At 67.9% G+C, this 98,195-nt stretch carries 86 protein-coding genes and 2 pseudogenes; 59 read left to right on the forward strand and 29 right to left on the reverse strand.

Translation table 11 applies throughout. From position 1 onward, the window contains the following. Both ACM9NP_RS10150 and thrS read left to right on the forward strand, forming a co-directional pair. Positions 1–490 (forward strand): annotated as a pseudogene (locus ACM9NP_RS10150) (hypothetical protein); the annotation flags it as partial. 236 nt (positions 491–726) lie between these two features. Continuing rightward, positions 727–2,736, forward strand: coding sequence for a threonine--tRNA ligase (gene thrS / locus ACM9NP_RS10155; RefSeq protein WP_415646389.1), 2,010 nt, complete (start codon positions 727–729; stop codon positions 2,734–2,736). A gap of 33 nt (positions 2,737–2,769) precedes the next feature. Here the strand turns inward: thrS and ACM9NP_RS10160 are convergent, their stop codons facing one another. Further along, positions 2,770–4,263, reverse strand: a complete 1,494-nt coding sequence (locus ACM9NP_RS10160; protein WP_415646390.1) for a potassium/proton antiporter — start codon at positions 4,261–4,263, stop codon at positions 2,770–2,772. A 743-nt stretch (positions 4,264–5,006) separates the two neighbouring features. On the opposite strand from ACM9NP_RS10160, the gene ACM9NP_RS10165 reads away from it, so the two are divergent. The 5 genes from ACM9NP_RS10165 to ACM9NP_RS10185 all read left to right on the forward strand — a co-directional run bounded on the left by ACM9NP_RS10165 (position 5,007) and on the right by ACM9NP_RS10185 (position 9,774). Continuing rightward, a complete protein-coding gene (locus ACM9NP_RS10165) occupies positions 5,007–6,131 on the forward strand; it encodes a quaternary amine ABC transporter ATP-binding protein (protein WP_415646391.1) in 1,125 nt (374 codons plus the stop codon). A 71-nt stretch (positions 6,132–6,202) separates the two neighbouring features. After that, positions 6,203–7,051 carry an ABC transporter permease gene (locus tag ACM9NP_RS10170; RefSeq protein WP_415646474.1) on the forward strand — a complete coding sequence of 283 codons (849 nt, stop codon included), beginning with the start codon at positions 6,203–6,205 and terminating at the stop codon, positions 7,049–7,051. A gap of 73 nt (positions 7,052–7,124) precedes the next feature. Next, the gene (locus ACM9NP_RS10175) at positions 7,125–8,006 is read left to right on the forward strand and encodes a glycine betaine ABC transporter substrate-binding protein (protein ID WP_415646392.1); all 882 of its coding nucleotides are present in this window, start codon (positions 7,125–7,127) and stop codon (positions 8,004–8,006) included. Positions 8,007–8,160: 154 nt separating this feature from the next. Beyond that, positions 8,161–9,090 (forward strand): glycine betaine ABC transporter substrate-binding protein, encoded by a 930-nt coding sequence (locus ACM9NP_RS10180; RefSeq protein ID WP_415646393.1) that lies wholly within the window; start codon positions 8,161–8,163, stop codon positions 9,088–9,090. A 123-nt stretch (positions 9,091–9,213) separates the two neighbouring features. Further along, positions 9,214–9,774 carry an HIT family protein gene (locus ACM9NP_RS10185; RefSeq protein WP_415646394.1) on the forward strand — a complete coding sequence of 187 codons (561 nt, stop codon included), beginning with the start codon at positions 9,214–9,216 and terminating at the stop codon, positions 9,772–9,774. 725 nt (positions 9,775–10,499) lie between these two features. Here ACM9NP_RS10185 and ACM9NP_RS10190 read toward each other — a convergent pair. Next, the gene (locus ACM9NP_RS10190; RefSeq protein ID WP_415646395.1) at positions 10,500–12,512 is read right to left on the reverse strand and encodes a GTP-binding protein; all 2,013 of its coding nucleotides are present in this window, start codon (positions 12,510–12,512) and stop codon (positions 10,500–10,502) included. A 234-nt stretch (positions 12,513–12,746) separates the two neighbouring features. Between ACM9NP_RS10190 and pgsA the strand changes: the two genes are divergently transcribed. Genes pgsA through ACM9NP_RS10210 form a run of 4 tightly spaced genes read left to right on the forward strand, consistent with a single transcriptional unit; the run spans position 12,747 to position 15,972 of the window. After that, positions 12,747–13,376, forward strand: coding sequence for a phosphatidylinositol phosphate synthase (pgsA, locus tag ACM9NP_RS10195; protein WP_415646396.1), 630 nt, complete (start codon positions 12,747–12,749; stop codon positions 13,374–13,376). After that, positions 13,369–14,280, forward strand: a complete 912-nt coding sequence (locus ACM9NP_RS10200) for a phosphatidylinositol mannoside acyltransferase (RefSeq protein WP_415646397.1) — start codon at positions 13,369–13,371, stop codon at positions 14,278–14,280. Before pgsA ends, ACM9NP_RS10200 begins: the two co-directional genes overlap by 8 nt. Before the next feature lie 10 nt (positions 14,281–14,290). After that, the gene (locus ACM9NP_RS10205; protein ID WP_415646398.1) at positions 14,291–15,451 is read left to right on the forward strand and encodes a glycosyltransferase family 4 protein; all 1,161 of its coding nucleotides are present in this window, start codon (positions 14,291–14,293) and stop codon (positions 15,449–15,451) included. Positions 15,452–15,489: 38 nt separating this feature from the next. Continuing rightward, complete coding sequence (locus ACM9NP_RS10210; RefSeq protein WP_415646475.1) at positions 15,490–15,972, forward strand: hypothetical protein; 483 nt, start codon at positions 15,490–15,492, stop codon at positions 15,970–15,972. 44 nt (positions 15,973–16,016) lie between these two features. On the opposite strand, the gene ACM9NP_RS10215 is transcribed toward ACM9NP_RS10210, so the two are convergent. Continuing rightward, a complete protein-coding gene (locus ACM9NP_RS10215) occupies positions 16,017–17,954 on the reverse strand; it encodes a glycosyltransferase family 4 protein (RefSeq protein WP_415646399.1) in 1,938 nt (645 codons plus the stop codon). Between the two features lie 273 nt (positions 17,955–18,227). Here ACM9NP_RS10215 and pdxS point away from each other — a divergent pair, with 273 nt between their 5' ends. After that, positions 18,228–19,136 carry a pyridoxal 5'-phosphate synthase lyase subunit PdxS gene (gene pdxS / locus ACM9NP_RS10220; protein WP_415646400.1) on the forward strand — a complete coding sequence of 303 codons (909 nt, stop codon included), beginning with the start codon at positions 18,228–18,230 and terminating at the stop codon, positions 19,134–19,136. Positions 19,137–19,747: 611 nt separating this feature from the next. Here pdxS and ACM9NP_RS10225 read toward each other — a convergent pair. The 3 genes from ACM9NP_RS10225 to ACM9NP_RS10235 form a co-directional block, all read right to left on the reverse strand. After that, positions 19,748–20,260 carry a hypothetical protein gene (locus ACM9NP_RS10225; protein WP_415646401.1) on the reverse strand — a complete coding sequence of 171 codons (513 nt, stop codon included), beginning with the start codon at positions 20,258–20,260 and terminating at the stop codon, positions 19,748–19,750. Positions 20,261–20,482: 222 nt separating this feature from the next. Beyond that, positions 20,483–20,983: a DinB family protein gene (locus ACM9NP_RS10230; RefSeq protein ID WP_415646402.1), complete on the reverse strand. Its 501-nt coding sequence runs from the start codon at positions 20,981–20,983 to the stop codon at positions 20,483–20,485. Continuing rightward, positions 20,980–21,381, reverse strand: coding sequence for a VOC family protein (locus tag ACM9NP_RS10235; RefSeq protein WP_415646403.1), 402 nt, complete (start codon positions 21,379–21,381; stop codon positions 20,980–20,982). The genes ACM9NP_RS10230 and ACM9NP_RS10235 overlap by 4 nt, the downstream gene beginning before the upstream one ends. Positions 21,382–21,625: 244 nt before the next feature. Here ACM9NP_RS10235 and ACM9NP_RS10240 point away from each other — a divergent pair, with 244 nt between their 5' ends. After that, positions 21,626–21,958 (forward strand): isochorismatase family protein, encoded by a 333-nt coding sequence (locus ACM9NP_RS10240; RefSeq protein ID WP_415646404.1) that lies wholly within the window; start codon positions 21,626–21,628, stop codon positions 21,956–21,958. A gap of 164 nt (positions 21,959–22,122) precedes the next feature. Here ACM9NP_RS10240 and ACM9NP_RS10245 read toward each other — a convergent pair whose 3' ends face one another. After that, the gene (locus ACM9NP_RS10245) at positions 22,123–23,550 is read right to left on the reverse strand and encodes a KamA family radical SAM protein (RefSeq protein WP_415646405.1); all 1,428 of its coding nucleotides are present in this window, start codon (positions 23,548–23,550) and stop codon (positions 22,123–22,125) included. 134 nt (positions 23,551–23,684) lie between these two features. On the opposite strand from ACM9NP_RS10245, the gene kdd reads away from it, so the two are divergent. From kdd to ACM9NP_RS10290, 9 genes are all read left to right on the forward strand, one after another. Further along, positions 23,685–24,746, forward strand: a complete 1,062-nt coding sequence (gene kdd, locus ACM9NP_RS10250) for an L-erythro-3,5-diaminohexanoate dehydrogenase (RefSeq protein ID WP_415646406.1) — start codon at positions 23,685–23,687, stop codon at positions 24,744–24,746. A gap of 58 nt (positions 24,747–24,804) precedes the next feature. Continuing rightward, entirely contained in the window at positions 24,805–26,349 is a 1,545-nt protein-coding gene (locus ACM9NP_RS10255) for an amidohydrolase (RefSeq protein ID WP_415646407.1), read from the forward strand. Then, a complete protein-coding gene (gene kamD / locus ACM9NP_RS10260; RefSeq protein WP_415646408.1) occupies positions 26,346–27,929 on the forward strand; it encodes a lysine 5,6-aminomutase subunit alpha in 1,584 nt (527 codons plus the stop codon). The genes ACM9NP_RS10255 and kamD overlap by 4 nt, the downstream gene beginning before the upstream one ends. Before the next feature lie 61 nt (positions 27,930–27,990). Continuing rightward, positions 27,991–28,737, forward strand: coding sequence for a lysine 5,6-aminomutase subunit beta (kamE, locus tag ACM9NP_RS10265; RefSeq protein WP_415646409.1), 747 nt, complete (start codon positions 27,991–27,993; stop codon positions 28,735–28,737). Then, a complete protein-coding gene (gene kal, locus ACM9NP_RS10270) occupies positions 28,734–29,117 on the forward strand; it encodes a 3-aminobutyryl-CoA ammonia lyase (protein WP_415646410.1) in 384 nt (127 codons plus the stop codon). The genes kamE and kal overlap by 4 nt, the downstream gene beginning before the upstream one ends. A 2-nt stretch (positions 29,118–29,119) precedes the next feature. Continuing rightward, positions 29,120–30,514 carry a glutamate mutase L gene (locus ACM9NP_RS10275; protein ID WP_415646411.1) on the forward strand — a complete coding sequence of 465 codons (1,395 nt, stop codon included), beginning with the start codon at positions 29,120–29,122 and terminating at the stop codon, positions 30,512–30,514. A 573-nt stretch (positions 30,515–31,087) separates the two neighbouring features. Next, positions 31,088–32,782, forward strand: a complete 1,695-nt coding sequence (lnt, locus tag ACM9NP_RS10280; protein ID WP_415646412.1) for an apolipoprotein N-acyltransferase — start codon at positions 31,088–31,090, stop codon at positions 32,780–32,782. A 43-nt stretch (positions 32,783–32,825) separates the two neighbouring features. After that, positions 32,826–33,656, forward strand: a complete 831-nt coding sequence (locus ACM9NP_RS10285; RefSeq protein ID WP_415646413.1) for a polyprenol monophosphomannose synthase — start codon at positions 32,826–32,828, stop codon at positions 33,654–33,656. A gap of 41 nt (positions 33,657–33,697) precedes the next feature. Beyond that, positions 33,698–34,312, forward strand: coding sequence for an FxsA family protein (locus ACM9NP_RS10290; RefSeq protein WP_415646414.1), 615 nt, complete (start codon positions 33,698–33,700; stop codon positions 34,310–34,312). Between the two features lie 62 nt (positions 34,313–34,374). Here ACM9NP_RS10290 and ACM9NP_RS10295 read toward each other — a convergent pair whose 3' ends face one another. From ACM9NP_RS10295 to ACM9NP_RS10310, 4 genes are all read right to left on the reverse strand, one after another. After that, entirely contained in the window at positions 34,375–34,713 is a 339-nt protein-coding gene (locus ACM9NP_RS10295; RefSeq protein WP_415646415.1) for an RNA polymerase-binding protein RbpA, read from the reverse strand. A gap of 257 nt (positions 34,714–34,970) precedes the next feature. Further along, complete coding sequence (locus tag ACM9NP_RS10300; protein ID WP_415646476.1) at positions 34,971–35,642, reverse strand: thymidine kinase; 672 nt, start codon at positions 35,640–35,642, stop codon at positions 34,971–34,973. 13 nt (positions 35,643–35,655) lie between these two features. Further along, positions 35,656–36,948, reverse strand: coding sequence for an MFS transporter (locus ACM9NP_RS10305; protein ID WP_415646477.1), 1,293 nt, complete (start codon positions 36,946–36,948; stop codon positions 35,656–35,658). A 95-nt stretch (positions 36,949–37,043) separates the two neighbouring features. Then, positions 37,044–37,853: a glycerophosphodiester phosphodiesterase family protein gene (locus tag ACM9NP_RS10310; RefSeq protein WP_415646416.1), complete on the reverse strand. Its 810-nt coding sequence runs from the start codon at positions 37,851–37,853 to the stop codon at positions 37,044–37,046. A 138-nt stretch (positions 37,854–37,991) separates the two neighbouring features. On the opposite strand from ACM9NP_RS10310, the gene ACM9NP_RS10315 reads away from it, so the two are divergent. From ACM9NP_RS10315 to ACM9NP_RS10390, 16 genes are all read left to right on the forward strand, one after another. Next, on the forward strand, positions 37,992–39,407 hold the full coding sequence (locus ACM9NP_RS10315; protein WP_415646417.1) for an Hsp70 family protein: 1,416 nt from the start codon (positions 37,992–37,994) through the stop codon (positions 39,405–39,407). Between the two features lie 93 nt (positions 39,408–39,500). Next, a complete protein-coding gene (uvrC, locus tag ACM9NP_RS10320; protein WP_415646418.1) occupies positions 39,501–41,399 on the forward strand; it encodes an excinuclease ABC subunit UvrC in 1,899 nt (632 codons plus the stop codon). 66 nt (positions 41,400–41,465) lie between these two features. Next, positions 41,466–41,807 carry a hypothetical protein gene (locus ACM9NP_RS10325; RefSeq protein ID WP_415646419.1) on the forward strand — a complete coding sequence of 114 codons (342 nt, stop codon included), beginning with the start codon at positions 41,466–41,468 and terminating at the stop codon, positions 41,805–41,807. Between the two features lie 297 nt (positions 41,808–42,104). After that, positions 42,105–42,494, forward strand: coding sequence for a hypothetical protein (locus tag ACM9NP_RS10330; RefSeq protein WP_415646420.1), 390 nt, complete (start codon positions 42,105–42,107; stop codon positions 42,492–42,494). 94 nt (positions 42,495–42,588) lie between these two features. Beyond that, entirely contained in the window at positions 42,589–42,981 is a 393-nt protein-coding gene (locus tag ACM9NP_RS10335; protein ID WP_415646421.1) for a hypothetical protein, read from the forward strand. Between the two features lie 241 nt (positions 42,982–43,222). Continuing rightward, positions 43,223–43,603 carry a hypothetical protein gene (locus ACM9NP_RS10340; protein WP_415646422.1) on the forward strand — a complete coding sequence of 127 codons (381 nt, stop codon included), beginning with the start codon at positions 43,223–43,225 and terminating at the stop codon, positions 43,601–43,603. Between the two features lie 178 nt (positions 43,604–43,781). Further along, positions 43,782–44,147, forward strand: a complete 366-nt coding sequence (locus ACM9NP_RS10345; protein ID WP_415646423.1) for a hypothetical protein — start codon at positions 43,782–43,784, stop codon at positions 44,145–44,147. Between the two features lie 139 nt (positions 44,148–44,286). After that, the gene (rapZ, locus tag ACM9NP_RS10350) at positions 44,287–45,186 is read left to right on the forward strand and encodes an RNase adapter RapZ (RefSeq protein ID WP_415646424.1); all 900 of its coding nucleotides are present in this window, start codon (positions 44,287–44,289) and stop codon (positions 45,184–45,186) included. Continuing rightward, complete coding sequence (locus ACM9NP_RS10355; protein ID WP_415646425.1) at positions 45,183–46,121, forward strand: gluconeogenesis factor YvcK family protein; 939 nt, start codon at positions 45,183–45,185, stop codon at positions 46,119–46,121. The genes rapZ and ACM9NP_RS10355 overlap by 4 nt, the downstream gene beginning before the upstream one ends. Next, on the forward strand, positions 46,112–47,092 hold the full coding sequence (whiA, locus tag ACM9NP_RS10360; protein ID WP_415646426.1) for a DNA-binding protein WhiA: 981 nt from the start codon (positions 46,112–46,114) through the stop codon (positions 47,090–47,092). The genes ACM9NP_RS10355 and whiA overlap by 10 nt, the downstream gene beginning before the upstream one ends. Positions 47,093–47,291: 199 nt before the next feature. Then, entirely contained in the window at positions 47,292–48,293 is a 1,002-nt protein-coding gene (gene gap / locus ACM9NP_RS10365; protein WP_415646427.1) for a type I glyceraldehyde-3-phosphate dehydrogenase, read from the forward strand. Beyond that, positions 48,294–49,490, forward strand: coding sequence for a phosphoglycerate kinase (locus ACM9NP_RS10370; RefSeq protein ID WP_415646428.1), 1,197 nt, complete (start codon positions 48,294–48,296; stop codon positions 49,488–49,490). It abuts the gene before it with no gap. A gap of 145 nt (positions 49,491–49,635) precedes the next feature. Next, the gene (gene tpiA / locus ACM9NP_RS10375; protein WP_415646429.1) at positions 49,636–50,427 is read left to right on the forward strand and encodes a triose-phosphate isomerase; all 792 of its coding nucleotides are present in this window, start codon (positions 49,636–49,638) and stop codon (positions 50,425–50,427) included. Between the two features lie 193 nt (positions 50,428–50,620). After that, a complete protein-coding gene (locus ACM9NP_RS10380) occupies positions 50,621–52,363 on the forward strand; it encodes an ABC transporter substrate-binding protein (RefSeq protein WP_415646430.1) in 1,743 nt (580 codons plus the stop codon). 119 nt (positions 52,364–52,482) lie between these two features. Further along, entirely contained in the window at positions 52,483–52,722 is a 240-nt protein-coding gene (gene secG, locus ACM9NP_RS10385) for a preprotein translocase subunit SecG (protein ID WP_415646478.1), read from the forward strand. Positions 52,723–52,963: 241 nt separating this feature from the next. After that, positions 52,964–53,314 carry an RNA polymerase-binding protein RbpA gene (locus ACM9NP_RS10390; RefSeq protein WP_415646479.1) on the forward strand — a complete coding sequence of 117 codons (351 nt, stop codon included), beginning with the start codon at positions 52,964–52,966 and terminating at the stop codon, positions 53,312–53,314. 30 nt (positions 53,315–53,344) lie between these two features. Here the strand turns inward: ACM9NP_RS10390 and ACM9NP_RS10395 are convergent. Beyond that, positions 53,345–53,770: pseudogene (locus ACM9NP_RS10395) on the reverse strand (TetR family transcriptional regulator C-terminal domain-containing protein); the annotation flags it as partial. A gap of 247 nt (positions 53,771–54,017) precedes the next feature. Here ACM9NP_RS10395 and ACM9NP_RS10400 point away from each other — a divergent pair. Beyond that, on the forward strand, positions 54,018–54,563 hold a 546-nt coding region (locus ACM9NP_RS10400; protein ID WP_415646431.1), incomplete at its 3' end, for a hypothetical protein. Between the two features lie 43 nt (positions 54,564–54,606). Here the strand turns inward: ACM9NP_RS10400 and ACM9NP_RS10405 are convergent. The 7 genes from ACM9NP_RS10405 to tkt form a co-directional block, all read right to left on the reverse strand. Then, positions 54,607–55,059: a DUF4180 domain-containing protein gene (locus ACM9NP_RS10405; protein WP_415646432.1), complete on the reverse strand. Its 453-nt coding sequence runs from the start codon at positions 55,057–55,059 to the stop codon at positions 54,607–54,609. Between the two features lie 164 nt (positions 55,060–55,223). After that, positions 55,224–55,997 (reverse strand): 6-phosphogluconolactonase, encoded by a 774-nt coding sequence (pgl, locus tag ACM9NP_RS10410; protein WP_415646433.1) that lies wholly within the window; start codon positions 55,995–55,997, stop codon positions 55,224–55,226. Next, the gene (locus ACM9NP_RS10415) at positions 55,994–56,947 is read right to left on the reverse strand and encodes a glucose-6-phosphate dehydrogenase assembly protein OpcA (protein ID WP_415646434.1); all 954 of its coding nucleotides are present in this window, start codon (positions 56,945–56,947) and stop codon (positions 55,994–55,996) included. Before ACM9NP_RS10415 ends, pgl begins: the two co-directional genes overlap by 4 nt. A gap of 40 nt (positions 56,948–56,987) precedes the next feature. Continuing rightward, positions 56,988–58,502 carry a glucose-6-phosphate dehydrogenase gene (gene zwf, locus ACM9NP_RS10420; protein ID WP_415646480.1) on the reverse strand — a complete coding sequence of 505 codons (1,515 nt, stop codon included), beginning with the start codon at positions 58,500–58,502 and terminating at the stop codon, positions 56,988–56,990. A gap of 8 nt (positions 58,503–58,510) precedes the next feature. After that, positions 58,511–60,121, reverse strand: a complete 1,611-nt coding sequence (locus ACM9NP_RS10425; protein ID WP_415646435.1) for a glucose-6-phosphate isomerase — start codon at positions 60,119–60,121, stop codon at positions 58,511–58,513. Positions 60,122–60,137: 16 nt separating this feature from the next. After that, positions 60,138–61,250, reverse strand: coding sequence for a transaldolase (gene tal / locus ACM9NP_RS10430; RefSeq protein WP_415646436.1), 1,113 nt, complete (start codon positions 61,248–61,250; stop codon positions 60,138–60,140). A 101-nt stretch (positions 61,251–61,351) separates the two neighbouring features. Further along, positions 61,352–63,439: a transketolase gene (gene tkt, locus ACM9NP_RS10435; RefSeq protein WP_415646437.1), complete on the reverse strand. Its 2,088-nt coding sequence runs from the start codon at positions 63,437–63,439 to the stop codon at positions 61,352–61,354. Positions 63,440–63,611: 172 nt separating this feature from the next. Here tkt and ACM9NP_RS10440 point away from each other — a divergent pair, with 172 nt between their 5' ends. Both ACM9NP_RS10440 and ACM9NP_RS10445 read left to right on the forward strand, forming a co-directional pair. After that, positions 63,612–64,622, forward strand: a complete 1,011-nt coding sequence (locus tag ACM9NP_RS10440) for a heme o synthase (protein WP_415646438.1) — start codon at positions 63,612–63,614, stop codon at positions 64,620–64,622. Between the two features lie 83 nt (positions 64,623–64,705). Further along, on the forward strand, positions 64,706–65,566 hold the full coding sequence (locus ACM9NP_RS10445) for an ATP-grasp domain-containing protein (protein ID WP_415646439.1): 861 nt from the start codon (positions 64,706–64,708) through the stop codon (positions 65,564–65,566). A 21-nt stretch (positions 65,567–65,587) separates the two neighbouring features. On the opposite strand, the gene ACM9NP_RS10450 is transcribed toward ACM9NP_RS10445, so the two are convergent. The 3 genes from ACM9NP_RS10450 to ACM9NP_RS10460 are packed head-to-tail and all read right to left on the reverse strand — an operon-like array spanning position 65,588 to position 69,020. Next, entirely contained in the window at positions 65,588–66,520 is a 933-nt protein-coding gene (locus tag ACM9NP_RS10450; RefSeq protein WP_415646440.1) for a hypothetical protein, read from the reverse strand. Beyond that, on the reverse strand, positions 66,517–68,676 hold the full coding sequence (locus ACM9NP_RS10455; RefSeq protein ID WP_415646441.1) for a M91 family zinc metallopeptidase: 2,160 nt from the start codon (positions 68,674–68,676) through the stop codon (positions 66,517–66,519). Before ACM9NP_RS10455 ends, ACM9NP_RS10450 begins: the two co-directional genes overlap by 4 nt. A gap of 14 nt (positions 68,677–68,690) precedes the next feature. Further along, positions 68,691–69,020: a hypothetical protein gene (locus ACM9NP_RS10460; protein WP_415646442.1), complete on the reverse strand. Its 330-nt coding sequence runs from the start codon at positions 69,018–69,020 to the stop codon at positions 68,691–68,693. Between the two features lie 275 nt (positions 69,021–69,295). Between ACM9NP_RS10460 and ACM9NP_RS10465 the strand changes: the two genes are divergently transcribed. Next, positions 69,296–70,054 (forward strand): DeoR/GlpR family DNA-binding transcription regulator, encoded by a 759-nt coding sequence (locus ACM9NP_RS10465; protein ID WP_415646443.1) that lies wholly within the window; start codon positions 69,296–69,298, stop codon positions 70,052–70,054. Between the two features lie 47 nt (positions 70,055–70,101). Further along, positions 70,102–70,746 (forward strand): HAD family hydrolase, encoded by a 645-nt coding sequence (locus tag ACM9NP_RS10470; RefSeq protein WP_415646444.1) that lies wholly within the window; start codon positions 70,102–70,104, stop codon positions 70,744–70,746. 18 nt (positions 70,747–70,764) lie between these two features. Here the strand turns inward: ACM9NP_RS10470 and ACM9NP_RS10475 are convergent, their stop codons facing one another. Together ACM9NP_RS10475 and ACM9NP_RS10480 are read right to left on the reverse strand one after the other, a co-directional pair. Continuing rightward, positions 70,765–71,580 (reverse strand): CPBP family intramembrane glutamic endopeptidase, encoded by an 816-nt coding sequence (locus ACM9NP_RS10475; protein WP_415646445.1) that lies wholly within the window; start codon positions 71,578–71,580, stop codon positions 70,765–70,767. A gap of 62 nt (positions 71,581–71,642) precedes the next feature. Next, positions 71,643–72,608, reverse strand: coding sequence for a COX15/CtaA family protein (locus ACM9NP_RS10480; RefSeq protein ID WP_415646446.1), 966 nt, complete (start codon positions 72,606–72,608; stop codon positions 71,643–71,645). Positions 72,609–72,687: 79 nt separating this feature from the next. On the opposite strand from ACM9NP_RS10480, the gene ACM9NP_RS10485 reads away from it, so the two are divergent. The 11 genes from ACM9NP_RS10485 (at position 72,688) to ACM9NP_RS10535 (ending at position 83,924) form a co-directional block, all read left to right on the forward strand. Further along, the gene (locus tag ACM9NP_RS10485) at positions 72,688–73,419 is read left to right on the forward strand and encodes a helix-turn-helix transcriptional regulator (protein WP_415646447.1); all 732 of its coding nucleotides are present in this window, start codon (positions 72,688–72,690) and stop codon (positions 73,417–73,419) included. Next, a complete protein-coding gene (gene sufB, locus ACM9NP_RS10490; RefSeq protein ID WP_415646448.1) occupies positions 73,416–74,849 on the forward strand; it encodes a Fe-S cluster assembly protein SufB in 1,434 nt (477 codons plus the stop codon). The genes ACM9NP_RS10485 and sufB overlap by 4 nt, the downstream gene beginning before the upstream one ends. Before the next feature lie 48 nt (positions 74,850–74,897). Continuing rightward, entirely contained in the window at positions 74,898–76,076 is a 1,179-nt protein-coding gene (gene sufD, locus ACM9NP_RS10495; protein WP_415646449.1) for a Fe-S cluster assembly protein SufD, read from the forward strand. Further along, on the forward strand, positions 76,076–76,402 hold the full coding sequence (locus ACM9NP_RS10500; protein WP_415646450.1) for a bifunctional 3-phenylpropionate/cinnamic acid dioxygenase ferredoxin subunit: 327 nt from the start codon (positions 76,076–76,078) through the stop codon (positions 76,400–76,402). The genes sufD and ACM9NP_RS10500 overlap by 1 nt, the downstream gene beginning before the upstream one ends. A gap of 24 nt (positions 76,403–76,426) precedes the next feature. Further along, positions 76,427–77,197, forward strand: coding sequence for a Fe-S cluster assembly ATPase SufC (gene sufC / locus ACM9NP_RS10505; protein WP_415646451.1), 771 nt, complete (start codon positions 76,427–76,429; stop codon positions 77,195–77,197). 2 nt (positions 77,198–77,199) lie between these two features. Beyond that, on the forward strand, positions 77,200–78,492 hold the full coding sequence (locus ACM9NP_RS10510; RefSeq protein WP_415646452.1) for a cysteine desulfurase: 1,293 nt from the start codon (positions 77,200–77,202) through the stop codon (positions 78,490–78,492). Then, positions 78,489–78,941: a Fe-S cluster assembly sulfur transfer protein SufU gene (gene sufU / locus ACM9NP_RS10515; RefSeq protein WP_415646481.1), complete on the forward strand. Its 453-nt coding sequence runs from the start codon at positions 78,489–78,491 to the stop codon at positions 78,939–78,941. The genes ACM9NP_RS10510 and sufU overlap by 4 nt, the downstream gene beginning before the upstream one ends. Beyond that, positions 78,938–79,354 (forward strand): metal-sulfur cluster assembly factor, encoded by a 417-nt coding sequence (locus tag ACM9NP_RS10520; RefSeq protein WP_415646453.1) that lies wholly within the window; start codon positions 78,938–78,940, stop codon positions 79,352–79,354. The genes sufU and ACM9NP_RS10520 overlap by 4 nt, the downstream gene beginning before the upstream one ends. A 639-nt stretch (positions 79,355–79,993) precedes the next feature. Beyond that, positions 79,994–81,982 (forward strand): GTP-binding protein, encoded by a 1,989-nt coding sequence (locus ACM9NP_RS10525; protein ID WP_415646454.1) that lies wholly within the window; start codon positions 79,994–79,996, stop codon positions 81,980–81,982. A 220-nt stretch (positions 81,983–82,202) separates the two neighbouring features. Then, complete coding sequence (locus ACM9NP_RS10530) at positions 82,203–82,901, forward strand: acVLRF1 family peptidyl-tRNA hydrolase (RefSeq protein WP_415646455.1); 699 nt, start codon at positions 82,203–82,205, stop codon at positions 82,899–82,901. A 189-nt stretch (positions 82,902–83,090) separates the two neighbouring features. Beyond that, positions 83,091–83,924 carry an aldo/keto reductase gene (locus ACM9NP_RS10535; protein ID WP_415646456.1) on the forward strand — a complete coding sequence of 278 codons (834 nt, stop codon included), beginning with the start codon at positions 83,091–83,093 and terminating at the stop codon, positions 83,922–83,924. A gap of 49 nt (positions 83,925–83,973) precedes the next feature. On the opposite strand, the gene ileS is transcribed toward ACM9NP_RS10535, so the two are convergent. The 4 genes from ileS to ACM9NP_RS10555 all read right to left on the reverse strand — a co-directional run bounded on the left by ileS (position 83,974) and on the right by ACM9NP_RS10555 (position 90,875). Beyond that, positions 83,974–87,102: an isoleucine--tRNA ligase gene (gene ileS, locus ACM9NP_RS10540; protein WP_415646457.1), complete on the reverse strand. Its 3,129-nt coding sequence runs from the start codon at positions 87,100–87,102 to the stop codon at positions 83,974–83,976. Between the two features lie 348 nt (positions 87,103–87,450). Further along, positions 87,451–88,332, reverse strand: coding sequence for a DUF2797 domain-containing protein (locus ACM9NP_RS10545; protein WP_415646458.1), 882 nt, complete (start codon positions 88,330–88,332; stop codon positions 87,451–87,453). Positions 88,333–88,483: 151 nt separating this feature from the next. Next, on the reverse strand, positions 88,484–89,881 hold the full coding sequence (lpdA, locus tag ACM9NP_RS10550; RefSeq protein ID WP_415646459.1) for a dihydrolipoyl dehydrogenase: 1,398 nt from the start codon (positions 89,879–89,881) through the stop codon (positions 88,484–88,486). A 286-nt stretch (positions 89,882–90,167) separates the two neighbouring features. Then, on the reverse strand, positions 90,168–90,875 hold the full coding sequence (locus tag ACM9NP_RS10555) for a M23 family metallopeptidase (protein WP_415646460.1): 708 nt from the start codon (positions 90,873–90,875) through the stop codon (positions 90,168–90,170). A gap of 371 nt (positions 90,876–91,246) precedes the next feature. Here ACM9NP_RS10555 and ACM9NP_RS10560 point away from each other — a divergent pair, with 371 nt between their 5' ends. Next, complete coding sequence (locus tag ACM9NP_RS10560; RefSeq protein ID WP_415646461.1) at positions 91,247–92,872, forward strand: ABC-F family ATP-binding cassette domain-containing protein; 1,626 nt, start codon at positions 91,247–91,249, stop codon at positions 92,870–92,872. Positions 92,873–92,887: 15 nt separating this feature from the next. On the opposite strand, the gene ACM9NP_RS10565 is transcribed toward ACM9NP_RS10560, so the two are convergent. Beyond that, positions 92,888–93,622: an endonuclease/exonuclease/phosphatase family protein gene (locus ACM9NP_RS10565; protein ID WP_415646462.1), complete on the reverse strand. Its 735-nt coding sequence runs from the start codon at positions 93,620–93,622 to the stop codon at positions 92,888–92,890. Between the two features lie 340 nt (positions 93,623–93,962). Between ACM9NP_RS10565 and ACM9NP_RS10570 the strand changes: the two genes are divergently transcribed. The 4 genes from ACM9NP_RS10570 to ACM9NP_RS10585 all read left to right on the forward strand — a co-directional run bounded on the left by ACM9NP_RS10570 (position 93,963) and on the right by ACM9NP_RS10585 (position 98,138). Beyond that, positions 93,963–94,190, forward strand: a complete 228-nt coding sequence (locus ACM9NP_RS10570; RefSeq protein WP_415646463.1) for a helix-turn-helix domain-containing protein — start codon at positions 93,963–93,965, stop codon at positions 94,188–94,190. An 86-nt stretch (positions 94,191–94,276) separates the two neighbouring features. Next, positions 94,277–95,032 (forward strand): enoyl-CoA hydratase/isomerase family protein, encoded by a 756-nt coding sequence (locus ACM9NP_RS10575; protein ID WP_415646464.1) that lies wholly within the window; start codon positions 94,277–94,279, stop codon positions 95,030–95,032. A gap of 158 nt (positions 95,033–95,190) precedes the next feature. Next, the gene (locus ACM9NP_RS10580; RefSeq protein ID WP_415646482.1) at positions 95,191–97,050 is read left to right on the forward strand and encodes an ABC transporter ATP-binding protein; all 1,860 of its coding nucleotides are present in this window, start codon (positions 95,191–95,193) and stop codon (positions 97,048–97,050) included. Positions 97,051–97,181: 131 nt separating this feature from the next. Continuing rightward, complete coding sequence (locus ACM9NP_RS10585) at positions 97,182–98,138, forward strand: peptidoglycan DD-metalloendopeptidase family protein (protein WP_415646465.1); 957 nt, start codon at positions 97,182–97,184, stop codon at positions 98,136–98,138. Positions 98,139–98,195: the final 57 nt, after the last annotated feature.

Genomic DNA, 98,195 nt, shown 5'->3' on the forward strand with positions numbered 1-98,195 from the left:
GCCCCCGGCCCCGGCCCCCGGCGGAGCACCGAAGGGCGCGCCCTTCGCCCGAGGCGGCAGAGCCCGTATCGGTGGCCGTATCGCGCCGGTCAACCCGGTGCGCCGTCCACAACCCGTCGGTGGGAACCAATCCGTTCTCGACGCGCTCGAGCCGGAACGGGTGCTGCTCGCCGAGGCTCCGCCCGCGTCCTCGCAGGCGATCCGCATGGCATTGAGCGACATGGCATCCAGGCTCACGTTCGTCGCGCAGCAGCTCGCCGCGATCGACGGCCTGGCCGCCGAAGGGGAGCGTCTGTCCAAACTGGTTGACGCGCTCGCCGCGTGTGAGACCGGTGGTGGCGACCCGACCGCGCTCTGGCTTCGCGCCCGCACGGTCGTCGGCGAGGTTGTGGCAACCGTGCGAGGGACGATGACGACGGAGGACGGGCCGTCCTCGACTCCGACCGCGCCTCCCACCAAGCGGGGATCGTTCTGGAAGCGACAGTCATAGCCCACATCGGGGTGTGATGCCTGACGGGGGAGGACGTTGGAGCACCGACGTCCTGCCCCGCGAAGGGCTTCCGCCGCCGCTCGTTCCGCTGCGGTTTCGCCCCGCTGTCCTGCGACGTGGGCGCTCGGCGTGCGGCCGCAATATCGGGTCGAGCTGGCCGTATGCCTCGGACTACGATGTTGTCTGCCGAGAACCGCTCGGCGGCAATACCACTGACTTCTCAAAGGAGATCCATCGTGTCCGCACTGCCATCGTCCCCCGTGACCGACCCCGTCGTCGTTCCGGCCGGGACTACGTGCGCCGATGCGATTGCCAATGCGGAGCTGCCCACCACCGGCGCCAAGGCGATCGTGGTGGTCCGCGACGCCTCAGGCACGCTTCGCGACCTTTCCTGGGCTCCAGAGACCGACACGTCGGTCGAGCCCGTCGCCATCGACAGCCCGGATGGCCTGAACGTTCTGCGACACTCGTGCGCGCACGTGCTCGCGCAGGCGGTTCAGGACCTCAACACCGAGGCGAAACTCGGTATCGGCCCGCCGATCCGGGACGGCTTCTACTACGACTTCGACGTTCCGGAGCCGTTCCAACCGGATGACCTGAAGCGCATCGAGAAGCGCATGCAGGAGATCATCAAGTCCGGTCAGACCTTCGTTCGCCGCAACTTCGAGTCGGTCGGGGAGGCGAAGCGGGAACTCGCCCACGAGCCGTTCAAACTGCTGCTCGTCGACATCAAGGGCGATGTGGACGCCGAGGAGGTCATGGAGGTCGGCGGTGGTGAGCTCAGTATCTACGACAACTTCGACCCCAAGACCGGTGAACGGGCGTGGGGAGATCTCTGTCGCGGTCCGCACCTTCCCTCCACAAGGCACATTCCGGCGTTCAAGATCATGCGATCGGCCGCCGCGTACTGGATGGGTTCGGAGAAGAACCCGCAGTTGCAGCGCATCTACGGGACCGCGTGGCCGTCGAAAGACGCCCTGAAGGCGCACCTGCGTCTGCTCGAGGAGGCCGCGAAGCGCGACCACCGCAGGCTCGGCAGTCAGCTCGACCTGTTCTCGTTCCCCGACGAGATCGGCTCCGGCCTGCCCGTGTTCCACCCGAAGGGCGGCATCATTCGCCGCGAGATGGAGAACCACTCGCGTCGTCGCCACGAGGAGGCCGGGTACGACTTCGTCAACACCCCGCACATCACCAAGAGTCATCTGTACGAGGAGTCCGGGCACCTCGACTGGTACGCCGACGGCATGTATCCGGCGATGGAGGTCGACGGCGCGGACTACTACCTCAAGCCGATGAACTGCCCGATGCACATTCTCATCTACCGGTCTCGGGGTCGGTCCTATCGTGAGCTTCCGATGCGGGAGTTCGAGTTCGGCACGGTCTACCGCTACGAGAAGTCCGGTGTGGTTCACGGCCTGACCCGTGTGCGCGGCCTGACCCAGGACGACGCGCACATATTCTGCACCAAGGAGCAGATGGTCGACGAGCTCAAGACCGCTCTGACCTTCGTTCTGGACCTGCTGAAGGACTACGGCCTCGACGACTTCTACCTCGAACTGTCCACTCGCAACCCGGAGAAGTCGGTCGGCAGCGACGAGGTCTGGGAGGAGGCGACCGCCGCGCTGATCGAGGCGGCGGGGGAGTCCGGTCTGGAGCTCGTGGACGATCCCGGTGGGGCGGCGTTCTACGGCCCGAAGATCTCGGTCCAGGCCAAGGACGCCATCGGCCGGACCTGGCAGATGTCGACGGTCCAGCTCGACCTGAATCTGCCGGAACGGTTCGGTCTGGAGTACTCGGCCGCCGACGGGAGCCGCCAGCGGCCCGCGATGATCCACCGCGCGCTGTTCGGCTCGATCGAGCGGTTCTTCGGCGTGCTCACCGAGCACTACGCGGGCGCGTTCCCGGCGTGGCTCGCGCCCGTCCAGGCCGTTGGCATCCCGATCCGGGACGAGAACGTTCCCTACCTGGAGGAGTTCTTCGCCGCTCTCCGTGCGGCGGGCATCCGGTGCGAGGTCGACACCTCGGCCGATCGGATGCAGAAGAAGGTCCGTAACGCGCAACTTCAGAAGATCCCGTTCATGATCCTCGCTGGCGACGCCGACCAGGAGGCGGGGACCGTCTCGTTCCGCTACCGGGACGGTTCGCAACGCAACGGCGTCAGCATGGCCGACGCGATCGCCCATGTCGTCGAGGTCGTCGAGTCCCGTGTCAACGTCGGGCCGACCGCCGAGGTCGCGGAACTGTAGTCGTCGACGGCGGCCGGTTCACGCCGGCCGCCGTCATTCCGCACCGTATTCGCCGTACCAACCGGCGAGCCGTCCTCGCCGGGCGACCGCGCGCAGTCGTGCCTCGGTCGCGTCGCGGCTTCCGCGCATCGTGATGATCATGAGTTCGTCGCCGGAACGCAACCGTTCGTCCTGTCCCGGCACGAAGAGCTGCCCGTCGCGAACGATGCTGTTGACGACGCTGCGTTCGGGCAGGCGCAGCTCGTACAGATACAAGCCGTGCAGCCCCGATCGGGGACCGATGGTGACGGTCATGATTCCCGCGCCGAGCACGTCCAGCGGAGCGGAGTCGATGTCGACGTCGACGAAGGCGCTGTGGGTGGCAAGGCCGAGCCAGCGGGCGATGTGTTGGAGGCTCGGGCCCTGGACGACCGTGAAGATGATGACCAGCACGAAGACGACGTTGAGGAGCATCGCGGAACCGTCGACGTCGGCGACGATCGGAATCGTCGCGAGCACGATCGGGACGGCACCGCGCAACCCCGCCCAGGCGATGAACGCCTGATCGGCGGCGGCGATGCGGAACGGTGTCAGTGTCAGCGCTACCGCTATGGGGCGGGCGACGAGTAGCAGGGCCGCGCCGATGACGAGCGCGGGCACGACGGCGTTGAGGAGTTCCGGCAGCTCGACGAGCATCCCGAGTATGACGAACAGTCCGATCTGAGCGAGCCAACCGGTGCCCTGCGCGAAGGACAGCGTGGCGCCCTGGTGAGGTAGGCGGCTGTTACCGAGGACGAGTGCGGCCAGATACGCGGCGAGGAAGCCGCTGGCGTCGATCGTCCCGGCCGCCGCGAACGCGATGATGCCGAGCCCGACGGTGCCCAGCGGGTACAGGCCGGCGACGGGTAGGGCGATGCGTCGCGCCCCCCACGCCCCGGCCCAGCCCACGACTATCCCGATGACGGCACCGCCCGCGAGCTGGTACGCCAGGTCGAGAACGATCAGCAGGGGGGACTCCGCTTCGGTGTGAACGCTGAAAGCGAGGACGAGGATGACCGTCGGCGCGTCATTGAAGCCGGACTCGGCTTCGAGCAGGCCCGCGACGCGACGCGGCAGGCGCAGGTTTCTGAGCACGGAGAATACGGCGGCGGCGTCGGTGGACGCGATGATCGCGCCGACGAGAAGCGCCATCCGCCAATCCCAGTCGAGGAGGAGACGGGTCGCGACGGCGGTGAGCCCGATGCTGATGCCGACGCCGACTGTGGCGAGGACGCTCGCAGGCAGGAGGATGGGTCGGATGTCTCGCCAGCGGGTGCTGAATCCACCTTCGATGAGGATCAGAGCGAGCGCGACCATGGCGATCGGCTGGATCACCTCGACGTCGTGGAAGGCGAAACCTATCGCGTCGTCGCCGAGCAGCGTGCCGAGCAGTAGGAACGCCAACAGCGCGGGCAGCCCGACCTTGTTGAACATCGTGACGGCCGCGATGCACACGAGAAGCACGCCGCCTCCGATGAGGAGCATGAGCGACAACTCGTGCAGACTCATGTGGACCGGGACCCCCGTAACCCGATGACTTTGGGTGAAGTGTAGAGGTTGCCGACCGTGTCGGGGCGCGGGAGACGGGCAGCCCGGGCGTGGTCGATCGCGGCCGGGCGCGTCGTGAGTCGTACGGGTCGGGATCTCATCACTGTGGATTGACGGTTCGGTCGACGGCTCGACGGGATGTGTCGTTTCGGGCGTCTGTCGGGGCGTTGTCCGAGCGTACGGTGTGTTGTCGCATCATCAGATCGTCGACAATCGGACACCCGCCGATTTGCGGGACCGGCCCGTCGGCTACCGTGTTCGACCAACGGCGAATCGACACGTTCACACCCGTTGTGTCCGATGGGTCACGTGGCGTCGGTTCGCTCCCGCCCCCGACCGCCCCCAAGGAACCGTGAGTCTGACGAACCGTGACGGCCATTCCGTCTCCGACGTGCCCGGCGTGACGCCGTCGTCGGTGGGTTCGCAAGCGTGCTCATCGCGGGGACGCGGTGCTCGGTGGTCTCGACGGCGCGGTGCGCCGTCTGCGCGAGCGGGGTCGCCTCCGGCCCCCGCCACTCGCCCTCCTGTGTTCGGGTAGCCACCCGCGACGTTACCTGTCGCGGACTCGTGTGCCTGTAACTCGGCTCTGGGAGGACGCATCACCCCATTCACCCCTTTGATTCGCCGCTGAACGTCTATTGAGGCTGTTCGCGTGCGTGACAGCGACGTCGCCCCCGCGGCGTCACCACCAGGAAGTAGCAATCGTGGATACGAGTACCGACGACGCGACCGGCCAAGCGCCGGCCCTCGCCGTCACCGCGTTGTACAAGATCTTCGGCAAGCGCCCCGAACGGGCGATCGCTCCGCTGGAGACCGGAGTCCACCGCGACGAGATCGCCGACCTCAATGTGACCGCCGCCGTCATCGACGCCGAGTTCGACGTCCGACCCGGCGAGATCTTCGTGGTCATGGGTTTGTCGGGCTCCGGAAAGTCGACGTTGATCCGGATGCTCAACGGCCTTCTCACTCCGACGGCGGGAACGGTCACGGTCGGCGGTGTCGACCTCGCGAGCCTGTCTCCGTCGGAACTTCGTCGCCTGCGTCAACAGCAGATCAGCATGGTCTTCCAGCACTTCGCGCTGCTGCCGCACCGCACGGTCCTCGACAACGTGGCGTTCGGCCTCGAGGTCGCCGGGGTTCGTCCGGCGGAGCGAAAGGTCGCCGCGCTCGACGCGATCGAGATGGTCGGGTTGGGCGGCTGGGACGACAAGCTCCCGTCCGAGCTGTCCGGCGGGATGCGTCAACGCGTCGGTCTGGCCCGCGCGCTCGCGGCCGGCACGCCGATCATGCTGATGGACGAGGCGTTCTCCGCGCTCGATCCGCTGATCCGGCGCGAGGTCCAGGACCAGCTGCTGGAGCTGCAGGCCGAACTCGGCAAGACCATCGTGTTCATCACGCACGACCTGAACGAGGCGATGCGCATCGGTGATCGGATCGCCGTGATGCGGGACGGTCGGATCGTCCAGATCGGTACGTCCGAGGAGATCCTGACGCAGCCTGCCAACGACTACGTCGCCGAGTTCATCGCCGACGTCGACCGCACTCGCGTCCTGACCGCGGCTTCGATCATGGATCCACCCCCGCGCAGCACGGCTCCGCAGAACTGCCACACGGTGACTGCCGACACCCCGGTGGCGGATTTGTTCGCGCCCAGCGCCGAGAACAGCCTTCCGCTGCACGTGACGAGCTCCGACGGCTCGCTCGTCGGTGTCATTCCGAGGTTGACGCTGCTCAGCGCTCTCGGGTCAGTCCATAGTGGTACAAATCCGGCATCCGCTCCGCCCGTGTCCCCATCCGAACCCGCGTCGACGACGGAGGAACCAGCATGAGCCGCACCGATTCCGCTCTTGAGCCGTTGTCCGACTGGTTCGACGAGAACCTGTGGGAACGCCTGCCCGACATGCCGATCGGACCGTTCTTCGAGTCGATCGTGGATTGGGCGAAGGTCGAGTTGCGTCCGTTCTTCCGATCGGTGGCCGACGGAGTGGAGTCGCTCGTCGACTCGCTCACCGACGTCCTGACGTTCTTCCCGTCGGCGCTCATGGTCGTGCTGTTCGCCCTGATCGGATTCTGGGTCCGCGGCTGGAAGTTCGGCGCGACGACGCTGCTGATGATGGGCCTTGTCGCCTGGACCCCGTTCTGGGAGCAGACGATGATGACGTTGTCACTCGTCATCGTCTCGAGTGCGCTGGCGTTGCTGATCGCCATCCCGATAGGGGTCCTCGCCGCCGAGAACCGGGTCGTCGGCCGAGTGGCCCGGCCCGTCCTCGACTTCATGCAGACGATGCCCGCCTTCGTCTATCTGATTCCCGCCGTGGCGTTCTTCGGCGTCGGCGTCGTGCCCGGTGTCATCGCGACGATCGTGTTCTGCATGCCGCCCGGCGTCCGGTTGACCGAGCTGGGCATCCGTCAGGTCGACCGTGAGGTGATCGAGGCCGGAGAGTCCTTCGGCGCGTCCCCGTCGACGATCCTGACGCGGATCAAACTGCCACTGGCCATGCCGACGATCATGGCGGGCGTCAACCAGGTCATCATGCTGTCACTGTCCATGGTGGTCATCGCAGGCATGGTCGGTGGAGACGGTCTCGGGCGCATCATCATGAGCGCACTGAACAGCGTCGACCTCGCGAAGGGCTTCAACAGCGGCCTCGCGGTCGTCATCGTCGCGATCTTCCTCGACCGTGTCACCGACTCCCTCGCCAAACGCACGAAGGTCGCGCGGGTCCAAGCGTCGCGATCGAAAGTCTGACCCCCCAAACCATCCGACGGAGCCGACAGTGCTCGGTCCGTTCCATCCCCCAAGAAGGAAAGCGGAAGGAAACATGAAGAAATCCCCGATCGCCCGCACCCTGGGCGCCGGCATCGCCGCGCTGGCGCTCGCCGGTTCGCTCACCGCCTGTGGCGGTGACGACGCCAATGACAAGGAAATCACCATCGGCTACATCGGTTGGGACGAGGCCGTCGCGGCCACCAACCTGTGGAAGCTCGTGCTCGAGGAGCAGGGTTACGAGGTCAAGACCACCGAGTTGGAGGCCGGCCTCATCTTCGAGGGCATGGCGAACGGGGACGTCGACCTGTTCCTCGACGGTTGGTTGCCCACCACCCACGAGTCCTACATGGCCGAGTACGGCGACAAGATCGAGCAGGTCGGCGTTTGGTACGACAACGCCGCGTTGAGCATCGCCGTGCCGTCGTACGTCGAGGTCGACTCGCTCGACGAGCTCGCCGACAACGCCGACCTGTTCGACGGCGAGATCATCGGCATCGAGGACAGCGCCGGCTTGACGAAGGCGACCCAGGAATCGGTCATCCCGACCTACGGGCTCGACGGCAAGATGGAGCTCGTAACGTCCAGCACCGCCACGATGTTGACGGAACTCGACGCCGCCATCGCCAATAATGAGCCAATTGTGGTCACATTGTGGCACCCGCACTGGGCCTACGCCAATTACGATCTGAAGGACTTGGCCGATCCGGAGGCGACCCTCGGGACCGCCGAAGAGATCACCACATTGGCTCGAAAGGGCTTCGCGAAGGATTTCCCGGACGTCAACGCCATGCTCGCGAAGTTCAAGATGGACGATCAGCAGCTCGGCAGCCTGGAAGATTACATCTTCAACCAGAACAAGGACGACCACGAGGCGGGTGCTCAGGCCTGGCTCGACGAGAACCCCGACTTCCTGGATTCCATTGCCGCGAAGTAGGAATTCGTAGGGGGGATGCGGTGGCGTATCGCATCCCCCACGAACGGTTGAGTACGTTCCGGCCGTTTATCTCGACCTGCCGCCATTAGAGATGAGTCGAGCTAGTAGGTTCTCCACGACGTATGCAACGAATGGGTTGGATTTCAATATGCGCATGAAGCTACTTGCCGGAGCCGTCGCGGTGTTGACGGTCGTAGCCGGTTGCGGCTCGCCCACCGAAACCACGGAGGAGACCAGAGGCGAGGTAGTCATCGCCTTGGAGAACTGGGCGGGCTACGAGGCCAACGCCGCGGTCCTCGGTTACCTCCTCAAGAACGAGCTCGGATACGACGTTACCTATCAGGAGCTCGGTGGTGACGAAACCTGGGAGGCACTTGAGGCTGGCACCATCGACGTCATCGCCGAGGACTGGGGAAAGTTCGACGTCAAGGCCGAGGAGGAGCCGTCCGCGCGGGATTACGCGCAGATCGCCCGTTACACCGGTGTCGACGGCCAGATCGGCTGGTGGATGCCGAAATGGGTGAAGGACGAGTACCCGGGAATCGAGAAGCACTCGAAGCTCGCGGAATACGTGGACGTCCTGCAGACCTCCAAGTCCAAGGGCAAGGTCCAGCTACTGGTCGGCGACGACGACTACGTCTCCAGCGAGAAGGAGATCATCGCGAACCTCAACCTGCCGGTCGAGGTCGTGAGCGTCGGCAGCGAGGAGAAGCTGATCGAGGCCGCACGCGACTCCGTCAACAAGAAGGAGCCGGTGCTGTTCTACTTCTGGCAGCCGCACTGGCTGTTCACGGAGATGGACCTGGTGCCGGTGGAGTTCCCCGAGTACGACGCCAAGGACAAGGACTGCACCGAGAAGAAGATGTGCGGTTACGGGCCCTTGGAGCTGAACACGGTCGTGTCCAAGGACTTCGCGAAGAACGGCGGGGACGCGTTCCGCCTCATCAAGAACTTCGCCTGGAGCTCGGACGACCAGAGCCAGGTCGCGTTCGACATCACCGAGGCGGGCATGAGCCCCGAGGATGCCGCGAAGAAGTGGTTGGACCTGCATTCCGACCTCTGGCAGACCTGGATCACCGCCTGACGGCCGCTCGTTCGACCGATCCGGCACCGTCGAACACGCACCATTGATCGACGACGACGCCCACCCCACCACGTGCTGGGGTGGGCGTCGCCATGTCACGCCACGCGCAATAGGATCACGCCCGTGACTGACGACGCGAGCGTGATCGGAGCCGGAACACCCGATGGGCTGGAGCGGCTGTGGACGCCGCACCGGATGGCGTACATCAAGGGTGAGAACAAGCCGACCGGCCCGGATTCCGCCTCGACGGGTTGCCCGTTCTGCGAGATGCCCAAACTCGACGACGACGAGGGCCTCATCGTCGCCAGGGGAGCGCTCGTCTTCTGCGTCTTGAACCTGTACCCGTACAACGCGGGCCACGTGATGGTGTGTCCGTACCGGCACGTCGCCGACTACACGGACCTGGACGACGCGGAGACCGCCGAGCTCGCCAGCGTGACGCAGCGCGCGATACGGGTGATCCGGTACGTCAGCGCCGCCGACGGCTTCAACATCGGGATGAACCAGGGTCGGGTCGCGGGCGCCGGGATCGCCGGTCACCTGCATCAGCACGTTGTGCCCAGATGGGGCGGCGACGGCAATTTCATGCCGGTCATCGCCCGCACGAAGGTCCTGCCGCAGTTGTTGACCGACACGCGGCGGTTGCTCGCGGACGCCTGGAACTCGTCCGCCGTGGACGAGTAATCGGTGTGACGGGTCCTGCGCGCGGCGCAGTTCGTTGAGCGCGGTCGCGACGCGTCCGGGCGCCCGCTGACCCTGACTGAGAGGCAGGGAGACGCCGTCGCGGATCAGCCGGTTCCGTACACGTTCCTCACCCGGGCTCCGGGTGCTGAGGGCGACGTCGACCTCGGCGTCGATGGTCACCCGTAGGAGCCCCCATGAGGCGCTGTCGGGGTGTCGGCGGTGTCTCGGCCCGGAGACGGACGCCACGAGCGCCCACGGCAGCCACACGACCTGCCGGGACAGGATCGTCGGACGGATCCACAGACCGGAGTGGTCGGCGGCGATGAGCGGGGAGCGGGTGCTGAGGATTCGCCAGGTCAACAGCCCCCAGAGCACGCCCACGAGGACGAGGACGCCGAGCTGTTCCGCCGTCGGGTCGGCGAGCGGGTTCGGTTCCGTGAGGGGCACGTAGACGTCGGCCACGAAGATCCCGAATCCGAGCGAGCCCGGAATGAGCAGGTGGAACAGTCGGCTGCGCTTTACGAGGATCGGCATGTCGGGCGGTGGGTTCCGTGAACCGGAGTACGGCCGGGCGACCGCGAATCCCCCCGGGCGTAGGAAGGTTGGCGGCCATTGCGTGAGCCGTCGTCTCATAGTGGTCAATGTTACGAATCCACCGCAAGGTGTTGCCTGCGCGGTACGTCCTGCCCGGACAATCCGAAATGTCGGGACCCGATGGTAGTCCGTTATGAACTTTGATCCATTGGTTCCTCTTGGGCCGCAACAATACTAAGAATCGTCGGTTGACCGTCCACTGGCACCTGTCGGTGGTGGTCGAACTGTCGATCGAAGAATCCCGATCCCGCTGAAAGCTCCCTCAGGTCCACTATGTAACGGTTCAGTTCGATCGCGGGGAGGTGGGCGGTGATGACGGCGCGGTCGCGGTCGTCGGTGTCGGTTCGCATCCAGACGCCACGGCGCGCCGTGAGATCGGCTAGCACGGGTCGGACATAGCTCTGCGCCAGCGTGATGCGAACGAGATCCACGGGTTCGAGCAGGATCGGACCGGCGGCCGCGACGGCGGCCGACACGCTGTCGGCGACGGCGCGTTCGAGGGCCTCGCCGGTCAAGGTGAGGGCCGCGCCGGTGATGCTGACGTCGACCGCCAGGTCGGTCGTGACGACACCGGGGAAGCCGCCCTCGGCGAGGCCCAGGCGAGCGCCGTGCTCGATGCGCGAACCGTCGGGGGAGAGGTGCGGGTCGGCGCGGTCGATCGTGGTGCCGGTCTCGGTCGGAAGCGGGGTCACGGTGCAGACGACGCCCGTCTCACCGGTCGCCGTCGCCGGGTTCGTCACGGTGCCGCGCACCGCGATGGCGACGGGCGCGGTTGGTAGTGCGTGCCCGTTTCGGCGCAGGCGGTCCATCGTCACCGTCGCGTGGGTCTCTCCGACGCACCACAGCAGCAACTGCCCGGTGCCGGACTCGACGGCGAGTCTCAGATCGCGGTCGTCCCTCGCGAGTTCCCGCAGCGCGGCGAGGGCGCGGGCGTCCGTGTCCTCGGCGATCGCGATGGGCCAGGTCGCCGCGACGCGTTCCCACGGTTCGACGATGGTGGTCGCAGGGCCGTCGGTGACGGTGTCCCCGGCCGTCGCCGGGCCCGTCAGCTCGATCATCCCGAGTTCGCCCGCCGTCAGTGCGGGAACCGGCGAACCGTCCGATGTATAGACATTGTGGATCTTTCGAACGTCGACGGATTCCCCTGCGACCGTTGTCGAGCCGGTCCGCACCGTTCCGGTGTGCACCCGTACCAGGCAGGTGCGCGCGTCCTGGGGACCGTTCGCGCGCAGGATCGACGCCACCGCCGGTGCGGCGGGGTCGGTGCTCAGCGGTGGAGCCGGCTCACCGTTCACCATCGCGGGCGGTGGCGTGGCGTCACCGGGTGGCGGGAAGCCGTCGACGATGAGATCCAGCAGCACGTCGACACCGACGCCGGTCCGCGCGTCGACGGGCAGGGCCGGATAGAAAACCCCGCGCCCCACCGCCGCCTGCATGTCAGCGACGAGCGCGTCGTCGGGAATCTCCTCACCCGACAGGTACCGGTCGGGGAGGGTCTCGTCCTCGCTGTCGGCGATGACCGTCTCGATGAGCGTCTCCCGAGCCTCCTCGGTCCCTTCCCAATGGACGGTCTCGGGTTCCCTGATGATCGGCGGCAGTCCGGTCGAGTAGTCACGGATGTCGGCGGTGATCAGGTCGATCAACCCAGCGACCGCCTCGTCGTCGCCCAACAGGGGCAGCTGAATCGGCAGGACGGTGTCGCCGAACAGACGCTGCGCGAGCGCGACGGTCTCGTCCATGTCGGCGCGCGGATCGTCGAGTCCGGTCACGACGACGGCGCGGGGCAGGCCGACAGCGCCGCACTCCTCCCACAGCAGTTGGATCCCCGCGTCCAACCCGTCGACCGCCGAGACGACGAAGATCGCGCCGTCCACGCCGCGCAGCCCCGCGCGCACCGCCGAGACGAAATCCGCGTCGCCGGGGGTGTCGAGGACGGTCACGGGAACGCCACGCCACTCCGCGACGGTCACCTCCACACCGGTCGTCGGGTGGATCTGCCGGCCGTCCGCCGCACCCGCGACGCGCCGGAGTGACGCCGCGAGCGTGCTCTTCCCGACCCCGGCCTTGCCGATCAGCGCGACCTGCCGTCCTGTCATCGGCACGGATAGCGCCTTCGTCTCGGACAACTCGACCTCCACTCTCACCGGGGCACCCCACCGGCCATGACGGACACAAACGCCACCAGTATGGCGGTCCGCTTCGGCGGCTCCGCGCGCCGACCGCGCGGACGGACAATTCGAGCGTTCCGGTCACGATCGGCGATGGTGAGCGGTTGCGAGCCGTCGCTACCGATATCGTGGGGGCGCGCAGGCAGGCTGAGGCCGGGCGAAGTCTGCACTGAGGAGCCCACTGTCGATTTCGTCCGGATGATGGGCGAAATGGCTAAGTTTCTCAACGTGGCGGGCCGGGCGGCTGCGGCGAAAGTTTTGGACCCGATCGGAGCCGGACTCGTGCGGTTGGGCCTGGCGCCCAATGTGATCACGCTGATCGGGACGACGGGGGTGGTCGCCGGTTGTGTGTTCCTGGTTGCGCGGGGGCAGTTGGCATGGGGGCTCGTCGTCGTGGCGTTGGCGGTGTGCACGGATCTGCTCGACGGAGCGATGGCGCGAGCCAAGGGCGTGTCCAGCCGCTTCGGGGCGATGCTGGACTCTACGATGGATCGGATCGCCGACGGCGCGATATTCGCCAGTCTTGCCTACTGGTTGGCTGTCAGCGGTGATCGCTCGTCGGCGGTGGCCGCGCTCATCTGCCTGGTCGCCGCCGAGGTCGTGTCGTACACGAAGGCCAGAGCCGAGAGCCTCGGCGCGTCCTGCGATGTCGGCATCGCCGAACGCCCCGAACGGCTGATCCTCATAGGTATAGGAGCGTTGATACACATCGTTGGTGTGCCGTACGCCATGGCCGTCACCCTGTGGCTGTTGGCGGTGATGTCGGTGGTGACCGTCGCGCAACGCGTCCTGCACGTGCGGCGGCAACTGAGCGAGGATGTTGATCCGGACAATGCGTGACAGTGTCATCGGATTCGGATACGCCGCCGCGTGGCGACTCGTGCGCGCCATGCCGGAATCGGTTGCCGGCGCGCTGTTCCGGGCCGCCGCGGACCGAGCGACCCGTCGCAACGGGGCAAGCGTGCGTCAACTGCGGCGAAACCTTCGACGCGTCGTCGGTCCCGAGGTGTCGAACTCGGAGATGGACGCGCTCGTTCGCGACGCGATGCGGTCGTACGCCCGCTACTGGTGCGAGTCGTTCCGCCTGCCGTCCTACGGTCGTCAGGACATCCTCGACCGGTTCATGCTCGACGGTTACGAGGTGTTCGACAAGCACCGCGCCGAGGGCACCGGGGTCATCATGGCGATCCCGCACTCGGGCAACTGGGACCTCGCGGGCGCCTGGGTGACGACCAAGGGCTACCCGCTGACGACCGTCGTCGAACGCCTGCGGCCCGATTCCGTCTTCGAGAGTTTCGTCGAGTTCCGGCGCGGCCTCGGTATGGAGATCGTTCCCCACACCGGGGGCGAACGCCCAGCCCGCACGGTCCTGGCCGAGCGGCTCGCCCAAGGCCATGTGGTCCCGATCGTCGCCGACCGCGACCTCTCCTCCAACGGAGTCGAAGTGGACTTCTTCGGAGAGAAGACGCGGATGCCCGTCGGTCCAGCGCTACTCGCGATTCGCACGAAGGCCCCGCTCTACACCGTCGTCGTCCGCAACGACGGGCCACATCGCGGCTATGGCAAGGTGGAAGGACCGATCCCGATCCCGACGGACGGGCGGCTCGCCGATCGCGTCGCCGCGGTCACACAGGCCATGGCGGACGCCTTCGCCGCCGGCATCGCCGTCGCTCCGGCGGATTGGCATATGCTGCAACGACTGTGGTTGTCCGACCTGCCCGTGTCACCGTCCACAACTGAATGAAGGTGCCCACGTGAGAATCGGAATAGTCAGCCCGTATTCCTTCTCCGTCCCCGGTGGCGTCCAAGGGCATATCCGTGACCTCGCGCAGACTCTCATCGGCCTCGGCCACCATGTCAGCGTCCTCGCTCCCGCCGAACACGACGACGAGCTGCCACCGTTCGTCGTCCCCGCTGGACGCGCGATCCCGGTGCCGTACAACGGTTCCGTCGCGCGCCTGTCATTCGGGCCGATCTCGGCCTCACGGGTACGTCGATGGATCAAACACGGCGCCTTCGACGTGCTCCACGTCCACGAGCCGCTCTCGCCAAGCCTGTCGCTGCTGGCCTGCGCCGCGTCCTCCGGACCGGTCGTCGCCACCTTCCACACCGCGATCACCCGCTCGCGGACCCTGTTGGCGGGCAAGGGTGTCGCCCAACTCGTCCTCGAACGCATCGCCGCTCGCATCGCCGTCAGCGCGTCGGCCCGCCGTGTGCAGGTCGAGCACCTCGGCGGCGGCGCCGTCGAGATCCCCAACGGCGTCATCGTCGACCAGTTCGCGGCCGCCGAACCCCTCGACGGTTGGCCCGGTCCTGACGGCGCCATCGGCTTCGTCGGTCGCTTCACCGAGCCGCGCAAGGGTTTCCCGATCCTGTGCGACGCGTTCGTCGCCCTCGCCCGTTCCCGCCCCGGTCTGCGGCTGCTGGTGCTCGGCCCCGGCGAACAGGCCGAGGCACTGCGTGGCGTCCCACCCGACGTCGCGCAGCGGATCGTCTTCCTCGGCATGGCCGACGACGTCACGAAGGCCCGCATGCTTCGCAGCGTCACCGCCTACATCGCGCCCAACACCGGCGGCGAGTCCTTCGGGATGATCCTCACCGAGGCGATGTCGGCCGGAACCCCCGTCATCGCCAGCGACATCGACGCCTTTCGACGCGTCCTCGCCGACGGCACGGCGGGCGCGCTCTTCCCAGTCGGGGACGCGACCGCGCTCGCCGACACGATCGACGCCCTGCTGTCCGATCCCCAACGCATGGCGGGCCTCGTGGCGCGAGCCGACGAGATCGTCACGGACTACGACTGGCGCTTCGTCGCGGAATGGGTGCTCGACGTCTACCACGCCGCCATCGAGGCGACCGGTTCCGCCGTCACGGCGGGCGACACCGAACTCAGCAGGCAATTGGAGACCACGTGACCGCGACGACGGTCACCGCGGACATAGGACAGACGGACATGTGGTGGTTGGTCGGCACGATCCTGTTGGTGGCGGTCCTGGCCGCGTACGTCACGTGGATCGCGACACGGCTCGAACGTCTGCACACGCGAGCGGCGGACGCCTCGGCCGCGCTCGTCGCCAAGCTCAACCAGCGAGCGGAGACCGCCCTGTCGCTCGCGGACACCCGCCGGGACGTGCTCGGCGGTCACACTGATGCGCTCCGGGTCGCCGCCTTCGCGACCCTGGACGCACTCCCACCCGAACGCGAACCCGCCGAGAACGACCTGACGAGGGTCCTGCGACAGCTACCGCTGGCCGACGGCGACCCCGCCTGGGACGCGGTCCGCAAGATGAACCGTCGCGTCGCGATCGCCAAACAGGTGCATACGGACGTCGTCCGGGACGCGCTCGCCGTTCGTGACCGACGGATGGTGCGCATGCTGCGGCTCAACCGAAAGCTCGACCGGCCACTTTACTTCAACATGGACGATCCGAGCTGACCTCGCTGGCGGTTCGGTCCGGCGACGTCCGCCCGATCCTTGGCCTAATCCGCCTCGGTGACCTTGATGGACAGTTGATTGTCAATCGCGAAGTACGGCTTGACTCGCAGCGCCCGACCGCTGCCGACGCCGACGCGTTCCGGGAATCGGTGGGTGTTCTTGCGCAGCGCCACGTCGTCGAAGACCTTGCCGACACGGATTCCGGCTGACTCGGGATCGAAGGAGAGCCGCAGATCCCACAGGCCCGCGCCGCCGCCGTCCGCCAGAGTGAGCGCGTCCGTGTCCACCTCGACGCTGAAACCGTCGTCGTCGGTGGTGGTTGTGAGGGCGTGTACTCGGCTCGGATCGGTGCGCAGGGTCGCGGTGCCCGTCGCGGTGCCCTTCGGCAGTCCCGGGCCGAGGAGACGCCCCGTCACCCGCAGCCGGGCTTCGTGCCAGGACACCGACGTGACCTCGGCGAACCAGTCACGTCGCCACACCCGCACCAGGAGCGCGCCCGTTCCCGGTTCCGCGTAGGGAACGACGATCCCGGTCGTGTCGGCGCGCGCGCCCGCTCGGGTGAGGGCCCGGCTGTCGACGCGCCCGGCCGTCACGGGGGCACCGTCGCGGAGCACGGTCCAGACGCCTTCGTCGAGGTCGTCGAGGTTGACGAAGGCGGCACCGTCGGCCCCGGTCGGTGTCACGGTCGTTTCCGCTTGAGCGAGGCTCAACCGATCGGCGGGGCCCGCCAGTCGCAGCGTCGACATGTCGACGCTGTGGCAGTCGAGCGCGCTGTCGGGGCTCGTCGCCCGGCTCGCGGCGTCGAGGGCCGGACCGGTGTCGGTGCGTTCTCGCGCGCTGAGACGGCTCTCGAACAGCGCGGCGTACTCCGCGCCGATGCGCGCGGGCGTGTACCGCTTCGCGTGTTCCCGGGCGGCCGCGCCCATCGCCCGCCGTTGCTCCTCGTTCTCGATGAGGCCGCGCAGGGCCTTCGCGAAGGCCTCGACATCCCCGGGCGGTGTCAACAGGCCCGTGACGCCGCTGTCGATGATCTCGGGGGGCCCGTAGGGGCATGCCGTCGAGACGACCGGAAGTCCGCAACCCATGGCTTCGACGATGGTGAGACCGAAGGACTCGATCTCGGAGGTGACGGCCGCGATCGAACCCTTCACCCATTCGGCGTCGATCGGCGTGTAGGTGCCCATGAGTTGGACGGAGTCGTGGAGACCGCGACCCTCGACGAGCGTACGCAGGGTCTTGGTCTCCCGGCCGTGGCCGTAGATGCGCAGTGTCCACTCCGGATGTTCGGTGTGGACCATCGCGAAGGCGTCGATGAGCAGGTCGTACCGCTTGATCTTCTCGATCCGGCCGGCCGCGATGATCGTTCGGGCCGTCACGTCGCTCGGCGGCAGCGACGTCGCCGGGATCGAGTTCGGGATGAAGTGCACGTTCGCCGCGATGCGGGGCATACGTTTGCGGTAGCTGTCGGCGTCCGTGGACGACACCGTCGTCACCGCGTCGAGGCCGCGGTACGCGCGGTACAGCTTGCGTTCGAGGCGTCGCCCGTGCCGGTCGAGGAACAGGTGTTCCTGTCCGATCTTGACGAGACCTGCGGGGGCGTGGGCCGCGATCGCGATGTTGAGCCCCGGTCGGGTCCCGACGATGACGTCGGCGTCGCAGCCGCGCAGGTACTCGATGATGCGCTCGTCGGCGTACCTGCTGTACTGCGGGTGTCGGGGCTCCGTCTTCGGGAAGAGCCGGGAGGGTTTCGCGGCGAGCCGGGCGTCCGTCCCCGTCAGGGCCGGCGCGGTCTTGCGGGTGTCGACGAGGACGACGACCTTGATTCGCGGGTCCACGGAGAACAGGGGTTCCTCGCGGCGCCGGAAGACGGTGGCTATCTCGACCTCGTGTCCGAGATCGGCCAGCGCCTCGGCGGTGTTGAGGGTCGTTTTGATCGTCCCGCCGATGTTGTACAGCGAGTGGACGAGGAAGCTGATCTTCACCGAGCACCTTTACGTCGACGGGGCCGCCGGGCGTGGGAGTCGCGAAGACCATGTGGCGGCAGGGAATCGGGGCCGTCAGCCTATCTCCGAGTCGGCGTGGCCGCGCAAGCGCCGCACCGGGTGGACGGGGGAGTCCCGGCTCCAGTGTGAGTGACCCCACGCCGCCGTGTCTGACCTGCGCGTCGAGGGTCACAACCGCTGTTGAGTGGCGTGGGTCTCGCCGTACGATGGAGGCGTTGATCATCCCTCACGTACGCAAGGAGCGGGCTCGGCGTGACGAACAACCAGACCACCAACGAGAGCACCACGGGGACGGCCCGGGTCAAGCGCGGCATGGCGGACATGCTCAAGGGCGGCGTCATCATGGACGTCGTCACGCCTGACCAGGCGAAGATCGCGGAAGACGCGGGCGCCGTCGCCGTCATGGCGTTGGAGCGAGTCCCCGCCGACATCCGTGTCGAGGGCGGCGTGTCGCGGATGAGCGACCCGGACATGATCGACGGCATCATCGAGGCCGTGTCGATTCCGGTCATGGCGAAGGCCCGGATCGGTCACTTCGTCGAGGCGCAGGTCCTGCAGGCCATCGGCGTCGACTACATCGACGAGTCCGAGGTGCTGACGCCCGCGGACGAGGCGAACCACATCGACAAGTGGCCGTTCACCATTCCGTTCGTGTGCGGCGCGACGAACCTCGGCGAAGCGCTCCGGCGCATCAGCGAGGGCGCGGCGATGATTCGGTCGAAGGGTGAGGCGGGCACGGGCAACGTCGTCGAGGCGACTCGTCACATGCGCCAGATCCGCTCCGACATCAAGCGTTTGTCGACTTTGGACGAGGCCGAGCTGTACGGTGCCGCGAAGGAACTGCGCGCCCCGTTCGAGCTGGTCGCCGAGGTCGCCCAGGCGGGCAAGCTTCCCGTCGTGCTGTTCACCGCCGGTGGCATCGCGACCCCGGCGGACGCGGCGATGATGATGCAGCTGGGCGCCGAGGGTGTCTTCGTCGGCTCGGGCATCTTCAAGTCGGGCGACCCGGTGAAGCGCGCGGCCGCGATCGTGAAGGCGACGGCCTTCTACGACGACGCGGACGTCATCGCGAAGGAGTCGCGTGGTCTAGGTGAGGCGATGGTCGGCTTGAACGTCGACACGCTGCCCGAGTCGCAGCAGTTCGCCAAGCGCGGCTGGTGACAACCAGGACATGAAANGCGNGGCCGGTCGGACGCAGGAGACTTCCGAGCACGGCCGCCGCCAGCACGAGGCCGATGACGGAGCCGAGGGTGTTGCCGACCTGAACGCTGAAGAGCGCGTTCAGGTAGTTGAGGATCATCAGCACCTCGGCGACGATCGTCGCGTAGAGAGTCCATTTGCGCCCCTGCTTGAGGGTTGCGGCGCAGACGCCGATCAGCACGGTCATCGCGATGGCGACGAAACCGAGGACGAGCACGACCGCGGCGCCGGCGACGAAGCCGACGGAGAGCAGCGCGGCGAGGCCCAGCAGGAACAGCGCGCTACCGAGCACGCCGAATCCGAATTGGACCCACATGATGACGCGTGCGGCGCTGAGTTCCTTGGGCAGGGTCGCTGGTGCCTGGGGGGCGGGGTAGGTCATGGCTTTCCTTGTCGATGAAAGGCGGCGCGGGCCGCACGTCGCGTCTCGTCGCCGATACGAGACTGGGGCTGCATCATGCTAGACATACCGTCGGACAATGGCATGTCTGTTTTGTCTGCTCACGAGCCTTCCGGCCGAATAGGACCGTGATTGTTGATCAATCGATATGTGTTCGATGTCTACTCGCCGGTCACGGCCGGGTTGACGACGTTTCGCGGGGCTGGAAGTGTCGGCGGCTGGCCGGGTGCGTCAGGCAGCCGAGCGTGATGAGGGCCAGGGCCAGGAGCGAGAGCGCCCCGGGAAGGAACTGGGACAGCAGGTGGCCGAAGGTCGACGTCCTGAACAGGAGGCCGTCCGCGATCGCGTAAGCGTAGTGTCCGATAAGGATCAGTTCGATGGCCATCGCTCCGTGGAAGGCGCCGCGTCGACCCCGCTTCAGTCCTCGGAGGCAGACCACGAACGCGACCGCCATCGCGAGCGAGATGAACGGGACGGTGAGGATGACGGAAACGGCGAGGTCCTCGAGACTCAGCACGATGAGACCGAGGGTTCCGTAGAACATGCTGACGAAGACGACGGCCGCGGCGAAGGCGAGCCCCGCCTGGAGGTCGGCGACGGCGGGGGCGGAGCGCAGCGGGGCGACTGCGATCGCGAGCAACGGCAGAACGTAAGCGGTCCAGCCGATCCCGTATTGCGTCCACATGAGAGTCTTTGTGATGTGGACCGTTCTCGGTAGAGGCGCGACGTGGACGGGGGTGGTCTCGACCATGACGCGTCTCTTCTCGGGGCGGCGATCGGCGGCACGCCGTCGCGATGGTGTCTCGCCGCCGGTCGCGAAACGGGTTCGTCGAATCGTACCGAGCCCGCCCATCGGGGGCGGCGCCCTGTGCGGGCCGTCGTACATCGGTGGGCGCCGTCCTCGATCTCAGGTCAGGATCATCCAGCGTCGACCGTCGATGAGTTCGCGCGCCGCGTCGAGATGCCCTGCGTGGCAGGCGGTCTCGGTGATGACGTGCAGCAGGACGTCCCGCAGGGTGTGCAGATGCGGGTCTCCGAAGAGGTCGTGCGGCCACCAGGCCAGCGGCGCGTCCGCGTCGACATCCGTGACGGCCGCGTCGGAGAGCGCCGTCTCCTCGCGATAACGGTCGAGGACGTCCGAACCGGATGTACCGGGGCGCACGCGCCACGCGTCCTCCTCGTCGCCCAGCGCCGCGATCACGTCGGGGTCGCCGAGTAGTACCGCGCGGAACCAGAAGCGCTCGACGTCGAGCGCGAGGTGTTGGACGAGCCCCGCGCAACTCCACCCGGATGGCAGGACGGGGCGGGCGAGCCCTTCGTCGTCGAGGCCGTCGAGTATCCCGAGTACGTGGCGGCGCTGTCCGTTGAGGACGGACAGGAGCTTGAGCACCTCCGGCGCGGTGCTCACTGGGCGATCTCCCAGATGTGGCCGCCGGGGTCGCGGAAGCTGGCGGTTCGGATGCCCCAGGGTCGGTCCATCGGACCGTTCAGCAGCGTCACGCCCCGGGCGGCCAGCGTCGCGCACATGGCGTCCACATCCGCCACCGGAATCGTGAACTGGGCCCGCGCCCCGGCGTCGGGACCGGCGACCGGCGCGGGCTCGATCAGCTCGGGCGCTTCGGTCGCGGCGAGCAGGTTGATGATCGTGTTCCCGAAGTCGAACACCGCCGACGCGTCGTTCTCGAAAGTCACCGGAAGGTCGAAGACCTCGCGGTAGAACCGTTTCGTGGCGGCGAGATCCTCCACGAACAGGGTGATGGCGCTGATCGGCGCGGGCCACACGGGGCCGCTCGTCTCGTCGGTCATCGTCACAGCATGCGCCGTGGGTACGACAAATCAGGGCGGGACGGGCGGATGGTGTCGCCCGTGTGGCCGCGACGGCCGCCACGCAGAGTGAACCCCACTTGGCCGTTCTCGGTGGCGGAGAACGGATCGACCCATCGACGTCTTCGTACGCGCGTGCGGCCCGTTGCGATGACGAGTGCATTTCTCCTGATCGACGCCCAACGCAGCATGCTGACCGGTTCCCCCCGTCGTCGACGCCGAGGCCGTGGCCCGGTGGCTCGGGTCGTTGCTGGAGCGGGCTCGGGCGGCCGGTGTCCCGGTCGTCCACGCGCACAACGACCGGAGTCCCGGTCATCCCGACGAGCCGGGCACGGACGGCTGGCGGCCGTTCTTCCCGCCGCAGGTCGGCGAGCGCGTTGTCCATAAAGTTCAGATGGACGTCGTCGCGGCGAACCCGGACCTTGGGAAGACGCTGACGGACTCCGGTGTCACCAAGTTCGTGATTGCGGGAATGCAGACGGAGCACTGCCTCCGCGCCGCGACGCTCGCGGCGCGGATTCACCGCGATGGCCGTGTCCGACGCCCACTCCACCTATGACGATGCCGAGCCGGTCGCCGTCACCGTCGCCGCCACAACACCGAACTCGCCGAGCGGCGCGCGACGCTCACGCCCACCGTGTTCGATCGTCTTCTGATCCCGTCACATGACGGAGGGCCGCACGTCATCACGACGTACGGCCCTTCGCGGTGTTCGTGGACCCGTCAGGTGTTCGCTGCGCGCGACCGTGCTGCGGCGAGGTCGCCTTCGGCGGCGACGGTCTCGGGCGCGTGCTGCTCGCGCCACCACTTCTGGCCGGCCTCGGGGAGCGTGTCGATCGGGTCGTAGTACGGGTACTCGCGGGTCAACGCGTCGACGTCGTCCTTCTCGATCGAGGTGCGGTAGTTCTTCGTCCAGTACGAGATACCGCGCTCGTCGTCGTAGCGGCCCAGCTGGTGGACCCAGCGCTTTCCGACGAACGGGACGTCGCAGATGATGCGCGGCGTCGCGTAGCCGGGCAGGTAACCCATGATCGCGGTCTGCAGGTCCTGGGCCTGGCCGACGGACGTCCGCCAGTGCTCGGAGTTCGGGATCATGTCGCACATGTAGAAGTAGTACGGCAGGATGTTCGCCTCGCCTTGGAGCGCGAAGCAGAGGTCCAGCAGGGCTTCCGGAGTGTCGTTGACGCCCCGCATGAGCACGCCCTGGTTGCGGACGTCGCGGACGCCGGCGTCGAGCATGGCACGGGCCGCGCGGGCGACCGTCGGCGTGACGGACTGGACGTGGTTGACGTGGGTGTGGATCGCGAGGTTGACTCCGCGCTCGCGGGCGGTCGACGCGATGCGTCCCATGCCTTCCACGACGTCGTCCTGGAGCCAGTGCTGCGGCAGGCCCATGAGCGCCTTCGTCGCGAGCCGAATGTCGCGAATGGAGTCGATGTCGAGGAGGCGCCCGAGGAAGTTCTCGAGGTTCTTCCACGGCACGTTCGCCACGTCGCCACCGGAGACGACGACGTCGCGCACGCCCGGGTTCGCCTCGAGGTACTCGATCATCGCGTCATAGCGGACGGTCGGCTTCAGCTTGAGTTTCAGCTTGTCGATCGTCGGCGTCGAGTTGCCGACGAGGTCCATGCGCGTGCAGTGTCCGCAGTACTGCGGACAGGTCGACAGCAGCTCGGCGAGCACCTTGGTCGGGTAGCGGTGGGTCAAGCCCTCCGCGACCCACATGTCGTGCTCGTGCAGCGAGTCACGGGTGGCGAAGGGGTGGGACGGCCAATCGGCGCGGCGGTCGGAGTACACCGGCAGCATGTAGCGGCGGATCGGGTCGGCGTAGTAGGCGTCCGTCCACGAGCCCGCCGCGGTGCTGTCCAAGGTGGGGGCGATCGTGTTCAGCATCTGGGGAGGCAACAGCATCGACATGGTGGCGCGCTGCTCGCCGTCCTTGGCCAGATCGTCGTAGAAGGCGTCGGATACGCGGTCTCCCAAGACTTTGCGCATCTGATTGACGTTCTTGACGCAATTGACCCGCTGCCATTGAGCGTTGCCCCAGTCGGCCTCGCTGACGTCGGCCCAGCCGGGAAAACGTCGCCAATCGGGTTCGACGAGTTCACGTCGCGCGTACTCGTACGGCTGCCCGGACTCCATGCTCGCCATCCCTGCCACCTTACCTTAGATTTCACTGCCTTGGCGGAACAATAGCGGAAGAATTGCCAATGTCAAGCTACCCTACGGGAGAATTTTCGGCTATTCTCGCGGCCAAACCCATAATTCGCCGGAGGACCACCGACATGGCACAGCCGCCACCTTCACCCATCGGCCTGCACCGCGTGCTCGAACCGCACGGAGTTCTGCCGCAAGCCGCGTACCGCCTCGACGCCACGGCGCCGACGACGGCCGACGAGGTGCGCATCGACGTGGAACGGCTCAACCTCGACGCGGCGTCCTTCCGACAGCTGCACTCGGCGCACAACGGTGACGGCGCCGCGATTCGGGGAGCCGTCCTCGACATCATCGGCGAGCGCGGGAAGATGCACAACCCCGTGACCGGCTCCGGCGGCATGCTGATCGGCACCGTTGCCGAGGTCGGTCCCGACTCGCCCCTCGGCCTGTCGGTCGGGGATCGGGTCGCGACGCTCGTCTCCTTGACTCTCACTCCTCTCATCGTGCACGACGAACTGCGTGAATGGGACGGTCTGTCCGAGCAGGTTCCATGTTCCGCGACGGCGACGTTGTTCGCGCGGTCCATCGCGGCCGTGCTCCCGCCGGATCTGCCGGCCGAACTGGCGCTCGCCGTCTTCGACGTGTGCGGGGCGCCCGCGCTGACCTCACGAATCGTCACCCGTCACCGCGAGCTCCGGGGTCGCGCCGCGACCGTCGCGGTCCTCGGTGCGGCGGGTAAGAGCGGCAGCCTGTCCCTGGCGGCGGCGCGCGACGCCGGTGCCATCTCGACCCTCGGTGTCGTGCGCGACGAGAACGAGCGGCGCGGTCTCACGGCGTCCGGGCTCGCCGACGACGTCGTGATCGCCGACGCGACCGACGCGGTGGGCGTTTCGGCCGCCGTCACCGCGGCCCTCGGCGCGCGTGCCGACGTGACGGTCGTGTGCGTCGACGTGCCCGGCTGCGAGCACGGCGCGATCCTGTCCACGAACGATGGTGGGACGGTCGTGTTCTTCTCGATGGCGACGTCGTTCCCCGCCGCCGCGCTCGGGGCGGAAGGGCTCGCCGCCGACGTGGAGATGTTGATCGGCAACGGTTACACGCCCGGTCACGCGGAGTACGCGCTCAACCTGCTGCGCAAGGATTCGGCGATCCGCGACATGTTCGAGCGGCGTTTGAGGGCGGAGGCGTGATGCCGTCGGAGTGTCGGCCGGGGGCCGACCGGCGTCGGTCGGAAGGCACAATCGCGCTATGACGACCTCGCACAGCACCTTGTACCGGGGCGGGCACGTACTCAGCCCCGCCTATCCGACCGCGACCGCGATCGCCTTCACCGGCGGGCTGATCACCTGGATCGGGTCCGATGAGGACGCGCCGTCCGCCGACGTCACGGTCGACCTCGACGGTTGTCTGATGACTCCCGCGTTCATGGACGCGCACGTCCACCTGACGTCGACGGGTTCGGCGCTGTCCGGCCCGACGCTCGCCGAGGCCCGCAACGCGACCGACATGCTCGACCGCGTCGCGGAGGCCGTCGTCGACCTCCCGAAGACCGCGATCGTCATCGGAGCCGGTTGGGACGAGACGGAATGGACCGACCCGGCCCTGCCGACGCCCGAGCAGATCGCCCGCGCCGTCGGAGGTCGTCGCGCCTACCTGAGTCGGACGTGCGGTCACACCGGTATCGCCTCACCGGCGCTGCTGTTGGAGAACCCGGACCTCGCGGGCCTGGAGGGTTACAGCGACACCGGCGTCCTGCGGTTGTACGCGCACCGGACCGCGCGCAGCGTCGCCGGATCGTCCATTCCCGACGAACAGCGGACCGACTGGCAGCGCATCGCGTTGCGGCACGCCGCGTCCCTGGGGCTGGCCGCGCTGTGCGAGTGCGGCATGCCCTCCGAGGGCACGAGCATCGGCGAGAAGGACTTCACCGGTCTGCTGGCCCTGTCGAAGGCCGAACCGCTGCCGCGCGTGCTCGGATACTGGGGAGAACTGTGCGCCGCCGTGAAGGCGCGCGACCTCGGCGCGCACGCCTGCGGCGGTGACCTGTCCGTCGATGGTTCGATCGGCGCGCACACCGCCGCGCTGCGGGACCGCTACATCGACGAGGACACCTCCGGGCACGCCTACCTCAGCGCGTCTGATGTGGAGCAGCACATCATCAACTGCGCCGGTCACGGCATGCAGGGCGGCTTCCACGCGATCGGCGACCAGGCGATCGCCAACGTCATCGCGGGCGTCGCCGCCGCCGCGCAGATCCTCGGCATCGAGGCCGTCCGCGCCGGACGGCACCGCGTCGAGCACGCCGAGATGCTCGACAAGCAACTGATCGCGGGCTTCGTCGCCTTCGGTCTGTACGCGAGCGTGCAGCCGTCGTTCGACGCCCGGTGGGGCGGCGCGGACAAGATGTACTCCACGCGGCTGGGCACCGAACGCGCCCTCGCGTCGAACCCCTTCGGCTCGCTCGCGGGCGTCGGTGTTCCACTCGCGCTGGGTTCGGACACCCCGGTCACCCCGCTCGATCCGTGGGGCGGCGTCGCCGCCGCCGCGTACCACCACAACCCAACGCAGCGGCTGTCCGTCAACGCCGCGTTCGCCGCCCACACCCGAGGCGGCTGGCGCTCAACCGGTGACGACTCGACCGGCGTCCTGGCGCCGGGCAGCGCCGCGACCTTCGCCGTGTGGGATCGCCGCGAGGCCGGGCTTCCCGACCTCGCTGACGGGGCGCCCGCGCCACGTTGCCGTCGTACCGTGCTTGACGGAACAGTCATTTTCGATGAGGAGACAGTCATATGACCCAGCCGGCTCGGCTGCCGTTGGACGCCGACACGATCACGCGCGCCCGCTCACTGGCGCGCCGCGCGGGACAGCCGGTCGTCGACATCGCCCGCAGCCACACCACCGTGGCCGTCGAACGCGCGATGCTGCGGCTCGCCGGGCTGGCGGGGGCCGACCCCGACGGCATTCCGTGGGTGAACCGGCTGCTCGACGCGGTGCGTGAGCAGGTCGGGATCTCCCACGGGGCCGCCCTCCCGGTGTTCGGCGCGATGATCGCCGACGGCCACCCGGACCTGACCCTGTTGGCGCACAAGGCCGCCGCGGGCGCCGTCCAGTTCACGATTCCCACGGGCAAGGACGCCGAGGCCGCGCGCGAACTGTCCCGACGGGCCGTCGCGGGCGGCATCGCCCGCATCGACGCGGCCCGCGCCGAACGGGACGGGATGGTCACCGAGATCGGCGACCCGCCGCAACGGCCCTGGATCTACCTCATCGTCGCCACCGGCGACATCTACGAGGACATTCCGCAGGCCCAGGCCGCCGCCCGCGCCGGTGCCGACGTCATCGCCGTCATCCGCTCCACCGGACAGTCCCTCCTGGACTATGTCCCGGAGGGCGCGACCCGCGAGGGCTTCGCCGGAACATACGCGACGGGCGAGAACTTCCGCCTCATGCGTGCCGCGCTCGACGAGACCTCGCGCGAACTCGGTCGGTACATCCGTCTCACGAACTACGCGTCCGGGCTGTGCATGCCGGAGATCGCCGCGCTCGCGGGGATGCACCGGCTCGACATGATGCTCAACGACTCGATGTACGGCATCCTCTTCCGCGACATCAACCCGATCCGCACCTTCGTGGACCAGCGGATCTCGCGGCAGATCCACGCCCGCGCCGGAATCATCATCAACACGGGCGAGGACAACTACCTCACCACCGCGGACGCCGTGGAGGCCGCGCACACCGTCACCGTGTCGCAGCTGCTCAACGAGTTCTTCGCGCATGAGGCCGGACTGCCGGACGAACTGCTCGGCCTCGGGCACGCGTTCGAGATCAACCCCGACCTCAAGGACTCGTTCCGCATGGAACTGGCGCACGCGATGCTCGCGCGCCAACTGTTCCCCGACGCGCCGCTGAAGTGGATGCCCCCGACCCGGCACATGACGGGGGACGTCTTCATGGGCAACCTGCTCGACGGCTTCTTCAACCTGGCGGGCGCGATGACGGGGCAGGGCATCCTGCTCGTCGGCATGATGACCGAAGCGGTCGTCACGCCGTGGCTGTCGGACCGCGACGTCGCCCTGCAGAACGTCCGTTACGTGCTCAACGCCTGCGGCGGTCTGGTGGAGGACTTCCATCCGCCGGCCGACGGCTTCATCGCCGGCCGCGCGACGCAGGTCCTCGGCGAGGCCGTCGAACTGCTCGAGAAGATCGTCGACGACGGTCTCCTCAACGCGATCGCGGACGGCACCTTCGGCATCATGAAGCGCCCCGCCGACGCCGGTCGCGGGCTCGACGGCGTCGAGGAGCACGCCGACGACTACTACAACCCCGCCAGCGATCTCCTTGAGAACCCTCGGGAAGTGCTTGAGGGGGAGTGAGGTTCGTGTCAGGTGCAGCATCGCGGGCGTCGTCTCGCCTCGACCATGAGAGAGTCTACAAGTGAGTAACATTGTTCGGCCCTATGGGGACACCACGGGCGACGGCATGGTGCAGATGTCGTTCACGCTGCCGGTGGCGCACGACAAGCGGGCGGAGGGCGCCGCCGCGCAGTTGGCCGGGAAGATGGGCATGGACCCCGCGATGGTGGTCCACGCCAAGCAGATCGGCACCTCGCACACGTTCTTCGTCGTGTACGGCAAGGTCAACCACCTCGTGAACCTCAACGAAGTGACCGTGGTCGAGCGCGACTACCCGCTGCTGACCGCGAAAGAGGTCAACGGTCTGGTGAAGGAACGGATGGGCCGCAAGCTCGTCGTCGTCGGCGCCTGCATCGGCACCGACGCCCACACCGTCGGCATCGACGCGATCCTCAACATCAAGGGCTTCGCGGGGGAGAAGGGCCTGGAGTACTACCGGGAACTTCGCGTCCTCAACCTCGGAGCGCAGGTCGCCGTGCCGGACCTCGTGAACCGTGCGGTCGCGGAGAAGGCCGACGCGGTGCTCGTCAGTCAGGTCGTCACCCAGCGGGACGCCCACCTGCACAACACGCGCGAGATGTCGGCGGCGTTCCGCGAGGCCCTCCCGCCGGACAAGCGTCCACTGTTGATCGTCGGTGGCCCGCGCTTCGACGAGATGATGGCCGGCGAACTCGGCGTCGACCGCATCTTCAGCCGCGGCACGACCCCCGCCGACGTCGCCTCGTACATCACCCACCGCCTCATCCCCGACAAGGAGCTCGTCGCATGACCGCCCAGGTTGGTCTCACCGTCACGCATCGGCGTTACGTCCCCTACAACCACGCGCACTACGCGGGGAACCTCGTCGACGGCGCGTACTCGCTGGCGATGTTCGGCGACGTCGCCACGGAGGTGTGCGTCGTCGGTGACGGCGACGAGGGCCTCTTCGCGTCCTATTCGGATGTTCAGTTCAAGGCGCCCGTCCGCGCCGGGGACATGGTGGAGGCGACCGCGGTCGTCACCAGGGTCGGTTCACGCAGTCGCACCATCGACTTCGTCCTGAAGGTCGTCTGCCGCGGCCGTCCCGACCGGAGCGAATCCGCCGCCGAGGTCCTCGCCGACCCGATCGTCGCCACCACGGCGACCGGCACGGTCGTGGTGCCGGGATAACCGTGACCACGCGCGCGATCCTGTGCGCCGATGTCGGTTCGACCTACACCAAGGTCGCCGCGATCGGCCTCGACGGCGTCCTCCACGCCGGGGCGACGCACCGGACCACCATCGACACCGACGTCCTCGACGGCCTCAGCGCGGCGAGAACCATTGTCGAGCAACGGCTCCCGTCGAACGTCGTCATCGACGACCTGCGGGTGTGCTCCTCCGCCGGCGGCGGGCTGCGGCTCGGCGTCATCGGCAACGAGCCACTCGTGACCGCCACCGCCGCGCACCGCGCCGGTCTGTCGGCGGGATCGCGGGTGGTCGCCGTCATCGCCGGAACCGTGACCGAATCCGATATGGACGCTCTCGCGTCGGCGGCGCCGGACGTGCTGCTCGTCGCCGGCGGCACCGACGGCGGCGACGAGACCGCGCTCCTCGACCACGCGACGACGCTCGCCGCGTCCGTCGCCAGTAGACCCGCGCTGCGCGTACCCGTCGTCCTCGCCGCCAACTCGCACGCGTCCGAGCACGTCGCGGCCATGCTGCGCGCCGCCGGGCTGGCCGTGTCGGTCGTCGCGAACGTGCTCCCGCTCATCGGACAGCTCAACCCCGGCCCGGCCCGTCTGGCGCTTCGTGAGGCGTTCCTGGAGCACGTCATCGTCGGGAAGAACCTGTCCGACGCCCGCGAGTTCGCCGCGATGGTGCGCTCCGCGACCCCCGACACGGTGCTGGCGGGCGTCGAACTGTTCGCCGACGGTCACGGCGCGGTCCCACCGAGTGGTGACGTCGTGGTCGTCGACGTCGGCGGCGCCACCACCGACGTGTACTCCGTGCTGACGCCGGACGCCGAACTCGAAGGTCCGCGCCGAGAGGTGGCGGGGACGGCCTGGCGCTCCCGGACCGTCGAAGGAGACCTCGGCTTGCGCCACACCGCCGTCGGGATCGTGTCCGCCGCCGAAGCGGAGGGCCTCATCGATCCGGCGGAGGTCGCGGCGCTCGGCCCGGCCGCCGCCTACCGCGCCGACCATCCCGCCTTCCTTCCCGACACGGACGACCAACGCGGCGTCGACCTGCGGCTGACCCAACTCGCGATCATGGTGGCCCTGCGTCGCCACGCGCGCGGGGAACGATACGGAGGCCCCGATTCGCCGCTGCGAGGCGGAAAGGACCTGCGGGCCGTCAATCTCGTCGTCGGCAGCGGCGGGGTGCTCCGCCATCACGGTGACGCGGCGAGCGCGATGCTCGCGGACGCGATCGGAGCCGACACCGCCGGTGGCTACCCCCTACCCGACAAGGCGAAAACGGTCATCGATACCTCATACGTGCTCGGCATGGCGGGACTATTGGCGCCAGATCACCCGGAAGTGGCATTGAAACTGATGCACACGCACTTGATCGCCCCATTGTGACCTGCATTGACATTTTTGGCACATCGAATTTCGCCGACCCGGTTGACAGGTATGGGGGGGAAGGGCTTACCGTCTAAACGTCCAAGAAGGCGGGTCTTAAAGGGGACCCGAATTCTTCAGTCGGGGGCGACTCGACTCGCTTTGCTCCTTCGCTGACTGGACAATCGATCATGACGCGGCCGCATCGTGATCGGCGGCCAGGTCCAGCGCGCGGGGGTCGGCGGAGCGGTGCGAGGCGGTCGCCGTGTGGCACCGGCCGTGGTGGACACGCGTCACCAGTAGACAACAACTTGGTACCGGACAGCCGGTCGGTATCAGGTTGGTCCGAAGGCGGGGCGGAGAGATCACGACGGGTGCCGGCCGTACAGGGACTGGGAGAACACCGTGCGAGGGGCGTGGCCTGCCGGCTACGCCCCTTTGCCATGCCCGCCGCTTTTGTCGGGACATCAGCGGGGCGTCTTCGAGTGACTTCTTCGTTACTGAACTGTGGTGAATGCAACTCGATGGGGGTGGCCAGGTCACAAGCGGCGATGAGTCACAATTCCGGCAGACCCTTCACGCAGGAGCGAACCCGTGACCCACGACGCACCCACCCTTGACCAGCCGGAGACCGACGAGGAACCCGCCATGTCGCCGCCCACCGACCGGCCAGTCCGGCTGCCCCGGTTGCCGGTCGCGATCGTCGTCGCCGCGGTCGCCGGGGCGGCGATGCTGTTCGCGTTTCCCCCATTCGACCTGTGGTGGCTCGCGCCCCCGGCCGTCGCCCTGTTCGCGCTGGTGTGTCACCGGCGCCGGGTCCGCGCGGGCATCGGTCTGGGCCTCGTCTTCGGCATCGCGTTCTTCGCGCCTTTGTTGAGCTGGACGTCGACCCAGGTCGGGCAGTTCCCGTGGATCGCCCTGTCTCTGCTCCAAGCCCTGTACTTCGCCGCGCTCGGCGGTGCGCTCGCCGCCGCCACCCGGGTCGTCGACCGGCACCGGGGCTGGTGGCCGGTCATCATCGGGGTCCTGTGGGTCGGGCAGGAGGCGTTGCGTTCCCGCACCCCGTTCGACGGATTCCCGTGGGGAAGGCTCGCGTTCAGCCAGGCCGATTCTCCGTTGGCGCGGTTCGCGTGGCTCGGTGGCGCCCCGCTGATCACCTTCGCCGTCGCGGCGTCCGGTGGCCTGCTGCTGTGGGGGATCTGGCGGCGCTGGGACACCGCCCGCGATCGGCGCCTGTCGTCATGGCGTGCCGGGTACGGCGTCGCCGCGGCGGCCGCGATCGTCGGGTTGGGGCTGGTCGTTCCCGTCTGGTCGACGGCGCCGTCCGGTGGTGGGATGACGGTGGCCGTCATCCAGGGCAGTGTTCCTCGGCTGGGGCTGGACTTCAACGCCCAGCGTCGCGCCGTCCTCGACAACCATGTGAACGCCACTGTGGACTTGGCTCGGCAGGTGGCCGACGGTGACGCCCCGCAGCCGGATCTGGTGGTGTGGCCCGAGAACGCCGCCGACATCGATCCGCTGACGAATCCCGACGCCGCCGCCGAGGTGCAGCGCGCCGCCGAGACCATCGACGCGCCCATCCTGCTCGGCACCATCCAGTCCTACCGCGACACGGGGACGGGACAGAACCGCAACGTCAGCCTCCTGTGGGACCCGGACGAGGGCACGGCGGTCTTCGAGTACGCGAAACAGCACCCCGTCCCGTTCGCCGAGTACATCCCGATGAAGGACGTCGTGCGGACGATCGCCGGATGGATCGACGAGCGCATGGTCTCCGGCATCGACCGTGTTCACGGTCTCGAGGCGGGAACCGAGCCGGGCGTGATCCCGATGGGCGATGCGACGGTCTCCGGCATCATCTGTTTCGAGATCGCCTACGACGGCCTGGTTCGCGAGTCCGTCACCGAGGGATCCAACATTCTCGCGGTGCAGACCAACAACGCCACGTTCAACAACGCCGAGGCGACGCAACAGCTCGCCATGGTGAGGATCCGCGCGATCGAGCACGGCCGCGAGGGCCTCATGGCGTCCACTGTGGGTGTGTCGGCGTTCGTCCGCTCCGACGGTTCCGTCTATGATGAGACGACGTTCGATGAACAGGCCGTGATCGTGTCGCGTCTGCGTCTGTCCACCGAGACGACCCCGGCGACGATCGTCGGTCCGATACCGGAGTTGGTCGGTGGCGCGGCGGCAGTGGCGATCCTGGCGTACGCGGCGGTGGCCCGCTACCGCGCGCGGCGGTCCGTCGTCGAGCCGACGTCGGCCGGGGTGGGCCGCCATAACGATTGATGCCCGGTCCGATGCGGGGCGCGGCCGTAGGGAAGGCGAAACCGTGACCGAACATAACGCCGACGGCGCCGGTGAGGTCTCCGCGGAGCCCGGCGTCGAAGGACGCGGCGCGGCCGCCGACGAGTACGGCGGCCTCGGCCGAGTCCTCGTCGTCATTCCCACGTACAACGAGGCCGACAACATCGAACTGATCGTCGGCCGAGTGCGCGCGGCGGTGCCCGTCGTCGACGTGCTCGTCGTCGACGACGCCAGCCCCGACGGCACGGGCAAACTCGCCGACGCCCTCGCGGCGGGGGACGCGTCCGTGCACGTGCTGCACCGCTCCGGCAAGAACGGCCTCGGCGCCGCGTACCTCGCCGGATTCGACTGGGCCGCGTCCCGCGAGTACGACGTCGTGTGCGAGATGGACGCGGACGGCTCGCACGCCCCCGAACAGCTGCCGCGCCTCCTGGACGGCTTGGAGAGCGCCGACGTCGTCTGCGGTTCCCGTTACGTGCCCGGCGGCTCCGTCAGGAACTGGTCCCCACATCGCCTGTTGCTGTCGCGCGGCGGGAACCTGTACACCCGTGTCGCACTCGGCATGCCCCTGAAGGACGCCACCGGCGGCTACCGTGCCTACCGTATGCCCGTTCTCACCAAGATCACGACCGGTTGGACGCCCCAGCAGGGTTACTGCTTCCAGATCGACTTGGCAAGGCGGGCGCTCGCGGCGGGGTTCCAGGTCGTCGAGGTCCCGATCACCTTCGCGGATCGCGAACGCGGCGAATCGAAGATGAACGGCTCGTTCGTTCGTGAGGCGCTCTGGCGCGTGGCGGTGTGGGGCGCTCGTGACCGGGCGCGCCGGGTGTCGCGACGCTTCGGGCGTACCGACTGAGCCGATCGAAACCCCTTCGCACTTCGTGAGGAGCACTGTTCATGACGATGCCACCCCCGGCGGGTCCACGACCTCGCGCGAGTTATCCCGCGCGGGCGGGCCTCGGTCTGTTCCTGATCGCCGAACTGGTCGTGCTGTACCTCGTCGCGACCACCATTGGTCCTGGATGGACGGTCCTGGCGATCCTCGCCTCGACGGTGCTCGGCGGCGTGCTGTTGCGGGTCATGGGAATGCGGGCCGTCGCCGACTACCGTGCCGCTGCCGAGGCGGGCGAACCGCCGGGACCGACGGCCGTTTCCGGCGTCATCGGCGTCCTCGGCGCTTTCCTGCTGTTCGTGCCAGGGTTCATCTCCAGCGTCATCGGGCTGTTGTGCGTCCTGCCGCCGACGCGTTTCCTGTGGCGCTCGCTCGTCACGCGTTTTCTGGAGAAGCGGCTCGACTCGCCGTCGATGGCGCGCTTCTTCGGACCACGGGTCGTGCGTTCCCACCGCGACGACCGCGACGTGACGGACTCCGGGGACGTCATCGAGGGCGAAGTCGTGGACCGTCCACGGCGCGGGTCCCATGGTGGTCCGGCGAACCCCGGCCCATCCGGCCCATCCGCCCCACGGTCACCACGCGACTCCCTGGGCGATACTGACGACGAACCGGATTAGCCGCGCTGAAGCGGACACGACGACGCCCCGGCTCCGTGCGGAACCGGGGCGTCGCGTGGGCTTTACTCGCCGCGCCGGGCGCGCATCTCAGTCAGACGCTCGTTGAGGATCTCCTCGAGCTCTTCCATGCTGCGGCGCTCCAGGAGCATGTCCCAGTGCGTGCGCGGAGGCTTGACCTTCTTCGTCTGCGGTTCGCCGCCGTCCACCAGCTTGGCGACCGTGCCGTCCAGGCGGCATTCCCACGTCGACGGGACCTCCGCCTCGACCGCGAACGGAACCTCGAAGCGGTGACCACGGGCACAGATGAAGTCCCTGGTCTGCCTCGGTGCCAGTTCGGTGTTGCGGTCGGACTCATAGCTGATCGCGCCGAGCCGCGAACCTCGAAGCATCCGTTCGCTCATCTTCGATGCCTTCCCCTCATAAACGCCTGTACAACGATAGTGCCGCACCTGTTCCGATCGTGTCGCGCCGTTTCTCACGATTAACGTGACACGGACCCGCCGCACGAAATGACGTGGCGGTCGGACAGTGTAACGATCGAGGTGGGTGGATTGTTTCCCGACTGGTCGTCGACCACACGGTCGTTGTGCACTGGTCGACGGCCCCGGCTTCCAGTATGGCAGGGCGCCCGGGGTGAACCGGGGCATTGTGTCGGTCGTTACGATCCCGACATTTGTCCACTATGTTCAACGGGCTTCGTGTTCGTCCCCTCGGCCGCCAGCCGCCCCTGGCGATAGTGCTTTCGACACATCACCTGGTAGTGCAGTCGCCCGTCGTCCGTGTCTCCGACGACGAAGCGCTCGCCCTCGCGGACCAGCCGCCCGTTGCTGACGCGCGCGTTGAGCACCCCGTCGGCGCCGCACCAGCACAGAACCTCGACTTGGAGCCGCGCCACCTCGTCGGCGAGCTCGAACAATCGGGCGCTGGCGGGGAACAGGGTCGCCGTGAAATCGGTCGCCAGTCCGAACGCGTAGACGTCGATGCCCTCGATGTCGACCAGGTCGGCGAGTTGCTCGACGTGGTCGCGGGTGAAGAACTGGGCCTCGTCGCAGATGATGTAGTCGATCGTCTCGCCCGAGGCGAGGGTGCGCAGGTCGTCGTGGTCCTTGACCTCGAGCGCTTCCTTCGCCAAACCGATCCGGGTGGTGACCCTGGCTCGCGCGGAACGGTCGTTTCTGGTGAGCAGCAACCCGACCCGGCCCTGCCGGGTGTGATTGTGATGGATCTGCAATGCCAGCGTCGACTTACCGCAATCCATTGGTCCATAGTAGAACTTTAGGCGCGCGCTGGCGCGTCGTGGAAGTGGGAAGGTCACGACGCGCCAGCCTATGTGGTCGAGGGAATCAGATCGTGTCCGGGGGCGTGTTGCCCGCCGCGATGATCGCCTTGCGCATCGGGACCAGAAGCAGCATCACGAAACCGGCGACGAAGAAGATGACCAGCGAGATGATCGCGATGCGGTAGCTCTGGGTCAGGTCGTGCGCGAGACCGAACAACAGCGGACCGATCCAGCTCGTGCCCTTGTCGGAGATCTCGTACAGTCCGAAGTACTCGCCTTCCTTGCCCTTCGGGATCAGTTGGCTGAACAGCGAACGGGACAGGGCCTGCGATCCGCCCAGGACGAGACCGATGCCCGCGCCGAGGGCGAGGAACATGGCCACGTTGCCCTCGGGGATGAAGTACGCGACGATCAGGATGGCGACCCACGCCACGAGGCTGCCGAGCACAGTTCGCTTGGCGCCGTAGTGTTTCGCACCCCAGCCGAGCAGCATCGCGCCGCCGAAGGCGAGGAACTGCACCATCAGGATCGTCGGCATCAGGACGGTGTTGTCGAAGCCGAGTTCCTCGGAGCCGAAGGTGCCCGCCATGGCGATGACGGTCTGGATGCCGTCGTTGTAGATCAGGAACGTGATCAGGAAGAACAGCGTCAACGGGTAGGCGCGCAGTCCCTTCAAGGTCCTGAAGAACTGCTTGAAACCGTCGGCGAGGAAGAACCCGCGGGCTTCGCCCTCGACCGGCGGGCGGTTACGCAGCCACAGCATCGTGAACGTCGTGAAACCGGCCCACCAGACACCCGCCGAGACGAGGCACCAGCGCGCGATCTCGGCCTGGTTCTCCGAACCACCGAGCAGCACCGCGACGACGTTGATCAGCAGCAGGAGGCCACCACCGAGGTAGCCGAGTGCCCAACCGGTGGACGAGACCTTGTCGCGTTCGCGTTCGGTGGCGATCTGTGGGAGGAACGAGTTGTAGACGACGACGCTCGCGCCGAAGGCGAGGTTCGCGATCAGGAACAGGCCCGCGCCGAGCATGTACCGGTCGTCGACGAGGAACAGGAAGCAGAAGGTCGCTCCGGCGCCGATGTAGGCGAACAGCGCGAGGAGTTCCTTCTTGCGTCTGGTGCGGTCGGCGATCGCGCCGGTGATGGGCAGCACCAGCACTTGCAGGATGACGGAGAGGCTTGTGACGTAAGGAAAGAGCGAGCCGGCGGAGACGGTGAACAGGCCGAAGATGTCGACCTGGCTCGTCTTGTCGGCGCCGGGTCCGGCCGCGGCGATCGCGATGCCGGTGAGGTAGGGGCCGAGGAAGGCGGTGACGACCGTGGTGGAGAACGCGGAGTTCGCCCAGTCGTACATGTACCAGCCGACGCGTTCGCGCCGAGTGGTGGCGGGTTCCGTCCCGGGGGAGTTGGGGACGGCGGTGTCTTTGGATACCAAGGGAGGGGGCCTTATTATCGGGCGGGCCAGTGTCCGCGATTGCGATAGACGTCAGCAAGTATCTCGATCTCGTCGGTCATGATTCCATCGACTCCTAGATCAAGCAGGGCACCCATCATGCCGGGGTCGTCAATGGTCCACACGTGGACGGCCAGTCCCGCCTCGTGGACATGATCGACGAACCTCTCGTCGATGACCCGCAACCCGTAGCGCTCAAGGGGAACCTGGACCGCGGCCGCGCCGGGCGGGAAGCCCGCGAAACGGCGCCGCAGCCGCGAACCCAGCCACAGACGCGCCGTCTCGCGTGTGCCCGTCGACGTTGCGAGCCGCGGACCGGCGCTCGCGCGCACCTCGGCCAGGCGACGATCGTCGAAGGACGCGACGAGGACCCGATCGACGGCGGCGAGTCGATCGATGACGGCGAGCGTCGCGGGAACGGCGGCGTCGGATTTGACGTCGATGTTGAACCGGACGTCCGGCCAGGCCGCCATGACGTCCTCCAAGCGCGGAACGATCGGCTCCCCGCCTTGAGTGACCGTGGCGAGATCGGCGTACGTCATCGATCCGATGGAGCGCGGGTCGCCCGCGACGCGTCGAAGGTCGGCGTCGTGAAACACGACAGCTACGCCGTCTATCGTGGAATGCGTGTCGGTTTCGATGTATCGATATCCTGCGGCGACCGCGCGGCCGAACGCCGCGATGGTGTTCTCGTCGCCGAAGGCCGCGCCTCCGCGATGCGCGAAGCCCAACGGCGTCGATGCGTCGAGGAACGGATACGGCCCCACCACGCGGCGGCGCGCGGGCAGAACGCGGCGTCGAGTCATGCGGCAAGTATCCATTCGCGGTCGCCGCGGCTGTGCGCAGGTACTCGGTCGGGGTGTCGCGCGTAGCAGGTGAGGCGGGACGACCGGCGTTGAACCCGGTCACTAATGTGGGCACCCAAAGAAGGAGATTGGCTAAACATGCGCGTGCTTGGAATTGACTTTGGGACGTCCAACACCGTGGCGATCCTGCGGATGGTGGACGGTCGTGTCAAACCGTTGCTGTTCGACGGTTCGCCGATGCTCCCGTCAGCGGTGTACCTGTCCGCGGACGGGCGGATGCTCATTGGACGCGACGCGGAACGTAACGCCCGGATGGATCCGGCCCGATTTGAGCCCAACCCCAAGCGCCGCATCGATGACGGCTCGATTTTCCTCGGCGACCAAGAGATCCCCGTTCCTCGGGTGATGGCGTACGTCCTGGAACAGGTCGTCGCGGAGGCGCGTCGTCAACTCGGCGGTCCCCCCGAGGCCGTTCGGATGACGCACCCGGCGCGGTGGGGCGAGCGCCGCCGCAACCTGTTGCTCGAGGCCGCGCGCCTCGCCGGATTGCCGAAGCCCCAACTGATTCCCGAACCGGTCGGCGCCGCCTCGTACTTCACGAGCGTGCTCGGCACCGCCGTCCCGGTCGGTCGTTCGTTGGCGATCTACGACCTCGGCGGCGGTACCTTCGACGCGACCGTCGTCCGACGCACCCAGGCCGGTTTCGAGGTGCTGAGCGAAGAGGGCCTGCCGGACGTCGGCGGTCTCGACTTCGACCACGGCATCGTCGAACACCTCGGCAAGACGTACGGCGTCTCGCACGCCGCGACGTGGTCGCGCCTGATGAACCCGACCGATGACAAGGACCGACGGTACCGACGCATGTTGTACGAGGACGTGCGCGGCGCCAAGGAGATGCTGTCCCGAACGGCTTCGGCGGACATCCACCTCCCGGCACTCGATGTGGACGCCCACCTGACCCGTGAGGAGTTCGAGTCCGTCGCGCGCCCACACCTGGAGCGCACCATCGAATGCATGGAACGCGCCATCCGGGGCGCCCGTCAGTCCCCCAAGGACCTGGTGGGGATCTTCCTCGTCGGTGGTTCCAGCCGTATTCCGATGGCGTCCAGCCTGATCCACACCGGACTCGGCGTCGCGCCGCGCACCTTCGAGCAGCCGGAGACGGTCGTCGTCGAGGGCGCGTTGGCGATCGGCGGCGGCAGCCGACCGGCGGCCGGACCCGCCGGTGGTCGTCCCGTGTCGGGCGCGCCACAGCGTCCGCCGGTGCGTCCGCCGATGGGTCAGCAGCCGGGTCGGCCACCGATGGGGCAGCCGCGTCCCCCGGCGATGCAGCAGCCGCCCGTCCAGCCCCGTCCGCCTATGCAGCAGCCTCAGATGCCGCCGCCGCGTCCGCCGATGCAGGCGCCGCCGCGTCCGGGGCCGATGATGCAGCAGCCGGTGCAACCCGTGGTCCAGAAGAAGTGGAGCCAGGAGCCGGCCGTGGTCCTGACGATCGCGATCGCGGTGATCCTCGTGATCGGTTTCGTCATCCTGCTGGCGACGGCTCTCGGCTGATACGCGTAGCGACGGCCCCGTTCCCGTGTCGCGGGGACGGGGCCGTCGCCGCGCCCGGTCGGACATGACACACCCGACGGTTAACCTTCAGGCGTGGCTTCCGATTCCGTCAGCGCGTTGTCGTACCGCCCCGCGTCGGGCTCCATTCCCGACGAACCGGGCGTGTACCGTTTCCGCGACGCCGACTCGCGCGTCATCTACGTCGGCAAGGCCAAGAGCCTGCGTTCCCGACTGAACTCGTACTTCGCCGACCCCCGCACGCTGCACCCGCGCACGCACCAGATGGTGCACACCGCGCGCTCCGTCGACTGGGTCGTCGTCGACACGGAGGTCGCGGCGCTGCAACTGGAGTACTCCTGGATCAAGGAGTACGACCCGCGTTTCAACGTCATGTACCGCGACGACAAGAGCTACCCGTACCTCGCGGTGACCCTGAACGAGGAATACCCCCGCCTTCAGGTCATGCGCGGTTCCAAGCGGAAGGGCGTGCGGTACTTCGGCCCCTTCTCGCACGCGTGGGCGATTCGCGAGACCCTCGATCTGCTGCTGCGCGTCTTCCCCGCGCGCACCTGCGGAAAGTCCGAGTTCAACCGGGCGGCCCGGATCGGTCGCCCATGCCTCCTCGGTGACATCGGCAAATGTTCGGCGCCCTGTGTGGGGCGGGTGAGCGCCGCCGAGCATCGCCGGATCGTCGACGACTTCTGCGATTTCATGGCGGGTCGCACCGATACGTTCATGCGCCGCGTCGAGAAGGAGATGTTCGCCGCCGCCCAAGCCGAGGACTTCGAACGGGCCGCGCGTCGCCGCGACGACCTCGCCGCGTTGCGCAAGGCCCTGGAGAAGCAGGTCGTCGTACTGCCGGACAACACGGACGCCGACGTCGTCGCGTTCGCCGGTGACGAGCTTCAGGTCGCCGTGGCCGTCTTCCACGTGCGTGGCGGTCGGGTGCGTGGCGAGCGCGGTTGGATCGTGGACCGGCCTGAGGGCGTGACTGACGGCGACCTGGTGCACAACCTATGCACCCAGTTCTATGGTGGACAGTCTGGCGCGGATGTTCCGCGGGAGGTCCTCGTGCCGGCACTGCCCGACGACGCCGACGCGCTCGGTCAGTGGCTCACCGGGCGCCGCGGATCCCGTGTCACGCTGAGGATCCCGATGCGCGGAGACAAGCGGGCGCTCGCGGAGACGGTGCGGCGCAACGCCGAACAGTCCCTGCAACGGCACAAACTCAAGCGTGCCGGTGACCTGTCGGCACGCGGTCGGGCCTTGGAGGAGCTCGCCGAGGCTCTCGAACTGCCGCAGGCGCCGCTGCGCATCGAGTGTTTCGACGTCTCCCAGATCCAGGGCACCGATGTCGTGGCGAGCATGGTCGTATTCGAGGACGGGCTGCCGCGCAAATCGGAGTACCGGCGTTTCGTCGTCCGGGGCGATCGCACCGACGACCTGTCGGCGATGCGCGAGGTCTTGACCCGGCGTCTCCGGCGCATCGACGAGCAGACGGGGCTCGTCGACGAGGAGGGTGGCAACCGTCGGTTCGCCTATCCGCCGCAGCTGCTCGTCGTCGACGGCGGCGCCCCGCAGGTCGCGGTCGCCGACGGTGTCCTCGCCGAGCTCGGTATCGACACCGTCAACGTGTGCGGTCTCGCGAAACGGCTCGAAGAGGTGTGGCTGCCGGGGGAGGACTACCCGGTGATCCTCCCTCGCACCTCCGAGGGCCTGTACCTGCTTCAGCGGGTTCGCGACGAGGCGCACCGGTTCGCGATCTCATTGCACCGCAAGCGTCGCGGGAAGCGTGCCACGGTGTCCGAACTGGATTCCGTCCCGGGGCTCGGGCCGACTCGGCGCAAGGCCCTGCTCAAGGAGTTCGGTTCCGTCAAGCGCCTACGAGAGGCGACCACGGAGCAGATCCAGGGCGTACCCGGCATCGGCCCGGCGCTGGCGGAGACGATCCTGCGCACCCTCGGTACCCCGGAGGCCGAGTCGGCCGAGTGACGATCGGCCGTGACGCTGTGCCTCCGTCGGGCATCATGGACCCCATCTGTCAACAGAGGAGCGTCCATGTCCGAACCCGCAGCCGTCCGTCCGCATTGGTCTCGAAACGTGAGCACCGTGCTCGTCGCGACCCACTCGGTCGTGCTGATCGCCGTCGGCCGGGTCGACTCCGTCAGCGACATCGAGGATGACGGGATGACCCGGTTCATCGGCCAACTGGGCGTGGCCTACGGCGTTCTCCTGGGGCTGTGCGCGGTGGGGGCGATCGTGTACGCCCGGAGGTCGTCGCCTGGTTCGACGCGAAGTAGGGCCCGGTTGGGAAATCCCGTTTCCCGCCGATGCAGTGGAGGTTGCCTCGTTATCCGTCCGTTCGGCAGGTGCGGCGTCAGGACGTTGTCGGCCGTGTAGTCGAACCACCCGCGTCGCGTACGCCAGGGGCGTCGAACGTCGGCACTCGGGAGCCTCTTCGTCCGGCCGAGAGGCAGTGCCATCGCGGCGTTCCGGTGTTTGTCCGCTTTGTTTTGGTCTCGTACGACTTCCGAGGGGTCGTTGGCGATCACGGCTCGACTCGTGTGGATGTGTCGATTGTGTGGACATAGTGGATCAGCGGGAGTTGTTGAACCGGAAGGACTCTCACAGAAAATCATCGAGCATTGTGATAGGCATATGGCAGGATGTGAATCTCCATCCCTTGGAGGCGAGTAGATGTCCGCGCGGCGCAGTCGGAAGTCCAAACCCAAGATGGCGAGTCACGCCACCGCCCTGGTCGCGGCGCAGGCCGGGGCGTCGATACTCGTCGGAGTGCTCGGTCCCGTCATGTCCATTGATCGATCCGACGGCTACTGGATGAGCGTCGTCAACCTCGTCAGCGGTGCGGTGTTCGCCGCGCTCGTCGTGGGTCTCATTCGGAACAACAACACCGCGCGCAGCCTCGCGATAGCGGCGGAGGCGCTCGTCCTCACCATCGCGGTCTTCGAACTCGCCTACACCGGGGGAAGCCCGACAGGGTGTTTCACGACCTTCCTCATCGCCATCGTGCTCTTCTTCCTCGCGCACCCCGACGTTCGAGACTGGTACGAGCGCGACCGCAGATGACATTGACGGCGTGCCGACCGGTGCCGCACTGGATGAAGCCCACGCCGACGTGAGTATCGCCGAACCATCGCCTCCCAAAGAGAATGGACGACTCATGTCTTCCTCTGGTCAGGCTCGGAAACCCCGGGCCGCTCTCGCCGCCCAAATCCTTGGCGGGCTGCAAGCCGTTTCCACGCTCGTTCTGGGTGTGGCGACGTATGTGAACGCGTCGACACATGGAAACGAGGACGGTGAGCTCGCCGCGGCAATCGACATCGTCTTGAGCCTCATCGTCGCGTCCTTGGTCATCGGCATGGTCTGTAATCGGACCGGAGCGTGGATGGGCCTCATCGCGTTGGAGGTTCTGTTCGTCGCCGTTCGAGTGTGTTCCGGGGTCTACGGCGACGTCGCCGTCATCGGTAACGTTGTCGGCATCGCGTTGGGAGCGGCGATCATCACGCTCGCGTTGAAGCCGACGGTCTGCCGCTGGTACACGCCCGAACCGTGACGAGGAACCGTCTGTCGCGGACGTCGACGCCGTGGCTGTGCGTTCCGCCGTGGGAGAGCCCAGTTCCTCGGCGCGTTGCCCGTTCGATCTACTCCTCACAGTGGACATCACCGTTCGTCGCCCACGCACTCGCCTGAGTCGGCGCGCGCTCCCATGGGTCGCGCGCTCGCGACGCCCTGTCGACTGGCATGGGGATGCCACAGTGGTGAGACACAGAACCATTGCCATGAAAGGTCTTCGCGTGTCCACCACCTCCGTTTCCAAACCGATCACCATGCTCGTCGCGCAGGTCCTCGCGGCCGCTCAGGCGGGCCTCATCGTGGCCGTCGGTGTCTCCTTCGTGATGGCGGAGCTGCGGCGCGGTGCCGAGATCAGCGCGGCGTCGTCCGGTGTGCTGCTGTTCGGGGTCGTCATGGCGGTGATGGTGGTCGGGATGATGCGCCGGGGCGAGCGAGCGCGCCGACTCGTCGTCGCCGCCGAGTGCGTGTTCGGGCTGGCCTGCGCCGCGATCGCGCTCAACCGGGAGTCCTGGGGCATGGACGTGGTCGGATTGTCGATCGCCGTCGCGACCATCGCGCTCATCCTGAGTCCGTCCGCGCGGCGGTGGACCGCAGCGCGGTGAACGCCGACCTCGTCGGCGGACGTGCCGCTGAGTCGACACGAGGGCGTCAGGAGATCGCCGACGCGGCGACCGACGGCGGCAAGGTCGTCGTGTCCTCACGCCGGGACCGGCATGGAACCTGCGACACCCGCCCACCACCCACAGCACCCCCATTCCCATCTGAGAGGCGAACCAGATCATGAGATCCACGACGGCCGAGCCCCGTAAACCGCGCATCGTCAAGGTTCTCGAGGTCCTCGTGGCCGCCGAGTCGATGCTGCTCCTCATACCGGCGATTCGATCCATGTTGGATGGTTCCGCCGACGCTCTCGTCGAGTCCGTTGTCGGCGGCATCGTCGCCGCGCTGGCCGTCATGATGCGACGCGGCGACGAGCCCGTCTGGCTCGCCCTCCTCCTGACACAGGGCGTCGTCATGGCCGTGTCCGCGATGTCGCTGCTGAAAGGGGGATCCGGCACCGGGGCGGCGGCCGCGGTGCTGGCGCTCGTCATCGTCGGTCTCACGATGACGGCCGGTTCCCGCGCCTGGTATCGGCGAGATCGATAGCGTTCCATGTCTCTCGAAATGGTCGCGGCCACGTCCTGACACACGGGACTCACCAGGCCGCCACCGCGGGCGCGGCCGGGCTCCTCCCCGGTCGCCTGTCGGAGACGGTGACCCGGCCGGTGACAGGCATACTCGACGGATGCCATTGCGTTCTACTTCAACCGAGGACTCCGCCCGCGCCCGGCTCGACCTCGTGATCGTGACCGGCGCCTCCGGTGGCGGACGCAGCACCGTCGCCAAAGCCCTGGAGAACGTCGGCTATTACGTGGTCGACAACCTGCCCGAGTCGCTGATGCTCCCGATGGCCGAACTCGCCTTCGAGTCCGGCGACGCCACCCGGCGCACCGCCATGGTCCTCGACGTCCGTTCGCACGCCTTCACGGCCGACCTCGCCGGTGCCGTCGCCGAACTCAAGGCCCGCGGCTTCCGTCCGCGCGTCGTGTTCGTCGACGCGGAGGACGACGTGCTCGTGCGTCGGTACGAGAAGGTCCGTCGCGCGCACCCGTTGCAAGGCGAGGGCCGAATCCTCGACGGCATCTCCGCCGAACGCAAGCTCCTGGCGGCCGCCCGCGAAGCCGCCGACGCGCTCATCGACACCTCCCACCTCAACGAGAACCAGCTTCGCGCCCGAGTCGAGGAGCTGTTCGCGCCCGCCGACGCCCGCAAGATCCGCATCACGACCCTGTCGTTCGGCTTCAAGTACGGCATCCCGCTCGACGCCGACTTCGTGGTCGACGTCCGCTTCCTCCCGAACCCCTATTGGATTCCCGAACTGAGGGACTTCACCGGCACCGACGGTCCCGTCTCCGACTATGTGCTCGGCCAACCCGGAGCGCGTGAGTTCATCGACGACTACGCCACGCTGATCGGTCACACCGCGCCCGGTTTCGAGCGCGAGGGCAAGCGCTACGTCACCATCGCCGTCGGCTGCACCGGTGGAAAGCACCGCAGCGTCGCGATAGCGGAGGCCCTGGCGTCAACCCTGCGAGAGGAAGGACTGTCGGCATATCCGCACCACCGAGACAAGGGGCTGGAGTGAACAGCCGCGTCGTCGCGTTCGGCGGCGGCAAGGGCCTCGCCGCCTCCTTGCGGGCCCTGCGCGGGCTTGACGCCGACATCACCGCCGTCGTCACCGTCGCCGACGACGGCGGCTCCTCGGGGCGTCTCCGCGCGACCAGACCCCTGATCCCGCCTGGCGACCTCCGCAAGGCACTCCTCGCGCTGTCCCCGCGAGAGGACGCCCTCGCCGACATGTTCGGCCACCGCTTCGAAGGCGACGACGAACTCGCCGGGCACGCCCTCGGCAACCTCATGCTGGCGGGCCTCATGGAGACCCTCGGCGACCCGGTTGCCGCCCTCGACGCCGCCGCCGCGCTGCTCGACGCCACCGGACGCGTCATCCCCATGGCGACCGTTCCCCTCGACATCGAAGCCGACATCACCAACGGAGCGGCCACCACCGTCGTCCGCGGCCAGCACGACGTGGCCGTCGCGAGGGGAAACGTCGAACAGGTCCGCCTTCTCCCACCGCACCCCTCCGCCTGTCCCGAGGCGCTCGGCGCGATCGCCGAGGCGGACTGGCTCGTGTTCGGCCCCGGCTCCTGGTACACGAGCGTCATCCCGCACCTCCTCGTGCCGGAACTGCGCGAGGCGATCATCGCCAGCCCGGCCCGCCGCGTCGTCGTGCTCAATCTCGCCGCCGAGAACGAGACCTCCGGTCTGTCCCTCGCCGGCCACCTCGCCGCGTTCGCCGCGTACGCCCCCGGGCTGACGATCGACGTCGTCATCGCCGACACCCAGGCAACCGGTGATCCCGAACCGGTCACTCGTGCGGCACAATCGTTGGGGGCACGTCTAGAGCTGGCGGCGGTCGCGGAGTCGGCGAGCCCGACCCGACACGACCACGGCGCGCTGGCGGTCGCCCTTGAATCAGTCATACAGCGAACCGAGGTGGGGAAAAGCGCATGGCGATGACGGCAGCCGTCAAGGACGAATTGAGCCGAACCGACAACACGAAACCGTGCTGTCGACGCGCTGAAATGAGCTCGCTGTTCCGGTTCTCCGGTGGACTGCACCTCGTCGGGGGTGTACTCGTCGTCGAGGCCGAGCTCGACGCCGGCAGTGCCGCGCGTCGACTGCGGCAGGCGATCATCGACGCCTACGGGTACACGAGCGAGATGCAGGTGTTGACGGCCGGGGGGCTGCGCCGTCAAACCCACTACGTCCTCCGCGTCATCAGCGACGGTGAGGCGCTCGCGCGGCAGACGGGCCTGCTCGACGCCCGAGGCCGCCCCGTTCGTGGACTGCCCGCGCACGTCGTCGCCGGGAACCTGTGCTGCGCGGTGGCGGCCTGGCGCGGCGCGTTCCTCGCGCACGGCTCCCTCACCGAACCCGGTCGATCATCGTCGATGGAGATCACCTGTCCCGGTCCTGAGGCCGCCCTCGCGCTCGTCGGTGCCGCCCGTCGGCTCGGCGTGACCGCGAAGGCCCGCGACGCTCGCGGCGTGGACCGTGTGGTCATCCGCGACGGCGACGCCATCGGCGAGATGCTCACCCGGCTCGGCGCCCACACCGGAGTCCTGGCCTGGGAGGAGCGTCGCGTCCGCCGCGAGGTCCGCGCCACCGCCAACCGCCTCGCCAACTTCGACGACGCGAACCTGCGACGCTCCGCCCGCGCGGCCGTCGCCGCCGCCGCGAAGGTCACCCGCGCGCTCGACCTGCTGGGTGAGAACGTTCCCGACCACCTCGCCGCGGCCGGGCGACTGCGCCTGGCGAACCGACAGGCGTCCCTCGAAGAGCTCGGCGCGCTCGCCGAACCTCCGCTGACGAAGGACGCGATCGCGGGGCGGATTCGCCGACTCATCAACCTCGCCAACAAGCACGCGCAGAAGCAGGGGCTGCCTCCGGTGGAGGCCGCTGTGACCGAGGACATGCTCGTGTCCTGACCCGCCGTGCCGGCCGTCGCAAAGTGCCAGCCTTCCCGTATTGGCCCCGCGTGCCATCGGTAGGGTCGAGGGTGCTCGGCGACGAAGCCGGCAGGGGCCGACTGCCGCCTGCGAGGATGTCGAGCAACGGGCATCCACCACAGGACGCGGTCGCCAGTACGACTCGACAGTCCTTTTTCATCAGAAGGAGATGGATCGCGTGACCATCCGCGTTGGAATCAACGGCTTCGGCCGCATCGGTCGCAACTTCTACCGTGCCATCCTCGCCTCCGGCGCCGACATCGAGCTGGTCGCCTTCAACGACCTCGGTGACACCGCCACCACCGCCCACCTGCTCAAGTACGACAGCATCCTTGGCCGTCTTCCCTACGAGGTGAAGGCGTCCGACGGCGAGATCACCGTCGGCGGCAACACGATCAAGGCCTTCGCCGAGCGCGACCCCGCGAAGCTGCCGTGGGGCGACGTCGGAGCCGACGTCGTCATCGAGTCGACCGGCTTCTTCACCGACGCCGACAAGGCGCGCGTTCACGCCGACAACGGCGCGAAGAAGGTCATCATCTCGGCGCCCGCCAAGAACGAGGACGTCACGATCGTCATGGGTGTCAACCACGACGCCTATGACCCGGCCAAGCACACCGTCATCTCGAACGCGTCGTGCACGACCAACTGCCTCGCGCCGATGGCGAAGGCCCTGCACGAGACCGTCGGCATCGAGCGCGGCCTGATGACGACGATCCACGCCTACACGCAGGACCAGAACCTCCAGGACGGCCCGCACAGCGACCTGCGTCGCGCCCGCGCGGCGGCGACCAACGTCGTTCCGACATCGACCGGTGCCGCGAAGGCGATCGGTCTGGTCATGCCGGAGCTCAAGGGCAAGCTCGACGGTTTCGCCATGCGAGTGCCGATCCCGACCGGTTCCGCCACCGACCTGACGTTCACCGCCTCGCGCGAGACGACCGTCGACGAGGTCAACGCCGCCATCCGCGCGGCCGCCGAGGGCGAGCTCGCGGGCATCCTCCGTTACACCGAGGACCCGATCGTGTCGGCGGACATCGTGACCGACCCGGCGTCGTGCATCTTCGACGCCGGTCTGACGAAGGTCATCGGCGACCAGGTCAAGGTCGTCGGCTGGTACGACAACGAGTGGGGCTACTCCAACCGCCTCATCGACGTCGTCGGCCTCGTCGGTGACATCTAGATGAAGACGATCGACGCACTCCTGTCGGAGGGTGTCGGAGGTCGGCGCGTACTCGTGCGTGCCGACCTCAACGTCCCGTTGGACGGCACCCGCATTACCGACGACGGCCGCATTCGCGGTGTCGTGCCGACGCTGAAGCGACTGCGCGACGCGGGTGCCCGGCTTGTCGTCTGCGCCCACCTCGGTCGCCCGAAAGGGGCGCCCGAGGCGCGGTTCAGTCTCGCTCCGGTGGCCAAGCGCCTAGCCGAGCTGCTGGAGTCCGACGTGGCCTTCGCGTCGGACACGGTCGGTGACAGTGCCCGCTCACTCGTCGAGGAACTGGACGGCGGCGGCGTCGTGCTGTTGGAGAACCTGCGGTTCAACGAGGGCGAGACCTCGAAGGACGACGCCGTTCGGGCGGCCTTCGCGGCGAAGCTCGCGGCCTTCGCGGACGTCTACGTGGACGACGCCTTCGGCGCCGTCCATCGGCGTCACGCCAGCGTCTATGACGTGGCGACCCTGCTTCCGCACTACGCCGGCTATCTCGTCACGACCGAGGTCACCGTCCTCAAACGACTCACCGAGGACCCGCAGCGTCCGTACGCGGTCGTGCTCGGCGGGGCGAAGGTCTCGGACAAGCTCGCCGTCATCGAGAGCCTGCTCGACAAGGTCGATCGGCTGCTCATCGGCGGCGGCATGATGTTCACCTTCCTTGCCGCCCAAGGACATCCGACCGGCACCTCGTTGCTGGAGGCCGACCAGATCGACACGTGTCGTCGGCTTCTCGCGGAGGCCGCCGAGCGCGGCGTCCGGCTGGTGCTTCCGGTCGACACGGTGACCGCGGATCGTTTCGCGGCCGACGCGACCGCCGAGACGGTGGACGTCGACGCGATCGCGTCCGACCGGATGGGCCTGGACATCGGCCCGAAGACGGCCGCCCTGTTCGCGTCCGAGCTCGCCGACGCGGCGATGGTGTTCTGGAACGGTCCGATGGGCGTGTTCGAGTTCCCCGCGTTCGCGTCCGGCACGGAGACCGTCGCCCGCGCTCTCGTCGAATCGTCGGCGTTCAGCGTCGTCGGTGGCGGTGACTCGGCGGCCGCGGTCCGCACGCTCGGCCTCGACGTCGACGGGTTCAGTCACATCTCGACGGGTGGCGGCGCGAGCCTCGAATACCTGGAGGGCAAGACCCTCCCGGGCTTGTCGATATTGGAGTCGTAGTACCCGTGGATCGTCCTTTTCGTCCGTATCGGCCGCTGGCCGAGACCTCGCGATGTCCGTGGGCTTACGGTGTGGCCGAGCGCCCCACCCCGCCCGTGGCCGTCGTGGAATCCCGTTCGTTGTGGTTGTGTGTTGGGAGTAGAGCGTGAACGCAGTGACCCGTCGGCCGTTGATCGCCGGCAACTGGAAGATGAACCTCAATCACTTCGAGGCGATCGCCCTCGTCCAGAAGCTGGCGTTCAGCTTGGACGAGAAGCAACTGTCGGACGTGGAAGTGGTCGTTCTGCCGCCCTACGTGGACATTCGCAGCGTGCAGACGGTGATCGACGCCGACAAGCTGCTGCTCGGTTATGGAGCCCAGGACCTGTCGACACACCCGAACGGCGCGTACACCGGTGAGATCTCCGGGTCGATGCTCGCGAAGCTCGGGTGCTCCTATGTGGTCATCGGCCACTCGGAGCGGCGGCAGTACCACCACGAGGACGACGAACTCATCGCGGGCAAGGTGCGGGCGGCGCTGTCGGTCGGCATCTCCCCGATCCTGTGCGTCGGTGAGGGGCTCGACATTCGCAACGCGGGCGACCAGGTCGCGCACGTGAGCGCCCAGCTGCTGGCCGGGCTCGACCGGCTCAACGCCGAGGAGGTCGGCAAGGTCGTCGTCGCCTACGAGCCGGTCTGGGCGATCGGGACGGGCAAGACGGCGACGCCGGAGGACGCCCAGGAGGTCGCCGGCGCGCTGCGGACGTTGCTGTCCGAGCGTTACGGCGAAGTGGCGCAGAGCATCCGCATCCTCTACGGAGGCTCGGTGAAGTCCGCGAACGTCGCGTCCATCATGGCGAAGGCTGATGTGGACGGGGCGCTGGTCGGCGGCGCGAGCATCGACGCGGAGGAGTTCGTGTCGATCTGCCGGTTCCCGGAGCACACCGTCGCGAGTTGACGCAGGTCAACGCGATCAAAGGTATTCATCGGAACGGATGTCGGTTCGCCCCGTGATGGGTGTGACCGGTATCCGTTCCGTTATCTTTACCGGCCCGGTGCTGTCCTCATGACCGAACCGAATTAGAGTGTGTCCACCGGTGGCGGGCGCTGCGGTAAACCGTCTTGACTTGCACCCCTTCAGGAGTGGCACGATGTCTGGTTCTCCGAACACACGAACCTCGTTGCGCGCGGTCGGCGCGCTGGTGTCGGCGGCACTGGTCTCAGGCCTGTTGGCAGCCTGTACGGACGAGCCGCCGGCCGTGGCCAACGTCGCCGACGAGCCCGTGACGGGGGGAACTGTCACGGTCGTGACGGAAAGCGAGGGCTTTGAGTCCCTTGACCCGCAGGGGATGTTCATCGCCGACTTGTTCAATGTATCGCAGTTGATTACGCGGACATTGACCACCTTCACCGTTCCGTCGGATGGCACGGAGCCGGAGTTGGTGGGGGACTTGGCCACGGACGTCGGAACACCCAATGAGGACTTCACGGAGTGGGTGTTCACGCTGCGCGACGACGTCAAGTGGGAGACCGGCGAGGAAGTCACCTGTGCCGACGTTCGCTATGGCGTGCTGCGCAGTTACGACATCCGCCACGGCAAGAAAGCCCAGGTCGACGGCGGGCCGCCCTACATTCCCGCGTGGCTCGACATTCCCGACGACTACAAGGGCCCCCGGACCGACGGCGACCTGACCGAGGACCGTGGCGTCGTCTGCGACGACGACCACACGATCCGCTTCACGCTGAAGACTCCCGCGAGCAACTTCCCCGCGGCGGCGGCGATGCCCGCGTTCTCGCCCGTGCCCGCGGACGCCGACACCTGGGGCGACTACGGTCTGGACCCGGTGGCGACGGGCCCGTACAAGCTCACCGAGTACGAACCGGCGACGGACGGCGGGCAGGGTCACGCCCTGTTCGAGCGCAACGAGCACTGGGACTCCGAGACCGACCCCGTCAGGGAGGCGCGCCCCGACGCCGTCAAGTACCTCTTCGGTGTGGCCAGGGAGTACGCGGCGCAGCAGATCGTCAACGACAACCCCGACTACGCCAACGCCGTCATGTACCAGAACGTGCCCGCCAACTACGTGCAGCAGGTCGTCAACGACGATGAGCTGATGGCGCAGACGGTGACCGGCCCGACGTCCGCGATCCGCTACCTCGCGATCAACACCGAATCGGTGCCCGACATCGAATGCCGCAAGGCGCTCGTCATCGGCTTCAACAAGCGCAAGTTCCTGGACGTACTGGGCGGGCAGATCTTCGGCGAGTACGCCACCACGGTCCTACCGCCCGGCGACCCGGGCCACGCCGACTTCGACGTCTTCGGCCTCTCGGACAATCCCGACGGGGATCTGGAACGCGCTCAGCAGCTCCTCGCCGACGCCGGTGACTGTCCCAAGAAGCTTTCACTCGACGGCACCGACACCCCGACGGGCAAGCGTCTCGCCGAGTCGATTCAGGCCACCTACGCCCGTCTCGGCATCACCATCGAGCTGAACCTGATCGCCCCCGACCAGTTCTTCGGGGTCGTCGACGACCTGGACAAGCAGGGCGACCTGACCCTGGCCGGGTGGATCGCCGACTGGCCGGGCGGTTCGGGGACGCTTCCCGCGATGTACCACGGCGATTCGATCATCAACAAGGCGAACACGAACTACGCCCGCCTGGACGACGCCGACATCAACGAGTTGATCGACGCCGCCAACGCGGCGGGCAACACCGATGAGGCCTACGAGCTCTGGGGCGCCGTCGACAAGCGCATCGCCGAGGAGGCCGTGACGGTCCCGATCAGCCACACAAAGGTGTTGTCGCTGTGCGGGAAGAACGTCCGAGGGGCCGTCCTCAATCTCCAACACGGTGCCGTCGACATCGCCTCGCTGGGCGTGGCCGGTTAGGTGTGACAGCTCATGTATGCTTCTGCCGACCCCCGGGTCAGTAGTGCCCCATAGCCGTTATGGCCAGGTGAATCGCCAATCGTGAGAGGACCCCACGAACCACAATGATGCAGGTGATCTTGTACGTCGTCGTCGCGGCGCTCGTGTTGACGAGTGCGGCGCTGGTTCTGCTCGTCCTGCTGCACCGCGGTAAGGGTGGCGGCCTGTCGAGCATGTTCGGTGGCGGTGTCAGCTCCAACCTCTCCGGCTCGTCCGTCGCTGAGAAGAACCTCGACCGGATCACGGTCGTCGTCGGCGTTTTCTGGCTCGCCGGGATCATCGCGTTCGGTGTGCTGCTGCGCACCATCATGACCGCCTGACCTCGCTCGTAACGCACACCGGCGCTGCCCTCTGGCACGCCGGTGCCGTCGTGTATCGGCAGCTCAGCGGTTCCTACGATTCCGCAAGATTTCGGTGCCACGCCCTTCCCATTGCCGGTCGCGAGCCATAGACTCAGGCAGTCGGACGTTTCCCCCGAAACGACCGCCGCTCGAAGCCACACTGGCTCCGGGTGACGCCTAGCCCAACACAGCGCCCCCCTGTGAAGGAGCGAGTCAAACGATGGTCAGTGGAAACGCGATCCGTGGTACCCGTGTCGGCGGCGGCTCGCCGAGTGTGCCCGAGCGCGGCGAGCCCGCGCCGCGTCAGTTCGTAGATTACTGGTGTGTCAACGGACACCAGACCCGTCCGTCCTTTTCGGTGCGTGCGCAGATCCCCGAGACCTGGGAGTGTCGCCGGTGCGGCCTGCCCGCCGGCACCGACCGTGACGCACCCCCGGAACCGCCCGTACAGCGGCCTTACAAGACCCACGTGGCCTACGTGATGGAACGCCGCTCCGCGGAGGAGGGCGAGCAGCTTCTCGCCGAGGCGCTCGCGGCGCTCAGGGCTCGCCGAGGCGAGGCGCCCTCGTAAACGTCCGTCCCCGCCGTCGATGAGACCGTCGACGTGGCTTCTGAGTGCCGCGAGCGCGGCCTCCCCGTCGAGCCGGTCGGGGCGGAGCACCATGGACATCGCCAGGCCGTCCAGGACGGCGGCGAGCCGTTCAGTCTCGACGTCGACGTCGCGGGACGTCCTCAACCTGCCGTTCTCCTTGGCACGAGACAGGAACCGCCGCAGGATCACGCGCATTCCGTCGTGAATGCGGCGGGCGTCGTCCGACAGTCGCGGCCGGGTCCGCGCGGCGGTGACGAACTCGAGCCACACGATCACCTCCAGGCGCCGTTCGTCGTCGAGGGGGAGGAACTCCGCCAGTGCGTTGACGACGGCTTCGCGGCGGTCCTCGTCGTCGGACGGGGCGAGTAGCCGCCCCACGTGATTCTGGATTCGCCGTCCTGTCTGCTCGGTCAGTTCGCGGAGCGCGAAGGCCATGACCGCGTCGTGGTCGGCGAAGTAGTGGCGGACCGAGCCGATCGCCAGTTCCGCCTCGTTCGCGATGTTGCGGAGTGACGCGGAATCCAGGCCGTCACGTTCGATGACCCGAAAGACCGCGTCGGTGATGTCCTTGCGGCGGCGTTCGGGATCGACGATTTTAGGCACAAGACGATGTTATAGCATCCGCGTGTTAAATTATTTGACATACACGTGCTAAATAAAATCGGACGGAGAGCCTGGCCCCATGAGCCCCTTGACAATCGTTCTCCTCGTCATCGCGGTGATCTTCGTGATCGCCAAGCGGTCGATCGGGGAGCCGCTCAACGCTCGCGATCTCTTGGTCGCGCCGCTGATCCTCACCGGCGTGGGTGTCCACGAGATCGCGGGTGAGGGCGGAGTCCGAGTCCACGACGGCCTCTGGCTCGCCGGAACCGTCCTAGTCGGACTCGCCTGCGGTTTCCTTCGCGGCGCGACGATCCGGCTCGCCATCCGCGATGGCGTCCTCTGGCAGCGCTACACGGGGGTCACGTTCCTGACGTGGTTCCTGACCCTCGCCGTCAGCGGCGGATTCTCCCTGCTCGCGAGCTGGGGCGGCATGACAGAGGCGGCGCGGCCCATCGCCCTGTCCATCGGGATCGGGATGGTGGGGGAGGCGATCGCGCTCGTGGTGCGGGCGTACTCGGACGGCCGACCGTATTCTCTCGACGGAGCCGATTCGACCATCGCACGGCGTCAGCTGCGCGGCGGGCTGACCGAACTGTTCCGGCTCAACGGTCGTAGGACCGGGGTGNCGCGCGACGGCCGCTGAGGCGCGCCGCGCGGCACACGATCGATCAGCGCCGCATCGTGGCGAGGCGGCTCCACAGTTCGTCGAGGTCCGCGACGAACGCGAGTTGGCCGCGACCACGCCGGGCTTCGAGGACGAGGCCCGCGAAGGAGTCGCTCTCCTCCTCGTACTTCGAGACATCGCCGATGACGGCGAAGAAGAGCCGGTACTGGACGCACTTCTGCGCCAGGGTTCCGGCGATGCCCGTCGACAAGTCGAAGAAGGCCCTGTCGAGCCGTTCCACCGTCACCGCGACCGCTTCGGCGTCATCGCTGAGGGCGGCCGAGACCAGGTCGCTCGCGTCGCGGTCGCTGCCGATGGCCGACCCCGGACCGTCGACGACGACCGTCCGGTGCGGGGTTTCGATGAGGCGGTACTGCATGAAACGTCCTTTGTCTCGATGATCGACGCCCGCGATGGTGCGGGCGGCCCCGGCAATGATGCGGTCTCCCGTCGCCATCCGCCACTGCGTTTCTCGAGGCCCTCGTTGCCATGGAACGATCTAGCTATATATCGGCGGCGAGGTAAAGGCGCACGCGGCGCGGCGCGACTCACCGCGTTCCGCGTGGCCTCAACCCGAAGCAGCGAGGAACGCTGTGTTCATAGTGGACTTCCGGTCGTCGTCTAACGGCGAGGGCTGCGGAACCGCGCCGGCAGCGCCACCGCCGCACTGCGATCCAGCAGCCAGCGGGTGTGCGCCACACCCGCGACACCGGCGGCCGGTGTCTGCGTCGGCCCCGACCCGGACAACGCCAACGCGACCGCGTCGGCCTTGCCGCCCCCGGCGGCGATGAGCCACACCTCGTCGGCGGTGTTGATGCCACCGAAGGTCAGGGTGATCCTGGTCGACGGGGGCTTCGGCGCTCCACGGACGGCGACGACGTCACGGGACTCGTAGACGGCCGGGTGACCGGGGAACACGGACGCGACATGGGCGTCCTCGCCGATCCCGAGCATGACGACGTCCAGGTGCGGCATGGTGCGGCTGCCCGGCCCCGCCGCCGTCGCGAGCTCGGCGGCGTAGCGCGCGGCCGCGGCCTCCGGGTCGTCGCCGTCGGGCCCGTCGGGCGCGGGCATCGCGTGCACCCGAGCCGGGTCGACGGGCAGCGTGTCGAGGAGGCTATCGCGGGCCTGGGTCTCGTTGCGTTCGGGATCACCCGACGGCAGGAACCGTTCGTCACCCCACCAGAAGTCGACGCGGCCCCAGTCGATGGCGTCGCGGATGGGGCTGGCGCCGAGGGCGGTGTAGACAGCCTTGGCGATGCGCCCGCCGGTGAGCACGATGGACGCCTCGCCTCGCGCCGCCTGGGCGTCGATGATGGACGTCGCCAGTCGCGCCGCCACGGATTGCGCGAGGACGTCGGCGTTCGGGTGAACGACGACACTGGCGGCGGTCACGCGGTCTCCTCCGCTTGGCACAGGCCACCGGGCCGGGTGCATTCCCGCAGGGCCGCCTCATAGGACTGGTCGGGGTCGAGGTGGCGCAGTTCCTCGGCGAGGAGCTCACCGAGCATCCGACCCTTGATCGTCTGGATACGGTCGGGGAAACCGGTGCGACGCAACAGGGTCCGGCCGTCCTCGTCGCGGGTGACGGCGATCTCGTCGCCGCCTTCGAGCTGGAACGACACCGCCTTGATCGCGGGCAGGTGCGGGCTGTCGCGGACGACCTCGGCGTCGCGAATGGTCGGCGTCAGGCCGAGACGGGTGCCGAACCAGCCCGCCATCAGCGCGACGCTCGGGTCGGAGGCGGAACCGTGGATGGTGACCGACTCGGCGGGCGCCGTCGCGGTGTCGAAGGCACTGGCGATGAGCGTCCGCCAGTAGGTGATCCGGGTCCAGGAGAGGTCGGTGTCGCCGGGGTTGTAGTCCTCGGCGCGGACGCGCAGGGCGGCCACCGGCTGGTCGGCATGCGCGCTGTAGGTGATGCGCCGATCGGCGAACGCGCCGAGCGGGTCCTCCGCCGCGCACGGCGGCGGAGGAACGAACCAGCACGTGACGACGGGGACGTCGGATGCCAACAGCGGCATGATGACCGACTCGGAGTGATCGGCGAGCGGGCCGTACATGCGCATCACGACGGCCTCACACGGTCCGAGGCGACCGCCGACGACGATCTCGGCGTCGAGGCGTGCCGTGTCGCCGTGCCCGTCGCGGCGGACGACGATGAGCAGTCGGCACGGGTGCTGCTGGGCGGCGTGGGTGAGGGCGACCTCCGCGTCGCGTTCGCCTTGTTCGTCGACGATGACGACGAGGTTGAGGGCGAGGCCGCTCGTGCCTCCCGCCGAGTGTCGTTCGGCGGCGAGCGCGTCGACGACCTCGGTGGCGGTGGTGTCCCAGAGCGCTATCACGGTGTCTCTTTCCCCTGCTGAGGCGGGTGGATGGTGGTGTTTAGGCGCGGCGCCAAGCGCGGTCGTCGGCGGCGAGCATCTGATCGGCGGCGACCGGTCCCCAGGTTCCCGCGGGGTAGGTGTGCGGTTTGTGGTCCTGCCAGTACTCGTGCAGCGGGTCGATGACGGCCCAGCTCGCCTCGACCTCGGCGGCGTCGGGGAACAACATTTTGTCGCCGAGGAGGACGTCGCGGATGAGCCGCTCGTAGGCTTCGGGGCTGGACTCGGTGAAGGCCTCGCCGTAGTGGAAGTCCATGGAGATGTCGCGCAGTTCCATGCCGGTTCCGGGGACTTTGGACCCGAACTTGACGGTGACGCCCTCGTCGGGTTGGACCCGGATGACGAGCTGGTTCTGGCCGAGGGTCTCGGTGTCATAGTCGCTGAACGGCAGGTGGGGGGCGCGTTTGAAGACGACGGCGATCTCGGTGACGCGGCGGGGGAGTCGTTTGCCGGTGCGGAGGTAGAACGGGACGCCGGCCCAGCGTCGATTCTGGATGCCGAGTTTCACCGCCACGTAGGTCTCGGTGGCGGAGTCGGCGGGGATGTCGTTCTCGTCGAGGTAGCCGCCGACCTCGGTGCCGGCGACCCAGCCGGGGCCGTACTGGCCGCGTACGGCGTAGGTGGCGAGGTCGTCGGGAATGGTGATCGCGCGCAGGACCTTGAGCTTCTCGGTGCGGATCTCCTCGGCGGCGTAGCCGACGGGTTCCTCCATGGCGGTGAGCGCGAGGAGTTGCAGCAGGTGGTTCTGGAGGACGTCGCGGGCGGCCCCGGCCGAGTCGTAGAAGCCCGCGCGGGAGCCGATGCCGACGTCCTCGGCCATGGTGATCTGGACGGAGTCGACGTAGTGCGAGTTCCAGACCGGTTCGAACAGGGCGTTGGCGAAGCGCAGCGCCAGGATGTTCTGGACCGTCTCCTTGCCGAGGTAGTGGTCGATGCGGAAGACGTCCTCCGCGGTGAACACGTCGTCGACGAGGTCGTCGAGTTCGCGCGCCGAGGTGAGGTCGTTGCCGAACGGCTTCTCGACGACGACGCGACGCCAGCCGCCGCTCTTGCTGTTGTCGGCCGCTCCGGTCCGGTCGAGTTGTCGCAGGACGGTCGGGAACGCCGTCGGGGGGATGGAGAAGTAGAACGCGGCGTTTCCACCGATGGCGTGCGAGCTCTTGAGTTCCTCCAATGTGGAGTTGAGCGTGTCGAAGGCCTCGTCGTCGTCGAAGGAGCCGGGCACGAACTTGAACGTTCCGGCCAGGCGGCTCCACACGCTGTCGCGCCACGGCGTCCGGGCGCCGCGTCGGGCGGCTTCCTTGGCGAGTTCCTCGAACTCACCGGAATCCCAGTCACGGCGGGCGAAGCCGACGATGACGAACGCGGCCGGCAGGAGACCCCGGTTGGCGAGGTCGTACAGCGCCGGGATGAGTTTCTTGCGGGCGAGGTCGCCCGTGACGCCGAAGATGACGAGGGCGCACGGCTCGGGGATGCTCGGCAGGCGGCGGTCGTGCGGGTCGCGCAGTGGGTTCAGGGTGGTCGTCACGGGCGCGCCATCTCCTTGATCGCGGCGAGGAGCGCGGCGGCGCCATCGCTGCGCTCGGTGAGGTGTAGTCGGACGAGGGGGCGCCCGCGTCGGCGGAGCGCGTCGCGGTCGCCGGCGGCCTGGGCGGCTTCGAGTTCGGCGAAGCCGTAGGGGCGGCCCGGGACTTCGCAGTTGCGGTCGGTGTGGCCGGTGATCTGGAGGAACGCGCCGGTCGGTCGTCCTCCCTTGTGGAATTGTCCGGTCGAGTGGAGGAAGCGTGGCCCCCAGCCGAAGGTGACCGGGACGTTCGCGATGTCGGCGAGGGCGCGGCGCACGTCGGCGACGGCGCCGTCGGAGTGCGGGTCGAGGTAGGCCATGACGGCGACGTAGCCGCCGTCGGTGGCGGTGGCGGTGTCGAGCAGCCCGCGCAGCGCGTCGGTGAGGGTGTCGGCCTCACCGTAGCCGGTGATGGGTCCGTCGACGAAGGACGGTTCCTCGTCCGGTGCGCCGTCGGCGAGGATCGTCGCGGTGTTGTCCTTGCTCTCGGCGACGTTCGGCTGGTCGAACGGGTTGACGCCCAAGGGGATCGACGCGAGCGCCACGGCGACCTCCCAGCAGAGGAACTGCGCGCCGAGCGGCCCGTTGACGGTCAGCTGGGGCGGTGTCGTGGCGATCGAGCCGAGCCGGCCGGGCATTCCGGAACCACCGACGACCGCGTCGATCGCGCCCGGGGTGGTGTGGCCGAACGCGTCGCTGGTCTCGATGACGACGGGCAGGATTCCGGTGCCGTTCTTACCGGTCGACTCGGCGACGAGCTGTTCGATCCAGTCGCCGAGGCCGACGATGCCGGAGCCGTCGCCGCCGATCGAGAGGGTGTCCCCGGTCGTGAGCGCGGCGGCCAGCAGGAGGGCCGGGTTGTCTCCGGGTTCGTTCCCGATGGTGGCGGCGAAGTCGTCCGCCTCGTCGAGGAGCTCGGCGATGTCGGCGCCCGCGAGCGCGGCCGGTACGAGGCCGAACGCGGTCAGAGCCGAGTAGCGTCCGCCGACGTTCGGGTCGGCGGGGATGACCGTCGCCGACATCGCCTTGCCGAGTTGTTCCAGGGGCGAACCCGGGTCCGTGACTATCACGAAGTGGTCGCCGACGTTCTTGACTCCGGCGTCGGTGAACGCCTGGACGAAGGCGCGTCGCAGGCTCTCCGTCTCGATGGTGGAGCCGGACTTGCTGGACACGACGACCACGGTCGAGTCGAGGTCGCTGGACAGCGCTCCGGCCACCGCGACCGGGTCGGTCGTGTCCACGATGTGCAATGGGAGGTCGAGGGTCTTGCCGATCACCTCGGGCGCGAGCGAGGACCCGCCCATTCCCGCGAGGATGACGTTGCGGAGACCCTTGTCCCGCATGGATTCCCGGATCTGAGCGATCTTCGGGAGGAACTCGCGGCTGGTCGTGTGGGTGGTGATCCAACCCAGTCGGGTGCGGGCGAGGTCGGTGGCGTCGGCGCCCCACAGGGTCGCGTCGGCGGCGGCGAGTCGCCGAGGCGCGTCCAGGTCCCACAGCATGTCGATGGCGGTCGTGACGTCGAGTGTGGTCGTTGCCGCCAGCCCTCCGGCGGCGTCCATACGGGTCATCGGGGTTTCCCTACATTCAGGCTTCGGTCGCCGCGAGCGCGTCGCGGACACTGTCGAGGAACTGTTCCCAGCTGACGATGAACTTCTCGACGCCTTCGCGCTCGAGAGTGGAGACGACGTCGTCGTAGTCGACACCGAGGGCGGAGAGTCGTTCGAGAACGGACGCGGCGTCCGCGTGGGCGCCGGTGATGCTGTCGGCGACCGTCTCCCCGTGATCGGCGAACGCGTCGAGGGTGGCCTGCGGCATCGTGTTGACGGTTCCGGGCGCGATGAGCTCCTCGACGTACATGACGTCGCGGTAGTCCGGGTTCTTCGAGGAGGTCGAAGCCCACAAAGGACGCTGCGGGGTGGCCCCGTCGTCGGCGAGGCTCTTCCACCGCGGCGTCGAGAACACCTCCAGGTACGCCTGGTGGGCCAGACGGGCGTTCGCGACGGCGGCCTTCCCGCGCAGTTCGAGGGCGTCGGGGGTGCCGATCGCGTCCAGCCGCTTGTCGATCTCACTGTCCACACGGGAAATGAAGAAGGACGCGACGGACGTCAGTCTGCTCAGGTCGTGCCCGTTGGCGCGGGCGCGTTCCATGCCGTCGAGGAACGCCTCCATCACCTCGCGGTAACGGCCGAGGCCGAAGATCAGGGTCACGTTGACGCTGATGCCCTCGGCGAGCACCTCGGCGATCGCCGGGAGCCCCTCGGCCGTGGCGGGGATCTTGATGAACAGGTTCGGTCGGTCCACCTGCCACCACAGGGCCCTGGCCTCCGCGACGGTGCGCGCGGTGTCGTGCGCCAACCGCGGGTCGACCTCGATGGACACGCGGCCGTCCACGCCGGCGGTCTTGTCCCAGACCTCGCGCAACTGGTCGCACGCCCACCGGACGTCGAACGTCGTGATCGCGCGGGCGGCCTCGTCGACCGCGACACCGCGCAGCGCCAGGTCCGACAGCTGGTCGGCGTAGTCGTCACCCGAGGCCAGCGCCGAGGCGAAGATGGTCGGGTTGCTCGTCACCCCGACGACGTGCCGGTCATCGCGCAGTTCGGCGAGATTCCCGGTCGTCAGTCGGCGCCGTGAGATGTCGTCGAGCCATACCGCCACCCCGGCCTCGGACAGTTCGGCGAGTCGATCCTGAGTCATGTACGCGTCGCTCCCTTGTGTATCGGAGGTGGCGCGGGCGCCACCATGTCGGGTTCGACCNGGCGAACCCTCCGCCCGGTCGAACACATCGCGTCGAACCGTTATGCCCGAGCGTTCTCGATGGACCGCTTCGCGGCGGCGACCACCGCGTCGGTGGTGATGCCGAACTCGGCGAACAGGCGCTCGTACGGCGCGCTCGCCCCGAAGTGTTCGATACCAACGCATTCGCCCGCGTCACCGACGAGACGACGCCACGGCATCGTGATGCCGGCCTCGACGCTCACTCGCGCGCGTACCGACGGCGGCAGCACACTGTCCTGATAGGTCTTGCTCTGCGCGTCGAACCATTCCATGCACGGCACCGAGACCACGCGGGCGGCGACGCCCTCGCCGCGCAACCGCTCCTGTGCCTCCATCGCGAGGCTGACCTCGCTGCCCGACGCGAGCAGCACGACGTCCGGCGCCCCGTCGGAGTCCGACAGGACGTAGGCGCCGTTGAGGGTTCCCGCGGCGTCACCGTGGCGTTCCCGGTCGATCGTGGGCACGTTCTGGCGCGTCAGAGCCAGCCCGGTCGGGCGGTCGGTGTGCTCGAGCGCGCCGCGCCACGCCCACACCGTCTCGTTCGCGTCGGCGGGCCGGACGACGTCCAGTCCCGGAATCGCGCGCAGCGCCGCCAGGTGTTCGATCGGCTGATGGGTGGGGCCGTCCTCGCCCAGGCCGATCGAGTCGTGCGTCCACACGAAGGTGACCGGCAGCCCCATCAGAGCCGCCAACCGCACCGCCGGGCGCATGTAGTCGCTGAACACGAGGAACGTCCCGCCGTATGGGCGGGTTCCGCCGTGCAGCGCGATTCCGTTGCAGATCGCGCCCATCGCGTGCTCGCGAATGCCGAAGTGGAGCGTGCGACCGAACGGGTGTCCGGGGAACTTCTTCGTCGCGTGCTCCGACGGCAGGAACGACGGCTGACCGTCCATCGTCGTGTTGTTGCTGCCCGCGAGGTCCGCCGAACCGCCCCACAGTTCCGGCAGGACGTCCGCCAGAGCCGACAGGACCTTCCCGGACGCCACGCGGGTGGCCACGCCGGACGCGTCGGCGTCGAACGTCGGCAGCGCGTCGGTCCAACCCGGCGGCAGTTCCCGCTGGCTCAGACGCTCGAACAACGCCATGCCCCGTGCGTTTCCGGCGGCCCATCGATCGAAGGCCTCCTCCCACTCCACCCGGGCCGCGACGGACCGCTTCGCGAGGGAACGCGTGTGCTCCAGCACCTCGGCGTCGACCGCGAAGGAGGTGTTCGGGTCGAACCCGAGCGCCTGCTTCGTCGCCGCCGCCTCCTCGGCTCCGAGCTTCGACCCGTGAATGCCGCCCGTGTTCTGCTTCGTCGGCGCGGGCCAGCCGATGATCGTCTTGAGCGAGATGAACGACGGACGACCACGCTCGGCCTTGGCGGCCTCGATCGCGGCGTACAGCGCCTCGATGTCCTCCTCGTACGAGGAACCGTCCCCGCGCCAGTCCACCGTGATCGTGTGCCAGCCGTACGCGGCGTACCGCGCCTCCACGTCCTCCGCGAGCGCGACCCGCGTGTCGTCCTCAATGGAGATCTGGTTGTCGTCGTAGATGACGACGAGATTTCCCAGTTGCTGATGTCCGGCCAGGGCGCTCGCCTCGTGGCTGATGCCCTCCTCGATGTCCCCGTCCGAGCAGATCGCGTACACGAAATGGTCGAACGGCGACTCGCCGTCCGCGGTCTCGGGATCGAACAGGCCGCGCTCCCGTCTCGCCGCCATCGCCATGCCCACGGCGTTGGCGATGCCCTGCCCGAGCGGTCCGGTCGTCGTCTCCACCCCGGCGGTGTGCCCGTGCTCCGGGTGCCCCGGAGTCGCCGAACCCCACTGGCGCAACGCCTCCAGGTCCGGCAGCTCCAGGCCGAAGCCGGCCAGGTACAGCTGGGTGTACAGCGTCAGGCTCGAGTGCCCACAAGAGAGCACGAACCGGTCGCGTCCGGCCCAGGTCGGGTCGGTCGGGTCGTGGCGCATCACCTTCTGGAACAACAGATAGGCGGCCGGGGCGAGGCTCATGGCCGTTCCCGGGTGGCCGTTGCCGGCCCGCTCGACGGCGTCGACCGCCAAGACCCGCGCGGTGTCCACCGCACGCTGATCGAGAGTTGACCATTCCAGCGAAGCTGTGGCCACCTTGTGCCTCCTCGGGCGTAGAAATACGGCGACAGGCACGACGATACCTACCGTTATGGCAATCCTCACGTAGCGCGTGCCGTCGTTCGCTGTCGGCTGAGTCAAAGTGAGGCGCGACACCGGGCCGCCCCCGGCGCCACCACCGCCGCAGGGCCGAATACGCTCTTCCACGATGCGTAGAAATTCGATGGCGGCCACCGCAGCGACGGCGACAACCGAAGCCGCCCCACACCCGGTCCGACCGCTGATCATTCGCACCGACGGCGGTGCCACCCCGCCGAGCACGCCGCCGCCCCCGGGCGCCGCGGCCGTCCTCAAGGCCTACGTCGCCTTGACCAAACCGCGCATCGTCGAGTTGCTCCTCATCACGACGATCCCCGCGATGCTGCTGGCCGCCCGCGTCGCCCACAATGGTCTGCCGCCGTTCCTGACGGTCCTCACCGTCGTCGTCGGCGGAGCGTTCGCCGCCGGAGCGGCCAACGCCATCAACTGCTACCTCGACCGCGACATCGACCCGCTGATGCGACGCACCTCGCGGCGCCCCATCCCGCAGCACACCGTCTCGGCGAGCAACGCGCTCGTCTTCGGGCTGATCCTCGGCGCCGCCTCCGTGGCGATCATTTGGATCACCACCAACACCCTCGCCGCGCTGCTCACCCTCGCCGCGATCGCCTACTACGACATCGTCTACACGATGTGGTTGAAGCGCACCACCGCCGCGAACACCGTCTGGGGCGGCGTCTGCGGAGCCGCGCCCGTCCTCATCGGCTGGGCCGCCGTCACCGGCGGGCTCTCCTGGGAGGCGTGGATCCTCTTCGCGATCGTCTTCTTCTGGCAGCCGCCGCACTTCTTCGCGCTCGCCATCAAGTACAAGGACGACTACGCCGCCGCCGGCATCCCGATGCTGCCCGTCGTCGCCTCCGCGTCCCGGGTCGGCCTCGAATCCGTCATCTGGTCCTGGCTGATGGTCGCCGCGTCGGTCGCCCTGTGGCCGATGGCCACCACGCCGCTGTACGGCGTCGTCGCGATCGCCTGCGGGCTCATGTTCTGCCTCGAGGCGCACCGCCTGTACGGCCGGGCCCGCCGGGGCGAGGATCTCAAGCCGATGCGGCTGTTCCACTGGTCGACCAGCTACATCACCCTCGTGTTCGTGGCGCTCGCCATCGACACCTTCCTCGTCTGACCGATAGTCCACAATCGCCTTCCTTGGTGACGTAGCCGACAGGTCCTCGCGCGGCGGACGGTCGGCACGGTAGCTTCGGCGGCATGCCGACCGTCGCCATCGTCACCTGCGCCGAACTGCCGGACCTCGACCCGGACGAGGCCCGCATCGTCGCGCCGCTGCGGGACCTTGGCATCGCCGCCGTTCCGGCGATCTGGACCGATCCCTCGGTGGCGTGGGACTCCTTCGACCTCGCCGTGCTGCGCTGTCCCTGGGACTACCACCGCGACCGGGCCGCGTTCGTCGACTGGGCGCGCACCGTTCCCCGCCTCGTCAACGACGCCGCCACCGTCGAATGGAACACCGACAAGCGATATCTGCGCGAACTCGCAGCTGCCGGGATCACCACCGTCGACACCACCTGGTTCGAACCCGGCGCCGAACCGGTGCTGCCCCGCGAAGGCGTGTGGGTGCTCAAACCCGCCGTCGGCGCGGGCAGCCGCGACGCCGGACGCTACGACCTCGCCAGCCCCGCCGAACACGCCCTCGCGATCGAGCACGTGACCCGTCTCCTCGCGGAGGACCTCGTCGTCATGGCCCAGCCGTACATGTTCGATGTGGATAAACACGGTGAGACCGCGTTGATCTACATCGACGGCGTCTACTCGCACGCCATCACGAAGGCCGCGATGCTCGACGGCCCGCACATTCCCAACCTGGACCTGTACAAGGGCGAACGCATCACCACCGCCGCACCCGACGAGGACCAGCTCGCGATGGCCGAGGCCGTACTCGCGGCCGTCCCCGGTGACGGTGCGCCGCTGTACGCCCGCGTCGACCTGATCCGCGACGGCGACACCCTGCGGCTCATGGAACTGGAACTCACCGAGCCGTCCCTGTTCTACGGGCACGCGCCGGACTCGGTGGCCACGATGGCCGCCGCCATCGCGCGACACGTGGGCTGAAGCGTCGAGCGCGAGGCCGCGTTACCGCGTTGTGCGTCGGTCGGATCGATCGCGCTCGCGCCAACCGAACAGCGCGAGTATCGGGGCGACGACGCCGACGGCGAGGCCGCCCACCAGCAGCGGCCCAGCCCACGGTTCGACGCTCTCGCGCAGCCCGTACTCGACGATCGACGGTTCCACGACCAGAGGGTTCGCCCAGAAGAGCCACCCCAGTGCGACAATCCAGAATGGAATGAGTGCGCCGGTGGCGACGACCGTCGCCCGCTCTCGACGCGTCACCGGTACGCCGAGACGACCGCTCGCCGCGATGAGCCGTGTTCCCACGTAAGCCCCGGCGGCGGCGACGCAAGCAGGAAGCAGCCCGGGTAGCGGCGAGGTGCCCGTCGCCTGCGCCACGGCCAGGAAGACGACCACAGTCACGGCCAGTGCCGCCCAGACGAGGAACAACCCGACGCGGGTCGCGATCGTCGTGGATCGCGGTGCGCGGTCGACGGCGGCGTCTTCGAACGGGGCCGTCAGCGTCGCGACCGCGACGACCACGGCGACCGCCGCGACGATCAGCAGCGCCGGTCGGCCCCACGCGAACCACCACGGGCCCGTGAGGGCGCCGCCGGTCAGGTCGTCGCCCGCCGGGTTCGGCCGGAGCGCGAATCGCAGCGGCGTGAAGAAGGCCGCGATCGCCAAAGTCGCCACGACCGCGACGGCGAAGGCTCCCGAGGCGGCGAGCGCGCCACGTCCACGCTGCCGGCCAGTCCACCATGTCCATCCTATGAGGACGATCGCGAGCGAGGTCAGCGCGATGTCGACGACATCCCCCGATCGTTCGCCGACGGGAGCGTCGCCACCGGCCCAGTCTGGGCCGTCGAGCTCAACGAGCAGGACCGCGAGGCGATCGAGCCCCACGGTGGCGATGGTCGCCGCGACGGCGACCGCCGCCGTCGACCGCCGGTTCATCGACCGTCGCTGGAGTACGTCTCGCGCGGGTCGAGTCCCATCTCGTCGCGGATGCCGTTCTCCGTCAAGTCGTAGTCCTGGCCGAGGCCGCCGCTCGGGTCGTTCGGATCGTAAGCGCTGCCGTCGGTCTTCAGTCCGGCGGCGAGCCTCTCGGACTTGTTGATGTCGGCGTCGGGGCCGTTGCCGCCGACCTTGTCGCCTCCGGTGTGGACGTCGAGCAGATGGCTCGCGCCGTGCGCCAACTCGTGGTACAGGACGACGGCGGGACGGCCGCCCGGACCGTCGCCGAGGTGGAACGCCGGGTTTATCTCAAGCTCGATGTCGTCGCTGAACGTGCCGGTGTTGCGGGCGTAGCCGTTCTCGACCTCCCCCTCCTCGTCCCGATCGGGGTTGTCCGGGTCGAGCTGCAGTTCGGTGATCTTCAGCGAGTCGCCGTTCATGAAGTCCGTCATGTGGTCCTCGTAGAGGCCGAGCATCTCCTTGCCGGTGGGGGAGGCGCCGAAGGTGTTCAGGTCGGCGAGCATCCGGTCGGTGAACTCCTCGTCCCCGTCGATCTCGATGACCCCGTCCTCGACGAGTTTGTTGACGTCGACCGGCTTGACGTCCTCCTTGGTCCCGACCCCCTGGACCCGATCCTCACCGTCCTGATAGTACGCGGTGTCGCCCGAGTCGCCGCGAACGTCGTCCTCGCCGAATCCCGTGTAGATGACGTCGTCACCGGCTCCCGCGTCGATCGCGTCGTCGCCGTTGCCGCCGGAGAGGACGTCGTTGCCGTCGCGGCCGAGGAGGCTGTCGTCGCCCTCGCCGCCGTCCATGTAGTCGTCGCCGTCGGTGCCGACCATGCGGTCGTCGCCGTCGCCGCCGTAGATCGTGTCGCCTTGGCCGTTCGGATCGGCGGTTCCGCCGTCGAGGTAGTCGTCGCCGTCCTGCCCGTCGACGTAGTCCATGCCCTCGCCGGAGTACACACGGTCGTTGCCGTCTCCGGCCTCGATCCGGTCATCTCCGTCCCCGGCGACGATCGTGTCGTCGCCGCCCTCGGTCGAGACCTTGTCCTCGCCGGAGCCACTGTAGACGGAGTTGGTGCCGGTGGCACTGACGCTGTCGTTCCCACGTCCCGTCGAGATCATGTTGTCGCCACCGAAGTCGAGGACGCTGTCCTGTCCGTCGCCCGTCGAGATCTGGTCGTCGCCGTCGCCCGCGAGCACGCTGTCGTTGCCCGAACCACCGGAGACGCGGTTGTTCCCCTCGCCGGTGGAGACGCTGTCGTCGCCGTCGCCCGCGAGGATCGTGTGATCACCGCCTTCGCTGTCGAAGAACGGGAGGAGCGGATTGCCGGTCGAGATCGTGTCCTCGCCCTCGCCGCCCAGGGCCGTGACCTTGACGTCGTCCGTGTCGACGGTGATGGTGTCGTCGCCCTCGCCACCACGCACGGTGATGTCCGTGCCCGGCGGATAGGTGTGCGTCTGGCCGTTGACGGTGACGACGACGTTGCCGTCCTCGTCGGTGGTGACCTTGACGTCGTCGTCACCGGTGCCGCTGTTGAGGAGGACGGTGCCGTCGGTCAACGTGATCGTGCGGGTGCCGGACGCCTCCGGCGGCAGATTGAAGGGGTCGGTTCCCGCGACGATCGAGTCCCAGTCGTCACTGGTCTTGGTGAACGCGGTCGTGGCCGTGTCGAGGGCGGCGGCGACCGTGCTCAGGTCGGTGTCGAGCTGCTTCCGAATGCCCTTGGCCGTCGTGACCGCGCCGTGAACCGCGGTCGACTGCTTCGCGTCCTCGGGTTTGAACGTGATGGTGTCGGCCCCGACGGTGCACGGGACGGCACCGGTGATCTCGCCTTCGGCGGTGGTCAGTTCGTCCTGGCGGATCCGTAGCGCCTCAGCGGCGTCGTCGAGCGCGTCGGCGACGGCGATCGCGGGCTCGCTCGCCTTCACCAACGACGTGCTCAGTTTCCGTTGGTGGTCTTGGTATCCGTCTCGACCCTCACCCTCCCAGCCCCCGTCGTAGACGACGGTGGCCTTCGTGTTGAGGTCGTCCCCGGCGTCCTCGGCGGCGGTGCCGATGGACCGCCACGCGCGGGCCGCGGCGGTGACGGCGCTGCGATCGGCCTCCAGCTTCCACCAGCGGCGGTCGACGTTGATCTCCGGTTCGGCCATGGCTGCCGCCTTTCCTAGCAGGGCTGACCGGGCACGCAGTCCGGCATGTCGTCGGCGTTGCGCTCGTCTTGTTCCTGATATGCGAAGGCCAACCGCAGGACCCGGTCGACATCGCCTTCGAGGACGTCGGCGAGGTCCTCGACCGCCTGCCCCATCGCCTCGTAGACCTTGCCGTACGCGGCCGTGATGACGCCGACTCCTTCTGTGTTGCCGAAAGCCGTCGATTCGATCAAACCCGTGTCGCGCGTGCTCGCCAGCTCGTCACGCAGGTCCCCGGAGATGTCGACGAGGTCCTGGGAGAGCTGGCCCAGCGCGGTCGGGCTCGCGAGCACTTCTTCCGCCATGTGCCAATGGTATTGCTGTGTAGCAATGCTTCGATGTGTATTCGTCTCGCTTAACGGAGGCTTCACTCCGACGCTGAGCGACCGACCATCATGGCCAGGTCGAGAGCATTGGTTCGCCCAAGGGATCAGGGCGTCGGGTTGGTGCCCGCCCGAATTCGGGGCGCTGGGGGATCAGCGGGGACAAGGGATTCACCGACGTTCGGCGGCCGCCGAAGATCGGTTCCGCGTGGTTTCGCCGCTTGCTTTTCAAACATGCTTTTTGTAGTTTAGAACACATGAACAGTTCGAATCGCCACCTTTCGATCATCGAACGGCTGCGTACCGACCAGCGGGTCACGGTCGCCGACTTGGCGGAACAGACCGGGTGCACGGAGATGACGATTCGTCGGGACCTGGACCTGCTCGCGGAGCAGGGCGCGCTCCGTCGCGTCCGTGGCGGTGCGATCAGCTTGATGCTTCGCGGTGAGGCGCCCCCGTTCGGCGTCCGCGAACACGACGCCGCCGACATCAAGGCACGGATCGGCGAGAAGGTCAACGATTTGATCGCCGACGGCGAATCGGTGATCGTCGATAGTGGAACCACAGCCCTATGGGCGTCCCGCGCGCTGGCGCGTCGGCGGATCACCGCGATTCCCTTGGATCTGCACGGGGTGAACGCCCTGAGCGGTGCCCCGGACGTGCGGCTGCTCGTTCCGGGCGGGGAGCTGCTGCCGGGAACTCTGTCGCTGGTCGGGCACCTCACCGAGACGTCGCTGCGAGCCCTGCGCGTTGACACGGCGGTGATCGCCGTGTGCGGCCTCTCCGTCGAGCAGGGACTGACGGCGCACGACATGGCCGAGGTTCCGATCAAACAGGCGGCCATCGCCGCCGCACGCCGCCGGATCGCGATCTGCGACGGCTCGAAGTTCAGCCGAACCGGTCTCGGCCACGTCTGCCCGATCACCGACCTGGACGCGGTCGTGACCGACGACGGCGCACCGGGCGAGGAACTGGAGAAGGTCCGGGCCGTCGGAGTCGAGATCGTCCTCGTGTGACGCCCCGGTCCCACCGATCGCCGTCAAAACCCGAGAGGAACGAAGCGATGAACTCAGCATCGAACCCCGAACGCGTCCGTGTCGTCATCTTCGATGTCGGGGGCGTCATCGCCGACTGGAATCCCCTGTACCTCTATCGGCGGCTCATTCCCGACCCGGAGGAGCGGGCGTGGTTTCTGGCCGAGGTCTGCTCCAGTGAGTGGAACGCGGAACAGGACCGTGGCCGACCGTTCGCCGAGGCGGTCCGGCTCGCCGTCGCTTCCCATCCTGAGCGGCGGGCGCTCATCGAGGCGTACTGGCGACGGTGGCCGGAGATGCTGGGGGCCGCGATCCCCGGTGTGTGCGAGCTCGTGACTGAACTCCATCGTGTCGGTACCCCGATCTACGGGATCACGAACTGGTCCGCCGAGACCTATCCGATCGCGGTCCGCGCGTATCCGGTGCTGGGATTGTTCCGGGACACGGTCATCTCAGGGGAGGTCGAACTGTGGAAGCCGGATCCGGCGATCTTCACGTACGCCCTGGAGCGGTTCGCAGTCACCGCGAGCGAGGCCCTCTTCGTCGATGACAACCCGGACAACGTCGCCGCCGCTGAAGAGTTCGGCATGGGAGCCGTCCGGTTCACCGATGCTTCGAGCCTGCGAAAAGACCTTGAGCAGGCCGAGCTGTTGTTACGCGTCGGGTGCGCCTGAACGGCTGCCCGAAACACGTCATGCCAGGTTGAGAGCCCAGACCGCGCTCGTCAGCAGGACGGCGAGGCCGTTCGTGGCCCAGTGAAGGCCGGCCGTGGCGATGAGGCTGCCGCTGCGGCGACGGATCTCGCACATCAGCCAACCGGCGAGCCCGGTGAACACGACGACGGCCGCTACGACCGCCACCGTCGCCCAGAAGCCCACACCGAAGATCGTCGCGATCAGTTGATTCCCGCCCATGTTCAACGACGGCAGGATGTGCCAGGCCCCGAAGAGGACTGAGGAGGTCAGGATCGCGAGCGCCTTCGAACGCTTGCCGACGACGCCCAGGAGCACGCCCCGAAAGACGATCTCCTCCATGAGAACGGTCCCCAGCGGAATGAACACGAGCGCGGTGAGGAGGGCTTTGCCCATGTCGAGTTGATATCGCGTGTCGAGGAACATCGGCCGCGTCAACGGCCAGGCGACGGCGATCGCGTACAGCAACGCCACGGCGAGGATGGCGACGCCCGCCACCGCCAGACCGCGCAGCCACGTTCGTCGGGAAAGCCCCAGATCGTGCCAGCTGACGCCGTGCCGTCGTGCGGCCAGGACCAGTCCGAGCGCCGCCAGCGGTTCGACGAGGAGCCCCGCGTGCGGTGGACCGTGTCGGTTCACGAGTACGACGACGACGAGGGCGGCGAGGATCGCCGCGAGCATCAGCAACAGGCGCCGATGTGACGCGATCGAGTCTCGAACCGCTCGGACGGTCGCGCGCCAATCGAGTCGAGGAAGGGCGGCCGTCGCCGTTGCGGCGGGGGAGTCCTGCACGCGAACGAACACTACGGCACTCACGGCACCGGACGCTATAGGGTGCGTGGCCTGCGTATCGATCGCCTCAGTTGGTCCTGTATCGACTATTCGGTCATGCTCGGGCGACGTAAGGACGCGACGGGAGCGGTGACGTCGATCAACTCGGTCCGCTGTGTGGGCGTGTGCGCGGGCGTGTCATCGATGGGCAGGCGGGTCCGCCCCATCAGGTGCACTCGCAGTGCCGCCAGCCACAGCAGCGCGGCGCCCAGCATGTGCGCGCCGACGAGCAGCTCCGGGAGCCCCGTGAACAACTGTACGAAACCGATCAGGCCCTGACCGAGCTCGACCGCCAGCAGGGTCCACGCGGCCGTGACCATGTTCCGAGGCGCCTTCACCGATTTCAGCGTGAACAGCAGCGCGACCGTGAAACCGAGCAGGAGGAACACCGCGTCGGCGTGCGCCTGCGACAACTGGACCGGGTCGAGGCCGATGCGCGGCGACGCCGGATCCCCGGCGTGGGGGCCCGAACCGGTGACGATGACGCCGATCGTGATGACCGCGAACGTCACCCAGACGACCGCGAGCGTCAACTGTCGGGTCTGCCGGGGCACGACCGGCTCGAACGGCCCTTCGATCTCCCGCGATCGGAACCAGCCGGTGAACGCCGCGGCGAGGACCCCGATCGTGACGAGGAAGTGGCAGCTGACGACCCACGGGTTCAGTCCCGTCTCAACCGTCACGAAACCGATGAGCGCCTGCGCGGGGACGCCGATCGCCACGAGGAAGGCCATCCGCACGACCGATTTACGGCGGGGGCGGGCGAACCACGCCGCCAACAGCGTCGCCACGGCGACGATGCCGACGACGACACCGAACAGGCGGTTCCCCCACTCGATGGCACCATGAATGCCCAGTTCAGGCGTCGTGTGGAAGGTCCCCGGGGCGCAGTTCGGCCAGCTCGGGCATCCCAAGCCGGAGCCCGTCAGACGCACCGCCCCACCAGTGATGACGATCATGACGTTGACGACGACGTTCAACAGGCTCAAACGCTTAACCCAGACTGGTGCCACAAGGCCCCACGATACGGCGGTGGCGTCCGTCACCCACCCCCGGTTGGCACCCCCTCCTGAAATAAGCAACACTGGGGTTGTGCAATACGACGCGACCCGGCATCACGCCGGCTGCCAGCCCCCAGACGGGCAGACCCGCAGCCGCGTCGCTCGACTCTTGCTCGAAAACGCGAACCTGACCGCCCGAGACCTCGCCGACCGGCTCGGAATCACCCCCGTCGCGGTCCGCAAACATCTCGACGCGATGACCGCCGAGGGCCTCGTCACCCATCACGAGCCCGACGGCACCCGCCGAGGCCGAGGTCGCCCCGCGCGCACCTACCGGCTCACCGCCGCCGCCCGCGACACCTTCGGCCACCACTATGACGACCTGTCCACGCAGGCGCTGCGCTGGATCCACAAGCACGGTGGCCCCGCCGCCGTCGCCGCGTTCGCCGCGGAGCAGGTCGCCCCGCTGGAGGAACGCTGCCGTCAGGCGATGAACGGGGCGTCCGATGAACCGCTCGCCCAAGCCGAAGCGCTCGCCGCCGCGTTGTCGGCGGAGGGCTACGCCGCGACCGCGACGCTCATCGCCGGCGGTGGGCAGTTGTGCCAGCATCACTGCCCAGTCGCGCACGCGGCCGCCGAGTTCCCGCAACTGTGTGAGGCTGAGACACAGGTGATCGGGCGGCTCGTCGAGGGGCACGTCCAGCGGCTCGCCACAATCGCCAACGGCGATGGAGTGTGCACGACCTACATTCCCGGTGTCCAAGACGCCGGGCTACAGTCCGCATCCGAAACTACCGACAAGTCACAGGTGAGGAACCAATGACCGACACCACGAACGTCGCTCCGCTGAGCCAGGAGGAGACCCTCGCCGCGCTCGGCAAGTACGAGTACGGCTGGGCCGACCCCGACGCCGCGGGCGCCGTCGCGCAACGTGGCTTGTCCGAAGCGGTCGTGCGCGACATCTCCGGCCGCAAGAACGAAGAACAGTGGATGTTGGATCTGCGCCTGAAGGGCCTGAAGCTCTTCGGTCGCAAGCCGATGCCCGGTTGGGGCGCCGACCTCTCCGGCATCGACTTCGACAACATCAAGTACTTCGTCAAGTCGACCGAGGGTCAGGCGAACTCGTGGGAGGACCTCCCCGAGGACATCAAGAACACGTACGACCGGCTCGGCATCCCCGAGGCCGAGAAGCAGCGCCTCGTCGCCGGTGTCGCCGCGCAGTACGAGTCCGAAGTGGTCTACCACAAGATCCGTGAGGACCTCGAGGAGAAGGGCGTTATCTTCCTCGACACCGACTCCGGCCTGAAGGAACACCCGGAGCTCTTCCAGAAGTACTTCGGTTCGGTCATCCCGGTCGGCGACAACAAGTTCGCGGCCCTGAACACCGCCGTCTGGAGCGGTGGCTCGTTCATCTACGTGCCGCCGGGCGTCCACGTCGACATCCCGCTCCAGGCCTACTTCCGGATCAACACCGAGAACATGGGCCAGTTCGAGCGGACGCTGATCATCGCCGACGAAGGCTCGTACGTCCACTACGTCGAAGGCTGCACCGCGCCGATCTACTCGTCCGACAGCCTCCACTCGGCGGTCGTCGAGATCATCGTCAAGAAGAACGCCCGGGTGCGGTACACGACCATCCAGAACTGGTCGAACAACGTCTACAACCTGGTCACCAAGCGCGCCGTCGCCGAAGCCGGCGCGACCATGGAATGGGTCGACGGCAACCTCGGCTCCAAGGTCACCATGAAGTACCCGGCCGTCGTCATGACGGGCGAGCACGCCAAGGGTGAAGTCCTCAGCGTCGCGATGGCCGGCGAAGGCCAGCACCAGGACGCCGGCGCGAAGATGACCCACGCCGCTCCGTACACGTCCTCCTCGATCATCTCCAAGTCGATCGCGCGCGGCGGCGGACGCACGTCCTACCGTGGCCTCGTACAGGTCAACGACGGCGCTCACCACTCGAAGAGCACCGTCAAGTGCGACGCGCTCCTCGTCGACACGATCTCGCGCTCCGACACCTACCCGTACGTCGACGTCCGTGAGGACGACGTCCAGCTGGGCCACGAGGCGACCGTGTCGAAGATCAGCGACGACCAGTTGTTCTACCTGATGAGCCGTGGTCTCACCGAGGACGAGGCGATGGCGATGATCGTGCGCGGCTTCATCGAGCCGATCGCCAAGGAGCTGCCCATGGAGTACGCCCTGGAACTGAACCGCCTCATCGAGTTGCAGATGGAAGGCGCGGTCGGTTAACCGCCGCCGTACCCGCGTAAACGCCGACTAGGAGAAGACCTCACCACGATGACCACGAACGCAATGGCGCGCCCGCACGCTCACGGGCCCGGCTCCGATGTCCCGCCGAAGACGAAGTCCCAGTTGCTTCGTTCGTACGACGTCGCCGACTTCCCGACCCTCAACGGCCGGGAGGAGGACTGGCGGTTCACCCCGCTGCGACGTCTGCGGGGCCTCCACGACGGGACTCTCCCCGCCGCGAGCGCCGCGCCGCGCCGCGAGCACGACGCGCTCCCCGAGGGCGTGACCGTCGCGGCCGTCGGCAAGGACGACACCCGCATCGGGTCGGTACTGGTGCCGTTCGACCGGCCCAGCGCCCAGGCGTACACGTCCATGGCGGAGGCCCTGGTCGTCAGCGTCGCCCCGGATACGGAGGCGACGACCCCGGTCGTCGTCCGTGTCACCGGAGAAGGCTCCGACGGCGCCTCGTACGCGCACACGTTCATCGAGGTCGGGCGGTTCGCGTCCGTCACGGTCGTGCTCGACCACACCGGCTCCACCACGCTCGCCGACAACGTCGAGATCGACGTCGCCGACGGAGCGAAGCTGACGCTCGTGTCCATCGCGGACTGGTCCGCGGACGCCGTGCAGTTGCAACACCAGAAGGTCCGCATCGGCCGGGACGCCGCCGTCACCCACGTGTCCGTCACGCTCGGCGGCGACGTCGTCCGCCAGTACCTGTCGGCGGAGTTCGCGGGGCCCGGTGGCTCCATCGACGCGTTCGGTTTGTACTTCGCCGACGACGGCCAGCACCTCGAACACCGTCAGCTCGTCGACCACGGTCAGCCGGACTGCCGCTCCAACGTCAACTACCGCGGAGCGCTGCAGGGCGCCGACGCGCACACCGTGTGGGTCGGCGACGTCCTCATCCAGGACGTCGCGACCGGCACCGAGACCTACGAGATCAACCGGAACCTGGTACTCACCGACGGCGCTCGCGCCGACTCCGTGCCGAACCTTGAGATCGAGACCGGCGAGATCCTCTCGGCCGGGCACGCCAGCACCACGGGCCGCTTCGACGACGAGCAGCTGTTCTACCTCCAGTCGCGCGGCATCACCGCCGACGAGGCCCGCCGTCTCGTCGTGCGCGGGTTCTTCATCGAACTGATCAACAAGATCCCGGTCGAGGCGCTGCGCGACCGCTTGAGCGACGGTATCGAGGCGCGACTCGACAAGGTCGGTGCGTGATGACCGACGCCTCGTACATCCGCATCTGCGCCGTCGACGACATTCCCGTCGGCAGCGCGATCCGGGCCGAGATCGACGGCACGCCCGTCGCGCTCGCGCGCTCCGGCGATGAGGTGTACGCGATCTACGACGAATGCTCGCACGCGGCCGTCGCGCTGTCCGAAGGCGATGTCGAGGACTGCACCATCGAGTGCTGGCTGCACGGGTCCCGTTTCGACCTGCGCACCGGCAAACCGAGCGGGTTGCCGGCGACGGTGCCGGTCGACGTGTACCCGGTCGAGATCCGTGACGGTGACGTCTTCCTCAGCATGACGCCCAAGAACTAACCAGAGATTTTCGGGAGAACCACAATGAGCACGCTTGCCATCCGCGACCTGCACGTCTCGGTCAACACCGGTGACGATGGGGAGAAGGAAATCCTCAAAGGCGTCGACCTGACCATCGAGTCGGGTCAGACCCACGCCATCATGGGCCCCAACGGGTCCGGCAAGTCCACCTTGGCGTACTCGATCGCCGGACACCCCAAGTACACGATCACCTCGGGCACCGTCACGCTCGACGGCGAGGACGTGCTGGAGATGTCCGTCGACGAGCGCGCCCGCGCGGGCCTGTTCCTGGCGATGCAGTACCCGGTGGAGGTGCCGGGTGTGTCGGTGTCGAACTTCCTGCGCACGGCCAAGACCGCGCTCGACGGTGAGGCCCCGAAGCTGCGCACGTGGATGAAGGACCTGAAGTCGGCCATGGACGACCTTCAGATGGACGCCGCGTTCGCGCAGCGCAACGTCAACGAGGGCTTCTCCGGTGGTGAGAAGAAGCGCCACGAGATCATGCAGCTCGAACTGCTGAAGCCGAAGTTCGCCATCCTCGACGAGACCGACTCCGGCCTCGACATCGACGCGCTGCGGGTCGTCAGCGAGGGTGTCAACCGGAGCAAGGAGCGCACCAACGCGGGCTTCCTGCTGATCACGCACTACACGCGGATCCTGCGCTACATCAAGCCGGACTTCGTGCACGTGTTCGTCGGCGGCCGGATCGTCGAAGAGGGCGGCCCTGAGCTGTCCGAGCGTCTCGAGACCGAAGGCTACGAGCGGTTCATCGCCGCCGCGAGCCAGGGGGCGTGACGATGACGGCGCTGGCATCGCACCGCCCACCGGACGTGCCGTCGCTCGACGTCGACGCGATCCGCGCCGACTTCCCGATCCTGAGTCGTACCGTCAACGGGAAACCGTTGGTGTACTTGGATTCGGGTAACACCTCGCAGAAGCCGAGGCAGGTCATCGACGCGATGGCGGAGTTCTCGCGCCACTCGAACGCCAACATCGCCCGCGCCGTGCATCAGCTCGGTTCGGAGGCGACGGAGGCGTTCGAGGGCGCGCGGGAGAAGGTCGCCCGGTTCATCAACGCGCCGAGTTCCAACGGTGTCGTGTTCGTGAAGAACTCGACGGAGGCGATCAACCTCGTCTCGTACGCGATGCTGGCGGCGTCCGTCGGTCAGGGCTCCGACGAGCGCTTCCGTCTGCGCGAGGGCGACGAGATCGTCATCTCCGAGATGGAGCACCATTCGAACATCGTTCCGTGGCAGTTGCTGTGCGAGCGCACCGGCGCGACGCTGAAGTGGTTCCCGATCACCGACGCCGGGCGCCTCGACACGTCCGGGCTGGACGAGTTGATCACCGAACGCACCAAGCTCGTGTCCATCGTGCACATGTCGAACATCCTCGGGACGATCAACCCGACCGGGGCGATCACGAAGAGGGCGCACGAGGTCGGCGCCCTCGTCATGCTCGACGCGTCGCAGTCGGTGCCGCACATGCCGATGGACGTCGTCGCCTACGACGTCGACTTCATCGCCTTCACGGGCCACAAGATGCTCGGCCCGACCGGGATCGGCGTGCTGTGGGGCCGTGAGGAACTGCTCGCGGCGATGCCGCCGTTCCTCGGTGGCGGTTCGATGATCGAGACGGTGACGATGGCGCGGACGACGTACGCCGCCCCGCCCGCCCGTTTCGAGGCGGGCACCCCGCCGATCACCGAGGCCGTCGGTCTTGGCGCGGCCATCGACTACCTGACGGCGTTGGACATGCGCGCGGTTCAGTGGCACGAGAAGGAGCTGTGCGCCTACGCGTTGCCCGCGCTCGAGTCGGTCCCCGGGCTGACGATCATGGGGCCGCGGGTGCCGTTGGGACGCGGTGGCGCGATCTCCTTCGACCTGGAGGGCATCCACCCGCACGACGTCGGGCAGATTCTCGACGCCGAGGGCGTTGAGGTGAGGGTCGGGCATCACTGCGCCAAACCGACGTGCGCGCGTTTCGGCGTCGCCGCGATGACTCGGGCGTCGTTCTACGTCTACACGACGGAGGCGGAGATCGATGCCCTGGTGGACGCACTGCACACGACACGGAAGGTCTTCGGCTGATGCTGGACGAGCTGTACCAGGAGGTCATCCTCGACCACTACCGGTCCCCGCACGGCAAGGGCCTGCGGGAGCCGTACGAGGCCGAGGCTCATCACGTCAATCCGACGTGCGGCGATGAGATCACCCTGAGGGTCCATCTCGAGGGCGACACGGTCGCCGACGTCTCGTACGACAGCGTCGGATGCTCGATCTCGCAGGCGTCCGCGAGCGTCATGTACGACCTGGTGAACGGCAAACACCTCGACGAGGCACTGGCGGCGCTCGACGCCTTCTCGGAGCTGATGGGCAGTCGTGGTGAGGGCGAACCCGACGAGGACGTGCTGGAGGACGCCGTGGCGTTCGCCGGTGTGTCGAAGTTTCCCGCGCGGATCAAGTGCGCGCTGCTGTCGTGGATGGCATTCAAGGACGCGGCGGCCCGCGCGGGCGCGGCGAGTGGAGAGGGATCATGACCGATATCGATAGGACCGACGAGGCGCAGGCCACGCCTGACGCGGAGCCGACGAAGGCCACCGAGGCCGCGGCGTCGAACCCCGTCGCGAAGGCGGACCTCGATGACGTGACGGAGGCGATGAAGGACGTCGTCGACCCGGAGCTCGGCATCAACGTCGTCGATCTCGGCCTTGTGTACGGACTTCACGTCGACGACGACAACGTCCTCACGGTCGACATGACGTTGACCTCGGCGGCGTGCCCGCTGACGGACGTCATCGAGGACCAGGCCCGGTCGGCGCTGACTCAGGGCCCGGGCGGCGGTCTCGTCGCCGACATGCGGATCAACTGGGTGTGGATTCCGCCGTGGGGCCCGGACAAGATCACGGACGAGGGCCGCGATCAACTGCGGGCCTTGGGCTTCAACGTCTGATAGAGCGACCTTTTCGGGNGCCGGTGAGCTTCTCGCTCGCCGGCGCCCGTCGTCTGTCCCGTGGTCGATTCTCCGCCCGAGGAGTGCGCCGCTGGAGTGCGCCGCCGGATCTGTTGGGGCCGTTCAACTGTGTGGCCCTGACCCGCCGTCATCCTTTGTGGGGGATATGGCCGCCTGGCCCGGCTGGGGAATCGGAGAGTCCTCCCGTCGGGCGTTGCGGTGTACGGATCGATGCGTCCCGCCGTGCGCGGAGACCGCCATCCCAATCCGTGCAAGGGGTTCGGGCTGCAGTTGGTCGGCCGTTCCGATCTCATGGGGAGGCCGTCGTCGTTTGCGCGGAGTCGCGGCCCCGAACGCCGCGGTGATCACCTGATCGGAGAGGTCCGTTGTGCCCTGCTCCGTCCCATCTCGCTGGACGGAGCCCGCGTCGGCTTGGAGGAGCGGTGGGGAGGTCTGGTGTACGGACGGCCGTGCAGGATATGACCGTCGCGCGGAGCGAGTGAAAAACGTTTGCCCCGGTGTGTTCGGTCTGTTGTACTGCATTCGACCAGCGTCATCATTCGAAGGAAAAACCAATGCGAGCGGCTTCCGTGTCCTACCGACCCGAAGGAACCGCTTACGCAAAGGACATGACGCTTCGTGCGCACACTCAACCTCGGAATCCTGGCACATGTCGACGCCGGTAAAACCAGCCTGACGGAACGCCTCCTCTACACCGCCGGAGCGATCGACGCGGTGGGCAGCGTCGACGACGGAACGACCCGCACCGACACGCTCGATCTGGAGCGCCGACGCGGCATCACCATCAAGTCGGCGGTCGCGTCGTTCCGCGTCGAAGACGTGATCGTCAACCTCGTCGACACACCCGGCCACCCCGACTTCATCGCCGAGGTCGAGCGAGCGCTCGGCGTTCTCGACGGGGCCGTCCTCGTCGTCTCCGCCGTCGAAGGCGTCCAACCACAGACGAAGGTGCTGATGCGGACGCTGCGTCGGATCGGCATTCCGGCCCTGATCTTCGTCAACAAACTCGATCGAATGGGTGCCGCCCCCGCCGCCGTCCTGGACGAACTCGCCCGCACGCTCACACCCGCGCTCGTCCCGATGGGCGTAACGTCCCACGTCGGGACCCGGGACGCGATCTTCGCGCCGTACACGGAATCCGACTCGGTCCACATCGATCAGTGGGTCGACGTGCTCGCGGAACATGACGACGCCCTCTTGGCCGACGCTGTCGAATCCGACAGTCCACTATCGAGCGAGAGGGTTCGTCAGGCGCTCTTGTCGCTGTCCCGCAAGGGTTCGGTGTACCCGGTGTTCGCGGGTTCTGCCGTGACCGGGACGGGTGTCGGGGAGCTGCTCGCGGCGATACCGCACCTGCTTCCCGCCGAGGTCGGCGACGCCGACGCGCCGTTGTCGGGCACGGTCTTCGCCGTCGAACGGGGCCGATCGGGCGAACGCGTCGCATACGCGCGCCTGCGCTCGGGAACGGCTCGCGTCCGGGAACTCGTGCCCTTCGGCGACGGCCGCGAAGCGAAACTAACCGCGATCGAAGTCGTCGAACCGGGCGGGCCCGTCCCCGTCGACACCGTTCACGCCGGCCGAATCGGCCGACTGTGGGGCCTGACGGGCGTACGTGTCGGCGACGCCATCGGTATCACTCCGGCCGACCGCCACCGTCATTTCGCCCCGCCCGGTTGGGAGGCCGTCGTGACGGCGGACGATCCGCGCGACCGTCCCGCCGCGCACGTCGCGCTGACGGAACTCGCCGAGCAGGATCCGCTGATCAACCTGCGCCGGGACGACCGTCGCGACGAGACATACGTGTCGCTGTACGGGGAAATGCAGAAGGAGGTCATCCAGTCGACTCTCGCCGAGGAGTACGGCGTCGCGGTGTCCTTCAGGGAGACGACGACCGTCTGCGTGGAACGTCTCGTCGGCACGGCCGGCGCGGCCGAGGTCATCAAGACCGGGGACAACCCGTTCCTGGCGACGCTCGGTCTGCGGGTCGAACCGGGTCCCGTCGACGGCGGGACGACTTTCCACCTGGAGGTCGAGTTGGGCTCGTTGCCGTCGGCGTTCATGAAGGCCATCGAGGACACCGTGCGCGACACCCTGCGTCAGGGTTTGCGCGGCTGGCAGGTCATCGACGCGAGGGTGACGGTGTTCCGCACCGGCTACTGGGCGCGTCAAAGCCACTCGCACGCCGTCTTCGACAAGAGCATGTCCAGCACGGCGGGGGACTTCCGCAAACTGACGCCGCTAGTGCTCATGGACGCGATCCGAGACGCGGGAACCGTCGTGCACGAGCCGATGCACCGCTTCCGGCTCGAGTTGCCAGTGGACACGCTGACGGCGACGCTCCCGGTCCTGTCGCGGTTGCGGGCGGTACCGCTGGAGCAGCGCGTCGTGGCGTCCGCGCTCGTCGTCGACGGGGACATCCCGGCGGCCTCGGTGCATCGCCTGGAACGTCAGCTCCCGTCCCTGACCAGCGGCGAGGGCGTACTCGAGACGGTCTTCGACCGCTTCACCCCGATCACGGGCGACCCGCCGTCCCGCCCGCGCTCCGACGCGAACCCTCTGGACCGCCGCGAATACCTCCTCCGCGTGGGTCGCCTGGTCAACCCGTGACACGAAGGGAAGACCGCTGGCCGGGTGCGGCCGCTGCCTCAGATCCACTGGGCGACAACGGATATCGCGTACCGCCGCTCCGAGTCACGTCGGAGCGGCACCGGCCCCGACCGGCGGTCCTCCACGGACGCGGCCCGTCCCCGCGGCTTTCGGGTGACGCGAGGGCCGGTCGTGACGGGAGGGGTCGGTAGGCTCGCGGGGAGACGAGGAGGCGCTTGGGATGGGGACGAACCGGCCGGCCGCTGGGGGAGGGCGCGACATCTTCGTCGCCCCGGAACGGCTGGGGAAGTGGATCGACGGCTTCGACGTGCGCCACCGCGTCACGTCCATGACACCGACGGAGCACGGCCTGCGCGCGGAGGCCGCCGACACGGCCGTCGCCGTGTGCGCCCTGCCGCTGGGCCGGTCGCTTCCGCCCGGAGCTCCGCCGATCGGCCCCGACGGTGAGTGGGGGAGCCTCCTCGAATACGTCATCGAACACGCCTCGGCTCCGCTGCGCGTCGGTGTCGTCATGGCCCGTCGGGCCGCGCTCGCCGTCGGCGTCTTCGACGGCCCGCGCCTCGAATCCTCGAAAGTGGACACGTCTTATGTGCAGGGCAGGACGGCCGCGGGCGGTTGGTCCCAGCAGCGGTACGCGCGCCGCCGCTCGAATCAGGCGAAGGCCGCCGCGCAGAAGGCCGCCGACGTCGTGAACCGGCTGATCGCGCCGGTGCTCGACACCCTCGACGCCGTCGTCACCGCGGGGGACAAGGACGCCGTCGCGATGATCCTCGAAGACCCGCGACTGGCGGAAGTCGAGAAACGTGTCATCGCACCGCATCTCGGTGACGTTCCGGAGCCTCGGCGCGCCACGCTGGAGGCCCTCCCGGAGCTGTACCGGTCCGTCCACATCCATCTCACGCAACCCGAGGGAACGTGACGGCGCCACCGAGTCGAGTGCTGTTCGTGGTCGTCCCCCTATCTTGACTTTTCCACGTCGCGTCGGCGTGGGCGTCCTCGGGTCCCTCGATCGAGCCGATGCCCACAATGGCTTCCGATTCGGGTCGTGACCGGGCAGGCTGAGGGACGCCGGGCGCTCCCGGCCGATCTTTCGAGAAGGGCGAAACACATGCCACCGGTTCCGATGATCACTCTGTCCAACGGCGTCGCCATGCCACAGCTCGGCTACGGCGTCTTCCGGGTTCACAACGAGCCGGCCGAATCCGCCGTAGCCACGGCGATCGAGGTGGGCTACCGCAGCATCGACACCGCCGCGTACTACCGGAACGAGGAGGGCGTGGGCCGCGCCGTCGCGAGCTCCGGTGTCGCTCGCGACGATCTGTTCATCACGACGAAACTCTGGGACACCGACCACGGTTACGACAACGCGTTGCGCGCGTTCGACGTGTCCCTCGGGAAGCTCGGTCTCGACCATGTCGACCTGTACCTGATCCACTGGCCCGAACCGCGGCGTAACGCCTACGTCGAGACCTGGCGGGCTCTGGAACGGATCTACGCGGAGGGACGCGCCCGTGCCATCGGAGTGTCCAATTTCCACCCACATCGGCTCGCCGAGGTGATCGACGCCTGCGAGATCGTGCCGATGGTCAACCAGATCGAACTGCACCCGTGGCTGACGCAGACCGAGCTGAGGGCGTTCCACGCCGAGCACGGCATCGTCACCGAGGGGTGGAGTCCCCTCGGACACGGCGGTGATCTGCTGAAGGAGCCGGTCCTCCTCGACATCGCCGCGGCGCACGACAAGAGCGTCGCCCAAGTGATCCTGCGGTGGAACATTCAGCTCGGCATCGTCGCGATTCCGAAGTCGGCGACGCCCTCCCGGATCGCCGAGAACTTCGACATCTTCGACTTCTCGTTGACGGAGGCCGAACTGGCGGCGATCAACGCGCTCCACACTGGAACGCGGACGGGGCCCGACCCGGAGGCCCGCGCCGCCCGGTGACGACGAACGGGCGCGAGTCCGCAAGACCCGCGCCCGTCTCACTCCTTCGTCAGCGCTGCGCCTCGATCGTGAAGCGCAGCTCCAGGTCCTCGTCCGCGAAGACCGCCGCGTCGTCCACCATCGCCTCGGTGACGACGGTCGCGAGGACCGCCTGCGCGACCTCCGACTCGTGCTCCCGCAGCGCCGTCGCGGTCTCGCCCTCGGCGGCCCACGTCAGTCGGATGCGGTCGGTGATCTCGAGGCCGCTCTTCTTGCGGGCCTCCTGGATGAGCCGGATCGCCTCACGGGCCAAGCCCGCGCGACGCAGTTGCGGGGTGATCGTCGTGTCGATGGCGGTGACGACACCGCGCTGGTCGGCGACCGCCCAGCCTTCGCGGGGCGTCTGCTTGACGAGGACGTCGGCGGCCGAGATGGTGACGTGGGCTCCGTCGACGGTGAGCGTGAACTCCTTCTCGCCGTCGACGCCCGCCGCGACGTCCGCCGGGTCGAGCGCCATGATGGCGGCCGCGACCTGCTGAGTCGACGATCCGAAGCGTTTTCCGATCTCGCGGAAGTTCGGCTTCACCGACACGTCCAGGACCTCACCGGCGCCGGTCAGGCTCGTCACCTCGCGGACGTTCAGCTCGTCGGCGACGTAGGCGAGCAGGTCGTCACCGAGCCCGGCACCGCCCGGCGCCGCGTAGAGCACGCGCGACAGCGGTTGGCGGACCCGGATCTTGCTGGCCTTACGCGCCGCGCGACCTGCCTCCACGATGGAGCGGATTGTCGTCATCGACGTCCGCAGTCCCTCGTCGAGCGCGGTCTCGTCGACGACCGGCCAGGACGTCAGGTGCACCGACTCCGGTTGCGCCGCGTCTCCCGGGCGCACCGCGACCTTCCAGATGTGCTCGGTGACGAACGGGACGAACGGCGCGAGGAGGCGGGTCAACACCTCGATCGTCTCGTACAGCGTCTGATGGGCGGCCTCGTCGCCGCTCCAGAAGCGCGATCGCGACAGCCTGATGTACCAATTGGACAGATCGTCGATGAACTGGGTGAGCGCCCGTCCGGCCCCGACGGTGTCGAAGTTCTCCAGCGATGAGTCGACGACGGAGACGAGGTGGTGCAACTCGGCACGCAGCCACCGGTCCAGCGGTGTCAGCTCGACGGGCCTGTCGCTCGGGCGCCAGTCGTTCGCGTCCGCGTACAGGCTGAAGAACGACACCGTGTTCCACAGCGACAGGAGCACGTTTCGCGAGATGTCCTCGAGCGGGCCGTCGCCGATCTTGCGCGGCGACCACGGCGATCCCGAACAGAGCATGAACCAGCGCAGGGTGTCCGCGCCGAACTTGTCCATCAGGGGCATCGGTTCGAGGATGTTGCCGAGGTGCTTGCTCATCTTGCGGCCGTCCTCGGCGAGGATGTGGCCGAGGCATACGACGTTCTCGTAGGACGACTTGTCGAAGACGAGCGTCCCGATCGCCATCAGCGTGTAGAACCAGCCGCGGGTCTGGTCAATCGCCTCCGAGATGAACTGCGCCGGATAGGTCTGCTCGAACTTCTCCCGACTACCCTCCACGAAGGGGTATCCGAGTTGTGCGAACGGCATCGAACCGGAGTCGAACCACGCGTCGATGACCTCCGGCACGCGGATCGCCTCGGTGGCGCACTCCGGGCACGGGAAGGTCACGTCGTCGATGAACGGACGGTGCGGGTCCAGATCGGACAGGTCGCGGCCGGTGAGTCGTCCGAGCTCGACGCGCGATTCGACGCAGGTCGTGTGGCCCTCGCCGCAACGCCAGATCGGCAGCGGGGTGCCCCAGTACCGGTTCCGCGACAGCGCCCAGTCGACGTTGTTCGTCAGCCAGTCGCCGAAACGCCCGTTCTTGATGTGCTCGGGGTACCAGTTCGTGTTCTCGTTCTCGCGCAGCAGGGCGTCCTTGATCGCCGTCGTCGTGATGTACCACGACAACTGCGCGTAGTACATCAACGGCGTGTGGCAGCGCCAGCAGTGCGGGTACGGGTGCTCGTACTCCTGGTGACGGAACAGGACACCGCGCCGGTTCAGCTCGTCGATGAGGACGGCGTCGGCCGACTTGAAGAACATGCCGCCCACGAGCGGCACTTTCTCGAGGAACTTGCCCTCGTTGTCGACCGGGTTGACGACCGGCAGGCCGTACCGGCGGCAGGTCTCGAGGTCGTCGGCGCCGAAGGCGGGAGCCTGATGGACGAGCCCGGTGCCGTCGGCGGTCGTCACGTAGTCGGCGAGGATCACCCGGTGCGCGTCCGGGATCTCCACGAAGTCGAGCGGGCGCTCGTACGCGAGCCCTTCCAGCTGCGCGCCGGGCAGTGTCGCGAGGACCTCGACGTCGTCACCGAGGACGGAGGCCACGAGCGGCTCCGCGACCAGGAAGGTCCCGGACTCGGCGCGGACGACCGCGTAGGTGACGTCCGGGTGGACCGCGACGGCCGTGTTGGACACGAGAGTCCACGGGGTCGTCGTCCAGATCAACAGGTCGACCCCGTCGATACCAGCCACGGCCGCCTTCGCGGGCATGCGAATGTAGACGGACGGATCCTTGACGGTCTCGTATCCCTGTGCCACCTCGTGGTCGGACAGTCCGGTGCCGCAACGTGGGCAGTAGGGGGCGACGCGGTGATTCTCGACCAGCAACCCGCGATCGTAGATCGTCTTGATCGCCCACCAGACGCTCTCCACGTACTGCGGTGCCATCGTCCAGTACGCCTCGGACATGTCGACCCAGTAGCCGACACGTTCCGTCATCGCCTCGAACTCGCCGACGAAGCGCTGCACCGACGCGCGGCACTGTTCGTTGAACTTCGCGATGCCCACCCGCTCGACGTCCTGCTTGCCGGACAGGCCGAGTTCCTTCTCCACCGCGATCTCCACCGGCAGCCCGTGGCAGTCCCATCCGGCCTTCCGGGGGACGTGGAAGCCCTTCATGGTCTTGAACCGGGGGAAGACGTCCTTGAACACCCGCGCCTCGACGTGGTGCGTGCCCGGGCGACCGTTCGCCGTGGGCGGCCCCTCGTAGAACATCCATAGTGGCTTGTCGCTGGAGGCGTCGACGCTGCGCTGGAAGACGTCCCGGTCCCGCCAGAACGCCAGAACCTCGTGATCGATCGTCGACAGGTCCAGATGTGGTGACTGGGCGGCGAACGGGGACGGGTCGGACATTTGTATTGCTCCTCGGCTCACATGTGCGGGGTTCGGGCCGGGCTCTCCCACGCCACAGCCGTCGCGTTCGGCCCCGAAATCCTAGAACGATCCCGCGTATCCTATAGCCCGCTCGGGAGGGCCCTTCGAGGTCGATGGCCGTCCGCCGAACGGGGGCGGGATCGCCGCTCGGCGCGGCGGCGAAACCGATCTCTAGGACCGCGATTCGCCGTCCGACCTGGAACCGCGGCGGTCGCGGATGAGCCGGTCGTCTCATGGCGTGCCGCTTCGGCGTAGATCAGGGCCAGGTCCGGACGCCGCCCGTTCTCCATGTCGTGTTGCCGGACTGGTGGACGATGATCGACAGGCTCAGAACAGGGTCGGCTGCGTCGCGTGCGACGTCGCCGGGTGCACGGGCAGTCCCAGCGGCAGACGACTCGGCGCGGACTCGGACGTCGTGAGGCGCCAGCCCGCGATCAGTCGCGCGTCGAGGAGCACCGCGCCGCGCTCCGTGTCGAGGAGCAGGGAACGTCCCGACGCCACCAGAACGCGACCGCCCAGGACGGAGCCCGATTCGACGGCCGTCAAGGGACGGTACGACGACGGCAGCTCACCGTCCAAACCAAACTGTCGAGTATGGTGCATCACTTCGGGGGAGGCGGTCGTGATCTTCGGCAGATCGGCGATGGCGGTGCCCGCCTGATCCGCCGCGGCGAGCAGTCTCGCCCGGCCGGTCTCGGGATTCGCGCTCCACCACAGCTGAGGCTTGCGGCCCAGTCGAACCCGTTCCGTGGCGATGCCAGCGCCCGAGATCGTCTGCTCCGCCGCGCGGATCGGCGCGAGCGTGCCGTCCGCGATGAACGTGTACGCCAACGCGCCCTGCTCGGTGAGTCGGTTCGTTCCCCTTGCCGCCGAACAGATCCCTACCTTGATCGTCTCGTCGCCGAACCACGCCAGGTACAGGCGGTACGGACTGCCGTCGTCGTGGGCTCGATCCCGGGCGACCTGACGGCCCGCGTCGGCGTTGCCGCACGCCACGCATTGGGCGTCGGTGGCGGTGGCCTCGATGCGCTCGCCGAACGGGCAGGACTGGCGTCCGGCGCCGCGCCGCCAGTGTCCGACGCACCCGCGCGGCCCCTCGACGGCCACGCGCAGCGTCGCGCCGGGTCCGGCCGGGGCGGCCGACTCCGCGCCGAGCGCGAGGAACGGCACCCCGTCCGTCCAGTACAGACCTGTCGAGGGTTCGGTCACGATGTCTTCCTCCTGAGACGACGGACTTTCACACTAACGAACGCCCGAAACCGGACCGAATCACGGCGGGCGCCGTTCGTCGACGCGGCCATACGACGACCGCCGTCCGGACCATCGGGTCCGAACGGCGGTCGATGTCTACAGTGGGTGCTCACATGTTGATCATGTGCCCCGCGAGGCCGTGGATCGCTTCCTTGACCGCTTCCCCGAGGGTCGGGTGCGCGTGCACGTTCCGCGCCATGTCATCCACAGTGGCTTCCCACATCTGGGCCATCGTCAGTTCCGGCAACAGCTCCGTCACCTCCGGGCCGATCAGGTGGCCGCCGAGGAGCTCGCCGGTCGCCGCGTCGCTGATCAGCTTGACGAAGCCCTTCGCCTCGCCGAGGCCGTGAGCCTTCGCGTTCGCCGTGAACGGGAACTTCGCGACCTTGATCTCGGCGACCCGCTCACGCGCCTGAGCCTCGGTGTAACCGAAGCTGGCGATCTGCGGCTGGCAGTACGTCGCGCGCGGGATCATCGCGTAGTCGAGTTCCATCGTCGGCGCACCGCCGATGGTCTCGGCGGCGATGACGCCCATCGCCTCGGCCGTGTGCGCGAGCATCAGCTTGGCGGTGACGTCGCCGATCGCGAAGATGTGCGGCACGCTCGTCCGGCACCTGCCGTCGACATCGATGGCGCCGCGTTCCGTCACGTGGACACCCGTCCGCTCCAGCCCGTACCCGTCGACGCGGGGTGCGAAACCGATCGCCTGGAGGACCTTGTCCGCCTCCAGAACCTCGTCGCCCTTCGGGCCGGAGACGCTGACCTGCACGCCGGAGCCGTTCTCCTTGATGCCCGTCACCCGGGTGTTCGTGCGCACGTCGACACCCAACTTGCGGTACTGACGGGCCAGTTCCTTGGACACGTCGGCGTCCTCGGTGGGGACGATCCGGTCGGCGAACTCGACCAGGGTCACGTCCACGCCGTAATTACGCAGCACGTAGGCGAACTCCACACCGATCGCGCCCGCCCCGGCGATCACGATCGAGTCCGGCAGCGTGTCCGACATGATCTGCTGCTCGTAGTCGACGACGCGGTCGCTCAACGACGTCCCCGGCAGGAGCCGAGTCACCGCGCCCGTCGCGATGATGCAGTTGTCGAACGTCACAGTCTCCGAACCGTCGTCCCCGACGACGTTGAGCGTGTTCGCATTGGCGAAGGTCCCCGCGCCGAAGTACTGCTTGATCTTGTTCTTCTTCATCAGGTAGTGGACGCCCTTGACCCGGCCATCGGCCACCTCACGGCTGCGCGTGAAGGCCTTGCCGTAGTCGAAACGGACGGCGCCGTCGACCTCGATGCCGAAGGTCTCGCGCTCCTCACCGAAAATGTGCGCCAGCTCGGCGTTGCGCAGGAGCGCCTTCGACGGAATACAGCCGACGTTGAGGCAGACCCCGCCCCAGTACTTCGACTCCACGATCGCGGTGCGCAGACCAAGCTGGGCCGCGCGAATCGCGGCGACGTACCCGCCCGGTCCGGCGCCCAGAACCACTACATCCCAGTGCTCACTCATCGGCGCATGGTACCGCCTGAGCGGCGGTCGTCCGAGGTAAAGGTTGTCCTGTTCATCTGCGGCCGCGCGGGGTGAGCGGGGACACGTGACCGGGCGAAGGCGGAGAATCGCCTGCTCATCGGTGCCACCGCGTCTTCGGCGTGCCCGGAACGCGACCGATGGCCGCGGGCGTCCGGTGGGACCGTCGGGTGCGAGTGAGACGGGACGCACAGCCGTGACGACAGACGGAGACGCCCGCGCGGGTCGGGCGCGGGCGTCTCCTGTGGGGGAATGAAGGCAGTCTTGGTTACAGGTCGACTCCGTGGTCGGTCAGCCACTCGTGCGGGTCGACCATCGTGCCGTTGTCGTTGACCTCGAAGTGCAGGTGGGGACCGGTGACGTCACCGGTCGAGCCGGCCAGTCCGACGACATCGCCGGGCTTGACCTTGTCTCCGACGGAGACCTTCAGCTTGGAGTGGTGGCCGTACACGGTCAGCACGCCCTTGCCGTGGTCGATGATCACGCTGTTGCCGTATCCGCCGTTGGGGCCGGCCTGAACGACGACGCCCGCTGCGGCGGCGTAGTTCGGTTCACCCTCGTTGGCGGCGAAGTCGAGACCGAAGTGCATCTCACCGGCGCGCCAGGCGCGCGGTCCGTAGACGTCACTGATCTCGGCGGGAGACGGCGACACCCAGTCCGGCTTCTTCTCCGGCTCTTTGGCGTCCTTCGGCTCCGGCTTCTTCTCTTCTTCCTTTTCCTTTTCGGGAGCGGTTGTGGTTTCCTCTTCGCGCTCGTCGCCGCGGTCGGCCCGGTCGTCGTTCGGCCGGTCGCTCGCGTTGGCGACGGTCTCCACCGGGTCCGTGAGGGGAGCGGCGGTGGTGGTCGCGGTGATCGCGCTGAATCCGACGGTGCCGACCGCTATCGCGGCGAGCACGGTCCGGGCCAGGTTGGAGCCTCGGTGTTTTCCGAGGTAACGACGGTCCTTGCTGCTGGGTTTGCTCTGGGGAAAGTCCATAACGCAGAGAACCGTAGCGAACTCGAAACCGGACAATCGTGAACTAAAACCGCAGGTCACGACAGTACTATCGTCGCGTAACGGCTTAGTGGCCGCGCCGGTGAGGCCGGACGGACCGAGCCGGTGAAGGGGCGCGGACCGACCGGACGATGTCGTGTGACTGGTGTGGTCGGCCGCAATGCGATGGCGTCGTCCTCAGTCGGCCGGATAGACTGGTCGCGTGCATCGCTGTCAAGACTGAGCTCGCTGGGCCGATTCGACCACTCTCACGCACCGGGATGACCGGGCTGGATTCGTTTGAGAGGGAATCGGCAGAAGACCCCTGTCTTTGATCCGCCAGTCTTCTATTCCGCGAAAGCGAGCCTCACACCATGATCTCCGTAACCGGACTCGAACTGCGCGCCGGTGCGCGCATCCTGCTGTCCGACACCAATCTGCGCGTCCAGCCGGGCGACCGCATCGGCCTTGTCGGCCGCAACGGCGCCGGTAAGACGACCACCCTGAAGAGTATGGCCGGGGAGAACCTGCCGTACGCGGGAGCGATCGAGCGGCGTGGTCCGTTCGGTTACCTGCCACAGGATCCCCGAACCGGCGACCTGGGGGTTTCGGCGCGGGACCGGGTGCTGTCGGCCCGCGGGCTCGACGTCCTGCTGTCCGACATGACGAAGGTCCAGGCACAGCTGGCCGAGATCGCCGACACGGCCGAGCGCGACAAGCTGGTTCGTCGATACGGCAATCTCGAGGATCGTTTCGCCTCGATGGGCGGGTACGCCGCCGAATCCCAGGCCGCACGGATCTGCGCGAACCTCGGCCTCGCGGATCGCGTGCTGGCTCAGAACCTCGGCACGCTCTCGGGCGGTCAGCGTCGCCGCGTCGAGTTGGCGCGGATCCTGTTCGCCGACACCGCCGACGGTGACGGCACCCTGCTGCTGGACGAGCCGACGAACCACCTCGACGCCGACTCGATCACCTGGCTGCGCACCTATCTCTCCGCGCACAAGGGCGGTCTGGTGGTCATCAGTCACGACGCGCAACTGCTCGAAGCGGTCGTCAACAAGGTCTGGTACCTCGACGCCAACCGCTCCGCCGTCGATCAGTACAACCTCGGTTGGACGGCGTACCTGAAGCAGCGGGAGGCCGATGAACATCGGCGTAAACGCGAGCGCGCCAACGCGGAGCGGAAGGCCGCCTCGCTGTCGGCTCAGGCCGAGAAGATGCGCGCCAAGGCGACGAAGGCGACCGCCGCGCAGAACATGCTGCGTCGCGCGGAGCGTCTCGTGTCCGGCCTTGAGGACGTTCGGGTCGCCGACCGGGTGGCGAAGGTCCGGCTGCCACAGCCGGCACCGTGCGGGAAGACTCCGCTGACCGCCGAGGGCCTGTCGAAGACCTATGGGTCGCTCGAGGTGTTCATCGACGTCGACGTCGCGATCGACCGGGGTTCCCGGGTCGTCATTCTGGGCCTCAACGGCGCCGGGAAGACGACGCTGCTGCGCATGCTCGCCGGTCAGATCGTGCCCGACACGGGCGGGGTCATCGCCGGTCACGGCCTTCGGATCGGCTACTACGCGCAGGAGCACGAGACGCTCGACGTCGAGCGTACGGTCCTGGAGCTGATGCGTTCGGCCGCGTCGACGGCCGAAGGGAATTACACGGACACGGATCTGCGCAAGATCCTCGGCGCGTTCCTGTTCACCGGTGACGATGTGGACAAACCGGCCGGCGTGCTGTCGGGTGGCGAGAAGACCCGACTCGCGTTGGCGACGCTCGTCTGTTCCGGCGCGAACGTGCTGTTGCTCGACGAGCCGACGAACAACCTCGACCCGGCCAGCCGTGAACAGGTCCTGGACGCGATCTCCCGTTTCCCGGGGGCGATCGTCCTGGTCACGCACGACCCCGGCGCGGTCGAGGCGTTGCGCCCCGAGCGGGCGATCCTGCTGCCCGACGGCGACGAGGACATCTGGAGCGACGACCTGCTGGAACTGGTCGAACTCGCCTGAACCGATCGCGGCGGCTCACGTCGGCGACGTGAGCCGCAGATCGACGATGACGGGCGTGTGATCGCTCGCGGCGTCCCGGACCGTCCGAACGCGCTCGACGGCCACACCGTCGCCGACGTAGACCCTGTCGATGCGAATGAGGGGTCGTGTCGACGGGAAGGTCGCGTGCCGTAGGCGGCGAGGTGACCACCGATCCGGGTCGACGGTGTCGGCGAGGCTAGCCGAGATCGCGTCGAGTTCGTGGGCGTTGGCGGTGTTGAGGTCTCCCGCGACGATCACCGGATGCTCTGCGGTGGAGGCGATCTCGGCGATGTGTCGTAGCTGGACCGTCCGGACCGGATGTCTGGAGGGCCCCGGTGTCACGTGGGCCGACATGACGGTGACGGTGCCTTCGGGAGTGTCGATGTCGGCCGCGACGAGCGCTCGCGGCTCCCCGCCGCCGGGCAGGGGATAGGACGTCGTGCGGGTGATCGGCCAGCGGCTGAAGACCCCGTGACCGTAACCCCCCGTTCCTGCGGCGCCGTTGTCACGCAGCACGGTGGCGACGAAGTGGACGTGCATACCGAGCCTATCGGCGATGACGGCGGGCTGATCCACGAAGCCCGACCGCCCGCCGAAGCGTTGGTCCAGTTCCTGAAGACATGCGATGTCCACAGTGTGCTCGGCGAGGATGTCGCACACGCGCTCCAGGCTGGGCGTGCCGTCGACGGTCGCGCCGTGGTGGATGTTGTACGTCGCCAACCGGATCATGGCCCGACCCTACGTCGTGCCTTCCCGTCGTTCCGGGTTTCGTCGGGGGAGTCCCACGCGCGGTGAGAGCGGGTGCTTCGGACGGCGTGGGGCCTCGGCCGGCGTTCCGGGTGACACCCCCGCCCGTCGCCGAGCCTTCGGGCAGCGGCAGACTTCGGTGCCGTCGCGAAGGCGATTCTCCTTGGCCGCCATACGAAGTCGCGCTATCGGGAATCCGACAGAAGCTTGTCTCATTGGCATCGAACCGCTATGACTGATCCTTACCCCATGATCATCGAGACCGTGCTCAATGGTCGGTATCGCCTCGTGGCATGGGTCCCTCATTGCTGAAAGGAAACCGATGTCTCACGACGAACGTGTTGCGCCCGTGGTGAAAGGCCGTCGTATCAATGGCTCGGAACGAGAGGAACTGATCCGGCGGCTGATCGACGGGTACGGCGAAGGTCAAAGTATCCGAGCGTTGGCAGCCTCGGTGGACCGCTCATACGGGTTCGTCCATCGTGTGCTCTGCGAGGCCGGTGTGGCACTGCGTAAACGAGGCGGAAAGCGTCCGCGCGTGTCCGCATGAGCCGGTGCGCGACGGGCGCGCGGGCGCTACCATCGTCCCGATTCGCCGCGCCCTGACGGGGGACGGCCCGAGGTGTGGAGTGGACGATGGACGATTCCCGACAGGTGACGGTTGAGATCGACGGCCCGGTGGCGAGAGTGACGATGTGTCGCCCTGACGCCTTGAACGCGCACACCCCACAACTGTGGAGTGAGCTGCGGGACATCGGCCACTCGCTACCCGGAAGCGTGCGGTGCGTCGTCGTTTCCGGCGCCGGAAAGTCCTTTTCGGCCGGTCTTGATCTGTCGGTGCTGTCGGGTCCCCTCCCGGTTGAGCTCGCCTCGGCGTCCGATGCCGACGCCGAGGCTCGCCTTTGGTCCTTTCAGGAGGCGTTCGACTGGTTGCGGCGCCCCGACATCGTGTCGATCGCGGCGGTACGGGGCCACGCGATCGGCGCGGGCCTCCAACTCGCGCTCGCCTGCGACCTGCGGGTGATGTCGACGGACGCTCGCATCCGGGTCGGCGAACCGGGCCTCGGGCTCGTCCCGGACCTCGGGGGAACGAAGCGCCTCGTCGCCGAGCTCGGCTACTCTCGCGCGCTCGAACTGTGCCTGACCGGCCGTACCGTGACCGCGGAGGAGGCCGTCGTGCTGGGCCTCGCTACTCTCACGGTCCGCCCGGGCGAACTCGACGACGCCGTCGAGGACCTCACGCTGGCGATTCTCGCGGTTCCACGCGAAGCCGCGATCGAGACGAAGGCCCTGCTGCTGTCCGCCGGAGTCCACGATGATGCCGCTCAGCTCGCCGCCGAGCGCGCCGCGCAGCTGCGACTCATCCGTGGCCGGGTCGGCGCCGGGGAATAATCGGACGGACGATGACGCTGGAGCCCTTCGGCGAGTCCGAGCAGGACTCGACGGGGTGGCCAACCGCCCCCATTTGACATGGCCGCCTCGCGGGCGGGACACGGTAGAGCGAAGGGCGGCAGGCGAACGTGACGTTCATGGGCGCGGGGATGCGCGGCATGCGGGGATTCCACCAGTCGGACCGCTCGCTCGCGGATACGAAGCTCTCCAAGGGAATGCTGCGCCGCATCATGCGGTTCGCACGCCCGTATCGACGCGACATCATCGTGTTCCTGGTGACCGTCGTCGCGTCCGCCACGATCGCCGTCGCCACGCCCGTCCTCGCCGGTGACGTCATCAACGTCATCACCGGCGGCGGACCGGCCGACGCCGTCTGGCGAATCGCCGGGCTGATCGCGGTGCTCGCGATTCTCGACGCGGGTCTCCAGCTGGCGAACAGGTGGTTCTCGGCGAAAGTCGGAGAGGGCCTCATCTACGCGTTGCGGCGGCAGGTGTTCGGTCACGTCCAGTCCATGCCGCTGGCCTTTTTCAGCCGAACGCAGACCGGCGCGCTCGTCAGCCGCCTCAACAACGACGTCATGGGCGCCCAGCGCGCGTTCACGTCCACATTGTCTGGAGTGGTGGCGAACGCGATCGCCGTGGTCCTGACGCTTGGAGTGATGGTCACCCAGTCGTGGCAGATCACGCTCCTGTCTCTCGTGCTCGTACCGGTGTTCCTCGTTCCCGCGAAGCTCGTGGGCCGCCGATTGGCCGCGCTCACGAAGGAGAGCTTCGAGCTCAACGCGGGCATGAACGCCCAGATGACAGAACGTTTCGGAGTCGCCGGGGCGCTTCTGGTGAAGCTCTTCGGCCGACCGGAACTCGAGACCGAACGGTTCGCCGAACGCGCCGACCGCGTCCGTTCCATCGGCATCACCACCGCGATGTACGGGCGCACCTTCATCGTCGCCCTCACCCTCGTCGCCGGCCTCGCCCAGGCCGTCACCTACGGTCTCGGTGGCTGGCTCGCCCTCAACGACTCCCTCTCCGCGGGCACGGTCGTCACGCTCGCTCTCCTGTTGACCCGCCTTTACGGGCCGCTGACCGCACTGTCGAACGTCCGCGTCGACGTCATGAGCGCCCTGGTGTCGTTCCAGCGCGTCTTCGAGGTGCTGGACCTCGAACCGCTCATCCGTGAGTCCCCGACCGCGAAGGCGATCCCCGAGGGCCCCGCGACGATCGCCTTCGACGACGTCGAGTTCACCTACCCCCGAGCCGAGGACGTCTCGCTCGCGTCCCTTGAGGACGTCGTCCGGCTCGACACGACCGAGAACAGCCCCGTCCTGCGAGGAGTCGACTTCACCGTCCGCGCGGGCACCACCGTCGCGCTCGTCGGACCGTCCGGCGCGGGTAAGACCACGACGTCGATGCTGGTGCCCCGCATCTACGACGTCACCGGGGGAGCGGTCCGGATCAACGGACTGGACGTTCGGGAGGCCACCGAACAGTCCCTCAAGGACACGATCGGCGTGGTGACGCAGGACGCCCACATGTTCCACGAGTCCATTCGCGCGAACCTGGAATACGGTCGTCCGGGAGCCGACGACGCGCAATTGTGGGACGCGCTCGACCGTGCCTATGTCGGCGACGTCGTCCGTCGTCTCCCGGACGGTCTCGACACTATCGTCGGCGAGCGCGGCTACCGCTTCTCCGGCGGCGAGAAACAGCGCCTCGCGATCGCCCGCCTGCTGTTGAAGTCACCCCGGGTCGTGATTCTGGACGAGGCGACGGCCCACTTGGACAGTGAGTCCGAGGCGGCCGTGCAACGAGCGCTCGCGGAAGCCCTGTCCGGTCGAACGGCACTGATCATCGCCCATCGCCTGTCGACGGTGCGTGACGCCGATGAGGTGGTCGTCCTCGCCGAGGGGCGCGTGGCGGAACGCGGCACGCACACGGAGCTGATCGCCTCAGGCGGCCTGTACGCGGAGCTGTACCGGACTCAGTTCCGGGACCACCCGGACCGCCCGATCGCCGAGTAGCGGCCGCGGCCGCCATATGGGTTTTTAATAGCTGGATATTTGAATGTCCTTGCCCCTTTGGGTAATCTGCGCCGAATTGCTTCGGGCTCGTTCATCGACCCGTCGAATGCCCACAAGAAAAGGACGACGCCGTGACTGAGAACCAGACTCCCGACAACTCGACATCCTGGGGGCGCCGCGGATTCCTGGCGGCCATGGGAATTGGCGTTGGTGCCGCGATCGTCGGCCTTCCCGCGCAGGCGTCGGCGGCCGGTGCCTGGAGCAACCCGACGATCGGTCGCATTACCTCCGGCTTCCGCCCACCAAGCCGTCCGACGCACTCCGGAACTGACGTGGCGAACAGCCAGGGAACCGCGATCCGCGCCGCCAACGCCGGAAAGATCGTGGGCGTCCGCACCAACTCCTACCCCGGCGATACCCGCCCGGGGCTGTTGCCCGGTCGCACGGGCAACGCGGTCCTCATCGACCACCTCAACGGTTACCGCACCTACTACGGTCACATCTACAGCGCCGGCGTCTCCGTCGGACAGACCGTCTCCGCGGGACAGTACATCGCCGCGATGGGTACCACCGGCAACTCGACCGGGCCGCACCTGCACTTCGAGGTCCTGGTCAACGGCTCCCCGACCAACCCGTACACCTTCCTGGCCAACCGGGGCATCACCCTCGGTTCCAGCGCTCCCATCGGCGGGGCCGGATGGCCGACCGTGAAGCAGGGTTCGACGGGCACTCTCGTCAAGGTCGTTCAGCACCTTCTCAGCGCGAACGGACACTCGCTCGTCGTCGACGGCAACTTCGGCTCGGTCAGTGTCGCCGCCGCGAAGGCGTTCCAGACGAAGAAGGGTCTCGTCGCCGACGGCGTCGTCGGGCCGAAGACCTGGCCGAAGCTGATTCTCGAGGTCAAGAGCGGCTCTACCGGTTCGCGCGCCAAGGCCGCTCAGGTCGCTCTGAACCGTCAGGGCGCCAGCCTGGTCGTCGACGGGAACTTCGGCTCGGTCAGTGTCGCCGCCGCGAAGGCGTTCCAGACGAAGAAGGGTCTCGTCGCCGACGGCTTGATCGGCCCATTGACCTGGGAAGTGCTGGTCTAACACCACGACCACCTTCGCCGGGTCCGGTCCGCTGTGGTGGACGGGCCGGACCCGGCA

The sequence above is a fragment of the Stackebrandtia soli genome (assembly GCF_965137155.1).
Classification (GTDB): Bacteria; Actinomycetota; Actinomycetes; order Mycobacteriales; family Micromonosporaceae; genus Stackebrandtia; species Stackebrandtia soli.

What these genes read in the sequence shown, in the direction of transcription:
- ACM9NP_RS10530 (WP_415646455.1), top strand. Translation starts at nt 82,203, where the DNA reads ATGGGGACGAACCGGCCGGCCGCTGGGGGAGGGCGCGACATCTTCGTC.
- ACM9NP_RS10570 (WP_415646463.1), top strand. Translation starts at nt 93,963, where the DNA reads ATGTCTCACGACGAACGTGTTGCGCCCGTGGTGAAAGGCCGTCGTATC.
- ACM9NP_RS10440 (WP_415646438.1), top strand. Translation starts at nt 63,612, where the DNA reads ATGCGTAGAAATTCGATGGCGGCCACCGCAGCGACGGCGACAACCGAA.
- ACM9NP_RS10160 (WP_415646390.1), bottom strand. Translation starts at nt 4,263, where the DNA reads ATGAGTCTGCACGAGTTGTCGCTCATGCTCCTCATCGGAGGCGGCGTG.
- ACM9NP_RS10330 (WP_415646420.1), top strand. Translation starts at nt 42,105, where the DNA reads ATGTCCGCGCGGCGCAGTCGGAAGTCCAAACCCAAGATGGCGAGTCAC.
- ACM9NP_RS10380 (WP_415646430.1), top strand. Translation starts at nt 50,621, where the DNA reads ATGTCTGGTTCTCCGAACACACGAACCTCGTTGCGCGCGGTCGGCGCG.
- rapZ (WP_415646424.1), top strand. Translation starts at nt 44,287, where the DNA reads ATGCCATTGCGTTCTACTTCAACCGAGGACTCCGCCCGCGCCCGGCTC.
- ACM9NP_RS10345 (WP_415646423.1), top strand. Translation starts at nt 43,782, where the DNA reads ATGAGATCCACGACGGCCGAGCCCCGTAAACCGCGCATCGTCAAGGTT.
- ACM9NP_RS10510 (WP_415646452.1), top strand. Translation starts at nt 77,200, where the DNA reads ATGACGGCGCTGGCATCGCACCGCCCACCGGACGTGCCGTCGCTCGAC.
- ACM9NP_RS10310 (WP_415646416.1), bottom strand. Translation starts at nt 37,853, where the DNA reads ATGACTCGACGCCGCGTTCTGCCCGCGCGCCGCCGCGTGGTGGGGCCG.
- lpdA (WP_415646459.1), bottom strand. Translation starts at nt 89,881, where the DNA reads ATGAGTGAGCACTGGGATGTAGTGGTTCTGGGCGCCGGACCGGGCGGG.
- ACM9NP_RS10370 (WP_415646428.1), top strand. Translation starts at nt 48,294, where the DNA reads ATGAAGACGATCGACGCACTCCTGTCGGAGGGTGTCGGAGGTCGGCGC.
- ACM9NP_RS10580 (WP_415646482.1), top strand. Translation starts at nt 95,191, where the DNA reads ATGCGGGGATTCCACCAGTCGGACCGCTCGCTCGCGGATACGAAGCTC.
- ACM9NP_RS10315 (WP_415646417.1), top strand. Translation starts at nt 37,992, where the DNA reads ATGCGCGTGCTTGGAATTGACTTTGGGACGTCCAACACCGTGGCGATC.
- sufB (WP_415646448.1), top strand. Translation starts at nt 73,416, where the DNA reads ATGACCGACACCACGAACGTCGCTCCGCTGAGCCAGGAGGAGACCCTC.
- ileS (WP_415646457.1), bottom strand. Translation starts at nt 87,102, where the DNA reads ATGTCCGACCCGTCCCCGTTCGCCGCCCAGTCACCACATCTGGACCTG.
- ACM9NP_RS10200 (WP_415646397.1), top strand. Translation starts at nt 13,369, where the DNA reads ATGCGTGACAGTGTCATCGGATTCGGATACGCCGCCGCGTGGCGACTC.
- ACM9NP_RS10535 (WP_415646456.1), top strand. Translation starts at nt 83,091, where the DNA reads ATGCCACCGGTTCCGATGATCACTCTGTCCAACGGCGTCGCCATGCCA.
- ACM9NP_RS10170 (WP_415646474.1), top strand. Translation starts at nt 6,203, where the DNA reads ATGCCGATCGGACCGTTCTTCGAGTCGATCGTGGATTGGGCGAAGGTC.
- pgsA (WP_415646396.1), top strand. Translation starts at nt 12,747, where the DNA reads ATGGCTAAGTTTCTCAACGTGGCGGGCCGGGCGGCTGCGGCGAAAGTT.
- ACM9NP_RS10325 (WP_415646419.1), top strand. Translation starts at nt 41,466, where the DNA reads ATGTCCGAACCCGCAGCCGTCCGTCCGCATTGGTCTCGAAACGTGAGC.
- ACM9NP_RS10245 (WP_415646405.1), bottom strand. Translation starts at nt 23,550, where the DNA reads ATGGCGAGCATGGAGTCCGGGCAGCCGTACGAGTACGCGCGACGTGAA.
- ACM9NP_RS10500 (WP_415646450.1), top strand. Translation starts at nt 76,076, where the DNA reads ATGACCGACGCCTCGTACATCCGCATCTGCGCCGTCGACGACATTCCC.
- ACM9NP_RS10335 (WP_415646421.1), top strand. Translation starts at nt 42,589, where the DNA reads ATGTCTTCCTCTGGTCAGGCTCGGAAACCCCGGGCCGCTCTCGCCGCC.
- ACM9NP_RS10565 (WP_415646462.1), bottom strand. Translation starts at nt 93,622, where the DNA reads ATGATCCGGTTGGCGACGTACAACATCCACCACGGCGCGACCGTCGAC.
- ACM9NP_RS10555 (WP_415646460.1), bottom strand. Translation starts at nt 90,875, where the DNA reads ATGGACTTTCCCCAGAGCAAACCCAGCAGCAAGGACCGTCGTTACCTC.
- ACM9NP_RS10460 (WP_415646442.1), bottom strand. Translation starts at nt 69,020, where the DNA reads ATGGCGGAAGAAGTGCTCGCGAGCCCGACCGCGCTGGGCCAGCTCTCC.
- sufC (WP_415646451.1), top strand. Translation starts at nt 76,427, where the DNA reads ATGAGCACGCTTGCCATCCGCGACCTGCACGTCTCGGTCAACACCGGT.
- ACM9NP_RS10455 (WP_415646441.1), bottom strand. Translation starts at nt 68,676, where the DNA reads ATGGCCGAACCGGAGATCAACGTCGACCGCCGCTGGTGGAAGCTGGAG.
- ACM9NP_RS10255 (WP_415646407.1), top strand. Translation starts at nt 24,805, where the DNA reads ATGACGACCTCGCACAGCACCTTGTACCGGGGCGGGCACGTACTCAGC.
- ACM9NP_RS10575 (WP_415646464.1), top strand. Translation starts at nt 94,277, where the DNA reads ATGGACGATTCCCGACAGGTGACGGTTGAGATCGACGGCCCGGTGGCG.
- sufD (WP_415646449.1), top strand. Translation starts at nt 74,898, where the DNA reads ATGACCACGAACGCAATGGCGCGCCCGCACGCTCACGGGCCCGGCTCC.
- ACM9NP_RS10290 (WP_415646414.1), top strand. Translation starts at nt 33,698, where the DNA reads ATGACGATGCCACCCCCGGCGGGTCCACGACCTCGCGCGAGTTATCCC.
- whiA (WP_415646426.1), top strand. Translation starts at nt 46,112, where the DNA reads ATGGCGATGACGGCAGCCGTCAAGGACGAATTGAGCCGAACCGACAAC.
- ACM9NP_RS10445 (WP_415646439.1), top strand. Translation starts at nt 64,706, where the DNA reads ATGCCGACCGTCGCCATCGTCACCTGCGCCGAACTGCCGGACCTCGAC.
- kamD (WP_415646408.1), top strand. Translation starts at nt 26,346, where the DNA reads ATGACCCAGCCGGCTCGGCTGCCGTTGGACGCCGACACGATCACGCGC.
- ACM9NP_RS10470 (WP_415646444.1), top strand. Translation starts at nt 70,102, where the DNA reads ATGAACTCAGCATCGAACCCCGAACGCGTCCGTGTCGTCATCTTCGAT.
- ACM9NP_RS10465 (WP_415646443.1), top strand. Translation starts at nt 69,296, where the DNA reads ATGAACAGTTCGAATCGCCACCTTTCGATCATCGAACGGCTGCGTACC.
- ACM9NP_RS10520 (WP_415646453.1), top strand. Translation starts at nt 78,938, where the DNA reads ATGACCGATATCGATAGGACCGACGAGGCGCAGGCCACGCCTGACGCG.
- ACM9NP_RS10305 (WP_415646477.1), bottom strand. Translation starts at nt 36,948, where the DNA reads ATGTACGACTGGGCGAACTCCGCGTTCTCCACCACGGTCGTCACCGCC.
- ACM9NP_RS10210 (WP_415646475.1), top strand. Translation starts at nt 15,490, where the DNA reads ATGTGGTGGTTGGTCGGCACGATCCTGTTGGTGGCGGTCCTGGCCGCG.
- ACM9NP_RS10450 (WP_415646440.1), bottom strand. Translation starts at nt 66,520, where the DNA reads ATGAACCGGCGGTCGACGGCGGCGGTCGCCGTCGCGGCGACCATCGCC.
- ACM9NP_RS10560 (WP_415646461.1), top strand. Translation starts at nt 91,247, where the DNA reads ATGATCTCCGTAACCGGACTCGAACTGCGCGCCGGTGCGCGCATCCTG.
- ACM9NP_RS10425 (WP_415646435.1), bottom strand. Translation starts at nt 60,121, where the DNA reads ATGACCCGTATGGACGCCGCCGGAGGGCTGGCGGCAACGACCACACTC.
- ACM9NP_RS10180 (WP_415646393.1), top strand. Translation starts at nt 8,161, where the DNA reads ATGAAGCTACTTGCCGGAGCCGTCGCGGTGTTGACGGTCGTAGCCGGT.
- ACM9NP_RS10175 (WP_415646392.1), top strand. Translation starts at nt 7,125, where the DNA reads ATGAAGAAATCCCCGATCGCCCGCACCCTGGGCGCCGGCATCGCCGCG.
- kal (WP_415646410.1), top strand. Translation starts at nt 28,734, where the DNA reads ATGACCGCCCAGGTTGGTCTCACCGTCACGCATCGGCGTTACGTCCCC.
- ACM9NP_RS10295 (WP_415646415.1), bottom strand. Translation starts at nt 34,713, where the DNA reads ATGAGCGAACGGATGCTTCGAGGTTCGCGGCTCGGCGCGATCAGCTAT.
- ACM9NP_RS10225 (WP_415646401.1), bottom strand. Translation starts at nt 20,260, where the DNA reads ATGTGGACGCAATACGGGATCGGCTGGACCGCTTACGTTCTGCCGTTG.
- tal (WP_415646436.1), bottom strand. Translation starts at nt 61,250, where the DNA reads ATGACTCAGGATCGACTCGCCGAACTGTCCGAGGCCGGGGTGGCGGTA.
- ACM9NP_RS10390 (WP_415646479.1), top strand. Translation starts at nt 52,964, where the DNA reads ATGGTCAGTGGAAACGCGATCCGTGGTACCCGTGTCGGCGGCGGCTCG.
- kdd (WP_415646406.1), top strand. Translation starts at nt 23,685, where the DNA reads ATGGCACAGCCGCCACCTTCACCCATCGGCCTGCACCGCGTGCTCGAA.
- ACM9NP_RS10405 (WP_415646432.1), bottom strand. Translation starts at nt 55,059, where the DNA reads ATGGCGACGGGAGACCGCATCATTGCCGGGGCCGCCCGCACCATCGCG.
- ACM9NP_RS10235 (WP_415646403.1), bottom strand. Translation starts at nt 21,381, where the DNA reads ATGACCGACGAGACGAGCGGCCCCGTGTGGCCCGCGCCGATCAGCGCC.